This window comes from Roseovarius sp. 217, from assembly GCF_000152845.1.
Classification (GTDB): Bacteria; Pseudomonadota; Alphaproteobacteria; order Rhodobacterales; family Rhodobacteraceae; genus Roseovarius.
This window is the reverse complement of record NZ_CH902584.1, coordinates 2,852,416-2,953,339: the sequence shown is the minus strand read 5'-3', so window position 1 is coordinate 2,953,339 and position 100,924 is coordinate 2,852,416. Positions and strand designations below refer to the sequence as shown.

Here is a 100,924-nt window from a genome sequence, read left to right as displayed (position 1 = left end):
GATCCGTTCTACGCGGAAAAGACTCTTTGCATTCATTGTTCAGTGGTTGAGCCAGATACCGGCGAATCCTATGACCGCGACCCGCGCGGCACGGCGGAAAAGGCCGAGGCCTATCTCAAATCCTCCGGCATCGGCGATGTGGCCTATTTCGGTCCCGAAGCAGAGTTTTTCATCTTTGATGATGTCCGTTTCTCGAACACCATCAACAAGGTCTCCTATCAGGTCGACGCCGTTGACGCGTCCTGGAACAGCGACACCGAATACGAGATGGGCAATACCGGCCATCGTCCCGGCCTCAAGGGTGGTTATTTCCCGGTGAACCCGGTTGACGACGCCCAAGACCTGCGCGCCGAGATGCTTTCGACCATGAAGCGCATTGGCATGAAGGTGGACAAGCATCACCACGAAGTTGCAAGCTGCCAGCACGAATTGGGCCTGATTTTCGGCACGCTGACCAAGCAGGCCGACGAAATCCAAAAGTACAAATACATCATTCACAACGTCGCACATGCCTATGGCAAGTCGGCTACCTTCATGCCAAAGCCGATCTATGGCGACAACGGGTCGGGCATGCATGTGAATATGTCGATCTGGAAAGACGGCAAGCCGCTCTTTGCCGGTGACAAATATGCCGACCTCAGCCAAGAGGCGCTTTATTTCATCGGTGGCATTCTCAAACATGCCAAGACGCTGAACGCCTTCACCAACCCCGGCACCAACAGCTACAAGCGGTTGATCCCCGGCTTCGAGGCTCCCGTTCTGCGCGCCTATTCGGCCCGCAACCGCTCGGGCTGCGTGCGTATTCCGTGGACAGAGAGCCCCAAGGCCAAGCGCGTCGAGGCCCGTTTCCCCGACCCGAGCGCCAACCCCTATCTGGCGTTCTCGGCTCTGCTGATGGCCGGTCTGGATGGTATCAAGTCCAAGATCGACCCGGGCGAGGCCATGGACAAGAACCTCTATGACCTGCCCGCCGAAGAGCTCAAGGACATCCCGACCGTCTGCGGTAGCCTGCGCGAAGCGCTGGATTGTCTCGCGGCGGACCACGATTTCCTTCTGGCTGGCGACGTGTTCACCAAGGATCAGATCGAGGCATACATTGCCCTCAAATTTGACGAGGTCCACAAATACGAGCACACGCCTCACCCGGTCGAATTCGGCATGTATTACAGCTGCTGAGCCATCAGGCCTTTGCAAAAGATCAGGGGCACCCCAATCGGGGTGCCCTTCTTCACACCCAGATCACCGTTGCGTGATTGGCATCAATGCTAAGATTTTTGAGCAATTGCCCTAATCTATCCTCATTTGAAACAAACTAGCTCCTCCTTCGATTGTCATAACGGGATCAATCACAACGTTGACAATGGAAAATCCCATGGCCAATTCCACTCACAGGGTTACGGCAGGGCTAGTATTTCTCGGTACGAGAACCTTCGACATCGTCCGGATCGGAAACCGGATCAGTATGACTTTGGACTGGTTGGACGAGCAGACAACAGGGCTGCGCGTGCTGTCTGACAGCACGGCACATCTGCACTCCGATAACTTCATCCTCAGAATTGAAATCAAGCCAGACCACAAAGTTGTCAGGCTTGATCAACGGGTTGAGCATTTTCTGGCACTCAGCCTGTCCCAGATTGATCCCGAAGCCCCGCCAAATGCAGAGCTGGCACTATCGGTCATGGCGCATGTGCTGCGGTCCCTGCATTTCACACTCGCCCCGGATTATGTGCAATGGGTTCATCCCCTGGCACTGCTGAGCCACGCTGAGTTCCTCGAAGCGGTCACCTTGCAGGAAGAAGAAGAGGCTGCGCCACAGGCCGAGATCATTCCGTATCCAAAGGCGCAAGCCGCCCGCTCCCGACTCCCAGATATCGAGTCCACCCAACATGCGCTGCACGCTCGGTTTGTATCTGAGCAGCACAACGATCCGGATGCCCACGTAACGGGGGCGCTCCGGTCCGTATTCCGCGAGACGTTGGAGCATAACGAAGCCGACAATCCTACGGCAGACGGGGTCCGCGAAAGCACGGCACCTTTGCGTTTGGCAGTCTGGATGATGACGATCACTCTGGCCCTTTTTGCGTTGCCCGTGGCGGCGGCCCTCGCTGTCGTTAACCTGCTACGCGGCGAGAACCTGCGCTTGGCCTCGCAGGCAGCGGCCCTGAGCGGATTTTTTCTTACGTTGCAGGCGCATGGAGCAACGGCACAGGCGCTCCAAGCGGTGCAGGATCTGCTGGGATGACGCATCAGCGTAAATTCCCACCAGCGCCGCTCTTGTGGTGCGCGTGGGGGGCGTTACACTCTACCCGAAAGCTGTTTTACGGGAGATTTGTAATGTTCAACACTGATAACCGCCGACTGCGGCCTATGGCACTTGGTCTTTGGCTGAGCCTTGCCGCGACCGGTGCAGCGGCGGCGCCTTGCGGCAACAGCGCTGACGGGTTTTCCGCATGGAAGGCTGCCTTTGCCAGAGAAGCCGCCGCCGAAGGCGTGGGGCAACGCGGTCTCGACGCATTGGCAAGCTCACAATATGCCAGCAGTACCATCGCGGCCGATCGCAACCAGAAGAGTTTCAAGTACAGTCTTGAGAAGTTCCTGCAGGTGCGTGGCGGTCCGACCATTGTGGCACAGGGCCGCAAACGACGCGTGAATGACGCCGCCTTTTACGACGCGCTGGAACGGCAATATGGCGTGCCAGCCGGTGTTCTGATTGCCATTCATGGGATGGAAACCGGTTTTGGCGGCTTTATGGGCGATAGTGCCGTGGTCGCGGCGATCGTGACGCTGACCTATGATTGCCGACGTTCGGACTTTTTTCGACCGCATGCCCTTGGCGCGCTACAGCTCGTTGATCAGGGCGCGATCACGGCTCAGACCAAAGGGGCGAAACACGGCGAACTCGGTCACACACAGTTTTTGCCGGGCAATGCGCTGCGCTACGGTGTCGATGCCAACGGCGATGGCCGGGTTGATTTCTACAACCTCACCGACGCGCTGGCCTCCACGGCCAATTTCCTGCGCCAAAAGGGCTGGCAACCCGGTCAGGGATATCAGGAAGGCCAACCCAATTTCGCAGTCATCCAACAATGGAACGCTGCAAGTGTCTACCAACAGGCGATTGCCCTCATGGCAGCGCAAATTGATGGCGGGTGACGCGCTGTCGCGCTCTCCCCTCTCTCACTGTAAACGTGCCAAGTATGTCCGGTTTCATCTGAACCCTCTCAAGAACGGGGCATGAAATGAGCAGACAGAGTTTCGGCCAGATTGCCGCATTGGAATTCTTCGACCCGCCGGAAATGGCCTTTCCGGACATTGTCGAGGAATTTGACATCGCATCCCAACGCCTTGCGCCGCAGCTGCGCCGCTTGACGTGGGATGGCGAAGACATCGCGCTGATCGACCGGAACGCCGTGCGCATAGCGCTCGGCTGGCTACCTGCCGCGACCGAGGACCGGCCAAGCTATCTGGTGCTGGCAGTCGGTCCGCGCAACACCAAGCGCGACGGTCATCTTGACCCCGAAGCCTATGAGATGCTGACGCGACGGCTGGTCGAGCGGGTGCGCAGCTATCTGCCGTTTGACGCGGTTCTGCATGGGGCGGCCAACCGCCCCGTTGGAAGCACCCTTCTTGACATGACCTTCGAGCTGCTGGCGGGCTGCGCGGGCGATGCCGCCCGCACACGCCGTCCAGCCCATGGTGTGGGGAAATCTCCGGTCAGGCGCAAACGCGAAGACCCTGAGACAGAACTCAGGCCGAAGCCAGACCGCACTCCTCCCGAGGCCGAAGAGGCTCAGTTGGCCCTTCCCGGTGTCTCGGTTCCCATGCGGCTGACGATTATAACCTTTGGCCTCACTCTCTTCCTGCATGTGCCCCCCCTCGGCGCGGCACTGCTGACGTATACCACCCTACGCGAGGCGCAGCCGCTCTTCAGCTAGACACCCAACGGCAGCCCCCGCGCGCCGTACCTGCGCCGTCACACCTCGACCGTGCGGCGGGACAGAATATAGGTGTGAATCGAAAACACGCAGGCCCGCGTTGCAGGAAGCCGCAACACGCATTGCCGCTCACTGCGCAAATAGGGGTAATCGGCACTGGCACTGGGCTGCACACGCGCCCGTGGCTGATGCAACGTCGCATCGGCATAGCGCAGCGCGTTAAACCGCCAGAGCGGTCGCCCGGCTTGCACCCCGTCAAAGAGCCGTTGAACCCGACGCGCGAGCCCCTCATCATAGGCCTTGACCGGCACATGAATTGCCGTCAACGGACGGCCAATCTTATCCGCCAAATGCCAACTCGCCGGAAAGCACAGCACCGCCGCCGTGAGCACATGCTCATCGCCACGCCGCTCCATGATGCACAGATCCTCTTGCACCAGATGCCCCAGCGTGCCCATCGGGTCGCGGCGATCAATCGGCACCACCACGCCATCCGGGCGGCGCACATGCTGTGCAGAAATCTCGTAGCCTTGAGCATTTTGACCAAGCCAGTCCAACACAAACTGCAATAGCTCCGACGCGGCAGGATCAGCCCCTTCAGTGACCGCGAGCACCTCTGCGCGCGCGGCGGCGAGCAAACGCGCCCGTTCTGCCATTTGGCCCGAGAAGGCCTCATCAACCAAAAGCCAATCGGCCATGTCGAGCGGAGAAATCCCCGGCAAGGCATGTGGCCCTTCCGGATCATAGGGCAGTCGGGTCTGGAGAATCTCTGTCATGGCAGGACTTTAGCCAAGCACCCCATGGGCTGCATCCGCTAAATCATCCGACCGGCGATAGCGCGTCACCATCCGGTAATCCTTGCGCGGCCCACGCACGTGCCACGTGACCCTGAACGCGGGCCATTCGGTAAAATCATAATGTCCCTCATACTGATCCGGGTCGCACCAATGCCGGGTGTCTCCCCCCGATGCGGGCACGCTATGAAAAAACCGGCCATCCGCGAACCAAACCGAGAGGTCGTGGGTCCAGACATAGCGGCGCTCGCCTTCGAAACGCAGACCACTGGCAAGCAGCATCTGCCCGGACTCGTGATAGGCCAGAGCCCCTGCTGCATCAGGCCGCCAGACCGCGCGCCCCGTGAACTGCGCTGTCGTGCCATCCGCATGCCGGATATCCCGCTCGATCAGCCAGACACCTTCAAAATCGTTCAGGATGACAGATTTTCTCATATGTCACCCCTGCGACAGCGCAGCACGATTCGCAAGCCAGACCGTAAAGGCCGCATTGACGGGGACAAGTCTGGCCCCAGGCGCAAACTCACCCAACCAACCACAGGACAAGACATCTGTGGCTGAGGGCCACACGTGCGGATTTCTGACGTGAACACGTCCAATACCCTTAGGCCCATGTCAATCCACAACCCAAACCGGAACAAAAGTCTGTTCGCGCCGGGCCGACCTATTCCTCTGAATAGGCTATCCCCCCGGATAATAGTCCATTTTTCACGTTTTGACTAAATCTGACGGGTCAAAAGGCTGACGCGTGTCCCGCGCAGATTGTGCGAGGCAACCGGGAAACTGCCTCACGTCCGCAGACATCTGACAGTTGGAGGAAGTCACCATGAGTTTTCATCTCAAGGCGAAATCATTATCCGACGAGACCTATTCTGAGGCGCATTTTGGCGCGAATGTTCTGGGTCTTCGGGATCGCATTGGCGAGGACGGCACCTTTGATGATGTTGTCGACCGCCTCTCGGTGGATCACCTCCGTTATCCCGGTGGCAGTCTGACCGAAGACCTCTTTAGCCTCTCCGACCCCGACAGCCAGGTCGCGACCAGCCACACGACCGGCGAAAAGGTCGAGATCATGCCCATCAGCGAGATCTTTGGCTTTGCCGAGACTCAGGGGCTTGGAATGACACTGGTTCTTCCCACGCGTATGTTTATCGGCAACGAGGTCGACGCTCACGGCAACCGTCTGCCGGACATTGACGAGGAAACGCTCCGCGGATTTCTGCGCGATCTGTTCGACGGAAAATTCGGTTCGCCGGATTTGCAGGCCATTGAACTCGGGAGCGACTACTGGGGCAGCGGTGAGATGAACTCGTTCGAATACGGACGTCTGGCCGCAGACATGGCCGTCATCGTCAACGAAGAGATGACAGCCCACCCGAATGCAGAGCTGTTCACCGAAACAGATGTGCTCGTCCAGATGGGTTTGAACTATGGCTCCGCCAGCCTCTCCGACAGCTTTGATGGCTCGGGCCAAGAGCAACTGGCTGCCTTGAACGAGACCTACGGGCTGACCCTTGCGCCAGATGTCTATCTCTATTCCTCTGGCAATGTCGCTTGGGCCAAGGTGGCCAACGCCATTATCGTCAACGAATTCGACACAGCCGCAGAGCAAGACGCCATCGACGCCGTCGTAGGACATATTTATTCCAAAGGGGCCGACGCCCCAAACAGTCGCTATTTCGAACTGTCGCAGATATCCGACACCTGGGGCGAAGAATTCCCGGAACTCGACATCTATATTTCCGAATGGAACCTGAAGCGCAGCGTGTCCGAAGAGAACGAGACCGAATTTGGCCTCAAGCAGGCGCATGAAATGCTCAATCTGATGGAGGCATTTGCCTGGGGCAGTGTTGACGCCGCCGATGTCTGGCCGCTCCAGATGGACAGCCGCACCGGCCTCGCAAATACCGATGGCGATATCCGCGTGCCCGGCGAAATGTTCCGCCTGATGGAACAGACATTGCCCGGCATGCGCCCCTTGACGCTTACCGACAGCCAAGGGCGCGAGACCGAGATAGAGGACGAAACCGCCGATGCCCATGTATTCTATGCCCCGGATCGGCTGGTGACATTTCTGGCCTCCACAAGCGACACAGCAAGCCAAGAGACCGTGGATTTTTCAGATCTGGTCACGACTATGGGTGAAGTTACGATAACCCGCCTCGGGGTGGCCGAGGGCGAGTCTCCCACACACTCGGCGGCCACTCCCACGGTGACCCAAGAAAACCCGGCAGACCTGATCGAGGACGGAATTCTCATCGCCGATCTCGCACCCCACGAGATACTGATGATCGAAATGTCCAATCCGACCTATTCCTCCCCCGTGGAGGCGCTGGCCGCAACCCTGCCGGTCATTCCAGAGATCACGCAAGGGGCTGATCCGGACCCGGATGAACCTTTGGGGGACACCGCGCGCCCTCCCGCTGGAACGGATGAAGATCCCGATCCCGACCTGCCCCCGACCCTGCCGGCCCCACCCGAGGACGAGCCGCTGGACGCTGACCCAGAGCCCGCTCCCGAGGAACACGGAGGCGGTCTTGAGTTTGGGTTCGGCGCACTCGCTCTGGCCTTGCTTCCGCTTTTGCTCCTTGTCGCTTGACGCTCGGGACAAGTCACGGTCGCATGCAAACGCCATCGGCGTTGCGCCCGCCCAAAGGATTTGCGTCAGACATAGCCCGACTCTCCGCCCGCAGAGTGGTCCTGCACCCGAGTCGCCCAGACTGACCGCCCTCAAACCGGATGCGTCAACATGGGCCCGACCTCTGATCGAGCCCCGTGCTACTTTGCCGCGTTGAGACCTCTGCGAGAACCTTTGCCGAATTTACCATTATCCAATTTGCATCATCTCAAATAGCCCATTGTTTTTCATCCATATTTGCCAGGATCGAGTCTTACTGCCTCACAGTCCAAGGATGAAACCGGGTCAGAAACTGCAACTTCCAGACCAAGATTTGAGACATGGTTAACACCCTATACGGAAGCATTGGCTATCCGGCTGAATAGTATCATAAATCTCTGTTTTCCTTAGAAATTCCTTGGCAAGTAGGGGTCTACGCCACCAAGGTTCGAACCACCCGTCAAAGGTGAACGGCGCCCCCCTATTGCGGTCTTTAGGATGCCGGGGTTGCGATGCCATTTACACTTTCAGCAGGGTCCTTATCCGACACGGCCTTTTCGCAGGCGCATTTCGGTGCGAACATTCTGGGCATCAAGGACCGGGTCGGCTCAGAGGGCACATTTGACGATGTGGTCCGCACGCTTGGCGTCGAACATCTGCGTTATCCGGGTGGCAGCCTCACGGAATATTACTTCGACATCAACAATCCCGACAGAGACTTTGCCATCGACAACCTGACCGGCGAAGAGAAGCCGTTTCTGGCGATAAGTGATGCCCTTGGCTTTGCCGAGGATGAAGGGATTTCGGTGACCATCGTTCTGCCAACCCGTAGCTTGTTGAGCGACGAGGTGGATGCCCAAGGCAATCGCCTGCCCAAAATCGACGAGCAGGCATTGCGCGGGTTTCTGCGGGACGTATTCGACGGACGTTATGGCTCGCCTGACATTCAAGCCATCGAGCTCGGCAACGAATACTGGGGCAGCGGCGGCATGAATACCTTTGAGTACGGGCGTCTTGCCGCCGATATGGCCGTCATCGTCAAGGACGAGATGACCAGCCATCCCGAAGCGGAACGATTCTCCGAAACCGACGTTCTCGTTCAGATGGGCATGAACTACGGAGCTGACAGTCTCTCACGGACTTTTTCTGGCACACCCGAAGAGCAATTGGCGTCGCTGAACGAAATCCACGGCCTGAACCTTTCCGCCGAAGAGTATATCTATTCGTCCGGCAACGTCGCTTGGACCAAAGTTGCCAATGCGATCATCATGAGCGAATTCGACACGACCACCGAGCACGAGGCAATCGACGGTGTGGTCGGGCATATTTACTCCAAAGGGATCGACACGCCGGGCAGCCGCTATTTCGAACTTTCGCAAATTCAGGACACTTGGCTCGAAGAAATGCCGGACCTTGATATCTACGCGACGGAATGGAACCTGAAACGAAGTGTCTCCGAGGATGAAGAGTCGGATTTCGGGCTGAAACAAGCGCATGAGATGCTGAACGTCCTCGAAGCGTTCTCTTGGGGGGGCGTGGACGCCGCCCATGTCTGGCCACTGCAGATGAACAGTCGCACCGGCTTGGCCGATGGTGAGGGCGAAGGCGATATCCGCGTTCCCGGCGAAATGTTCCGCATGATGCAAGAGACACTGCCCGGCACCCGCCCGCTTGCGCTGGCCGAGAGCGTGGGCCGCGAGACAGAGGTCTCCGGCGAAACCGCTGATGTGCACGTTTTCTTTTCGCCGGACCGGATGGTGACTTTCATTGCCTCCACCAGTGATAACTCGAGCCAAGAAGTCGTGGATTTCATGAATATCCTTCGGGATCTGGGAGATGTTTCCATCACACGCCTGGGCGTGGCCGACGGCGAGAACCCCAGCCTGTCAACCGCAGAGCCGGTCGTGACCGAAGAGAACCCGAACGACTTGATCGAGGATGGTATCCTCATCGCCGACCTCGCGCCCTATGAAATTCTGATGATCGAGATGCACAATCCGACCTTTACTGCAGAATTCGCCAACCTGACCCAAGACGCCACAGAAATCCCCGATTTCATGGACGCGGAGACGCCTGAAAATACCCTCAACCCCTCGGATGTCGTGCAGGCCAATGGCACGTCGCCGGATGCCGATGACAGCTTGATCCCCACTTTGCCCGCAACCGAAGACCAGAGCGAAGGACCAGAACAAGCAGCCATTTCCGACGATGACAGCGGCGGCGGCGGTGACTTCGGCTTTGGCGCATTGGCGCTTGCCTTTTTGCCTATCCTGTTGCTCGCGGCCTGATCCAGTCACGACAGAGCGGCGCGGGTTGCCGCCCTCCTCTGCACGCATTACAAGCGCGACGAACCCTCATTTCCGACAGATCAAGGATCGCCGCATGATTCCCCGCTATTCCCGCCCCGACATGGTCGCCATCTGGGAACCCGCCACCAAATTCCGCATCTGGTTCGAAATTGAGGCGCATGCCTGCGACGCCATGGCCGATCTGGGTGTGATCCCGCGCGCGAATGCGCAGGCGGTCTGGAAAGCCAGGGAGGTGGAGTTCAACGTCGCCCGCATCGACGAGATCGAGGCCGAGACCAAGCATGACGTCATCGCCTTTCTCACCCATTTGGCCGAGCATGTAGGCTCTGACGAGGCCCGCTTCGTGCATCAGGGCATGACATCTTCGGATGTGCTCGACACCTGTTTCAATGTCCAGCTCACCCGCGCTGCCGATCTCCTGATCGCGGATATGGAGGGGCTGTTGACCGCGCTCAAGCGCCGCGCCTATGAGCATAAGGACACGCTGCGCATCGGGCGCAGCCATGGCATCCACGCAGAGCCCACCACCATGGGCCTGACCTTTGCCCGCTTCTATGCCGAGATGCAGCGCAACCTGCGCCGCCTGCACACCGCCCGAGAAGAGATCGCGACAGGTGCGATTTCCGGTGCCGTCGGCACATTTGCCAATGTCGATCCACGCGTCGAGGAGCATGTCTGCGCCCAGCTTGGCCTGACACCCGAGCCGATCAGCACCCAAGTGATCCCGCGCGACCGCCACGCGGCGTTCTTTGCAGCACTTGGCGTCGTCGCCAGCAGCATCGAAAATGTCGCCATCGAAATCCGCCACATGCAACGCACCGAAGTGCTGGAAGCCGCCGAGTTTTTCTCGATGGGGCAAAAAGGCTCGTCCGCCATGCCGCACAAGAAAAACCCGGTGCTGACCGAGAACCTCACCGGCCTTGCCCGTCTTGTGCGCATGACGGTTGTGCCCGCCATGGAAAACGTGGCCCTCTGGCACGAGCGCGACATCTCGCACAGCTCTGTCGAGCGCATGATCGGTCCGGATGCCACCATCACCCTTGATTTCGCCCTCGCGCGGCTGACCAATGTGATCGACAAACTCTTGGTCTACCCTGAGAACATGATGGCCAATATGAACAAGTTTCCCGGCCTCGTGATGTCGCAGCGCGTCCTCCTCGCCCTGACCCAAGCCGGCGTGAGCCGCGAGGATGCCTATCGCCTCGTGCAACGCAACGCGCTCAAGGTCTGGGAAACCGGCTGCGATTTCAAAACCGAGTTGCTGAATGATGCAGAGGTCACAGCCGCCCTCAGCCCGGCGGAAATTGATGAAAAATTCGACTTGGGCTATCACACCAAGCATGTGAATACGATTTTTGCCCGGGTTTTCGGGGAATCATGATAGCCTTATCGCCTGTCCAACAGGGAGACATATGATGAAGTTGAAATTCGGATTGGCCGCCCTTGCGCTTGTCGTCACACCCAGCCTCGCCTTGGCCACCGGGGGCTGTGACTACGACAAACAGAAACAGGCGATTTCCTGCGTTGCAGGCACCGCATGGGACGCGGCGACCAATAGCTGCGTGCCGCAAACTTCTAGCTGATGGTAACGGGGCGGGATCACTGCCCGCCCCTGCTTCACCGTGCTCTAAATACTCAACTGGGCCGCGCGCGCCTCAGAGATCGCGGGTTGCGAATGTGCCAATCCCGAAACTTGCCGACATCTGCGCCACGTCGATCTGCTTGCCCGCATCCGGCCCGTCGGCCTCGCGCGCCGCTGCCGGATAGATCCAGTCGGGACGATCAAGAATGACCTCGCGCAAGACCTGCGCCCCCCGCGTCACCCGCAAGAGATAGCGCTCGCTCTCCTCGCCAAGCGGCACATCAGGCGTATCCCAACGATCTCCGCCGATCCGCGTCCGCCTGATCCAGGTCACGGCCAAATCCCCCCCCGCCTCGACAACCCGCAGATGCACCGGCGCATAGGGGCGCAGACCCACCCCGTCAAAGGCAATCACAGCATGTGCAAAACTCGGATCATCCACCGGCCGTCCCCCCGGCCCGATCCGGTAATGCAGCGCCTGTCCGCGCTGCGCCTCGGTCAACTCGATCTGCTGCGGCACACCGTTGAGCCGAACAAAAAAAGACCCCGCAGGCCAGACGCCATCGCCCGCCCTTTCCGTGCCCAACTGCCCCCGCAGCCGGTGGCGCAGAATATAGGTCTCGGGCGCCACCAATTCGGCATCGCGGAACTGCAAAACTTCCCATCCCCCCGGCGTGCCATCGCCAATGGCGCAGAGATTGCCGCCATTCAGCAGCGCCGCATCGCCCACGCTCTCCAGCGTCCCAAACCGCATCCGCACGAATAGCCCATCGCCCCGGTCGATCCGCCCCATGGGCGCGGGCAAGAGCGGTATTTGCGTCACCCCCACCGTGCTGCGCGCGGCAATCAATGCGTTGAGCCGGTAATTGGCATCCTCAGCGGAGGAATAGACCGCCGCCGTTCCGGGCCATGGATTGCCCAGCATTGCGATATGCGGCGCATGCGGCACCTCCTCGCCGGTCAAGAGCGGCAGATCGAGGAAAAGCGGCGTCACCGGCCCCGGTGCCACAAACGGGCGCAGCCGCGCCGGATTGTCCTCGATCAGAATGGGCCGATAGCTCTCGGGGTCGATCCGCACCGCATCGACGCGCTGCGCATTGCCCATCTGCTCTACCCGGTCGATGCGAAACCGCGCACCGCCCGCGCCCTTGGGCAGCATAATCACATCGCCCGCCCCGGCGGCCAATTGCGAAGGCGGCAGGGTCAGGCGCAGCGTATCAATCGACACCCGCGCCTCTGAGAGCCACCGCTCCACCACCTGCCGTCCCTCGGCCCGCGTCAACGCCAGCGGCATTTCCGAGGCCGCCACCGCATGTGTGGCCTCATCAGGCAGGATTGCCTCTTCGGATATCGCCTCATAATCGGCATCCGCCTCCAGAAACCGCAGCCGCACCCGGCCCGCCAGTTCCAGATCATTGCCGCGCAATTCCTCTATGATGCCGCCCAATTCCGGATCACGCACCACCAGATCAAGATCAATCCTATGGTCCACCCGTCCGTTACGAGCCCGAAATTGCAGCACTCCATCCCGCTCGATCGCATCGAGACCATAGGCCAGCATCAAAGGCTGCAACGTGGCGCGCGCCTCGCTGACCTGATCCACCAGATAGCCCCGCAAGAACCCCTCGGCGCGGCTTGTCTCAAGGTCACGCACACCGGCGCGCGTCGCCACTTCGCGAATCACATCCGCCAGCCGCCGCCCGCTCACACGGCCATTGATCCAATGCCCCCGCGCATAATTCGCACCATCCGACCAGAGGTCGAGATTGCCGGGAAAATAGGGATAAGGCCGCGCATCCCAAGCCCAGACATAGGCGTGATCCATATCAAGCATCCGTCCGTCGAACTCCTCCGAGAGAGGATTGTGGACAGGATCGCTCCAATAGCCCGCCATGGCCCGCAGATATTGCAACTGGATCAGCTCATCGCGCTGCCCCGTGGACTGGCGCGGCAGGCTTGACTCCGATGATTTAGGATCAAGGAACTTGTTGGGCTGATTGGTGCCCTTGTCCACCGCCGCACAGCCATATTCGGTGAACCGGATCGGCTTTGATTGCGGCACCCATGCGGTTGGCTCCGGCGCGCGCAGGCCTCCCACCCGCTCGAAATGCCGGTTTTCCCACCAGCCCCGCAGATCCTTGAACCGCCAGATCCACGGCTCACCGAACGCGTCATCGGTGATCGGCACCCGGCGTTGCGCCGCGCGCGCCTCTGACGTGGGGTAAAACCAGTCATAGCCCTCACCCCCCTCGATGTTGGCCTGCAGATAGTCCAGATCATAGATCGACGGCCAGTCGCGCGCGTCAAGGTGCTCATCCCCCTCGCGCCAATCGCTGAGCGGCATGTAGTTGTCGATACCGACAAAGTCGATATTGGCATCCGCCCACAGAGGATCGAGGTGAAAGAACCGGTCGCCGTCGCCCGGCTGATAGCCAAAATATTCCGACCAATCCGCAGCATAGCTGATCTTGACCTCCGGCCCCAGCAAGGCCCGCACCTCAGCCGCCAAGGCAATCAACTGCGCCACCGCCGGAAAGCTGTTCCCCTCACCCCGGATCTGCGTGAGGCTACGCATTTCCGACCCGATACAGAAACTTTCGACCCCGCCCACAGCGGCACAGAGCGCCGCTTGATGCAGGATAAAGCGGCGATAGGACCACTCATCCGGCCCGTGATAGGCCACCGGGCTGCGCTTCACCGCGCCGCCAAAACTCAGGATATCCAGCGCACCGGTGCCGGGGTCTTCCTCCACCTGCGCCGCAATCGGCGTCACGGTGAAATCCGCCGCCCGCGCCGTGCCGAAAAATGCCACCACCTCCGCTTCGGCCTCTGGCATGCCATCGGGGCTGCCTGCCTGCCCCGGCGCCTTGGAGGTCGTGATACGCCCACGCCACGGCAAAACCGCCTGATCCTCGGCCTCGCTCCATGGATCGGGCAGGCCGTTGCCCGGCATCTGCTCCATCAGGATGAAGGGGTAATAGAGCACCTCTTGCCCCGCTTGTTGCAGCGCCAAAATGGCTTCGATCACCGCCTGATCGGTGGGCGTGCCGCCATAGACCTCGCGGCCCTGCGCATCCTTTGGCACCTCGCCCGCGTGCGCACGGCTCAGGCTCGCGACCTGCCACGGCATGTTCGACGCCTCGAATTGCTTTTGCTCCACCCGTGGCCTGATCTGGCAAACCCCACAGCGCAGATCGTCCCCGAACCAGCTCACGATCAACGAGGTGGCCCGACAGCCCGGCAGTTCCTCAACCAACGCCTCCAAGGACGTGGTCATATCGGCGCGCCCGGAGGGGCTGTTGATATTGGCAATCCCGTTTGCGCCCAGGCCAAAATTCATCGTGACCGGCGTCGTGGCCAGCGCATATTCGCCCGTGCCGGGCAGCATCGCCACACCCCGCACCGCCCGCACCGGATCAAGATCAGCGCCCGGGCTGCCCACCTGCGACGGACGACACACCTCGAAACTGAACTGCGGCACGCGATTGCCGAATTGGCTTATGTCCAGATCCTCGATCACCACATAGGCGGTGCCGCGATAGGCAGGCACGGTGCCTGCCCCCTCCACCGCCTCGATCCGGGGATCGGGCAATTGACCGCGCGTGCCCTTGTAGACCTGCATGTTGAGGCTTGCGGGGGCGACCTCAGTCCCATCCGCCCAGACGCGCGCCACGCGGGTGATCTCGCCCTCGCAGAGCGCCAGCGCAAGGCTCACCGAATAGCTGATCGCCCGCGTGTCAGGCGTGGCGGCGCGCGGCGTGCCCTTACCGCCTCCGTTACCCTGCGTCACGGTCACAGTCTCGCGAAACTCGGTGGCCCAGATCACCTGCCCGCCCACGCGCATACGCCCGTAAACCTGCGGAATTGCATCGCCCTCGCCCGCGCCCGTCAGGCGCAGACGGTTCACGCGCCCCGTCTCGACCACCTCCGATCCCTGTCCCAGCAACCGCTGATCAATCGAGCGGCCAATGACCGCCCCGGCAAAGCGCCCGATCGCCACCGACGAGAGGCCAAGCGCTGTGCCCCCCACCGCCCCGCCAATCGCGGCCCCTGCGGCGGATAACAGAATGGTTGCCATGGCTCAGCCCTCCTCGGGAAATGCAAATCGCGCCACGATGCGCCGCCGCCAGGGCGCGCTGAGCGCGGTTTCGACCACGCCATGCCCCGAATAGGCGTGAATGAAACTTGCGCGCGCGCCAATTTGCGCGACCACGCCCAGATGCTTGGCAACCGACCCTTCGCGCATGCGAAAGAGGATCACATCACCCGCCGCCTCTTGGGCCAAATCCTTAGCCAGCAAGTGCCGCGCCGCGGCCTGCCACAGCGCCTCTTGCCGCGCCGGTTCAGACCAATCCATCGAATAGGCGGGCGGGCGTTCCGGCTCAGCACCCTTGATCTCGCGCCACAGCCCCCGCACCAAGCCCAGGCAATCACAGCCCGCGCCACGACACGCCGCCTGATGCCGGTAGGGCGTGCCGATCCAGCCGCGCGCGGCCGCAACAATCCGCGCCCCCTGCTCGCTCATCTGCGGCTCCCGCCATCCAGACGCGGGGATTTGGTGGGATCCGTGATCGTCCAGTCATCGCCGGGAATATCCGGAAACCCCCGATAATTCAGCAGGTTGTCAAACTTGAACTGACAGGTCGTCATGCGCTTGTCGCACCCCGCCTCGATCCGCAGCGCATCCCCCGGCGTGACCGCAGCCCCCAAGGGATGCCACAGCTCGATCACCCGCCGCGCGCCGTCGCTGCGGTCGCGCTTGATCAATCCGATCAGCCCCGCCGCCGCCCCGCTCCGAACCCGGATCACCCCATGCCGAAACCAGTCCTCGGCAAACCCGCCCATCTCGGCAAAGCGAAACACGCGGTTTTCCTCCACCGTCTCGGCGGGACGCTCCGAAACATACCCCGGCGTATCCAGATCAAAGCTGCAATCGCGATCCCCCAGAATGGCGCTGCACGCCTTTTGATAGACCCGCCCCAACGGTACGTTGAGCGCATCGGTCAGCCCGCGCAACTCGGCCTCAAACGCCCCGCCGGCGCGACGCAACTCGCCCATCGTGCCGCGAAAGATCAGGCGGCGCGCTGCCACATCCTGCCAATTCACCAGCCAAGCCCGCAACTCCGCCCCGTCATAGCGCCCGGCCTCGATATCCGCCTCGCGAATGGCCGCATCGTTCAGCGCACCCAAGGCTTCGGTATTGTCCACCGACAGCCCCGTTGTCTGCTGCACCGCCAGCGCACTCAGCCCGGTATCCGGGCGAAACGCCACGCCCTCAAAGGTCAATAGCCGGTCGTGATCGGTAAACCCCATCACCACCCCGTCGCGCCGCGTCAGCGCCCAACACCGGCAGGTCGTGGTGACACCGGTTTTGAGATGCTCCAAAAGCCCGCTCATACCCGGATCTCCACGACTGGCACATTCGGCACCTCGCCTGCTTGAAAACTGGCAAGGCTGGTTTGAATGCGATCCGTATCAAACCGCACCGGCACGTCAAATTCATAGCCCGCCGTGACCGGCACGCCGCGATTGGGCGGCTCAGAAAACGTGACGATGCCAGTGAAACTATCGACCTCGTAATGCACGCCCTCTTGCATCTCGACATTATCAAGACCCATGCGCACCGTGCCCTTGACCGGCTTCACGATGGGCCGCAGCGCGACCTCATCGCCAGACCGGTAGGATTTCAGCAGTTGAAAGGCAACCGTCGCGTCATCCCCCACACCGATCTCCTGATCCCGGTAATCTGGCGCGGCCTTGGCCCGACCCGATTTGAAATCGGTCCAGTCCTTCCAGCGAAACCCGAATAGTTGCCCACGCCGTGCCTCGAAAAACGCGATCAGCGCCTCGATATCGTCGAGCGACCGAAGCGCCACGCCCGCGTCATACCGCCTGCGCGCCTGCGCCCAAGGCGTGTTGCGCTCTTCAAACCCATTGGCGAGCGTGACGATATCCGTCAACCGCTCCGGCCCGCCAAGCGAGCCGAAACTCAGGCTCGCCGGAAATCTGACCTCGTGAAATCCCATGTCCTGCTCCTTATCAACGATTGCGCCCGCCGCGCCCGATCACGCGACCCAGCTGCGCCGCGATCTGCCCCTGAGAGCGGCGGAACCCCTCGGCATCGGGCGTCTGGATATTCATCACCACGCTGACGCCCCCACCGCCCTGCGCGCGGACGCCCAAGCGCCCATCGGGGCCACGGCTGAGCGGCATGATCGCCTCCGGCCCCGCCTCGCCCATCAACCCGGTGCCGCCCCGCATCGGAAACGTGACCGGACCAGTCACGACGCCACCACTGGCAAAGGGCTGCACCCGGCCCTGCGAAAACGACGCGCCTTTGGCAAAGGGGAAAAGCCCGCCCACCAGGCTGCCAATCCCCTGCGAAATCAGCCCACCCAATTGATCTGTCACCGGACGTGTCGCATCGTTGAAGGCGGTATTGACCATGCTCAAGGCCAACCGCCGCAAACTGTCCGACAGGCTATCGCCATCAACCACCGCGCCGCGAATGGCCCCGCGCAATCCCCGGCTCAGCCCGCGTTCCAGCGATTGCACATCCTGTCCCGCGCTGGCAAAGCCGCCCTTTACCCGCGCCAGTTCCGCGCCAAAGGCCGCCGCCATCCCCGTCGCCTGCCCCATCGCATCATCGAGTGCTGCAATCTGCGCCTCAAACTCATCGACCCGCTCCAGCTCATCCATCTCTCATCTCTCCTTCTGTGTCGGGAAAGGCGCGCAACAGCGCCTCAAGCCCGCCGCGCGCCAACGGCTGAACGCCCTGCCGCTCGCCCAGCATCAGGCGCAATTCCATCGGGGTCAGCGCCCAAAACTCCGCCGGTTTGAGTCCAAGTCCCTGAAGCCCCGCGCGCATCAACGCGGGCCAATCAAACCGCTCGCTCACCCGCCCACCTCAGGCAAGGCAAAGGCCCGCGCCAAGAGCGCCGCCGCGGCGCGCGCCGCTGCCAGCGGCCCGCCCTCGATCTCGGCGCTCAGCAAATCCGCCGCCGTTCCGCGCCAGCCCCCGCCGCGCAGCCCCGCCACGATCAACGCCAGCACATCGCGGGTGGAAAACGCGCCGCCCTCGAACCGCATCACCAGATCAACCAGCGAGCCGCTCTTCAACCCCGCCTCCAACTCGGCCAAAGCCCCCAGCGTCAGCCGCATCACCTGCCGCTCACCACCGATCACCAGCGCGACCTCGCCTGCCCAGGGGTTGGCCATCACGATTACAGCACCGTAAAGGTCAACTGCCCCGCCGAGGCGAGTGCCAGATCATAGGTCGCCTCGCCATCATGGGTGCCGCCATATTCGATCGCCGTCACTTGGAACGGCCCCTCGATGGTGCCAAAATCCGGGATCACCACCTGAAAATCCGGCATTTCCCCGTCAAAGAAGATCTGCCGCGCCCGCGCATCGCTTGTCGCGTCGCGAAAAATGCCCGACCCGCTGATACTGGCGGATTTGACACCCGCCCCAGCCAGCAACTCGCGCCAGCCCCCGGCGGACTCGAGGCTGGTCACGTCCACGCTCTCGGCGTTGAAACTGACCCGCGTGGCCCGCAGCCCCGCCACCGTCTGAAAATTGCCGCTGCCATTGAGGTCGATCTTGACCAGCAGGTCCTTGCCATTCTGTACCGCCATTGTCGTCACTCCAGAGATTAAAGGTTACGCGCCATCATCCACGCGCGCCTGAAAGATCAGATCGATCCGCCGCGCCTGACCGCCCGTTTCGCGCCGGGCGCGCGCACGCAGGAAATTGAGACTGGTCACACGACCGCGTGTCAGCGACAATTCAGCATTCACCAGCGCATCACTGACCGCACCCGCCACCGCCTTGGCCTGTTGAAATCCGGCGCTTTCGCACACCACCGAAACGGTGAACCGATGCCAAGCCCCGCCCGCAGAGCCATCGCCACGCGCACGCACCTCCTCGGGGCCGAGCGTGACATAGAGCGGCGGCACCCGTCCGGGCGGCACCGCGTCATGGATCGCACCGCCCACCAACGCGCTCAGCGCCGCATCCTGCACCAGCCGCTGATAGACCGCCGCCTGTAATCCCGCCGCCATCGCATAGCTCATGGCACCACCTCCTCTTGCGCCCAGAGGCTCAGGTATCGGCCCGCGCCATCGGCCTCCGTCACCGACAGGATCGCGAAAATCCGCGCCCCATCGCGCAGCCGTTGCCCGGCCTCTGGCCGCGATGCCGCCCCCTGTGGCGCGGCCCGCACCGTGATCCGGTAGCCCGCCCGCGCCACAGCCACGCCTTCGGCCTCGGCCTCGCGCCCCGTGCGCGCGCTGACCTCAGCCCAGAGCGTGCCGCGCGCCTCCCAGACCTCTGTGACCCCACCCGCGCCATCAGGCAGACGCACCGCCCCTTCCAGAACGAGGGGTCGGTTCAGCCTCGGGCGCGCCATCACCGCGCGCCCCCGCCCAGCAACCGCACCGTGCGATAGCGCTCGATCAGGCTCGCCACGCCAAAGGGCATGCACCCGCTGCTCAGACCCGTTTCATGCCGATATTCATAGTAATGCGCCGCCAGCATCAGCACCGCTTGCACCAGATCGGCAGGCAAATCGCTCCAAGCCGCGCCATAACCGGCGCGAAACCGGATATCCGCCACACCGCCGCGTTCAATCGTGGGCAAAACTGCCCCAACAGGCCGCAGAACGGGCCGGTGCGCATCCTGCTCCAAACGGTAAAGCGCCGGATCAATCACCTCGACCTCATCGGCCCGGTTGCGCAGGCTCAGGCTCAGCACCGCACGCACCGGCGCCACCGGAAGCGCTTGTCCCGCCGCATCGCGCCACACGCGCAGCGCCCATGAAAACTCTCGCTCCAGCAACACCTTGCCGGTGCGCCCCTCAATCGCGGCCAGCGCCGCACGCAGAAAACTCTCCAGAACCGGGTCCTGGATATCGTCATCCGCAAACCCCGTGCCCAGCCGCAGATGCGCCTTGAATTCCGCCAGCGGCAGCGCGGCCGGGGGCGCCGCGGTTTCTTCGATTAACATCATGGACCTACTCCATATATCCCGGACCCCTCCGGTGGTTCAGGCGCGCGCCATCCGGCGTTGCACGGACGGAGGGGAAAGCTGGACAACGCCACACCCGAACGGCACGCGCCTCGGGACGGGGGCCACCACACCCCCGCCCCTCTTCGCAGCCCCTTACGAGACGGCGAATTTCAAGAGCTTGATGGCCTTGAAGTCAGACACATCGCCGCCCACCCGCTTGGTCGCGTAAAAGAGGACATGCGGCTTGGCGCTGTAGGGATCGCGCAACACCCGCAAATCCGGGCGCTCGGCCACCGTGTACCCGGCATGGAAATCACCAAAGGCGATGGCATTGGCCCCGGTGGCAATATCGGGCATATCCTCGGCAATCAGCACCGGATAGCCCATCAGCCGCGCAGGCTCTCCCGCCGCCAGACCATCCGACCACAGGAACCGCCCATCGGCATCCTTCATCTTGCGAATGGTGCCTGCGGTCTTGGAATTCATCACGAAGGTGCCATTGGCGCGGTATTGCGCCCCCAGGGCATAAACCAGATCGACAATCGGATCGGGCCCGGCAATCGCCCCGGCAACGCCCGTGGGCACATAGCCCAGATTGCCCCAGACCCAGACGTCATTGTCTACACTCGGATGCGTCAGAAACCCGCGCGGTTTGTCCACGCCGTCGCCCGCCACGAATGCCGCCGCTTCGGCGCGCGCAAACTTGTCAGCGATACGCCCCGCCAGCCAGCCTTCGACGTCAAAGGCGCTGTCATCCAGCAGCCGCTGGCTGGCTTTCGGCAACGCGCTCAACTCATGCAGCGCGATGCTGATCCGGTCGATCACCGGCGTATCGCTCTCGGGCACCGTGCCGCTTTCCGTAGCCCAGCCATGGCCCACATCGGTGTGATCCACCAGCACGTCAAAACTGGTGGCCTCGACCGCCACCACATTGGCCACCGCCCGGATCGACGCGGTCGTGCTCAGCACCGAGCGGATCGTGTCGGCAGTCTGCGGATCGACCAGATAGCCGCCCTCGCCCGCAATCGCGGTATTGAGCGCCTTGCCTTCCAGTTCCAGGCCGCGCAGCCCGTCATCGTCACCGCCACGCAAGTAGGCGTCAAACGCCTTGCGATGCGGTGCCGACCCATCCGAGGAGGCCGCCAGATGAGGACGCGCAAGCGCGATGGATTTGCGTTCAAACATGGTCATTTTCTCTTCTTGCTGTTGCAGTCGGTTGTGAATTTCGGCCCGAAAGCCGCTGAATTCGCTCAGAAAACCCGCCACTGCGGATTTCACCTCGGCCACCGGAGACAGATCTTCCCCGGCCCGAGCCTTTGCTTGGGTTGTCATCATTCCATCCTTCAGATTGGGTCGTCGCTCGGGCGCTACACCTGCGCCATCTCCCGGCGGGCCGCGTCAAACGCCGCCGCCATCTCGCGCAGGGTTTGGGCCTCCGGGGCATCGCCCTTGGCCATCACCCGCGCACTGGGCAGCATCGGAAATGTCACCAGCGACACCTCCCACAGCTCCAGTTCCCGCAAGAGCCGCTGGCCCTTGTCATTCTTCGCCGCGCGCAACGTCCGATAGCCGATACTCAGCCCGTCAATCGCCCCGGCGGCAATCAACGCCGCCGCCTCGCGCGCCTTTTCCACACTCTCTAGCAGCCGCCCCTTGACCCAGAGACCGCGCGCATCCTCGCGCACCTCGTCCCAGATCCCGATCGGTTGCGCCGGATCATGCTGCCACAGCATCTTGACCCGCCGCCCCTCCTTGGCCAGCCGCCCGAGAGAGGCGGCATAGGCGCCCCGCTCGACAATATCGCCGCCCTGATCGGGCGCGCCAAACAGGCTGGCATAGCCCTCGATCTGCCCCGCCTCGCTCACGCTCAGCACCGCGCCATCCAGCCGCGCGAACTTGCGCTCCAGCCCTGTATCCATGTCCATCCGCCTCATCCTTTCGCTCTGCCTCACCCCGGCAATGCCGCCAACAGCGGCTGAAACGCCTGCGCCAGAATCGCCGCCACCACGCCGTAAACCGCCAGCCACAACCGTCGCTCCAAGCGCTCCATCGCCGCCTCCATGCGTTCCTGTCGTTCGGTCATTGCGCGGGTCTGCAACTCGGTGACCCGCTCATGCGCCTCCAATCGCAGCCCCGGCGCGCAATCGAACGCCTCGAACCCATAGCGCGGCGGCACCGCACCCCGCTCAGCCATCGACCTCCTCCGCTGCCACCGCAGGCAGGCCCAGCAGGCTCCGCTTTTCCGCGTCACTCAGGAAATCCGCCGCACTCACCCGCGCCCATTGCGCATCGCGCTCCGCCGCCAGCGCCGGCACCTGATCCAGATCGGGCGCAAGATCCAGCGCCTCGCCGCTCATCCGCCCCAGCCAAGCCGACACCGTCGCCGCCACCCGCATAGCCAGCGGCAAAACCGTCAGGCGATAAAACGCCCGATTGGCCTCCTGATAATTGGCGAAGGTCGCATCTCCGGGGATGCCCAGCAGCATCGGCGGCACCCCAAAGGCCAGCGCAATCTCGCGCGCCGCACTCTCTTTGGTCTTCTGGAATTCCATATCCGACGGGCTGAACCCCATCGGCTTCCAATCAAGCCCGCCTTCCAGCAGCATCGGACGCCCGGCATTGCGCGCGCCCTGATGATGCGCCTCCATCTCACTGACCAGCCGGTCATATTGATCGCCCGACATCGCCCCCTGCCCATCGGCCCCCTTATAGACAATCGCCCCCGAGGGCCGCGCGGCATTGTCCAAGAGCGCCTTCGACCAGCGCGAGGCGGAATTATGCACATCCACCGCCTGCGCCGCCGCCTGAAGCGGGCTCAGCCCATAATGATCATCCTGCGGATGAAAGCTCTTGATGTGACAGATGCAGGGCACGCCCTCGCGCACATCGAACCGGTGCTTGCGCCCCGCCACGGCATATTCATAGGCCACCGGCCAGCCATCCGACCCCGGCACCACGCTCATCCGATCCGAGCGCAGCACATGCAATTCCACCGGCACGCCGCCCGCACCCACCGCCTCGACATAGGCATTGCCGGTCAGCAAGAGCTGACCGTAAAGCGCCTCGAAAAGCTCCGCCCGCCCCTGCGCGGGATTGGGACATTTGATCAGGCTCAGCACCGGATGCACCGCAAATCGCTGCTCGCAATCCTGCAAGACGAGCGGCAGCGCCGCCGCCGCCTCGGCGATCATCTTGACACAGCGAAACCCCACCGGATTGCCAGCAAAGCCGGTGCGCGTCAGGCTGACAGTATCGCGCGGGCTCCAGGCCACGCGCCCCGCCCCATGCCACGCCATCACGCGGCCCGTGGCACTTGCCTTCTGCTCGGGCACCGCGTCCGGCGCAGTGCCACCTTGCCGAAAGAAATCCAGTATCATCGCGCTGCTCTCCTTGATCCCGCTCATGCCGGGCCTCTTGCCCGCTTGAGAGGCATCAGACCGTCAAAGGTTTAAGGAAAGTAAATCAGACCGTGCGCGGGCTCTCAGACCCCCAACGCCTCACGCAATTCCGCCAGACGCGACCGGCTGACAGGCGTGGTGACATCCTGCCCGCCAAGCCGGAAATGACACAAGCCATTGTCCTTGCGCCGCTCGAAATGCGCCACATGCGCCGGGTTCACCAGATAGCTGCGATGCACCTTGAGAAACGGACCGGGGCTCAACCGCCGCTCGGCCTCGGTGATCGACCAGGTGCAGAAATGCTTGTTGGTCCCGGCATAGAGCAGCGTGTAATGCCCCTCGGCCCGCAAAAACGCCACATCGCGCGCGTCGATGAAATGCGTCTGCCCGTTCTGCTCATAGGGAATGCGCCGGAGCACCGGAACCGCCTCAGACGGCTTGGCCACCACACGCTCTGCCTTGCCCCCATGCGCCAGAAAGGTGACCCCCGTCAGCAGAAACGCGCCACAGAGCACAAACGAGCTGATCAACACCCCCAACGCCAGTACCTCATTGCCCATCACCGGCCCGATCTCCTGCACCGTCGGCACCGCCACAAACCGCGTCCCGAATATCGCCGCGAAATGCACTAGAAACACCGCCGTACCAAAGGCCAGCGTGCCCAGCAGGATATTGCGCGGCCGCCGCTGGCCATAGGCCACCCAGATCGCCGCCACGCTCAACCCGCAGGCCGCCAGCACTGCAAACACCACCCCCGGCAGCGTATAGACCGCCCGGCAGAATTGCAGCCCCGACATGCCCAGATAATGCATCGCGACGATGCCAAGCCCAATGACACAGCCCGCCGCCGTCAGGCTCGCCCGCGTGCGCCGATAGAAATGCAGCAGTAGCAGCGCCGCGCCCACCATCAGGATCGCAATAAGAGCCGACCCAAGCGTGATCATTGCGTCGTAATAAATCGGAATCGGCAGTTGCAGCCCCAGCATCGCCACGAAATGCATCGACCAGATGCCGCCACCCAGCGCAATCGCCGCCAGGGTCACAGAAAGTTTACGCAAGGCCACCGGCTGCACGGCAATGCCACGGGTTAGCGAAAACCCGGTAAAGGCCGCCACGAGCGAAACACTCAGCGACGCCACCACCAGCCAGAGGTTATGCGAATACTCCAGAAATTCCATGTCGATCCAACGGCTTGAGCAAACCGCAAGAGAGCGGCCTCCCCGCCGCGCTCTTCCTCCCCTAGGTCCGGATCGTATGTCGCCAGAGGCTGCCTTACAAGGCTCTTGACCTCAGAGCGCCAGCGCCGTTTTGCGCCCGTCGTGAAACGCCTGCGCCGCCAGTCGCGGGGCATGCGCATCGCCAATCAGACGCGCAACAACGCCCTGCGCTGCCAACTCATCGCGCAAACTCACATCCGCCCGATTGGTCGTCGCCAACACCAGACTATCCGCGGCCACATGCGACCGCGCGCCGGTCAGCAGGTCCACCACCTCAGCCCCGCCGTTCTGCCAGCCGGTAATGGCGCTTTCGGTAACAAACCGCACACCCAGCGCCGCCAGCCGTCGCCGCAATGGCACATCGGCGGCAGAGCGTTCCAACTCGCGCCCCACCATGGCGTGTGGCGTGACGATCACCACCTGATGCCCCGCTTCCGCCAGATGCCAGGCCGTGCCTCCGCCCCGCCAATTGCCGCCCTCATCCAGCACGATCACCCGAGGCCCCAGCCGCGCCGCGCGCGCCATCACATCCTCGACCGGCCAGACATTGCCATCGAGCCCCGGCAGCCCCGACAGATGCGGGATCGCCTTTTGAAACCCGGTCCCCGCAGGCAGCGACCCGGTGGCGAGGATCACATGATCCGCCCCTATCGCGGCAATCTCGCCCGCGTCCAGATAGCTGTTGAACCGCACCTCAACCCCCAGCCGCGCCAATTGCCGCGCATACCAACCCAACAGGTCCAAAATCTGCGCCCGCCTCGGCTGCAATCCCGCCAGCCGGAATTGCCCGCCCATCTCGGGCCCCGCCTCGTGCAACTGCACTCGGTGCCCGCGCTCGGCCGCCACCCGCGCCGCCTCCAGCCCAGCAGGCCCAGCGCCCACAACCAGCACACCTTGCACCCGCTCCGCCGGGCTGAACCGATCCCCGCCCCAGTCGTGCTCCCAGCCCACCGACGGGTTGATCAGGCAGGAAATCCAGTAATCCCGACTCCGCCGCCCCCAGCATTGTTGATTGCACGAAATGCAGCCGCGCACGTCCTCAGGCCTGCCCGCCTTGGCCTTGGCCACCAGATGCGGATCGGCAATCTGCCCCCGCACGATCGAGACCATATCCGCCTCGCCTGCGCCCAGCACCGTATTGGCATTCTCGGGCGTGCGAATATGGCTCTCGGCTGTCACCAGCGCATGGCGCACCACGCGCTTGAGGCGCGCCGCCAGATCAACCCCCAGCTTTTCAGGATACAAAAACGTCGGCATCAGCGGATGATAATCCAGATAGCTGCCCGACCCGCAGGTGACATAATCCATCAGGCGCTCGGCATCATGCAATGCCACAATCTCGGCCATCGCCTCATGCCCCAGCGTGGCCTCAACGGTCGACCCGTCACTCACCGACAGCCCGACAATGAACCCCGGCCCACAGGCCGCGCGCACCCGCCGCAGAATCTCGCGCGAAACCCGCGTGCGGTTCTCAAGGCTCCCGCCCCATTCGTCCTCCCGAGTGTTCGACATCGGCGTCCAGAACTGATCCAGCAGACAGTGATAGGCTGCCCAGACCTCGACCCCGTCAAATCCCGCCTTTTGACACCGCACCGCAGCGGCGACAAAGCTCTCGATGACCTCCTCGATCTCCGCCACGCTCATCTCGTGGCTGCCATCACTGTCATGCCAGCTTGGCCCGCCCGAGGGCGACCATGCCGCGTGCCAGCTATTGTCCTGATCGCCATGCGCGCCGACATGGTAAAGCTGTTGCACCACCACCGCCCCATGCCGCTTGACGGCCTGCGTCAGCTTGGCAAAGGCCGGGATCACCGCATCACTGGAATGCCGGAAATTGCCCCGCGTCAGCACCGCCGTGCGATGCACCGGCATCGGCTCGACCACGATCATCGCCGCCCCGCCTATGGCCCGCTCTTCGTAATAGGCGATATGACGTGCCCCCGGCAGACCGTCCTCGGCCATGTTGGTCGTATGCGCGCCAAACACCACACGGTTGCGCAGGCTATGCCCCGCCATCACGACAGGGCGAAACACATGCGAGAACGCCCTCATCCCTTCCCCGCCAAACGGTCCAGACCCTCGCACAGGGCCTCGCGCATCCCCGCCACCTCCATATGCTGCCTGAGCCGCTGATTATAACCGCCCTCGGTGTTGAGCGCGTCCAGCATCGGCTGACACTCGCCGCTCATCAGGCTGCTTCCCACCAGATGCCGCAGAAACGCTTCGCCCCCGCCCAGCCACTCCGCCGCGACGCCGACCATCTGCACCGTCGGCGATAACACCGCCTGCGCACAGAGATAGGCCTCCAGTTCCGCCGCATCGCGCAAGCGGTAAACCGTGTTGGCAGGCGCAAACAGCGCCTCGATCACCCCGACATCGCCCAGCGCCAGAATAGGCGAGCCGCCCTCGGCAATCCCCGGATAGGGCAGCATCACCGCCTCCGCGCGCGCCGGGGCCACCAGCGCCGCGACGTCCTCCAACGGCATCCCCGCCATGAAGGACACGATCCGCTGCCCCTCTCGAAATTGCAGCCCGCCCAACACCTCCGCCGCCTGCTCTGCCATCAGCCCGAGAAACACGACCTCGCTCGCCTCCACCACACCCTGATTGTCCGCCACTGCCACGTTGTCGAACGCACCAGCCAAGCGCCCCGCCCGTGCCGCATTCCGCTCTGACACCGTGATCTCATGCCCGGCGGGCGCCAGCCCCCGCACCACCGCCTCGGCAATGCTGCCGGTGCCCAGAAATCCGACACGCATCTCAGATATCCTTCATCAGCCGCAGCGCATCATAAATCGCCGCATGGGTATTGCGCGCAGACACCGCATCACCAATCCGGAAAAGCTGAAACGCCCCGTCGGGATTGCTCTCAACCGTCTGCGGATGCCCGGCAATCAGCGCGTCATGGTCCACCTCGCCGAGATTGCGTGAGAGCGGTTTCAAATCGAAGTAAAGATCATCAAGCGGCAGCGTGCCATAGTTCACCACCACCTGATCATAGGTCTTCTCGCTCGTGAACCCGCTGTAATCCGTGCCGATCCTGGCCTTCAGACGATTGCCATCCCGCGTCACATCCAAGAGCCGCCGCGTCACGGTGAAGGTCACATCCTTATCCTGCAACGCTCGCATATAAGGCACCAGATTCATCGCCATGATATCGGGGGCAAACACCCGGTCCGGCGTCATCACCTCGACACTCGCCCCGGCCTTCGCCGCAACCTCCGCCGCCATCAACCCCGGATGATCGCCGCTTTCATCATAGATCAAGACATTCTGCCCCGGCTTCACATCGCCCGAAATAATATCCCAAGCGGTAACAACCAGCTCCTGCTCCTTGCCGCTCTCAAAGAGCTCGCGATTTGGCAGGCCACCCGTGGCCACGATCACCACATCGGGATTGAGCGCGGTCACATCCCCCACTTCGGCAAAGGTGTTGAAATGAAACACCACGTCGCGCGCGGCACATTGCGCCATGCGCCAGTCGATGATGCTGATCATCTCGCGCCGCCGTGGATTGAGCGCGGTCAGACGGATCTGCCCACCCGGATCGGGCTGCGCCTCGAACACGGTCACATCATGGCCGCGCTCTGCCGCCACCCGCGCGGCCTCCAGCCCCGCAGGCCCCGCGCCGACAATGACCACCTTCTTGCGCGTCGCAGCCTTTGCAATGTCATGCGGCATGGTCAATTCGCGGCCCGTCGCGGCGTTGTGGATACAGAGCGCCTCACCGGCGGCATAGATCCGGTCCAGACAGAACGTCGCCCCCACACAAGGCCGAATATCCGCCTCGCGCCCCTCGATGATCTTGCGCACAATATGCGGGTCCGCCATATGCGCCCGCGTCATGCCGACCATGTCCAAGAGCCCCGCCTGTATCGCATGCCGCGCCGTCGCCACATCGGGGATCTTGGCGGCATGGAACGTGGGCATCCCCGTCGCCGCCTTGACCGCCCCTGCAAAATCCAGATGCGGCGCGGATCGCATCCCCTGCACCGGGATCACATCGGTCATCGCCGGATCGGTATGGATACGCCCCCGGATCACGTTGAGGAAATCGACCATGCCGGTCGCCGCCAGCCGCTTGGAAATCTCGATGCCTTCCTCGGGTGTGATTCCCCCCGCCTCGGCCTCATCCGCCGTGTAACGCAGACCGACGATGAACTCGGTCCCCACCCGCTTGCGAATAGCCGCCAGCACATCCATCAGCAACTTCATCCGGCTCTCGAGGGTCTGCCCGCCATACGGCCCGTCAAGATCATTGGTCAGCGGCGACCAGAACTGATCAAGGAGGTGGCCGTAAACCTGCAGCTCAATGCCATCCATGCCGCCTTCTTTCATCCGCTCGGTGGCATCGGCGAAATCAGAGATGATGCGCGCAATATCCCAATCCTCCGCCAGCTTGGGAAAGGCCCGGTGCGCTGGCTCGCGATGCTTGGTCGAGGACACAGATGGCAGCCAATCGCCCTTGGCCCAGCCCGTGCGCCGCCCCAGATGCGTGAGCTGAATCATCACCGCACAGCCATGCTCGTGACAGGCATCGGTCAACTGCCGGATATAGGGCACCACCTCGTCTTTGTAGGCCAGCACGTTGTTAAAGACCGGCGGGCTATCCTTGGACACCGCCGCCGACCCTGCGGTCATCGCCAGCGCCACGCCCGCGCGGGCGCGCTCGGCGTGATAGGCGGCATAGCGCGCCTTGGGCATGCCATCCTCAGGATAGGCCGGCTCGTGGCTCGTGGTCATGATCCGGTTTTTCAGGGTCAGATGTTTCAGTTGATAGGGTTGCAGCAGCGGGTCACGCGACATGGGCGTTGCCTTTCTTCACTCTCGTTTCAATACCAGGCGTCGGCCATCTCTGACTTGCGCCGCGCGATGAAATCGCACAGCGCCCCGTCGACCCCGGCCTCCATGTGCGGCGCCTCATATTTCGCCAAGACCTCTTTCCACGCACCATTGGCACGGGTCATCGCATCGACACCGCCTGCCTCCGACCATGTCTCATAGGTGGTGTTGTCGTCCAGCCCGCTGTCCCAATAGGCGGTCTCGTAATGCCGCAGCGTATGGGCACAGCCAAACATATGCTCCCCCGGCCCCTTCTCGGCCAGCGCCTCAAACGCCAGCGTGTCCTCATTGACCTCCAACCCCTTGAGCCAGACATGCAGCGCGCCGCACATATCCATATCCAGCATCAGCTTTTCATAGGACATCGACAGCAACCCATCGAGGAACCCGGCGGAATGCAGGATGAAATTCGCCCCGCCATTCACCGCCGACATCATCGACATCATGGCCTGCGTCATCGCCTGCCCATCCGGCAGCTTGGAGGTGCTGAAATTGCCCGCACAGCGCAGCGGCATATTGAGCCGCCGCGCAATCTGCCCCATCACCAGCGATCCCAGCGCAGGCTCGGGCGTCCCGAACGTGGGCGATCCGGTGCGCAGCGACATCGACGACAGGAAACTGCCCAGAATGGCCGGTGCTCCCGGCCGCACCAGTTGCGTCAGCGCACAGCCCACCATGCTCTCGGCCAGACATTGCGCAATCGCCCCCGGCATGGTCAGCGGCGACACCGCCCCGCCCAACAGAAACGGCAAATGGATCGACCCCTGACCGGCAGCTGCATAGGCGCGAATGCCCCGCGTGCTCACCCCGTCCCAGACCAAGGGCGAGGTCGAGTTGAAATTGCCCATGATCACGCAATGGCTGTCGACATACTCCGCGCCGAACAGAATCCGGCACATCTCGATACTGTCCTCCGCCCGCTCCGGCGCGGTGATCGACCCCAGAAAGGCCCGGTCCGAATAGCGCATATGCGCGTAGACCATATCCAGATGCCGCTTGTTCACCGGAATATCCGTCGGCTCACAGATCGTGCCGCCCGAATGATGCAGCCAGGGCGAGGACTGCGCCAGCTTGATCAGGTTCTGGAAATCCTCGATCGTGCCATAGCGCCGCCCCTTGTCCAGATCCATCACGAAGGGCGAGCCATAGGCCGGCGCAAAGACCATCGAGCGGCCACCGATCCGCACCGATTTCGCCGGATTGCGCGCATGCTGCGTAAACTCAGCGGGCGCTGTCGCCAACAGCCCCCGGATCAGCCCCGGCTCGAACGTGACATTCCACGCCTCCGGCCCCACCTCCCGCGCCTTGCCACCCGCCTGCTGAAAGAGCCGCACCGTCTCGGGGTCTTCGCGAAACTCGATGCCGATTTCGGCCAATATCCGATCCGCCGTCGCAATAATCGCATCAAGCGATGCCTCCGACGCGATGTCATGCGTGGGAATACCGCGCGTGATATAGGGCACATGTAGCGGGTTCACCCCAGCCCCCGCGCCGGTGCCGCGCCGAACCTGCATGGCGGCCCGCCCGCCGCGCGCCCGGCGCGCAACCGGAACAGGCATATCAAGAGATATTTCAGAAGGTATCGCGTGCGGCATCGGCCTGATCCTGGCTGGCCGGGAACGACCCGGCGGTGGCGTGAAGACTTAATCGACACCACTGTCGAGAAAACAAACTAACCTGTCAAGTTATTTGCCAGCCGCGCCAAAACCGTCTAGGCTCAGGCCATGACCAGCCCCCAAACCACCCGCCGCGCCAAACCCGCCCCCGATCCCGCCGCCCGCGGCTCCGAGGATCTGTGGCTCAATGCCGCCTATGAGGTGCTCGTCACCGCCGGGGTGGAGGCGGTCAAGGTGATGCCACTGGCCCAGATGCTCGGCCTGTCGCGCACCAGTTTCTACTGGCATTTCAAAGACCGCGAGGCGCTGCTTGCCGCCCTTCTCGACCGCTGGGAGGCGCAGAATACCGGCAATCTCGTGGCCCGCACCGAGGCCTATGCCGAAACCATCAACGAGGCGCTCTACAACCTCTTCGACTGCTGGCTCACCCGCGATCTGTTCGATTCCCGCCTCGATTTCGCGATCCGCAACTGGGCGCTCGGCGATCCCACGATCAAGGCCAAGCTGCAACGCACCGACGAGACCCGCATCACTGCCATCCGCGCCATGTTCGAGCGATTCGGTTACGCCAGCGATCACGCCGACACCCGCGCCCATACCGTCTATTACACCCAGATCGGCTATATCTCGATGATGGTGGCCGAACCCCGCGACATCCGCATCGCGCGCATGCCCGCCTATGTCGAGAATTTCTCGGGCCATCCCCCGACCCCCGCCGAAACCGACCGCTTCATGGCGCGCCACACCGGCACCTGACCCGATATGCTGCCATCTGGACCTTTTGCCAAAGCTGTGGAAAGGATTGAGCACCGCCCTCTGGGGGACCAAGGGCAAACCGGGACGGGACAAACCGCCCGACATCAGGGAGAGATGACATATGACATTCAAGACACTGGCCATCGCCGGCGCGCTCAGCCTCGCCGCTGTCACCGCGCAGGCTGACATCAAGGTCGGCATGATCACCACCCTTTCCGGCGGTGGCGCGGGCCTCGGCATCGACGTGCGCGACGGCTTCATGCTGGCGCTGGAACAATCCGGGCGCAGCGACATCGAGGTGATCATCGAGGACGATCAGCAAAAACCCGACATCGCCGTGCAACTCTCGGACAAGATGATCCAGTCCGACAAGGTCGACGTGATGACCGGCATCATCTGGTCCAACCTTGCCATGGCGGTGGTGCCCGGCGCGGTCGCCCAAGGCAAATTCTACCTCTCGCCCAATGCTGGCCCCTCGGCGCTGGCGGGTCAGGGCTGCCTGCCCAACTATTTCAACGTCGCCTGGCAGAACGACAACCTGCACGAGGCCGCAGGTGCCTATGCCAATGACGCAGGTTATAAAAACAGCTTCATCCTCGCGCCCAACTACCCCGCAGGTCAGGACGCGCTGACCGGCTACAAACGCATGTATCAAGGCGACCTCGCAGGCGAGATCTACACCCAACTGGGCCAGACCGATTACGCCGCCGAAATCGCCCAGATCCGCGCCTCCGGGGCTGACTCTGTGTTTTTCTTCCTGCCCGGCGGCATGGGGATTTCCTTCCTCAAGCAATATGCCGACAGCGGCGTCGGCTTGCCCGTGGTTGGCCCCGCCTTCAGCTTTGACCAAGGCATCCTTCAGGCGGTGGGCGACGCGGCCCTTGGCGTGGTCAACACCTCGCAATGGTCCAAGGATATCGACAACGAAACCAACGTCGCCTTCGTCGCCAGCTTTCAGGAAAAATATGGCCGCCTGCCCTCGCTCTACGCGAGCCAGGGCTTTGACACCGCCAACCTCCTGATCTCGGCGCTGGATCAGGCGCAGCCCTCCGACGCTGATGCCTTCCGCGCTGCACTCAAGGCCGCCGATTTCGCCAGCACGCGCGGCGATTTTGCCTTTGGCAACAACCATCACCCGATTCAGGACATCTATGTCCGCGAGGTGATCAAGGAAGGTGACATCTACACCAACAAGATCATCGGTGTGGCGCTGGAAGATCACGCCGACGCCTACGCGGTTGACTGCAAGATGTAACACCCCGCGCCGGGCCGTTCCCACGGCCCGGCCACACCCCCATGTCGCTCCGACCTACACGCATGGTCGTTTGCCGCCTTTCCTCCGGATAAAACTCGCGGCATACAAAGACATGACCGACTCGCCCCCCCCCTTCTCCACGCCCCTGCCGGGCAATGACTGGCCCCGGCTTGAACCCGGCTGGGTCTGGCTCTGTGGGGCTGGCCCCGGCGATCCCGGCCTTTTGACCCTGCACGCCCTCAATGCCCTTGGGCAGGCCGATGTGGTGATTTACGACGCGCTGGTGCAGGACTGCATCCTCGACTGGGCCCCGCAGGCACGCCACATCTACGCGGGCAAACGCGGCGGCAAACCCTCGGCCAAACAACGCGACATTTCCCTGCAACTGGTCGACCTCGCCCGCGAAAGCCTGCGCGTTCTGCGCCTCAAGGGGGGCGATCCCTTTGTGTTTGGCCGCGGCGGCGAAGAGGCACAAACGCTGGTGCAGCACGGCATACCCATCCGCATCATCCCCGGCATCAGCGCGGGCATCGGCGGGCTGGCCTATGCGGGCATCCCCGTCACCCATCGCGACGTCAATCAATCCGTGACCTTTGTGACAGGCCATGACCAATCCGGCCTCACCCCCTCCTCGCTCAATTGGCAGGCGATTGCACAGGGCAGCCAGGTGATCGTGATCTATATGGGCATGAAACACGCGAGCCAGATCAGCGCGGCGCTTCTCGACGCGGGTCGCCCTCTGGATGAGCCGTGCGCCGTGGTCTGTTCCGCCACCACCCCCGATCAACGCGTGCTGGAAACCACCCTTGGACGGCTTGCCGCCGATATCGAGGCGAGCGGCTTTGAGCCGCCCGCGATCCTCTGTATCGGCCGCTCGGTGCTGATGCGCCAAGTGCTCGACTGGCAGGGCATGCTGGCCGGTGCCGCCCCCCGCAACCTCGACCCGCTCGGGCGCGGATTGCCCGCCGAGACCGCATGCGAGGGCTGATCCTCGCCGCGCCCGCCTCAGGGGCTGGCAAGACCACGCTCACCCTCGCCCTGCTGCGCCTCTTGTCCCGCCAGGGACTGACCGTGCGCGGCGCCAAATCCGGCCCCGATTACATCGACCCCCGCTTTCACGAGGCCGCCTGCGGCGCACCTTGCCCCAATCTCGACGCTTGGGCCATGACGCCCGAGCGCCTGCGCAGCCTTGCGGCGGGCGACGGCCTTTTGATCATCGAGGGTGCCATGGGCCTTTTCGATGGCGCGCCCCCCGACGGGCGCGGTGCTGTGGCCGATCTGGCGCGGCATCTCGCCCTGCCGGTGGTGCTGGTGGTGGACGCAGGCCGCATGGCAGGCTCCATCGCCCCCTTGGTTGCAGGTTTCGCAGGCTTTGATCCAAATGTGCGCGTCGCGGGCGTGATGCTCAACAATGTGGGCTCAGACCGTCACGAAGCAATGCTGCGCCGCGCCCTTGCCCCCCTCGGCCTGCCCGTTTTGGCCGCCCTCCGCCGCAATCCGGCGCTGGCGCAACCCTCGCGCCATCTGGGACTGGTGCAAGCCATCGAGCGCCCCGATCTCGATCACTTCCTCGACACCGCCGCCGACGCCCTCGCCATGACGCTTGACCGCGAAACGCTGCGCGCGCTCGCAGCCCCCTTGCCCGAGGCCAAAGCCGCCCCGCGCCTCACCCCCCCGGCACAGGTCATCGCCGTGGCCCAAGACCGCGCCTTCGGCTTTGCCTACCCACATATGCTGGCCGATTGGCGCGCGGCGGGTGCAGAAATGCGACCCTTCTCGCCACTCGCCGATGATCCGGTGCCAGAGGCCGATTTCGTCTTTCTCCCCGGCGGCTACCCGGAACTGCACGCAGGCCAGATCGCCGCCAACACCACCTTCATGCAAAGCCTGAGAAATGCGGCGCAAACTACGGATATATATGGGGAATGCGGCGGCTACATGGTACTGGGCGAGGGGCTGACAGGCGCGGATGGCACCCGGCATGTGATGGCCGGGTTGCTCCCGCTCGAGACCAGCTTTGCCACCCGCCAGCTCCATCTCGGCTACCGCCACCTTGAGGCACAGAGAGGGCCATTCCCCGGCACATGGGCCGCCCACGAATTCCACTACGCCACCACCCTGCGCGCCGATGGCCCGCCGCTCTTTGCCGCGACAGACGCCGAAGGCACAGCCCTCCCCCCCATGGGCCTCCATTTGGGCCGGGTGAGCGGCTCCTTCGCACATCTCATCGACCGCGCCTGAATTGCGCTTGCAGCGCGCAGGCGACGGGTCTAGCACTTGCGCCATGACTGACACAGCCCTCCATCCTGACGATAGCCGCGCCAAACGCAACGTGGCCGTTCTCGTCGCAGCCCAAGCCATCTTGGGCGCGCAAATGCCGATGATCTTCGTCGTCGGCGGGTTGGCCGGGCAATCGCTTGCCTCCAACATCTGTTTCGCCACCCTGCCCATATCGCTCATCGTGCTGGGCTCGATGCTCTCGGCGACACCGATTTCGCACCTGATGCAGCGCTACGGGCGGCGTGTGGGCTTCATGATCGGCGCGGGTGCAGGCGCGATTGGCGGCGCCATCGGCGCCTACGGGCTCTATACCGCCTCCTTCCCGATTTTCCTCCTGGGCAGCCTCATCACCGGCACTTATATGTCGGCCCAGGGCTTCTACCGCTTTGCCGCCGCCGACACCGCCAGCGACGCGTTCCGCGCCAAGGCCATCTCCTACGTCATGGCGGGCGGCCTCCTTAGCGCCGTGATCGGCCCGCAACTGGTCAAGGCCACCTCGCAGGCCATGGTGATCCCGTTCTTAGGCACCTATCTAGCGGTCATCGCCCTCAATATCGCGGGTGCCTTCCTCTTTCTCATGCTCGACATCCCGAAACCGCCGGTGCCCGCCGTGGACGCCCCCCATGGCCGCACCCGGATTGAACTCCTCAAAACCCCGCGCATCGCCGTGGCGGTGATCTGCGCCACGGTCTCTTATGCTCTGATGAATCTGGTGATGACCTCGACACCGCTCGCGGTCGTGGGCTGCGGCTTTGACGCGGGCGATGCGGCGGATGTGGTCACGGCGCATGTGTTGGCCATGTATATTCCGTCATTTTTCACCGGCCACCTGATCGCCCGCTTCGGCGTAGAGAAAATTGTCGCGATCGGCCTCGTCATCCTCGCAGGCGCGGGGGCGGTGGCCCTGAACGGCGTGCATCTGGAAAACTTCTTCGTCGCCCTCATTCTCTTGGGCATCGGCTGGAACTTCGGCTTCATCGGTGCGACCACCCTGCTCGCAGGCTCGCATGCCCCGCATGAACGTGGCCGCATGCAGGGGCTCAACGATCTCATCGTCTTCGGCGGTGTGACCTTTGCCTCGCTGTCCTCGGGGGGCCTGATGAACTGCTCCGGCGGCACACCAGAGGCGGGCTGGACATCCGTCAACCTCGCCATGGCCCCCTTCCTCATGCTGGCAGGCGGCGCACTGATCTGGCTCACACTGCGCCCCAAGGACGCCTGAGAGGATGCCTGAGCGCGGGCGGCACCGTCGGATTTGAGTATTTTTAGAACGCTGAAAGAAGGGCCGGGATGATCCTAGAAATCTGGCAGAGTTACCGCCGCCTCCCCCTCTGGGCGCAGCTCTGGGTGGCCGTCATTCTGGTGCCGGTCAATGCCGCATCGCTGCTCTATATCACGCAACCCGCAGGCGCATGGCTGGCGCTGATGGCAATCGGCGCGATGCTCTGCAATGGCGTGCTGATGCTGATCGAGCGCGGCTTTTCCAAGGTGATGGCCCTGCCGCATGTGCTGATCTGGACACCGATGCTCGGCCTGATCCTGTGGCTCTTGAGCCAAGACATCGCCGACAGTTATCGGACCTATCTCGTGATCCTGCTCGCGGTCGATGTGGTCTCGCTGATCCTCGATCTCAGCGACACGCGCAAATGGCTGTCAGGCGACCGCACGATCGCCTGACGCAGCGCTCTCTCAGCCCAGCTTGCGCAGACGCGCAAAGAGGCTCGACGTATCCCAACGCCCGCCGCCCATCTTCTGGACATCTTTGTAGAACTGATCCACCAGCGCCGTCACCGGCAGACTCGCCCCGGTCTCGTCAGCGGTGCTGAGGCAAATGCCCAGATCCTTGCGCATCCAGTCGACGGCAAAGCCATGCTCCCATTTGTCGTCAATCATGGTCTCATAGCGGTTGGCCATCTGCCAACTGCCCGCCGCCCCCTGAGAGATCACCTCGACAACCGCGCGCCCGTCCAATCCCGCCTTCTCGGCGAAATGCAGCGCCTCGGCCAGCCCCTGCACCAGACCGGCAATCGCGATCTGATTGCACATCTTGGTCATCTGCCCCGCGCCGCTCTCGCCAATCCGGCGGCAGAGCTTGGCATAGACCTGCATGATCGGCTCTGCGGCGGCATAGGCATCCGCGTCCCCACCACACATGATCGAGAGCTGGCCTTTTTCGGCCCCCGCCTGACCACCCGACACCGGCGCATCGACGAAATTCAGCCCCGCCGCCTTGGCCTCGGCATAAAGCTCGGTCGTCACCTTCGACGACACCGTGGTGTGATCCACGAACACCGCACCCGATGCCATCCCGGCAAAGGCCCCGTCCGGCCCCTGACAGACCGAGCGCAGATCGTCGTCATTGCCAACGCAGGCCATCACGAATTCGGCCCCTTCTGCGGCCTCGCGCGGCGTGACCGCGTGTCGCCCGCCATGCTCCGCCGCCCATTTCTCGCCCTTGGCCGCGGTGCGGTTATAGACACAGACCTCATGCCCGGCCGCCGCCAGATGCCCCGCCATCGGATAGCCCATAACGCCGAGCCCCAAAAACGCCAGTTTTGCCATAGTCCTGTCCTCTCCTACAATCTTGTGCCATTGTCTTGCCGAGGTTTTCTGACTATCCCCGGCTGGTGATGCAAGCGGAAAATAGGGCGGTGCCGGGGCATGTCAGGGGTGGTGAAATGGTTGTTGCGGCTTGCGGGCGGGGCAATCCTGCTGGCGGTTCTGGCTGTCGTTGGCGCGTATTTCCTGCTCTCCCGCTCGCTGCCCGACTATGACACGACGCTCACCGTGAGCGGCCTCGCCGCCCCGGTCGAGATCGTGCGCGACAATGCCAATGTGCCGCATATTCTGGGCCAGACCGACGCCGACAGCTTCTTTGGGCTGGGCTATGTCCATGCGCAGGACCGCCTCTGGCAGATGATGACGATGCGCCGCACCGTGCAGGGGCGGCTCTCCGAAATATTCGGCCCCCGTACCGTCAAGATCGACAGCACCCTGCGCCGCTTTGACCTCTATACGCTGGCGCGCCAGTCGGTCGCCGCACAGGATGCCGAAACATTGGCCGCGCTCAAGGCGTATTCCGATGGCGTCAACGCCCGCATCTCAGAGATCAACCGCGAGGCGCTGGGGCGCGGTGCCCCCGAACAATTCCTCTTCAACGCGCCCATAGCCCCGTGGCAACCCGCCGATTCCATTGCGCTGATCAAACTGATGGCGGTGCAGCTTTCCTCGCATCTCGAAAACGAGGTGCTCTTTGCCCGCACCTCACTGGCCCTCGAAGACCCTGACCGCCTCGCGGACATCATGCCTCTTGCCCCCGGCAGCGGTATCGCCGCCCTGCCCGATTATGCAGCACTCTTTCCCGGTGCCAACTGGTCCCGCATGGCCCAAACCTCGCCCGAAACAGAGGATCCGCTGTCCCCCTTCAAACGTCGCGCCTTTGCCGGCGCATCGAATGCCTTTGCCGCCGCACGCTCACGCTCGGCCTCGGGCGGCACGCTTCTGGCCAATGATCCGCACTTGGGCTTTTCCGCCCCGAATATCTGGTATCTCGCCCGGCTGAATCTGACATCGGGCGGCGTGATCGGCGGCACCATTCCCGGCATCCCGGCGATCCTGACCGGGCGCAGCGCGCGTCTTGGTTGGGCCATCACCTCGTCCTATCTCGACGATCAGGATCTCTATATCGAGGAAGTGAACCCCGATAACGCCAATGAATACCGCACGCCGGAGGGCTGGAAACCGTTTCGCACCACCCGGTCTATCATCGAAATCAAGGATGCCGATCCCGTTACCCTCACCCTGCGCTGGACAGATAACGGCCCCGTTCTGCCGGGCAGCCATTACGATCTGGCCGAAGTGACCCCCTCGGGCCATGTCGCCTCGCTCAACTGGACCGCCCTCAGCCCCAATGACACAACCATGTCCTCGGCCATTGGGCTCATGCGCGCGCAATCAGTGCAGGACGCGATTGACCTCAGCCGCCTCTACATCGCGCCCTCGCAGAACCTCACGTTGGTGGACCAGTCCACAATCGCCATGCGCACCGTCGGGGCCATGCCCCGCCGCGACGCCCGCCACGAGAGCGAAGGGCGCATGCCCGCACGCGGCTGGCTGACGGAAAACCGCTGGCAGGGCACGCTCCCCTTTGCCGCCAACCCCGAGTTCGTGGCCCCCTCCGGCGGCATCCTCGGCAATACCAACAACAAGGTTGTGGACCGCCCCTTTCCCATGCATGTCAGCCACCTCTGGGGCGACACCCAGCGTGTCCACCGCTGGCGCAGGCTCATGCAGGGCCGCGAGGTGCACACCCGCGACAGCTTTATCGAGGCGCAGCTTGACACCGTCAGCTTTACCGCCCGCTCCCTCTTGCCGCTGATCGGGGCCGATCTCTGGTTCACCGGCGAATCCGCTCCCGAAGGCACGCCCGAACGCCTGCGCCAACGCGCGCTCGCCATGCTCGCCGACTGGAACGGCGAAATGAACGAACACCTGCCAGAGCCACTGCTCTATGCCGCATGGATGCGCGCCCTGATGGACCGCCTCATTCGCGATGATCTCGGGCCGCTCTCGCGCGAATTCGACCACCCCGATCCGATCTTCATCGAACGGGTGTTCCGCAATGTCGATGGCGCCGCCGCCTGGTGCGACGTCAAGCAGTCGGCGGCGGTCGAGACCTGCACCGACACCGCCCGCATGGCGCTCGACGATGCGCTGATCTGGATTTCCGAACGCTATGGCAAGTCCCTCGAGAGCCTGCGCTGGGGTGACGCGCATCAGGCCACTCATGACCATCCGGTGCTGGGCGATGTGCCGCTTCTGCGCCATTTCGTCAACATCCGCCAATCCACCTCAGGCGGCGACAACACGCTCTTGCGCGGACGCACGCGCGGCGGCGACGGCCCGGACCCGTTCCAGAATGTGCATGGCGCTGGCTACCGTGGCGTCTATGACTTTGCCGATCCCGACAGCAGCGTCTTCATCATCGCCACCGGCCAATCAGGGCATTTTCTCAGCCGCTATTACGACAACCTGTCGCAACTTTGGCGGCGTGGCGAATACATCCCGATGTCACTCGATCCCGATCTCGCACGCGCGGCGGCGGTGGGGATCACCATCCTGCGCCCCGACGGCCAGTAACAGCGCCGTCACCACTCCGGCGCAGGTGCTCGTGCCTGCGGCGACAGGCCTCTCACCTTTTTTCATCCCATTTGGAACCGCGCCGCACCTCCTGCGTTGACCCTTCAAGCGCGCAATTGGCGCGTTGACGCAAACCGCAGGATGGACCCTGCAGAAACGGAGGACGATATGACGTTCCGCAAATTGGCTCTCGCGACTGCCCTCACAAGTGTTTCGGCCCTGGCGGCCTATGCCGCAGACGAAGGCGGCACCGAACGGCAGTCTCAGGACAACAGCGGCACAGACGCCGTCTATGAAGAAACCCAAGGCACTGCCGCAGACGCGCAGTCGGGCGGTTGGTCCGAGGCCACCGTTGCAGAGGATGGCGAAATCCACGCACCCACCGATCTTGATCTGACGGCCAAAGGCCAGCGCGAGACCGGCAACACCCTTGTCGAGAATATTCTCACAGAGGCCGAGACTGGGGCCACGCTGACCTCCGTGGATGACAAGGTCATTGGCGAAGTCGTCTCGCACGAGGGCGACGAAACCGCAGAGCATCTGATCTATGTCGATGTGAGCACGGATGCCGACCTCCCGGCCGAGCGTATCGGCTTTGAGGCAGGCTCGCTCAGCGTCGGCGAGAACGGCGGCTTGGAATATGCCATGACCCTCGAGCAACTGCGCACCGCCGTGGCGGAAAAAGTCGCAACGATGACGCAATAACCGCTCACCTTTCCACGGCGCGCTCCTCCCTCCCGGCGCGCCAACGGCCCGGCCCTCAAAGGCCGGGCCGTTTTGCTGTCATGCCGCAAAATCTCCCACCCCCGATCACGCGCCCCTTCCCCCCGCCGCAGTCCTGCTTTAAAGACCGCCGCATGCACATCCCCGAAGGAGCCCGCCCGATGCAGGAACCGTCCATCACCCCCGATCTCATCGCGTCCCACGGCCTCAAGCCCGAGGAATACGACCGCATCCTCGAGATCATCGGACGCGAACCGAGTTTCACCGAACTGGGCATCTTCTCGGCCATGTGGAACGAGCATTGTTCCTACAAATCCTCCAAGAAATGGCTGCGCACCCTGCCCACCACCGGCCCGCAGGTGATCTGCGGTCCCGGCGAAAACGCCGGCGTCGTCGATATCGGCGACGGTCAGGCGGTTGTGTTCAAGATGGAAAGCCACAACCACCCCTCCTATATCGAACCCTATCAAGGGGCCGCGACCGGCGTGGGCGGCATCCTGCGCGATGTCTTCACCATGGGCGCGCGCCCCATCGCCTCGATGAACTCGCTCAGCTTTGGTGAACCGGCACACCCCAAGACCCGCCAACTTGTGCATGGCGTGGTTGCAGGCGTGGGCGGCTATGGCAACTGCTTTGGCGTGCCCTGCGCGGGCGGCGAGGTGCGGTTTGACCCGGCCTATAACGGCAACTGCCTTGTGAACGCCTTTGCCGCAGGCTTGGCCGACGCGGACAAGATTTTCTACTCCGCCGCCTCTGGTGTGGGCATGCCCGTGGTCTATCTCGGGGCCAAGACGGGCCGCGACGGCGTCGGCGGCGCGACCATGGCCTCTGCTGAGTTTGACGACAGCATCGAGGAAAAGCGCCCCACCGTGCAGGTGGGCGACCCTTTCACCGAGAAACGCCTGATGGAGGCCTGTCTCGAACTGATGGCCACCGGTGCTGTGATTTCCATTCAGGACATGGGCGCGGCGGGCCTCACCTGCTCTGCCGTGGAGATGGGCGACAAGGGCGGACTTGGCGTCAAACTGCAACTCGACGCCGTGCCCCAACGCGAGGCGAACATGACCGCCTATGAGATGATGCTCTCGGAATCGCAGGAACGCATGCTCATGGTCCTGCGCCCCGAGCTTGAGGCCGAGGCCCGCGCCGTGTTCGAGAAATGGGATCTCGATTTCGCCATCGTCGGCGAAACCATCGCCGAAGACCGCTTTCTCATCCTGCATGGCAATGACATCAAGGCCGACTTGCCCTTGGCCACCCTCTCAGGCTCCGCTCCCGAATATGACCGCCCTTGGGTGGAAACCACCCCCGCCACGCCGCTCGACCCCGCCACCGTGCCCGGCGTCGATCCCATCGACGGCCTCAAGGCGCTCATTGGCTCGATCAACTACTGCGCCCGGCAATGGGTCTATGAGCAATATGACACGATGGTCATGGCCGATACCGCCCGCACCCCCGGTCAGGGCGCGGGCCTCATCCGTGTGCATGGCACCGACAAATTGCTCGCTTTCACCTCCGACGTGACCCCGCGCTACGTCAAGGCCAACCCCTTTGAGGGCGGCAAACAGGCGGTGGCCGAGGCCTATCGCAACCTGTCTGCCTTGGGCGCAGTCCCGCTTGCCACCACCGACAACCTCAATTTCGGCAACCCCGAAAAGCCCGAGATCATGGGCCAATTCGTCGGTGCCATCAAGGGCATCGGCGAGGCCGTGGCGGCTCTCGACATGCCGATCGTCTCGGGCAATGTCTCGCTCTACAACGAGACCGACGGCACCGGCATTCTGCCCACGCCGACCATTGGCGCAGTGGGCATCATCCGTGACCCCGCAACCGCCATCACCGGACAGGCGCGCGACGGGCATGTGGCGCTGCTCTTGGGCGAAACCCACGGTCACCTGGGCCAATCGGCCCTTCTGGCAGAGGTGTTCAACCGAGTCGAAGGCGACGCGCCGCCCGTGGACCTCGCCGCCGAGAAACGCCACGGCGATTTTATCCGCGCCAATCATGCGCTGATCAAGGCCTGCACCGACCTCAGCGATGGCGGCCTGGCCTTGGCCGCCTTTGAAATGGCCGAGGCAGCAGGCGTTGGCATCCATCTCGATGCGGACGACACCGCCACGCTCTTTGCCGAAGATCAGGCCCGCTACCTCATCGCCTGCAACTTCGATCAGGCCGAGGCGCTGATGACCGCCGCAGGCCACGCCGGCGTTGCCCTCACCTCCGTGGGCCGCTTCACCGGCGACAGCGTGCGTCTGGGCAAATCCGAGGCCCCGCTTGCCGAACTGTCGAACATCTTCCGCAGCACCTTCGGCGCGACGTTCGACTAAGGGGAACGGGCGCAGCGAAATGGCAACTTTGACCTAGAGCTGACATTCACCCCTAGCGCCTACGCGCGGAATCAAGGCGCGGTACGCGCCGCCGCGCAGCGCCCGCCCGCCCGCCCCCTCGGGCGGGCGCTTTTGCAACGGCTCAACTTATTTAGAACGCGAAAGTATTTGGCGAAGATAAAGTGCCAGCCGACCAAGTGGCCGCGCCCACCCGGCGGACGGGCACCGCGCGCCTCCTCACTTGGGGCGAGCGTCACCAACACCGCCCCACACCCCATCACGTTTTCCGGAGCCCCATGGCGCGGGCCCTGCCCCCGTGGCAGGCTGACACCAGCCATGAAAGGATCGCCCATGCTCCGCCGCCTGCTCGCCCTCAGCCTTGTGCTGCTCGCCACGCCCCTCACAGCACAGGACACCCCGCCCGCGCCAGAGCCGCCAATGACGCTGGAGCGGCTCGATACCATCATCCGCGCCCTTGATCCCGAGGCAGAGAGCAACGGCAGCGTCTGGCAGTTGACCGTGAACGACGTGCAGGTGCTCATCGTCACCGACGAATCCGCAGACCGCATGCGCGCCATGACCCCTGTGGCCAAGGCCACAGACCTCACACCCGAAGACCTCAATCGCATCCTGCAAGCCAATTTCGACACCGCCCTCGATGCCCGCTACGCCATCGCCAAGGATCTTCTATGGGCCGCCTTCATCCACCCGCTGAAACCGCTGGAGAAGGACGAGTTCATCTCGGGCTTGGGTCAGGTCGTCAACCTCGCCCAGAGCTATGGCACGCTCTATTCCGGCGGCGCGCTGCACTATGGCGGTGGCGACAGCGGCGCGCTGCAACGCGCGCTGATTGATGAGTTGCTCAAAAAAGGCGAAGGAATCTGACCTCAGTCAGTCGGCTCTGCTCCCCGAGGAATTTTGAGCCCGATGAACAGCCAAGCCATCCCGCCCGCCTGCGCTCCCTTGCACTCATGCCGATGGGGCTCTACATCTTGGGCAAGACGTGACAAGGAGACGCCCCAATGGCCATGCTCGCCTCTGACCTCGAAGCCCTGATCCGCCAAGCCCTGCCCAATGCCAAGATCACCGTCGATGGCGAAGACGGCGTGCATTTCGCCGCCGAAGTCATCGACGAGAGTTTCCGCGGCATGAACCGGGTTCAACAGCAACGCGCCGTCTATGCCGCAATCAAAGGCAAGATGGACGGCCCCAACGGTGCCGTGCATGCCCTGGCGCTGACAACCAAGGCCCCCGACTGAGTGAATGGAACCCAGACTGATCGTCGCCCTGCTGCTTCTGCCCTTTGCCGTGATCTTTGCCTATACGATGTGGCATGAGATCCGGCGCTACCGCCGCGATGGGCGGGCCGATTACGGCCTCAGCTATTGCGAAGAAACCGACAGCACCCATGTAACTCTTTTGGGCGACGACGAAACCGGGTATGACCCCGAAGAGACAGACCCCTCGGCCAAAGCCGATAGACAGACCGATAGGACAAGCCATGACTGACGCCAAGACCCGCATCGAAGAGACCGTGAAATCCGCCGATGTCGTGCTCTACATGAAGGGCACCAAAGACATGCCGCAATGCGGCTTCTCCTCCCGCGTGGCGGGCGTGCTGAATTACATGGGCGTCGACTTCAAGGACGTGAACGTCCTTGCCGACGAAGACGTCCGTCAGGGCATCAAGGACTATTCCGACTGGCCCACCATCCCTCAACTCTACGTTAAGGGTGAGTTCGTAGGCGGCTGCGACATCATCACCGAGATGACGCTTTCGGGCGAACTTGATGAGCTCTTCGAGAAATCCGGCGTGTCCTACGACAAGGACGCCGCCGAGAAAATCCGCGAAGCGAACGCCTGAACCAAGGGGTCGGTCAAACCGTACGGTTTGACCGCACAGTCGTACGGCTCAGCCTCTCCGGGTCCAACCCCAGAGGCACAGCATTTCCATGATCACATGCGCCCCAGCGATGGCCGTGGCGCCTGTGGTATCATAGGGCGGCGACACCTCGACCATATCTCCCCCCACCAGATTGATCCCCGCCAGATCCCGCAGAATGATCGCCGCCTGCGCCGAGCTCAGCCCCCCCCAAACCGGCGTTCCGGTGCCGGGCGCAAAGGCCGGGTCCAGCGCGTCGATATCAAACGTCATATACACCTGAGCATCGCCCACGATCTCTTTGATCTTGCGAGCTATTTCCACCGGCCCCTCCAGATGCACCTGCCGCGCATCCAGTGTGGAAAACCCCATCGTGTCCGGATTTGTCGTGCGAATACCCACCTGAACAGAGCGCGTCACATCGACGAATCCCTGCTTCACGGCCTTGTACATCATCGTGCCATGGTCGATCCGCGTCAGGTCATCATCCGCCCAAGTGTCTGAATGCGCATCGAAATGGATCACTGCCAGTGGTCCGTATTTCTCGGCATGCGCCTGCAACAGCGGCAGGGTGATATAGTGATCTCCACCAATTGCAAAACAGGCAGCACCCGCGTCCAGAATGCCCTTGGCATGCGTATAGAGTGCATTAGGAAAGGCCGCTACATGTGCGTAATCAAACGCTAAATCTCCATAATCGGCGATACTCAAATGCGACAGCGGATCATAGCCATCCCAGCCATAGGGCGGATCATAAACCTGTAATGCGCTGGCCTCGCGCACCGCGCGCGGCCCCATGCGGGTGCCTGTCCGGTTGGTCACGGATTGATCAAACGGCACCCCGGTGATCGCCACATCGACATCCGTCAGATCCTTGGTATACCGACGGCGCGCAAAGGACAGCGCCCCACCAAAGGCATTCTCAAAGCTCAATCCACGTGATGTTTCACGCGTAAACGCCTGATCTATCTGTGTTTTCGCATCTTCCAGTGCCATGGCTTGTCTCCTTCAGCCAAGAGGCTGCGCGCGCTCGACCAGCCGCGCAAAGAACGAGGCACCCACCGGGGCCACCGCATCGTTGAAATTGAACCCGGGATGGTGCAGCCCCGGCCCGACGCCTTGCCCAAGAAACAGATAAGACCCCGGAAGCTCTTGCAGCATATAGGAAAAATCCTCGGCCCCCATTTCACGCGGGCGATCCGCGATGACCAATCCTTCGCCCACAACCTCCCGCGCGACCTCTGCGGCAAAGGCGGTTTTCTCTGCGTCATTGTAGGTGGCGGGGTATCCCAGATCAATCCGCACCTCCGCCCGCACGCCATAGCCAACGGCCACGCCCTCTGTAACCTCTCGCAACCGGCGATGCACCATCTCCTGCACCTCGGGCGTGAATGTCCGGATGGTGGCGTTGATATAGGCGGTCTCGGGGATGACGTTATCGACCGTGCCGGTATGGATCTGCGTCACCGAAATAACCAGATCATCCAAGGGGTTACGGTTGCGGCTGACAATCGTTTGGATGCCCTGCACAATGGCCACAGCCGCCACCACCGGATCGCGTGTCTCATGCGGCATGGCGCCATGCCCGCCCCGCCCAATCACGTCGATATGCAGCGTATCCACCGCCGCCATGATCGGCCCCGGCGTGGTCTCGAACGTGCCCGCAGGCACCCCCGGCAGGGTATGGAGCGCATAGACCTGCTCCACCCCATAGCGGCTCAGCGCGCCCTCTTCGACCATGATGCGTCCCCCGCCCGGACCCTCTTCGGCAGGTTGAAAGATCAGCACCACTTTACCGGCAAAATTCCGTGTCTCTGCAAGGTACTTAGCCGCGCCAAGCAGCATCGTCGTATGCCCGTCGTGGCCGCAGGCATGCATCTTGCCGGGGGTCTGGCTGGCATAATCGAGCCCGGTGACTTCGGTCATCGGCAGCGCGTCCATATCGGCGCGCAGCCCGATGCACGGCCCCTCGCCTTGGCCCTCGATCACCGCGACAACCCCACTGGTCGCCACACCGGTCTCGATCTGCGTGATGCCGAAGTCCCGCAATCGCTCGACCACAAAGGCCGCCGTTTTGTGGCAATCGAACCCCAATTCGGGATTGGCATGCAGATGCCTGCGCCAGGCCGTCATTTCCTCTGAGAATCCGGCAATTCGGTTGATCACGGCCATCTCTGGACATCCCTTCATTCTCGCGTCAGGGTCCACTCAACCCCAAAGACGAGGCCGCTGCAATGCCTGACGATACGCTCATCCACGATCCCCGCGGCGGATTGCCCCGCCTCATCGCCATCATGGCCCGCCTGCGTGATCCTGACACCGGATGCCCGTGGGATGTCGAGCAGGATTTCGCCAGCATCGCCCCCTATACCATTGAGGAGGCTTACGAAGTTGCGGATGCCATCGAACAGGAAAATTGGCAGGATCTACGTGGTGAATTGGGGGATCTTCTCTTGCAGGTGGTGTTTCATGCCCAAATTGCGCAGGATCGTGGCCTGTTTGACGTGATGGACGTGGCCAATGCCATTTCCGACAAGATGGTCGCACGTCACCCACATGTCTTTGGCGTTGAGAGTCGCGACAAAACCGCCGAACAACAGACCCGCGACTGGGAGGTGGTCAAGGCCGCCGAACGCGCCGCCGAGGCCAAGACCGGCACACTGGACGGTGTGGCCCTTGGCCTGCCTGCGCTCCTGCGCGCCGTCAAACTCCAGAAACGCGCCGCGCGTGTGGGCTTTGATTGGCCGGACTCTTCCCATGTTCTCAATAAGATACGAGAAGAAGTTGATGAATTGCATGAAGCTGCAACCGAGTTGACCCAGGATGCAGTTGAAGAGGAGTTTGGCGACCTTCTCTTTGTCATGGCCAATCTCGCGCGGCATATGAAGCTCTGTCCCGAAACCGCCCTGCGTCGCGCCAACGCCAAATTCACCCGCCGATTCGAGCGGATCGAAGCGCTTTTGGCCGAACGCGGCAAAACCCCACCCGAGTCGGATCTGGCTGAGATGGATACACTCTGGGATCAGGCCAAAGCGGAGGAGCGCGCCTGACAACCGCTTGTAACGACGCCAGAAACCCGCCACTCTCAGCCTAAGAATGAAAGGATCAAGTCAATGACGATCATGGATGAAGCCCGCAATGTTCTGGGCGAGGCGCTGGAGCCGTGCTCCTCCGCGCCGCTGACCGGCTACTTCCGTGACGGCCACTGCAACACCTGCGCCGAGGATCACGGCAGCCACACGGTCTGCGCCCTGATGACCGCCGAATTTCTGGCCTTTTCCAAATATGTCGGCAATGATCTCAGCACCCCCCGCCCTGAATTCCAGTTTCCCGGTCTGAAACCGGGCGATCAATGGTGCCTCTGCGCCGCGCGCTTTCTTCAGGCCCATGACGAGGGTTGCGCACCGATGGTGCGGCTCGACGCCACCCATGTGCGCGCCCTCGAGATCGTGCCACTGGAGGCGCTGCAACAAAACGCCGCCCCCGAGAGCTGACAGGATGGCCACTGTAACCCTGATCAGCGATGTCGAAGCCAGCCCCGAAGTGCGCGCCGTCTTTGACGACATCCGCGCCACGCGGGGCAGCGATGTCATCAATAATTTCTGGCGGGCCCTCGCGCATGACCCGGCCCTCCTGCTCGCAACATGGGAACGGCTCAAATCCGTGATGGGCCCCGGCACCCTTGATCCGCTGACCAAGGAATTGATTTATATCGCCGTTTCGGTCGCCAATGGCTGCGAATACTGCGCTCATTCCCACACCGCAGCAGCGCGCGCCAAGGGGATGACACCCGCACAGCACGGTGAACTCTTGTCGGTGATCGGCATGGCCAGTCAGACCAATGCCCTCGCCACGGCCCTTCAGGTGCCGGTGGATGATGCTTTCAAGATCTGATAAAGGCGGGACTTGCCCGCCCTGTCAGGCTCAACTGGTCTTGATATCGAACCCCAGATGCTTGGCGACGGTAAAGATGTCCTTGTCGCCACGACCACACATGTTCATGACCAGCAGGTGATCGTGTGGCAGCGTCGGCGCAATCTTCATCACATGGGCAAGGGCGTGGCTGGGTTCCAGCGCCGGGATGATCCCCTCCTGCGCACAGCAGAGCTGGAATGCCTCCAGCGCCTCGACATCGGTGATCGAGACATACTTGGCCCGACCCGTCTCATGCAGCCAGCTATGCTCAGGCCCAATCCCCGGATAATCGAGCCCGGCCGAGATCGAATGCCCCTCAAGGATCTGCCCATCAGCATCCTGCAAGAGATACGTGCGATTGCCATGTAGCACACCGGGCCGCCCGCCAGTCAGGCTCGCGCAATGCTCCATCCGGTCGTCCACGCCATGGCCCCCGGCCTCGACCCCGATAATATTCACGGTCGGATCATCAAGGAACGGGTAAAACAGCCCCATCGCGTTCGATCCACCGCCAATCGCGGCAACCAGCGTGTCGGGCAAACGCCCTTCAGCGGCCTGCATCTGTTCTTTGGTTTCCTTGCCGATGATCGACTGGAAATCGCGCACCATCGCCGGATAGGGATGCGGCCCCGCCACCGTGCCGATGCAATAGAACGTGTCGCGCACATTCGTGACCCAATCGCGCAGCGCGTCATTCATCGCGTCCTTGAGCGTGCCCCGGCCACTGGTCACCGGCACCACCTCTGCCCCCAAGAGCCGCATGCGAAACACATTGGGTGATTGCCGCTCGACATCATGCGCGCCCATATAGACGACGCATTGCAGCCCGAACTTGGCGCAGACCGTGGCCGTCGCCACCCCATGCTGCCCCGCGCCGGTTTCCGCGATGATCCGCTTCTTGCCCATGCGGCGCGCAAGGATGATCTGGCCCAGCACATTGTTGATCTTGTGTGCGCCCGTGTGGTTCAATTCATCCCGTTTGAGATAGATCTTGGCCCCGCCCAGATGCTGCGTCAGCCGGTCGGCATAATAGAGCGGCGAAGGGCGGCCCACGTAATGCGTCCACAGATCATGCATCTCATCCCAGAAGCTCTGATCGGTCTTGGCGTGCTCATACTGCTGTTCCAGTTCCAGAATGAGCGGCATCAGGGTTTCCGATACGAACCGCCCGCCGAAATCGCCGAACCGGCCTTTTTCATCAGGACCGGTCATAAAGCTGTTGAAGAGATCATTCATTGTCTCTGGCCTTTGTCATTCGGGAAAGTCTGAGGTTGAATATGGGACGCGCGGGGGATTTTCCAGCGAAAAGCGGGGCGTTCAGAGCCGACGGATCACATAGAGCCGCGACCAGAGGTCCGGTTCGGCCAACAGAAAGGGCAAAAACGGCTCAGAGCGCTGCGCGATATGGATCTGGCCACTGTCCACCAGCGATTCCAGCACCGATTGAAACCCCTGCGCCTTCCACGTCGCCTCGAGCAGATTGAACACGCCGATACCGCCGGGGCGCGTCACGCGGCTCAGATGAATGAGGCTCTCAGCCGGGGCATGACCGGGGCCAAAGGCACCCACGCAGACAAAGCCAGCAAAGCTGTCATCGGCAAAGGGCAGACCGCTGCCCATCTCCGCCTCGACCAGATCGGCATATTGCCCCGTTGCCTGCGCCGCCGCCAGCATGCCGGGCGAGAGGTCACAGCCGGTGATCGGGCCATACCCCAGAATCCGCAGGCTCTCGCCCACCAGCCCGGTGCCACAGGCGGCATCCAGCACCGGCCCGTCGCTCCGGTCCATAAAGCGTGCAAACATAGCGGCCCCAAGGGCAGGAAGCCGAAACCCACGTGCCAGATTATCTGCGTCATAGCTCTGCGCCCAATCGTTATAGATCGCGCGGGATTGCTCAGGCGTCTTGGCACCGTAAACGTCGCTCAGATCGTCCATCACGTCAGCCTCCTCTTGCGGGGCCAGCATGACCTAGCCTTGGGCGTTGTCAATAAAGGCGCGGATCAGACCCGCATCCTTGATCCCCGGCGCAACCTCGACCCCGGTCGAGACATCGAGTTGCCGCGCGCCCGTGCGCGCCACCGCCTCGGCCACGTTCTCGGGGGTCAGCCCCCCCGCCAAGAGCCAAGGCAAGGACCAGTCACGCCCCGCGATCAACCCCCAGTCAAAGGCCAGCGCATTGCCGCCCGGTCGTGTCGCCCCCGGTGGTGGCTTGGCGTCGATCAAAAGCTGAGCGGCCACGCCGCTATAAACGTCGATCTGCGCGAGATCGGTCGCTTCGGCGATCCCGATGGCCTTGATCACCGGCAGGCCATACCGCGCCTTGACCTCGGCCACACGCGCCGGGCTCTCGTTTCCATGCAATTGCAGGAAATCGAGAGGGACGAGCTCCGTCAAAGCGTCCAGCGCCGCGTTATCTGCATCCACTGTCAGCGCCACCTTGGCAACGCCCAAAGGCACGTCAAGCGCGAGACTACGCGCCTGCGCACAGGTCACATGACGCGGCGATTTCTCAAAGAAAACGAACCCGACATAGGCGGCACCGGCAGCCACTGCCGCAGACACGTCGGTGGCGGCGGTCAGGCCGCAAATCTTGACACGAATATCTCTGGTCATGCGCGCGGTTTAGCTTGCTTGATCCAAGAGCGCCAGAACTTCATCCTTGCCCTGATGCCGCTCACCCTTGAGACGCTTGACCTCGGCTCTCAGGCTTGCCAACTCGCGCGCCTGCCGCGCCGCTGCCGCCCGTTCCCCAGCCTCGCGAATCCATTCCCAGATGAACCCGACGATCAACCCCATGAGAATGCCACCGAATATCACGATAAAGAGCGGCACATCATAGGTTGGGTTGAGCGCGGCAAAGCCTGCCAACTCGTCAGGCAGCACCCGCAGGGTCACGACCCCGCGATTGGCCAATGCAATCAGCACAAGCGCTAGGGCAAAGATGGCAATCGAGGCATAGCGGATATAGCGCATGAGTTACTTTCCGTTGAGCCGGTCACGCAAGAGCTTGCCCGTCTTGAAGAAGGGCACGTATTTCTCCTCAACATGCACGCTTTCGCCGGTGCGTGGATTGCGACCCGTGCGCGCATCCCGCTTTTTCACCGAGAACGCACCAAACCCGCGCAACTCGACCCGATTGCCTTCGGCAAGCGCGTCGGTGATCGCGTTGAAGATGGTATTGACGATACGCTCGACGTCGCGCTGATAGAGATGCGGATTTTCGTCAGCGATTTTCTGGATCAGTTCCGATCGGATCATCGGTGGTCTCTCCCCCGGCCTTATTGTTTGTAACTTTGTGGCAGTTGCAGGGGACTATAGCCAGAATGCCGCGAAACCCAAACAGAAAGCCGGGTCAAGAGGCGGAAATCTATGCGATTTTTTGCCAGTCGCACGGATTTTCACGTGGTCTTCGCGGCTCAATGGGGCCGGTTTGCTGGATGCGTTGAATTGCTGCGGCGCGGCATCTCTCTCGAGACCGATTGATTCGGATCGGCGACCCGCCGCAGTCCCCTGACAGTCTTGGTGGACATTTGGACGCATCCGCCGCATGGTTCGCGCGGCGCGACGGAGACAGGCATGACGGCACGGCAGATCATCATCGACACCGATCCCGGACAGGATGACGCGGTGGCGATCCTCTTGGCGCTGGCCTGTCCCGAGACGCTTCATGTGCTGGGCCTCACCTGCGTGGCAGGCAATGTGCCACTTGCGCAGACGACCCGCAATGCACGCATGATCTGCGAATTGGCCGGATGTCCCGATCTGCCTGTCTTTGCGGGATGCGACCGCCCACTTGGCCGCGATCTGGTAACGGCAGAGCATGTGCACGGCCGCTCAGGCCTCGATGGCCCGGACCTTCCTGACCCTCAGATCCCCGTGCAGGACCAGAACGCGGTTGATTTCATCATCGATACGCTGCGCGAGAGGCCACCGGGTACAGTGACGCTGGTGCCCATCGGACCGCTCACCAATATTGCCACGGCCTTTGCCAAGGCGCCCGACATCGTCGCGCGGGTGCAAGAGATCGTGCTGATGGGAGGCGCCCATACGGCGCATGGCAATGTGACCCCGGCGGCAGAGTTCAACATTCATGTCGATCCCGAGGCGGCTGCCCGTGTCCTGGCCTCAGGCGTGCCCCTGACCATGCTGCCCCTCGATGTCACGCACAAGGCGCTGGTGACACCCGCCCGCAACGCAGCGTTTCGCGGCATTGGATCACGGGTTGGTCGCGCTGTTGCTGCCTTGACCGGCTTTTTCGAGCGATATCATCCGGAACGCCATGGCGCAGACGGTGCTCCGCTGCATGATCCGTGCACAATCTGCTGGCTCCTGCGGCCTGACCTTTTCAAGGCGCGCAAGGTGAATGTCGAAATCGAAACACAATCGGAATTGACGATGGGTATGACGGTGGTGGATTGGTGGGGCGTGACCGGAAGACCCGCCAATGCAACCTTCGTCCACGATATCAACGCACAGGCCTTCTTTGACCTGCTCACCGAAAGGCTGGCCCGGCTATGACCGCCCTCACCCTCGCACGGCCCGACGATCTGGACCGACTTTTGCCGCTGGTGGCCGCCTTTCATGACGAGGCGGGCATCTCACAGGCTGACGCGACGCGACGCGCAGCACTTTTGCCAATGCTCGAAGGCAGCCCGCATGGCGTGGTCTATCTCATTGGCCCCGGACGCGCCCCCATCGGCTATATCGTCTTGAGTTTTGGCTGGTCGGTGGAATTTGGCGGACTTGATGGCTACGTTGATGAATTCTACATCCGTCCGGGCGTGCGCGGGCGCGGCATCGGCACCGAGGTCATGATCAGCCTTCCCAAGGCCCTTGCCGGTGCTGGATTGAAGGCATTGCATCTTGAGGTGCGGCGTGACAACGAGAAGGCGTTAAAGCTTTATCAGAAACTCAGGTTTCTGCCGCGTGACGCGTACAGCCTTCTGACGCGGGAAATGTAGACTTTTCCCCCGCTTGACCCTAGGTAACCTGCATGACACTCGAGATTCCGTTCCAAAACAGCTATGCGCAATTGCCAGCGCGGTTCTACACCCGGCAATCGGCCCTAGCCGTGCGCGCCCCACGCCTGATCCAGTTCAACCGGGAACTGGCGTCGGAGCTTGGTATTCCAGATACCCCCGATGCCGATCTCGCACGGACGTTCTCGGGCAATGACGTGCCCCAAGGGGCCGCACCTCTGGCGCAGGTCTATGCGGGGCATCAATTCGGCGGCTTTTCTCCACAGTTGGGCGATGGACGTGCCCTGCTATTGGGCGAGGTGATTGACCGGACCGGACAACGCCGGGACATTCAACTCAAAGGCTCGGGTCCCACCCCCTATAGCAGAATGGGTGACGGGCGCGCCTGGCTCGGTCCGGTCCTGCGCGAATATCTGGTGTCCGAAGCGATGCACGCCCTTGGATTGCCCACGACGCGCGCGCTCGCTGCCGTCGAGACTGGCGAACCAGTCTACCGCGAGGCCGGTGGATTGCCCGGCGCGGTGCTGACACGGGTTGCGGCCAGCCACCTGCGCGTCGGCACCTTCCAATATTTCGCGGCACGACGCGACGTCGAGGGGCTGAAAGCGCTCTATGACTATACCGTCGCGCGGCATTATCCCTTGATCGAGGGCCCTGCGCATCTCTTGGCCGAAGTGATCCGAAGGCAAGCGCGACTGGTGGCGGGCTGGTTGTCCGTCGGTTTCATCCATGGGGTGATGAACACTGACAATACCGCGATTTCGGGCGAAACCATCGACTATGGCCCCTGCGCCTTTATGGATACCTACCATCCGCAGACCGTGTTCAGCTCGATTGATACGCGTGGCCGCTATGCCTATGACAATCAGGCGCATGTAATCGTCTGGAACATGGCGCAATTGGCCACGGCACTGGTGCCCCTGATGCCGGATCAGGCTGAAGCGATCGAAGATTTCACCGCGCTGGTCCATGCCATGCCCGACCAGATCGAAGTCGAATGGCGCCGTGCCTTTGGCCGCAAGATCGGGATTGCCGAGGCCACCGCCCAAGACGCCCCCCTAATTGCCGACCTGCTCGCGCGCATGGCCGAGGGACGGGCAGATTTCACCAATACCTTCCGCGGCCTCATCGACGGCACCGCGCGCGATCAGTTTCTCGACCGCGCCGCCTTTGACACATGGGAGCCGCTCTGGCGCGCCCGCATCGCGCAAGAGGATAACCCCGAGGCCGTGATGCGCGCCGCCAATCCTGCCTTCATCCCGCGCAATCACCGGGTCGAGCACATGATCGAATCCGCCGTCGCAGGCGATTATGCGCCATTTCAGCGACTGCTCCGCGTTTTGGCCCATCCCTATGTGGATCAACCCGAGGCCGACAATCTCAAACGTCCGCCCACCCCGGCAGAGGTTGTCGAGAACACCTTTTGCGGCACATGAGAAAACGCCGGGGCATGCCCCGGCGTTCTTATCTTATTCAGGCCGCGTTAGACCGCTGACCGCTGCCACCGCCACCCGGCTTTCGCCGACGACCGGCACCGGCACCGGGTTTGCCTTGCGGCTTGCCATGTTGTGCACCGCCGCCAAACCCGCCGCCGCCACTGCGACGACGCGGACCGCCGCGCGCCGAGGTGGGCTTGGGCGATTTCGGATCTGGCAACACTTCCCACGGACGGCCAGAGGCAACCGGAATGGTCGTGCCGAGAACCTTCTGGATATCTTTCAACTCGCCCATCTCATCAGGAGCACAGAACGCAATCGCTGCCCCGTCTTTGCCCGCGCGCGCTGTGCGGCCAATCCGGTGAACATAGTTATCAGGCACATTGGGCAACTCATAGTTATAGACGTGTTTCACATCCGGAATATCCAGACCACGCGCTGCCACATCTGTAGCGACCAGAATTTTGACCTGACCATCGCGAAACGCCTTGAGGGCGCGCTCGCGCTGACCTTGGCTCTTGTTGCCATGAATCGTGGCGACAGCGAACCCGGCCTGCTCCAGTCGCTTGGCCAACTTGTCCGACCCGTGCTTGGTGCGGCCAAAGACCAGCGCCAATTCGCTCTTGTGCTTGCCCAATAGCTCGATCAGCAGATCGGGTTTGGACGCTTTGGCGATGAAATGCACCTCTTGCGTGACCTTGTCCGCAGCCTTGCCCGGAGGGCTGACTTGAACCCGCTTGGGATTCCGCAGATAGCTGCCCGCAAGCTCTTCCATCTGCTTGGGCATAGTGGCGGAAAACATCATGGTCTGGCGCTCAGCGGCCAACAGACCCGCAATGCGGCGCAGCGCATGGATAAAGCCCAGATCGAGCATCTGATCGCCCTCGTCCAGCACCAGAAACCGCGCGGCATCCAGCCGCACGGCGCGGCGGTCAATGAGGTCAAGCAAGCGGCCAGGTGTCGCTACAAGAATGTCGATACCCTGCTCCAACCGCTTGATCTGCGGATTGATCGAGGCACCGCCCACCACAAGACCGATCTTGATCGGGCTGTCCTTGACCAGCGGCAAAAGCGAGTCGCGGATCTGGCCTGCAAGTTCGCGGGTCGGGGCAAGGATCAGGCTGCGGATGGTTTTGGGCGCTGGTTTGCCCGGCTCTTCCATCAGGCGGGTGATCAGCGGCAGGCCAAAGGCCATCGTCTTACCGGTCCCGGTCTGTGCGAGGCCGAGCACGTCAAACCCGTTGAGCGCATGCGGGATCGCATGGGTCTGAATCGGGGTTGGCTCGGTGATGCCTTCGTTTGCAAGCTTGCGCACGAGGGCCGCAGGCAGGCCCATTTCGTCAAAGAGATTCAAGTCGTATCCTTTCGGGGCGCGAGGACATCCCGCAGCCCATCGCAGACGGTGAATATCACCGCCCGGTCGTCGTGGTTGCACCAACCAGCAGCCAAAGAGCCGAATGCCCCCTGCACTCTGACAGGTGTTTGGCCCCACGCGTGATTTTGGGATCATCCGCGACATTTCATAAGATACGCCCATCTCGGGCAGTGCTGCTCACGCGGCAGGAAACGTCGGTTGAGGCGCATATGGAGCGCGCAGAGGCAGAAGTCAAGCGCAGCGTATCGTTTTACCCCGTCATCCTCGGGCTTGACCCGAGGACCTCATGCCCCAGAGATCCTCGGGTCAAGTCCGAGGATGACATTTCCACTTCACCTTACCATCCACACCCCCTTGGGCCAGAATGCATGAAAGGCGAAGGCAAACATCACATCATGCGGCACATCGCGCCCCTGCGCATCGCGCACCCGCACCGTGCCCACGTCGCGCCCCTTGGCAATGGTGCCGTGATCCAGCGCCGAGGCCTGTCCCGCCTCCCATGCGATGCTCACCTCCGCCTCTGTCACGCCACCTTCGGCCCGAACCCGCGTCAACGGCCAGGCGCGGTCGCCCACCCGCACAACCCGTTCCAGCGGCGCAATGCCATGCGGCGGGTCTTCACCCGTATAGAGAAACGGCCGCGCAGAGGTGTCATAGCCCCGGTAGGGATTACGCCCATAGGACCGATTATACGCAGGCTCCTCCATCACTAAACCGTCCGGGCTACGCGCCCGGAACTGATCCCAGCTTTCCATCCAGCTTGGCATCTGTTTCAGCTTGGTGCCGGTCAGATCGCCGACAATCGCCGCGCCGATCGCCTGCTGCCACCAGCTTTCGGTCTCGTGGTCATACATCACCATATCCGAATGCCGCAGCTTGCCCGACACCCCGAATGTCAGCACCCCCGACGCCGTGCGCCGGTCAAATGTCATGGCCGAATTGCACAAGGGGCAGAATGTGACAGCCACCGGCACGCCCCCCACCGTGTCATTCACGATCTCATGCCAGGTGAGGTAACGGATCGGATAGGCGCGCGCCTGCGTGCCGGGGATTTCCAGCGTGATCACCGGCTCTGTCCCGGCAATGCGCCGCTCCGAACTTGCCTTGCGATACGTCGGCCCGGTGATGGCCGGGATCCCATCCTTGGGCGGCCCACCCGATAGGATCTCGGACCAGTCGCGCACCGTGGTCATATCGAAATTCGTCTCAGGCCATTCCGCGCGCCACGACCGGGGATCGGCATGAGCCAGCGAGGCGATCAGCATCAGGGATGTCAGCAGGGCAAGGAAACGGGGCATGGCGGCTCCTGTCGTGGCCTCGGCCACACCCCAAGATGCGAGCCGCAGGGGATTCGGACCACCCCACCCCACGCGATTGTGACCCCGCGTCAGCCGCGCCGCGCCTCGCTCAGCGCGCGATCCCAGAGCCGGTCCCGCATCAACCGGCGAAAGGCCCGCTTTACCTCGCCGCCCGCATCGCGCGTATAACACCGCCCATGCGTCAGGATGAGCCGCTCCGGCCCCCAATCCAGCACCTGTTCCACCAGATCGCCCACCGCCTTGCGCCCGCCCAAACGCTGCGCCAACCCGATAGGTGGCTTGCCGTCGCTGTCGTCTATTCCGGCCACCCAGATCAGCGGCCGCACCCAGACCGGCAGGGGCGCGGTCTCCACCGCAACAATCAACCGTGACAGGATCGCCGAGCGGCTGGCCTGATGCAGAAAGACCGCCTCGGTCTGCGCTCCCTCCAGGACAAGCGGCTTGATCTGTCGACACCAAGAGGCGGTTTTTACCTCTGTCCCGCGCCAGACCCGCGCACCCGGATAGGCCGCCTGCCAGTCAGGCAGATGCTGCAGGACCGGCGCATGCGGCACGACAATATGAGCCACCTGCCCCCGCGCTGCCAGCCAGTCCCGCACACTCGCGGGCAGCGCCCCCGGCGCATGCACCCAGAGATCGCCCGCAGGCAGGTCAATCACAACCGTGCGCAGCGGCATCGCAACGCCGCCACGCCAAGGTACTGCTCCGCCCGTCAGCCCCCAAACACCTTCGGCCAATGGCGCAGGGGTGATGACGGGACTGTCAGACCCAACAGCCATGCCTACTCGGTCACCGTGACCCGTGCCATCACGTCCGGCTGACCGACAACAGCACCATTCGGCCCATTGCCACGCTTGATCGCATCCACGATCTCCATGCCTTCGGTGACCTGACCAACCACGGTATATTGCCCGTTCAGGAACTCGCCCGCGTCGAACATGATAAAGAACTGGCTGTTGCCGCTGTCAGGGTCTTGGCTGCGCGCCATGCCGACCACACCGCGCAAGAACCGCTCGTTCGAGAATTCAGCCTTGAGATCGGGCCGGTCACTGCCGCCCATGCCGGCACGGCTCATGTCGCCGCCCTCCAGCTTGCCGAACTGAACGTCACCGGTCTGCGCCATGAACCCATCAATCACCCGGTGAAACACGACCCCATCATAGGCGCCCGCCGTGGCCAACTCGGTGATTTGCTCGACATGCCCCGGCGCAATATCCTCAAAGAGGTCGATCTTGACGGTGCCATTGGCCTCGCCCGCAATCTCGACTTCCAGCCCGGTCGCCAGCGCAGGACCTGCCAGAAGGCTCAAAACACACGCAAGTTTATACATCAGAGGCCACCTTGACGCTGATCATACAATCGGGATTTGCAGGCGGCTCGCCACGGGTGATGGCATCGACATGCTCCATGCCCGCGATCACACGCCCATAGACCGTGTATTGACCGTTCAGGAAATGGTTGTCGCTGAAATTGATGAAGAACTGGCTATTGGCCGAATTCGGGCTCTGGCTACGCGCCGCCCCCAGCGTGCCGCGATCATGCGGGATCTTGGAAAACTCGGCCTTGAGATCGGGCAGGTCGCTGCCGCCGGTCCCGGCTCTGCGCGGCTGATAGTCGTTTTCCATGTTACCGTGCTGCACATCGCCGGTCTGCGCCATGAACCCGTCGATCACCCGGTGAAAGACAACATTGTCATACTGCCCGGCGCGGGCCAGTTCCTTCATCCGCTCGCAATGGTCCGGTGCGATGGCGGGCAAGAGTTCTATGGTGACGGTGCCACCCTTCAGCTCCATCAGGATGGTGTTTTCGGGATCCTTGATCTCGGCCATGAGGCTCTCCTTGATAAAATATGCCCCGATACCTAGGCGGTTCCCGCGCGATTGCCAAGCGCAGAGGTTGACGCTGGCAAAGACCCGCGCCAATAGAAGCGCGACAAAGTTTCGGGAGGCGTATCGCATGAGCTGGAAAACCCTTGACGACATGGATCTGAACGGCAAGCGCGTTCTGGTGCGGGTCGATATCAACGTGCCGGTCGAGAATGGCCTTGTGACAGACGCCACCCGGATCGACCGCATCGCCCCCACCATCACCGATATTCTCGCCAAGGGCGGGCGGCCCATCCTTCTCGCGCATTTCGGACGGCCCAAGGGCAAGGTCGTGCTCGACATGTCGCTGCGCGTCACCGTTCCGGCTCTTGAGGCCGCCTTGGGCCGCAAGGTGCGGCTGATCGAAACGCTGGAAGGCGCCGAGAACCTCACCGACGAGGCGCTGGCCTCGGATGTGCTGCTCTTGGAAAACATCCGCTTTCACCCCGGTGAAGAGGCCAATGATCCCGCCTTCGCGGCGCGTCTGGCGCAACTGGGCGATGTCTACTGCAACGATGCCTTTTCCGCCGCCCACCGCGCCCACGCCTCGACCGAAGGGCTGGCCCGCCACCTGCCCTCCTGCGCAGGCCGCCTGATGCAGGCCGAATTGCAGGCGCTCGAGGCGGCGCTTGGCACGCCCAAACGCCCCGTCGTGGCCGTCGTCGGTGGGGCCAAGGTCTCGACGAAACTCGACCTTTTGGGCAATCTGGTCGCAAAAGTGGACAGCCTCATCATCGGCGGCGGCATGGCCAATACATTCCTCGCGGCCATGGGGCTCGATGTGGGCAAATCGCTCTGCGAGCATGACATGGCCACCACCGCCCGCGAGATCATGCTCAAGGCGGGCGCTGCGGGCTGCAAGATCCTGCTTCCCGCCGATGTCGTGGTCGCGCGCGACTTCGCTGCCGGTGCCCCGCATGAGGTGGTGGGCGCGCACGCCTGCCCGCCCGACGCCATGATCCTTGATGCCGGCCCTCAGGCCGTGGCGCGCATCATCGCCACGCTCGATGCGGCCAAAACGCTGATCTGGAACGGCCCGCTTGGCGCATTTGAAATAGCACCGTTTGACTCCGCCACCAACGCCGCCGCCTCGCACGCCGCGAGCCTTAGCCGGGCGGGCAAACTCATCTCCGTTGCAGGCGGTGGCGATACCGTGGCCGCGCTCAACAAATCCGGTGCCGCCGAGGATTTCACCTATATCTCGACCGCAGGCGGCGCTTTCCTCGAATGGATGGAAGGCAAGGATCTGCCCGGCGTTGCAGCGCTCAAGGCCTGAGCCTTCTTCTGTTAGCGCCACCACGATTGCAAGGCCCGCGCCCCTCGCCTATGAGGACGCGAAACCGTGTAGTCCTTCAAGGGTGTCCCAAATGAGCAAGACCGAACAGGCCAACAAACTCCGCGCAGGCCAGGGCTTTATCGCCGCCCTCGATCAGTCCGGCGGCTCCACCCCCAAGGCGCTGCGCCTCTACGGGATTGAAGAGAGCGCCTATAGCTCCGAGGCGGAAATGTTCGATCTGGTCCATGCCATGCGCGCGCGCATTGCCCAAGCCCCGGAATTTACCGGAGATAAGGTGCTGGGGGCCATCCTCTTTGAGATGACCATGGACCGCGACATCGGGGGCAAACCCTCCCCCACCTTTCTCTGGCAAGAGCGCGGCGTGGTGCCCTTTCTAAAGGTCGACAAAGGGCTCGCCAATGACACCGATGGCGTCAAGCTGATGAAACCCATGCCCGATCTCGATCCGCTGCTGGAACGCGCGGTCAAGGCGGGCATCTTCGGCACCAAGATGCGCTCGGTGATCGACGCCGCCAATCAAACCGGGATTGAAGCGGTCGTCGCCCAGCAATTCGAGGTTGGACAACAAATTCTCGGTCACGGTCTCGTGCCGATCATCGAACCCGAGGTGACAATCTCCATCGCTGACAAGGCCGAGGCCGAAACCCTCCTGCGCGCCGCCATCATCGCCCAGCTTGACCTGCTCCCCAAGGATCAGGAAGTGATGCTCAAACTCACCCTGCCCGAAACGCCGAACCTCTACGAAAGCCTCGTCAATCACCCCCGTGTCCTGCGCGTCGTGGCGCTCTCGGGTGGCTATAGCCGGGATGAGGCCAACGCGCGTCTGGCCCGGAATGGTGGCGTGATCGCGAGCTTCAGCCGCGCCCTGACCGAAGGTCTCTCAGCCCAGCAATCGGACGCCGAATTCAACGCCACCATCGCGCAATCCATCGACGACATCTACCGCGCGTCCATCGCAGGCTGACCAAGGCCCGCTTCATCTGGCCGAAAATACCTCGGGGGGGCGTCCGGGACTTAGATCGGGACCGGGGGCAGCGCCCCCACCCCGCTCTCAGCTCTTGGCGCGCTTGGCCTCTGCCACAACCTTTTCTGCCAGATCGCGAGCGATGCCAAATGCACCCTTGATCCGGTCGGTCTCGCCCTTCCAGTCGCGCCGCACGACAATCCTGTTGTCGCGCACCTTGGCCAATCCACGCTCATCGGCGATGAACTCGACCAGCCCGCGCGGCGAGGCGAATTTATCGTTGTGAAACTGGATCGTCGCCCCTTTCGGCCCGCCATCGAGCTTGGCAATGCCGGCGCGTTTGCACATCGCCTTGATCCGCACCACCAACATCAACATGTTGACCTCGCGCGGCAATTTGCCAAAGCGGTCGATCAACTCGGCGGCAAAGCCTTCCAACTCCACCTTGGTCTCCAACCCGCTCAGGCGACGATAGAGTCCGAGACGCACATCGAGATCGGGCACATAGGTCTCGGGGATCAGGACCGGCACGCCCAGATTGATTTGCGGCGCCCATTGCTCATCCGCCTCCGACAGCCCCTCCATCTGACCCGAGCGTATCTTGGCAATCGCCTCTTCCAGCATGGATTGGTAGAGCTCATAGCCGACATCGCGCATCTGCCCGGACTGTTCCTCGCCCAGCAAATTCCCCGCACCGCGAATATCCAGATCCTGCGAGGCCAGCGTAAAGCCTGCCCCCAATGTGTCGAGACTGCCCAGCACCCGCAGCCGCTTTTCCGCGCCCGGCGTCAGCGGCGCACGCGGCTTGGTCGTCAGATAGGCATAGGCGCGCGTCTTGGAGCGGCCCACCCGCCCCCGGATCTGATAGAGCTGGCTCAGCCCGAACATATCCGCGCGGTGGATGATCATCGTGTTGGCGGTGGGAATATCGAGCCCCGATTCGACAATCGTTGTCGCCAGCAGCACATCGTATTTGCCATCGTAAAACGCGTTCATCCGGTCGTCGAGTTCCCCCGCCGCCATCTGACCATGGGCGATGACATATGTGACCTCTGGCACCTGCGTTTTCAGGAAATCCTCGATCTCGGGCAGATCGCTGATACGCGGCACCACATAAAACGATTGCCCGCCGCGATAATGCTCGCGCAAAAGCGCCTCGCGCACGGTCACGCTATCGAACTCGCTCACATAGGTGCGGATTGCCAGACGGTCCACCGGCGGCGTGCCGATGATCGACAGATCCCGCACCCCTGACAGTGACAGTTGCAGCGTGCGCGGGATCGGCGTCGCGGTCAAGGTCAACACATGCACGTCCGAACGCAACTGTTTGAGCCGCTCTTTATGCGCCACGCCAAAGCGCTGCTCCTCGTCGATGATGAGCAGCCCGAGGTTCTTGAACTTGATCCCCTTGGCCAAGAGGGCATGCGTGCCCACGACAATGTCCGCCTCACCGCGCGACATGGCATCGCGGGTCTTGGCGGCATCCCCTGCCGAGACAAACCGCGACAGGGGGCGAACATTGACCGGAAACCCCCGAAAGCGCGACGCAAACTCTTGATAATGTTGCCGGGCAAGCAACGTGGTGGGGGCGATCACGGCCACCTGTAGACCCGTCATCGCAGCGGCAAACGCCGCGCGCATCGCCACCTCGGTCTTGCCAAATCCGACATCGCCACAGATCAACCGATCCATCGGAGAGCCAGAGCCGAGATCACTCAACACATCCTCAATGGCGTGCAACTGATCGTCGGTTTCCTGATAGGGAAAGCGCGCGGCAAAGGCCTCCCAGGCGTGGTGTTCCGGCTCGATCACCGGCGCGCGCCGCAACGCACGCTCGGCGGCCACCCGGATCAGGCGGTCCGCCATCTCGCGGATACGTTCCTTGAGCCGCGCCTTCTTGGCCTGCCACGCCCCGCCGCCCAGACGGTCCAGAAACCCCTCTTCATGCCCATATTTTGAAAGCAGTTCGATATTCTCGACCGGCAGGTACAGCTTGGAGCTTTCGGCATATTCCAGCACAAGGCATTCATGCGCCGCCCCGGCGGCCGTCACCACCTCTAGCCCCAGATAGCGGCCAATGCCGTGGTCCACGTGCACCACCAGATCGCCGATGCTCAGGCTCTGCGCTTCGGTCAGGAAATTCTCGGCCCGCCGCCGGCGCGGCGCACGGATCAACCGCTCACCCAGCACATCCTGTTCGGCGATCACCGTCAGGTCCGGCGCCTCAAATCCGTTCTCCAGCGGCCAGACCGCCAGATGAAGCCCATGCCTGCCGACACCTTTGGCCGTGCTGACACTCACCGCGCCAATCAACCCTTCGTCCTCAAGCAGACCCTCAAGTCTTTCGCGCGCGCCTGCGGAATACGAGGCCACCAGCACCGGACCTCGTTCAAGTTTTGCGTGAATATGATCCTTCAGGGCACTGAAAAGGTTTATATTTTCCTGCTGTCGTTCAGGTGCAAAGTTGCGTCCGATCCGCCCGCCTGCGTCGATCACGCCCAAGCCTGTCGCCTGCGGCAAGGCTGCAAACTGCAAGACACGCCGGTCAGCCACCGCCGCGCTCCAGGCTGCATCGTCAAAATAGAGCAAACCCGGCTGCACCGGCTTGTAGACGGTATCGCCCCGCGATTTCTGGCTCAGCGCCAGATGCCGCGTCTCGTATTGATCCGCGATACTGTCCCAACGCGCCAGACGCTGCGGTGTGACCTGCTCATCCAGCGTGATCGTGGCCGCTGGCAGATACTCAAACAACCCCTCCAGCCGCTCATGAAAGAACGGCAACCAATGCTCGACACCCGCGTGTTTGCGCCCCGCACTCACCGCCTCGTAAAGCGGATCATCGGTGCCCGCCGCGCCAAACTCGATCCGGTAATTCTGACGAAAGCGGCGGATCGCCTCCTCGTCCAGAATGACCTCCGACACGGGCGCCAACTCCACCCGGCTCAACTTTTCAGTCGTGCGCTGTGTGGCCGGATCAAACCGGCGAATCCCATCCAGCACATCGCCGAACAGATCAAGGCGCACCGGCCCGCCCTCGCCCGGAGGGTAGATGTCGATGATCCCGCCGCGCAGCGCGTAATCGCCAGGTTCCGTCACCGTGGGTGCCTGCGTAAACCCCATCCGCACCAGAAAATCGCGCAAGGCCTTGTCGTCGATCCGCTCACCCACCGCCGCGACAAAAGCCGCATCGCGCAGCACGTCTCGGGCAGGCACCCGCTGCGACGCGGCATTGAGCGTGGTCAACAGCACAAATTGCGACGGCCCTCCATGCACCAACCCCGCCAGCGTCGCCATCCGCGTGGCCGAGATATCGGCATTGGGCGATACCCGGTCATAGGGCAGGCAATCCCAGCCCGGAAAGGTCATCACCGGCATATCAGGCGCAAAGAATCGCAAGGCCGCCTGCATCGCCGCCATCCGCTTGTCATCGCGCGCGATATGCAGGACCGGCGCACCGGTCTTGGCCACTTCAGCCAGGATCAGCCGCGCGTCAAAGCCTTCGGGCGCGCCGCCCACGGTGATATGCTGCGCTTTGGTCATGGTGTTCCTGTTCCTTGCGCTCGGTCAGCAGACTGTGCATGCGCCCGAACGGCGAGCGGCTTCATCCCAGAATATTGGCATTCATGTTCTGATACATGCCCCACATCGCAGTCACGAAGATCGAGAACATGCCAATCAACTGGATGAAAAAGCGATGCGTCTGCAACCGTTTGATCAAGGCCTCGCCATTCAGGTCCCGGGCAGTGATGCGTTGTGCCACCCACACAGACAGAATACCGACAATCAAGAGCGGAAAGCCCAGCAAGAATAGGGCTTGGGCGAATTCGTTGTGATACACAAACCCCAAAAGCATCAGCATCGTCATCAGGAACGCGGTGATGCCCACCATCAATAAACCCGATTCCCGCGCGACATAGAGGATGCGGTTGATATTGATCCGTACCATATCTTCGAAATCCGTTATCGCCTGCGCACTCCGGCCCTTGCGGGCCCGAATGGCCATGTCCCATGGCACGCCTAATACCCAATGGCTGGCCGAGGACCACGTCACAGCCAAGGCGATCCAATACCAAAGGTTGCTAAAGGACCGCATGTCAATCAATTCGAAAACAGTGTCGTACCAGTCCAAGGCCGGTCCCCTCTCGCCGTATCATCGCTTCTCTTAGCGCCGGTGCGCGGCAATTCCTACCCTTGAGATGCGTGAATTTCCATGCCACTCAGTGAGGGTTGACCCAGCCAGAAAGACCGCCTATGCGCCCGACCCAAGCTGCCTTTCCCGCCACCCGCCTGCGCCGCACCCGCGCAACCCCCAGCATCCGCGCCTTGGTGGCGGAAAACACGCTCTCGGTCGGCGATCTCATCTGGCCAGTATTCGTGCGCGATGGCGACGGCATCGAGGAACCGGTTCCCTCCATGCCCGGCGTGATGCGCCGCTCCATCGACCGCGTGGTCGAGGCCGCCCAAGAGGCCGCTGACCTCGGTATACCGGCCATTTGCCTGTTTCCCTATACATCTGCCGAAAACCGAACCGCCGATTGCGCAGAGGCCTGGAATCCCGAAAACCTGAGCAATCGTGCCACGCGCGCGATCAAGGCGGCGGTGCCAGACCTCTCGGTGATGACCGATGTGGCCCTCGATCCCTATTCGGACACCGGCCACGACGGCTTTGTCGTGGATGGCGAGATCGTCAATGACGCCACGGTCGACGCTCTGGTCAAACAGGCGCTGTCTCAGGCCGAGGCGGGCGTCGATATCATCGGCCCGTCGGATATGATGGACGGGCGCGTCGGGGCCATTCGCGCAGCGCTTGAAGCGCATGGTCACCATAATGTGATGATCATGTCCTACGCCGCCAAATACGCGAGCGCCTTCTACGGCCCGTTCCGCGATGCCGTGGGGGCCGCAAATGCCCTCAAGGGCGACAAGAAAACCTATCAGATGAACCCGGCCAACACCGATGAGGCGCTGCGCCTCATCGAGCGTGACCTGCGTGAGGGCGCGGATATGGTGATGGTCAAGCCGGGCATGCCCTATCTCGACATCTGTCGACGGGCCAAAGAAACCTTTGGCGCGCCCACTTTTGCCTATCAGGTATCGGGCGAATACGCGATGATCATGGCTGCCGCTCAGAACGGCTGGATCGACCGCGAACGTGCCATGCTCGAGAGCCTGATGTGCTTCAAACGCGCAGGGTGCGACGGGGTCTTGACCTATTTTGCACCGGCGGTGGCCCGTATCTTGTCAAATGGCTGACCTGAGCGCGCAGTATCCCGCGCATGAACGCAATCTATGGTGACATAAGACCACCTTACCCCTATAATCGGTGCCAGACCGGTATGTTACAAAAGACCGGCACCCTGAGGCAACAAACAGGCAAACCCATGAGCATTCTCTCAAGACGGACTTTTACCTTGGGCCTGATGGCCGGCACGCCGCTGCTTGCGGCCTGTGGCAACGGCGTTGGCAGCACCGGCGCCTCGACGATTGACGCGCGGGTGGATTCCACCCTCACCCATATGTATGCGCAATACCCCGGCACCCGCGCGCTTGCTGACAAATCCAATGGCATGCTGATCATGCCCTTGATGACAGAGGCCGGTCTGATCGTCGGCGGCGGCTTTGGCCGTGGCGCGCTCCGGATCAACAACATCACGGTCGATTACTACTCGGCGACCAAAGGCAGCATCGGTCTTCAGATCGGGGCACAGCAATTCGCGCATGTGTTGTTCTTCATGACCGAAGGCGCATTGGAACAGTTCCGCCGCTCGTCGGGTTGGGCTGCGGGCGCGGACGTGGAATATGTCTTCAACGACAGGGGCGAAAACATGCGCGCCGAAACCACAACCTCGACCAGCCCGGTTGTAGCCGTGGTCTTTGGACAGGCCGGCGCTCTGGCCGGTGCATCGCTCGAAGGCATGAAATACACCCGCATCATCCCCTAACCGGATCGCATACTGACGCCGCAAAGCCACAAGGCTGGTGCGGCGTCAGAGCGGCCAGACGATCAGCAAGAGCGGCAAGCTGATCGCCACGACCAGAATTTCCAACGGCAATCCCAATTTCCAGTAATCGCCAAAGCGAAATCCGCCGGGGCCAAGGATCAGCGTGTTGTTCTGATGCCCGATGGGCGTCAGAAACGCACAAGACGCCCCAATGGCCACCGCCATCAGGAAACTGTCCGGGCTGACGCCAAGCGACGCGGAAATCCCAAGTGCGATCGGACACATCACCGCGGCGGTCGCGGCATTGTTCATCACATCAGACAGGAACATCGTGGTGATCAGGATCACCGCCAGGGCCGCTATGGCCTGCCCCTGCGCGACGTGGGTCACCAAAAACTCCGCCAGCAAATTCGCGGCTCCCGTGCTCTGCATCGCGCCCGCCACGGGGATGAGCGCGGCCAGCAACACGATCACGGGCCAGTCAATCGCCGTATAGACCTGACGGGGCGGCACTGTGCGAAACAACATCGAGGCCTGAACGCCCAGCGCGAAACTCGCCGCCGCAGGCAGAACGCCAAAGGTCACCAGCACAACCGCCACCCCCATGATACCCGCCGCCGTGATCGCCATCCGGCGGCTTGGCAGGCGCAACTCCCGCTCGCCCAGCGGTACACATCCCGTGTCATGGATGAATTCCGACAAGGATTCGGCCGGTCCCTGCATCAACAGAAGATCCCCCGATTTCAGCTTGATCGAGCGCAGGCGCGCGCGCGGTGCCTGCCCCCCGCGCGCCACCGCCAAAAGATTGAGCCCATACCGCGTGCGCAGATGCAGATCGCTGGCAGACATCCCGACAATCGACGCTGACGGCAGCACCGCCAATTCGCGCAACACCGTGTCGCGCTCATCCGTTGAACCGGGGTCTTCGGTCGCCTCCGCGTCGGTTTCGGTCTCTGCCTCCTCCGTCTTTGGCGCCTTGGCCTTCTTGATGTCCGCCTCCAAGGTCAGATCGAACACCGAAAGCGTTTCCGCCAAGGCCTCGACATCGGCCTCCAGCACGAGAACATCATCTTCCCTGATAATCCGCCCACCATGCGGGGCAAGCAAGCGTACATCGTTGCGCACCAATGCCACGATCTGCGCGTCCGAACTTTCGACGTCGCGCTCAAAGGCCCGCAGCGTCAGACCGATTGCCTTGCTCTTCTCACCCACCCGCACCTCGGTCGTATAGGCACCTGCGTCGAATTCCGACGCCCGCGCAGAGGTGCGCCGGGGCACCAACCGCCAGCCAATAGCGGCAATCGCCGCGATCCCGAGCACAGCCACAGTCACACCAACCGGCGCAAAATCGAACATCCCAAAGGGCCCACGCCCGGCCGCATCACGAAACCCGGAAACGATGAGGTTGGGTGGCGTGCCGACCAGCGTCATCATGCCCCCCAAAATCGTGCCAAAGGCCAAGGGCATCAACACCAATCCCGGCGGCAACTCCAACCGCTTGGCCAGTTGCATCGCCACCGGCATCAGGAGCGCCATCGCGCCCACATTGTTCATAAACCCCGAGAGCGCCGCTCCGAGACCCAGCAATGCAATCATACTGACAAATCGTCCGGCCTGACGCGGCAGCACCGCGCGGGTCAAGGCATCTACCGCGCCGGTGTTCTGCAACCCTTGGCTCAACACCAGCACACAGGCAACGGTGATCACCGCCGGATGCCCAAACCCGACGAACGCGTCGGCGGCTGGCACCAGCCCTGTGACCACACAGGTCATCAAGGACGACAGCGCCACCACATCATGCCGCAGCCGCCCCCAGAGAAACAGTCCCATAGTCAGCGCGAGCACGCCGAGGATCATCATTTGCGGGGCAGTCATCAGGCTATCCTCTGCATCAGAAACGACGGCCCTCGACAAAATCACGGGCAGGCGCGCGCTTCAAGCGCTACCCACCTTCAATGCAGCGTGAATTCGCCCACGACATTGCGCCACTCACCGGGGGCAATCAGCTTGCGATGCGTGAAACGCACCGAATGCAGCGGCCCCTCGATCTCTCGCTGCCAGAATTCGATGAACTCGAACAGTCGCGGATGGTCCGGTGCCAGATCATAGTCCTGCCAGACATAGCTGTTCAGCACATTCCGGTAATCGGGCATCCGGTAAAAGAACTCCGCCGTGGTTAGCCCATATCCTTTCAGCATCAATTCGGTTTCGGAAGTTGGCATTTTCTGCTCCTGTCACTACCTCATAGGACCATGATGCCTGAATGAAATTACTTTTCAATTAAAACAGTATGTTAGCACTCTACCTGCCCGGCTGACACATGCTGTGGCCCTGCGCCATTGCACCCCATATCCTGCCTCTGATATAGTCCGCTCAACAAGATATAGCGCCAGATCACAGGCCAGATCACAGGACGGTACAAAACGTGAGCGATACGCCTCAACCCCCTGAAAACATGGATGAAACCCCACCAGAACGGCCCAGCTACAGCGGCCCATCGGTGTCCATCACCCATGAGATGAAAACATCCTACCTCGATTACGCCATGAGCGTGATCGTCAGCCGCGCGATTCCTGACCTGCGCGACGGCCTGAAACCGGTGCATCGGCGCATTCTCTATGCCATGCATGAGGGCGGCAATACCCACGACAAACCCTATCGCAAATCCGCCCGCGCAGTGGGTGACGTGATGGGCAAATATCACCCGCATGGCGATTCAGCGATCTATGACGCGCTTGTGCGCATGGCGCAGGATTTCTCGATGTCCCTGCCCCTCCTTGATGGTCAGGGCAATTTCGGCTCTATGGACGGCGATAACGCGGCCGCCATGCGCTATACCGAAGTGCGGATGGACAAACCGGCGGCCTATCTGCTGGCCGATATCGAAAAAGACACCGTCAACTTTCAGGACAATTACGACGGCAAAGATCGCGAGCCCACCGTCCTGCCCGCGCGCTTTCCCAATATGCTGGTCAATGGTGCGGGCGGTATCGCCGTGGGCATGGCCACCAATATCCCGCCGCACAATCTGGGCGAGGTCGTGGATGCCACGCTGGCACTGATCGAAAACCCCGATCTCGAGAGCGAAGATCTGATCCAGTATATTCCCGGCCCCGATTTCCCCACCGGCGGCCTGATGCTGGGCCGCTCCGGCGCGCGCAAGGCCTATCTCGAGGGACGCGGCTCTGTCATCATTCGCGCCAAGACCCGCGTCGAGGAGATCCGCAAAGACCGCTACGCCATCATCATCGACGAGATCCCCTATCAGGTGAACAAGGCCACGATGATCGAACGCATCGCCGAAGCCGCCCGCGAAAAGCGGATCGAAGGCATCTCGCATGTGCAGGACGAGTCTGACCGCAACGGCGTGCGCGTGGTGATCGAACTCAAGCGTGACGCAACCGCCGAGGTGGTGCTGAACCAGTTGTTCCGCTTCACCCCGATGCAGACCTATTTCGGCTGCAACATGCTGGCCCTCAACGGCGGCAAACCCGAGCAACTGACGCTGCACCGCTTCCTGTCCCTCTTCATCGTGTTCCGCGAAGAAGTGGTCGCACGCCGCACCGCCTTTGAGTTGCGCCGCGCTCGCGAACGCGCGCATGTGCTCTGCGGTCTGGCGGTAGCTGTGTCCAACGTCGACGAGGTCGTGGCCACGATCCGCGCCTCCGCCGACGCCGCCGAGGCCCGGCTCAAGCTGATGGAACGCCGCTGGCCTGCAAGAGAAATCCTGCCCTATATCGCGCTCATCGACGATCCCAGCCACCCGGCCAATGAGGACGGCACCTATAATCTGTCCGAGGTTCAGGCCCGCGCCATTCTCGACCTGCGCCTGCAACGCCTGACGCAACTTGGCGTCAAGGAAGTCACCGACGAGCTGCAAGACCTCGCCGGCAAGATCAAGGAATACCTCGCCATCCTCGCCAGCCGCGAACGGATCATGCAGATCATCTCGGACGAACTGCGCGAGGTGCGCGACCTCTTTGCCGTGCCGCGCCGCACCCAGATTGTCGACTGGTCCGGTGACATGGAAGACGAAGACCTCATCGAGCGCGAGGATATGGTCGTGACCGTCACCAGCGGCGGCTATATCAAACGCACGGCCCTTGCCGATTTCCGCGCTCAAAAACGCGGCGGCAAAGGACTGTCGGGCATGGCCACCAAGGATGAAGACGTGGTCACCACCCTCTTTGTCGCCAATACCCACACGCAGCTTCTGTTCTTCACCACCGGCGGTATGGTTTACAAGCTCAAGACATGGCGTTTGCCACTCGGGGGCCGGACCTCCAAGGGCAAGGCCATCGTCAATATCCTGCCGATTCCCACAGGCGTTTCCATCGCCGCAATCATGCCGGTGGACCGCCCCGAGGAAGATTGGGAAGATTTGCAGATCGTCTTTGCCACCTCGGCAGGCGATGTGCGCCGCAATGCGCTCTCGGATTTCACCAATGTCATGCGCAATGGCAAGATCGCGATGGACCTGCCCGAGGGCGTGGAACTGGTCAACGCGCGCATCTGCGGCCCCGAGGATGACGTCATGCTCGTGACCGATTCCGGCCGCGCCATCCGCTTCCCAACGACCGAGGTGCGGGTCTTCAAGGGCCGCAAATCCACCGGCGTGCGCGGCATCCGCCTGCTGGGCAATGACCGCGTCGTGTCGATGTCGGTGATCAGCCATTTCGACGCCTCCGCTGACGAGCGCGCTGCCTATCTCAAGATGCGCCGCCAACTGGCAGGCGCGGATGAGGACGCAGCCGCCGATGACGAAGGCAACGCCGATGCCGCCATCAGCCCCGAGCGCTTCGAGGAAATGCAATTGGCTGAAAACCTGATCCTGACCATCACCGCCAAAGGCACGGGCAAGCTCAGCTCCAGCCATGACTACCCGGTGCGCGGGCGCGGTGGCATGGGCGTGCAGGCGATGGACAAGGGCATGCGCGGTGGCACGGTCGTCGCCTCCTTCCCCGTGACGCTCGAGGATCAGATCATGCTCGCGACCTCCAAGGGTCAGTCGATCCGCGTGCCTGTCATGGGCATTTCCTTCCGCTCGCGCAGCGCGGGCGGGGTCAAAGTGTTCAACACCGGCACCGGAGAAGAGGTCGTTTCGGTCGCTTGGATCGCCGAACAGGCCGATGAGGACGAAACTGCCGAGGGTTGACTTTAACCCTCGGCGCGACCTTTAATCGTGCATCATCATGATTTGGCCCAATTCTTGCAACATTTGCCATGAATAGAAGGCCGCCCATGTGCGGCTTGTTTGTGCGAGTAAAGACCAGTTCCTCTTCCCTGACCGAGCGGATGCTGCATATGACCAGAAACTTTCGCTACCGAATTGGTCCAACCGGACTGAACTTGATGCGCATCGTGATGGGGTCCTACTTCATGGCCCTCGCGCTCGGGTTCGTGACAGGCTTTGACGTCGGGGCGCTCTTCTCCTTTGTCCTGCCTCAAAGCGTCGCGCGTTTCGTCGGTTCGATTGCCCTGCTCTGCCTCAGCATCAGCTTTATGGCAGGATTTCAACTGCGCCGTATCGCCCGCACCCTTGTCGCCCTGATCCTGTTCTCGAGCCTGACTGAGAACTTTTGGCTGTTGACGCCTGAGAACCTCTCGGGTTTTTGGCGGGACTTGGCGCTCGCGGCGGGGGTATTCCTCAGCTACGCCTCGCTGGGACGCCGGGAATTGCGCCGGGCCTCGATCTTCGTCCAGCGTGCGCGCGTGCGCCGCGTATTTGTACGAAAGGCGATCGAACCCCACCGCATAAGCCCGCTCCTGACACGCAAGAGACCGATCCAAAAGGAAATCCGGAACGCACTCGCCGTCACCTCAGGTCCGAACCGCTCCAAAACAGCCGAGGACGAACCAGAAGTCGAGAATATCTTCGCCAATCTGTGACGGCCGCTCGGGGCTTAACTCGGTCTCAACCTATCCCGTGCAAACTCGGCAGGGTGCCACAGGATGCCGGGATGCCTGCCGATGAACCTCTATTGCTGCATGATTGACCTCAAACAGGATGCCAAGGCGTTGGGCTTTGCCGCCGCGCTTGAGGCTTGGATGACCCATCTTCACACCCACGGAACCATTGGACGTTGGCGCCTCTGCCGTCGCAAGCTGAACCTTGCGGCCGATGCCTATGGTGATTTCCTGCTCGAGATAGAGGTTGCCGATCTCGCCCAACTGGACCGCGCCTTTCGGCTCACTGGCGCACAGGACGAGACAACGACAGTGCTGCATGAGCGTGTCCATGCCCAGATTGCTCAGGCCCGCTTTGCCCTCTACCGCCCGTTTCCGGACGCAGAGCGCGCTGAACGCATGTCACTTGTCTAAAGCGGCAGGCTCGTCACCCGACGGGATCGCACCTGCCGAGTGGCCTCGTCGGGCTTAAGATACCTCAGGGGCATGGGGGCAGCGCCCCCATCATCCCACAGGCCATTCTGGCGTGACAGTGCGGCTAGTTCGCCAGATTGTTCGCGGTCGCGCCGAAACCAACGATCGTTCCAAACAGACCAAGTATGGTCTGCACCCGCGTGACCGGCGATTCGGTTGCAAGCAGCGTGTCACCGGGATTGATCTGGAATTGCCGCGCGGCAAACAGACCATCAGCATTGGTCAGATCCAGCGAAAAAATGACCTGAGGCATGTCCGGACCTGGCTTGTCGGGGTTGAGATGCCGCCGGTCATATTCCCGCAGCACCAGCAATCCTTTGGGATCGGCACGCGCCGCACTCAACCCGCCCATGGACGATACGGCCTCCATCGCGGTTATGGTTTCCTCCTCGAAGGGAATCACCTTCTGGCTGCCCGCAGCACCCAACACGTTAAAGCTGCGGTCATCTTCGGTCACGACGATCTGATCGCCCCCGCGCACCAGCGCGTTGCGACCGGGATCGGCAAACAGCGTCTCCGCACGGGTTTCATAGACCTCAGAGCCACGTTGCAACACGACCAGAGGATTCTTCATCGCCGGAGACACGCCGCCAGCCTGCGCCAGCACGCTCATGACCCGCGTATTGCGCGACTCCAGCGGATAGTTTCCGGGGGCGGCAACACCGCCCACCACGTCGACCGCATTGTTGCGCCCCGGCGTGACGCTCAACTGCACCTGCGCCGAGGGCGCAATCTCGAGCATGCGCGTTTGCAACGTCTCACGCGCTTCGGATTCGGTCATTCCGCGCACATTAATCTCACCGAGATAGGGCATGAACACCGATCCAGACGGCGACACCGTCATTGGAGGAACGGCCGTCGATCGCGACTCCTGACTGGCCAACAGGGAATTTTCCTGATTGTCCCAGATCACGATTTGAAGCGTATCCCCGGTTTGAATGATCGAGGAATCAGGGCCACGGCTTGCCGATAACCAACGGTAATGCCCCTTCCATCCGGACGCAGGCCACAACGCGAGGGCAGGCGTGGACCGGCGCGTGACCTCCACCACCTGAAACGTGGGGGATTTTGTGTCACGTTCGGCGAGAACCTCACTTTGCAGGGCGGCACCCCGAGGCAAACTGCACGACGCCAGAGCGGCAAACATGAGAACCCCAAGGAAAATCCTGATTGTGCGCGTCACTCTCCGACTCCCCCGTCTGTTTGGCATTGCATCGGTTCCTACCCCGCACACGGCGTGCTAGACAATCGGAATCTGACCTTTAGCAACAGGCAGCGCTGCATCTTGGCCGAAACGCACTTAGGACCATCTCTGCTCGTGACCGGCGCATCAGGCCGAATTGCCGGATTCTTGCGGGCCGCGTGGCGCGATCTTGACGCCCCACGGATTGTCTGGCTGTCGCGCCGCAAGCCCGCTGATATTCTTTGGTCCCCCGGGGCTCGTCTCTCAACTTTGCCCGATTGCGATACCGTCATTGCGCTTTGGGGCCGGGTGTCCGGCGCGCCAGAGGATCTTTCAGCCAACATCGACCTCGTCCGCCACAGCGCCGATCTGGCCGCAGCCTGCGGCGCGCGGCGCGTGCTGCACTTCTCCTCCGCCGCAGTCTACGGTCCTGGCCACGCGCTGCACGAAACCGATAGACCGGCGCCCGCCAATGCCTATGGCCATTCCAAACTGGCGATGGAAGACGCGGTGCGTGCCTTGCCCACCGGCCCCACGCGGCACTGCTGCCTGCGGCTTGCGAATGTTGTGGGGGCCGACAGCCTTGCCCCCGCCCTGCGGCTGCATGACAGCCCGGTCCGGCTTGACCGCTTTGCCGATGGCACCGGCCCCTGCCGCAGCTATATCGCTCCGGGCGATCTGGCCAAGGTCTTGAGGGCGCTCGCAAGCGTGCCGCCAGATCAGCTTCCTGATACGCTCAATGTCACATCGCCCACGCCCGTAACCATGCAGGCTCTGGCCGAGGCAGCCGGACGTCCCGTGATCTGGCAAGACGCCCCGGAAACCGCCGTGCAGACCGTAAGCCTCGACGGCACCCGACTTGCCGGTTTGATCCCGTTTCTATATCTCAGAGATACAGCCCAACAGATGATCGACGACTGGCACACTCTGGAGACCGCACCATGACCCCAGCCAAGAGGGCCTTCGACATTGGATTTGCGCTTTTGCTGATCCTGCTGCTGGCTCCGGTTATCCTCGTCGTTGCCCTCCTCATCGCCCTGATCGACGGCCGCCCCGTGTTGTACTTGTCCGAGCGGATGCGGACACCGGATACACCGTTTTGCCTTTGGAAATTCCGCACCATGCGGGTGGTCGAGAACGACGCGGGCGTCTCGTCCGGCTACAAGCAGCATCGTGTCACCGCCCTGGGCAGACGCCTTCGCGCCTACCGCCTCGATGAATTGCCACAGCTTCTCAATGTGCTGCGCGGGGACATGAGCTTTGTCGGACCGCGCCCCCCCCTGCGCTGCTATGTCGAGGCCTGCCCCGACCTCTACGCCAAGGTGCTCGAGAAACGCCCCGGTGTGACCGGACTCGCGACGCTGGTCTACCACCGAACCGAAGAAAAGCTGCTCTCCGCCTGCACCAGCCACGAGACCGGAGAAACCACCTATGTGACCCGTTGCATTCCCCGCAAGGCAAGGCTGGATCTGATTTGGTCGCGCCACCAGAGCCTGTGCTACGACCTGCGTTTAATCTGCCAGACCGTGATTCGTGTCTTTTACCGTCGCAGGGCACGCCGCCTCGAACGCGGTTGATTTCAAAGGATTCGTCACGCCTCTTGCACATATGTTACGCGAATCGGCTAAAACTTGCTCAGTTTCGGGGTCCACACCTGTAACAAGCCAGTGATTGGGATTTGTATTACTGCGCCAAGCGCCTAAAACGAAAAAGCCGAATAGTGGGGGTAAGCGCAGTGCTCTATCGAACTGTCACGACGCTGAAACAAGGTCAGAAGCAGACGTTCTTTCTGACGCTCGATATGCTGATCGTGGCTATCTCGTACCTCGCCGCGCGTGTTCTCCTCCTCGGACCGTCCTCTCTCGCGGCAGCGGGAGATGCAGTTCTGAGCGAACTTCTGGTGATGATGTGCACCGCCGCCGCGGTGGCAACCTATTTCGGGCTGCACAAGGTCAAGCTGAAATCCTACGAAATGCAAGGCATGCTCAACTCGGGTTGGGTGGCACTTGCCATGACGGCAAGCGGCGTCGCCGGTTCGCTTCTTCCGGGCAGCGCGGCGGCCCCGGCCACGGTCTATGTCGTCAGCGGCATGATGTTTCTCATCCTGTCCGTCACCGCGCGCCTCGTGCTGCGCATGGTCCTGCTGCGCATCTACCGCAATGGCAATCGCCGTCTGCGGGTGCTGATCTATGGGGCCGGTCAAACCGGACAACAACTCGCCAGCGCATTGGCAACGGATGACGAAGTCTTGCCAATGGCCTTCGTTGACGACGAACCGCGCCTGCAATCCCTGACCATTGCGGGACTCAAGGTGTTCAAATCGTCCGATCTGCCGGATCTCATCAAACGCTACGACATTCAGCGCGTCATCCTCGCCATGCCAAGCGCCCCCCCGGCCAAGCGCGCCGTGCTCTCGCGCCGCATCGCAGACCATGGCTGCGAGGTCCACGCTCTGCCCTCCTTTGCGGATCTGATCTCCAACGACGTCCGCACCCTCTACAAGAGCCGCCCGGTTGACATCAACGATCTCCTCGGCCGCGACGGGCTGGACGACAAACTTCCCGGCTCACGTGACAGCTACAAGGGGCGCTGCGTGCTCGTCACCGGTGCCGGTGGCTCGATCGGCTCGGAACTCTGCCGCCAAGTGATCGCCTACGAGCCCGGCCATCTGATCCTCTTTGATCACAGCGAACACGCCCTCTTCGAGATCGACCGCGAATTGCGCAGCCTCGCACCTCTGATGCGGATCACCCCCATACTTGGCTCGGTTTGCGAGAAATCGGTGGTCAATGTCCTGATGCGCGCGCGCAAGGTCGAGATTGTGCTGCACGCCGCCGCCTACAAACACGTGCCCATGGTCGAAGCGAACGCGATTGAAGGCATGCGCAACAATGTGATCGGCACACGGATCGTGGCCCATGCCGCACGCGACGCCGGGGTCGAACTTTTTATCCTCGTCTCGACAGACAAGGCCGTGCGCCCCGTCAGCGTGATGGGCGCCTCCAAGCGCTTTGCCGAAATGATCGTGCAGGATCTGGCAACCCGGAGCAAAACCACCCGCTTCTCCATGGTGCGTTTTGGCAATGTGTTGGGCTCTTCCGGCTCTGTCATCCCGCTCTTTGCGGAACAAATTGCGCGCGGCGGGCCTGTGACGCTGACCCACGCCGACGTCACCCGCTATTTCATGACCATCCCCGAAGCGGCGCGCTTGGTTCTATTGGCAGGCTCTTTTGCCCGCGGCGGCGATGTCTTTGTGCTCGACATGGGCAAACCCATCGCGGTGCGCGACGTGGCGCGCAAGATGATCGAAGGCTCGGGTCTCACGGTACGTGACACGCTAAATCCACACGGCGACATCGAGATCCGCATCACCGGCCTGCGCCCCGGTGAAAAGCTCTATGAGGAACTGCTGATCGGCTCCGACATGCTGACCACGCCACACCCCAAGATCCTGCGCGCCCAAGAAGGCCATCTGTCGGAAATCGAACTCGCCAAGGCGCTCAAATCCCTGTCCGAGGCAATCGAGACCCGCGACGTGGCGCTCCTGCGCAGCGTGCTCGCGCAGTGGATCGAACAGATCGAAGACCACCCCGAAGCCAGCGTCAATCAGTAGACGTCACCCGGCGAGCGCACCAAACTTACCCTCCAGATAGGCCAAGAGCGGCTCTGCCCGCGGTGCGGCCCCACAGGCGCGCGCAATGACCTCCGCCGGCTCGTATAGCCCGCCATGCTGCTGCACAGTGTCGCGCAGCCACGCAGTTGCCTCTTGCAGATCACCTTGCGCCAATTGCGCATCGAGCCCCGGCACGGCGTCCCGCAACGCGGCATGCAGGCACCCGGCATAGACATTGCCCAGACTATAGGTCGGGAAATACCCGAACAGACCCACCGACCAATGCACATCCTGCAACACGCCGTTGGACGCGCGATCCACCGGCGTGCCGAAATCAGCGGCAAAGCGATCATTCCACGCCGCCTCAAGATCGGTCACGGCCAAATCCCCGGTCATCAACGCCCGCTCCAGATCGTAACGCAGCATCACATGCAGATTGTATTGCACCTCATCTGCCTCGGTCCGGATATAGCCACGATGCACCCGGTTCACAGCGCGGTAAAAGCCATCCTCATCGGCAATTCCGAACGCGCCAAAGGCATCGCGCATCTGCCCATAGAGCCAACCACAGAAGGCCCGGCTCCGCCCCAACTGGTTCTCATAAATCCGGCTCTGGCTCTCATGCACCCCCATCGACACCCCCTGCCCCAAGAGCGTCAGGCGATAGGCGGGATCAATGCCCTGCTCGTAACAGGCATGTCCGACCTCGTGGATGGTGGAATAGAAACAGTTGAACGGGTCCACCTCGCTCACCCGCGTGGTGATCCGCACATCGTCGCCGCTGCCGGAACTGAACGGATGCACCGCCAGATCCAGCCGCCCCCGGCTCAGGTCATAGCCGAACACCTGCGCCAGCTTCTGCGACAGCGCCAGTTGCGCGGCACGGTCAAATCTGCCCTCGAGCTTGGGCCACGCCACCTCCAGCGCTGCCGCGCGCAGCGCCACCAGACGCGGTCGCATCTCAGCAAACATCGCATCGAGCTTTGCGGCCCCCATCCCCGGCTCGTAATCCTCAAGCAGCGCATCATAGAGCGCGCCACCCGCTGACAGGGCCGCCGCTTCCTCGCGCTTGAGCCGGACCACCTCGGACAGAACCGGCGCAAAGGCGGCAAAGTCATCCGCCGCCCGCGCCTCGGCCCATTGCCCCTGCGCCCGGCTCGTCAGCCGCGCCAGCGCCACGGCCAGATCGCCCGGCACCTTGACCGCCCGCTCATAATCCCGCCGGATATGGCGCAACTGCGCCCGCGCCACGGCCCCGGTCGCTTTCTCCTCGGCCTCTGCCAGCACATCGCCCCGCGCCGGGTCCACCCGTCGCGCATGAAGCACCGCCTGCATCGCACCCGATTCCTCGGCCCGCTGATCGGCGGCGCCGCGCGGCATCATGGTTTCCTGATCCCAGCCCAGCCGTCCGGCCACCTGCGCCAAGGCCTGCGTCTCGCGCTCGCGCGCCATCAGATCATCATAGGCGCTCATGCTCAGCGTCCCCGAATGGATGTGGCGCGCGGATACTGGCTCAGGAACCGCGCCCGCAGGATCAGCACCCAGAGCACCACCGCCACGAATTGATGCGCAATCGCCAAATGCCAGGGCGCGATATAAAGCACCGTCATAATACCCAGAACGATCTGCAACAGCAGCACCGCAAAGGCTGCGGTAAAGGCACCCCGCGTCTGTACATGCGCGCTCTTTCGCCCGCGCAGCCAGACCACCACGGCAAAAATCAGCAAGAGATAGCCGCTCATCCGGTGAATGAATTGCACCGTGCCGGGGTTCTCAAAGAGGTTCCGCCACAGGGGCTGCAAGTCCATCATATCGGGCGGCAGAAATCCCCCCGCCATCAGCGGCCAATCGGTATAGCTGCGCCCGGCATCTATCCCCGCCACCAGCGCCCCCAGCAGGATCTGCAGGAAGGCAAAATGCATGAGACCCGTCGAGAGGCTGTAGAGCTTCGCCTCCCGCCCCCGCCGCGCCTGCATCAACTCCCGCTCCTCGCGCCCCAGCAGGAACACGAACCAGGCAATCACCCCCAGAATGACAAAGGCCAGCCCCAGATGCGTCGCCAGCCGGTAAGAGGCCACCGCCACCCTCTCACCGCTCAGACCAGAGGACACCATCCACCAGCCAATCGCGCCCTGCGCGCCGCCCAGTGCGCCCAGTACCAACAAACGCCCGGTCCATCCTTTGGGAATTTGCCGCGCCAGCAGGAACCCGAAAAAGCCCAAGGCCCAGACAAGCCCGATCACCCGGCCCAATTGCCGGTGCCCCCATTCCCACCAATAGATGAACTGGAATTCCGCTAGGGTCATGCCCTTGTTGATCAGCTCATATTGCGGAATGGCCCGGTATTTGTCGAACTCTTCCATCCAATGCGCCTCAGACATCGGCGGCAGCGCCCCCGTCACGGGCTTCCATTCCGTGATGCTGAGACCACTGTCAGTGAGCCGCGTCAGCCCGCCCACCGCGATCATCACCACCACCAGCGCAAAGAGCACCATCAGCCAGACCCGGATCGCACCCCGCGCGCCCCGGCGGCCCGTGTCGATCATGCCGCCTTGCGGCACGGGCTTCACGGCCCCTGTCTGTCCCACCTCTTCGAAAATGCTGCGTTTTCCGCTCATGCTCACGCCTCTTCCTGTTCGCACCTGGCAACACTAGGGCGCGTCCCCGCCTGCTTCAACTGCGCGCCTTCCAGCGGACCATCTGCCGCATCACCCCATGCAAGGTCTGCACATCGGCCCGCGTCATCGGCATCCGGCTCCACATATTGCGCAGGTTGGTTTTCATGCTCCCGGCCTTGTGCTCGGGAAAGAAAAACCCGGCCTCCTCCAGCCGTTCCTCATAATGCGCCGCCAATGCCTCGACCTCGACCTGCGCGGCCCAGTCGGTCTTGGCCAGATCGACCCGCTCAGGCACCACCTGCCCCGCCGCACGCTGCCATTCATAGGCGGTGAGCAACACGCATTGCCCAAGGTTGAGACTGGCAAATTCCGGATTCACCGGCACGTTGATGATCGCATTGGCGCGGGCGATGTCGTCATTCTCCAACCCTGCGCGTTCCGGGCCAAAGAGCACCGCCACCTTTTCACCCGCCGCAATCTTCTCCGCCGCCAGCCCCATGGCCCGCTCGGGGCTCAACACTGGTTTGGTCAGCCCGCGCGCCCGTGCCGTCGTCGCCAGCACAAAGGAACAATCCGCCACCGCATCCGCAGTGCTCTCGACCAAGAGCGCCTCGTCAAGCAATCGTCCGGCCCCGCTCGCCATCGCCACAGCCCGCTCATTGGGCCAGCCATCGCGCGGCGCCACGATCCGCATCCGGTCGAGGCCGAAATTCCACATCGCCCGCGCCGCCGCTCCGATGTTTTCACCCATCTGCGGGCGCACGAGCACAAAGGCAGGCTGCGGGCGGGCGGTCGGCATCGGCACTCTCGATCTGGTGTCACAGAATGGGGCCCGCCACCGGCAAGCCCCCTCTTTCATCGGTCTTCAAATACTCAGATCCAACCGGGCGGCAAATACCGCGCCATCGGATCAGACCGCAGGATTACTCCGCAGCCTTGGTCGAATGGTCTCCACCGCCATCTCCGGAGGATCCGTTCCCCTCAGACTTGGGCACACGCTTGGCGCGCGGCTTGCGCGGACGTTTCGGCGCGGCTTTCTCAGCACCCGCGTCAGACCCTTGCTCAGCGGGTTGCTCCGCGACAGCTTCCGGCGCAGGCGCAGGTGCAGGTGCATGGCGGCGCGACGGCTCGGATCTGCGCACCGGCTCGGCCTGCGGTTTGCTCTCGGGCGTTTCGACCAGACCGCTATCGCGATCCTCAAAGCCACCGATCACGTCAGGCTGTGACAGGGCGGCAGACTCATAGGGCTGAGGCCGGTCGCCTTCATCAGCGTCACGCCCCGCCGGACGATCGCCACGCTCACGGTCGCGGTCGGTTTGACGATCCCGGTTGTAGCGTTCCTGCTCTTCACGCCGCGCATCCTGTTCCTTTTGGGCTTCCCCCAAAAGACGCAGATAGTGCTCGGCATGCTGCTGGAAATTCTCGGTCGCCACCCGGTCGCCCGACAGTTGCGCATCGCGCGCAAGCTGGTTGTATTTCTCGATGATCTGCTGCGGCGTGCCGCGAACCTTGCCCTCGGGACCGGAGCTGTCAAACACACGGTTGACGACATTCCCGACGGTGCGGTTGCGGTTCGGCTTGTTCCGCTGACGTGACTTCGATGATCTCATATGGTGCTGTCCAGCCCTATGCTCAAATTGTCGCTTGACCCGACTGGCGCCCCTTGCGCCGAATGAAACCGGATCGGACATGTTCTGGCTTGGTGTCAAGCGGGACCGCCCGAATGGGCATCCTCCGTCTTGACTGCTCCCCAATAAGCACGCGCCGCCCGGTCACACAAGAGCAAAGCGGATTATTTCCGCGATTCTTGCCAATTATGGCTCATTTCTGCGTGAAGTCTCGGACCAGTCTCCACACACCACCCGGTCGCGCCCCTCCAGATCGGGCAGCACCGCCACCGCCTCGAATCCCGCCGCGCGCAAGAGATCGGCCACCGCCGCCCCCTGCGTCCAGCCGATCTCAACCATCAGCCGCCCACCGGGGTTCAGATGCGCCCCCGCCGCGCCCGCAATCACGCGATACGCCGTCAGCCCGTCGCCCTCATCGGTCAGGGCCATGCGCGGATCGTGGTCGCGCACTTCGGGCATGAGCCCGACCATCTCATCACGCCCGATATAGGGCGGGTTCGACACAATGAGATCGAACGCGCCCGTGATCTGTGCGAACCAGTCAGAGTGGCAGAGCGATAGCCGATCCCGCACGCCATGCCGCGCAGCATTGCGCGCCGCCACATCAAGCGCCTCCGCCGAAAGGTCCAGGGCCACACCCCTCACCCCCGGCCATTCCGCCAGCAACGTCACCGCCAAAATGCCGCTTCCTGTGCCAAGATCGAGCAAAGTCAAAGGCTTGGGCCCGGCCAACGCCTCGGCGATCAGACATTCCGTCTCGGGGCGCGGATCGAGCACATCGGCTGTCACCTCAAACTCCCGCCCCCAGAACACCCGCCGCCCAAGGATCTTGGCCACCGGCGCCCGCGCCATCCGCCGCGCGATCATCGCCTCGAAACGCGCCTCGGCCCCCGGCTCCACCTCATCGCCCAGATGCAGCGTCAGCCGGTCGCGCGCAATCTCCACGGCCCCCGCCAAGAGCGCCCGCGCATCCCCGGCAGCGCCCTCAATCCCCGCCGCCTCCAGCCGCCGCACAGCCCGCAGCAACGCCTCGCGCAGGGTCACGACATTTCGGCCAGCAAAGTGGCCTGCGCATCCGCCGTCAGCGCGTCGATCACCTCATCCAGATCGCCGCCCATCACCTGCTCCAACTTGTAGAGCGTGAGGTTGATCCGATGATCGGTCATCCGACCTTGAGGGAAATTATAGGTGCGAATGCGTTCAGAGCGATCCCCCGATCCCACCTGCGCCGCGCGATTGGCCGAGCGTTCGCTGTCCACACGGCTACGCTCCATGTCAAAAAGTCGTGATTTCAGCACCTGCATGGCGATCTCGCGGTTGCGATGCTGCGATTTCTCGGAACTCGTCACCACAATCCCGCTCGGGATATGCGTGATCCGCACCGCCGAATCGGTGGTATTCACATGCTGCCCGCCCGCCCCCGAGGACCGCATCGTGTCGATGCGCAAATCATTGGGATTGATCTGGACATCCACATCCTCCGCCTCGGGCAGCACCGCCACCGTTGCCGCAGAGGTATGGATACGCCCGCCGCTCTCGGTCTCGGGCACGCGCTGCACCCGGTGAACGCCCGATTCGAACTTGAGCCGGGCGAAAACGCCCTCACCCTTGATATGCACCACCAGCTCGCGAATGCCGCCCAACTCGCTCTGCTGCTCCTCGATCACATCGAACACCCAGCCGCGCGCCTCGGCATAGCGCTGATACATCCGCATGAGGTCCGCGGCAAAGAGCGCCGCCTCCTCGCCCCCGGTTCCGGGCCGGATTTCAAGGATCGCAGGCCGCGCATTCGCCTCATCGCGTGGCAAGAGCGCCAGTTGCAGCGCCGCTTCCATCCCCGGCAGCCGCGCCTCCAGCACCTCCAACTCGTCACGCGCCAAATCGCGCATCTCGGGATCACCCAGCATCGCCCGCGCGCCCTCGATATCGGCCAGGATCTGACGATAGGCGCGGATCTCCTCGACCAGCGGCCGCAATTCGGAATATTCGCGGCCAAGGCGGGCAATATCGCCGCCGCCCTGCATCATCTGCGCCTCGATGAACTCAAAGCGCTCCGCGATTTGTTGCAATCTGTCCAAGGGTACCATGGGAATGATCCTCTGTCCCATCCTTGTGACTTGGTCAAGGGGCGTCACCTGTGCTAGAATCACCGCATGAAAGCGGTGTTGCCCCTCTTGCTGATCTGCGCCTCCCCAGCGCTCGCCGATGTCACCATCGGACGCAAGACGATTGAATGCTACTGCACCGACCGGAACGGGGCACGCATCGAGATGGGCGAGACGATCTGCCTTCAGGTCGATGGCAACATGTTCATGGCGCAATGCCAGATGTCGCTGAACGTGCCGATGTGGCGCAAGATTTCGGACGGATGCCTATCCTCCAGCCTGCCCCAATCGCTGCAACCAGCCGTCGATGCGGGCGGCGTTCACCCCCAGATCTGACTTGCCAAAGCGCAGCCGCCCGCAAATCTCCAGCCGCGCGCCATCCTGCCGCACCGTGGTATAATCCGGAAAGCCGAAAACGCGCGAGCGGGTGACATAGGTGATCATCCCCTGCGCCACGTCCCCGGCCAAAACCTCTGTGCGCGGCGTGGCGCGAATGATCGCATCGAGCGCGGCCAGATCCCCCGGCACTACCCGCATCGCGCCACCGTCCATATCGCGATTGGTGACGCTGTCCAGCATCTGATGCCAGCGCGCCGGGTCTGACGGGGCCAGACGAACAAAGGCCAGCACCGCCACAATCCCCACCAGAACCAGTCCCAGGATCAGCTTCATAGCACGCCCCTATAGTCTGTGCGACAGGTGCCTTAGCCCGCCCGCGCACCGTCCACGGTTTCCGCCAAGGCTTCGGCCCGCGCGGCAATCTCGGCCAGCGTCTCGACCACCGCATCAGGCACCACCGGCACTTCGATCCGTTGCGCCTCTGGGCCGGGCGCATTGCGCAATTGATCCAGCTCCGCTTCTTTCTCCGCCAGCCGATCCTCGGCCTCGCGCAGCTTGTCCTGCAACCCGGCGGTTTTGTCCGCCAGCATCAAACCCGCCATGAGCAACATGCGCGGCTCGGGGATACGCCCGATCTGCGCCGCCAACACGGCGGCCTCCTCATCCAGCATCTTGGCAGCGGCATGCAGGTAATGCTCCTCACCCGTCTGACAGGCCACTTCGAAATTGCGCCCCCCGATCTCGATCTGAACCTCAGGCATCCGATGTCTCCGTTTTGTCGTTCTGGTCTGTTTCTGCGTCAGCCTCGGCAATCACCTGCCCCAAGGCCCCCAGCACCGCCTCTACCTCGCCACGGTCTGCGGTGCGGGCGGCACGCAGCCCCTCCAACTCCGCCATCATGGATTTGTTGATCAGATGCGGCTCGGCCACGCCTGCCACATTTGCGTCGCGCAGCGCCTGATTGTTGTCACGCAACTGCTGATTGGCCTTGCGCAGTGATTGCAGGTCCGCATCCAGCTTGCGCAGGCTTTCGACCTGCGCGCCCTCCGCCGCATCCAGCTTGCTGTGCAACGCCTTGATCCGCTCCTGCAACTGCGCATTGGCCAGCCGCTCGTCCTCGATCTGTTCATGCAGCTTGCCAAGGTATTCAAGATCACCCGCCGCTGTGGGGCGGTCCTCCAGCCCCTGCGCGATGCGGTCCAATGCCGCCGTGATCCGTGCCTGCAACTCGTCTATCTGACTCATCCTCGGAGGTCCTCACTTGTATTGCCCCTATGTCCCACGAATCGCACACTGGGCGGGTTTTGATCAAGTCTAATGAAACCATCCCTGAAATGCGCCCCCAATCCCGCTCAAAGCCCCTGATCCACCGCCTCGCGCTTGAACTTCTGCACCGGGCTGGTATGCAACGCGCAGTCATTGCCCCATTCAAAGGATGTCACCCCCGTGGATATCGCTGCCCTCCGCTCTGCCAACCCCGATCATTGGAAAAAGGCCACCGCCATCCGCGCGCTGACCCTCGACGCCGTCGCCGCCGCCAATTCCGGCCACTCCGGCATGCCGATGGGCATGGCCGATGTCGCGACCGTGCTGTTTGAAAAGCACCTGAAGTTCGATCCCAGCAATCCCAACTGGCCCGACCGCGACCGCTTTATCCTCTCGGCGGGACATGGCTCGATGCTGCTCTATTCCCTGCTGCATCTGACCGGCTATGCCGACATGACGCTCGATCAAATCCGCAATTTCCGCCAGTGGGGCGCGAAAACCGCAGGTCACCCGGAATACGGCCACGCCACCGGGATCGAGACCACCACCGGCCCTCTGGGTCAGGGCATCACCAATGCTGTGGGCTTTGCCATGGCCGAGGAAATGCTGCGCGCCCGGTTCGGCACCAAGCTGATGGATCACTACACCTATGTGATCGCCGGCGACGGCTGCCTGATGGAAGGCATCAGCCATGAGGCCATCGGCCTTGCTGGCCGCCACCAACTGTCGCGCCTCGTCGTGCTCTGGGACAATAACAACATCACCATCGACGGCACCGTTGACCTTGCAGACCGCACCGATCAGGTGGCGCGCTTCCGCGCCTCCGGCTGGCATGTTCTGGAAATCGACGGGCATGACCCGGTGGCGATTGATGCGGCGCTGACCGAGGCCAAGACCACCGATCAACCCACGATGATCGCCTGCAAGACCCATATCGCCCTTGGTCACGCCGCACAGGACACCTCCAAGGGCCACGGCGCGTTGACCAACCCAGAGCAACTGACCGCCGCCAAAGACGCTTATGGCTGGGCAAACGGCCCCTTCGAAATCCCCGCCGATGTCAAATCCGCATGGGAGGAAATCGGCAAGCGCGGGGCCAGCACCTATGCCGCATGGGCCAAGCGGCTCTCCGCGACATCACCGGCCCGTCAGGCCGAGATTGCCCGCATCTTCAACCGCGACATGCCGACCAAACTTTCGGCCCGCATCCGCGCCCTGAAAAAGCAGATCAGCGCCGAGGCCCCCAAAGTGGCCACGCGCCAATCCTCCGAAATGGTGCTGGAGGTGGTCAACCCGATCCTGCAAGAAACCGTGGGCGGCTCTGCCGATCTCTCGGGCTCCAACAACACCCGCTCGGGCGATATGACCGTGTTTGACGTGGACAACCGCGCAGGCCGCTATATCCACTGGGGCATCCGCGAACATGGCATGGCCGCCGCGATGAACGGCATGGTGCTCCACGGCGGCATCCGCCCCTATGGCGGCACCTTCATGTGCTTTACCGATTACGCCCGCCCGGCCATGCGTCTGGCGGCCCTGATGAAAATCCCGACCGTGTTCGTGATGACCCATGACAGCATCGGTCTGGGCGAGGATGGCCCGACCCACCAGCCGGTCGAGCATCTGGCAATCAGCCGTGCCACGCCCAACACCTGGGTCTTCCGCCCCTGTGATACGGTCGAGACCGCCGAGGCCTGGGAACTGGCGCTCACCTCGAAGGAAACCCCCTCGGTCCTCTCGCTCACCCGGCAATCCCTGCCCACCCTGCGCCGCGAGCATAAGGCCAAGAACCTCACCGCCCAAGGCGCCTATGTGCTGGCCGACTCAGAAGGCAAGCGTCAGGCGATCCTGATGGCCACCGGCTCTGAGGTCGAGATTGCCATGAAGGCGCGCGATCTCTTGCAGGCCGAGGGCATCGGCACGCGCGTCGTCTCCATGCCCTGCTGGGAGCTGTTCGAGGAACAGGAGGACAGCTACCGCAAACGCGTCCTGCCCGCCGGCCCGGTGCGCGTCGCGGTCGAGGCGGCGATCCGCTTTGGCTGGGACCGCTGGCTCTACGGCGAACGCGGCCGCCGCGAAAAGGGCGGCTTTGTCGGCATGCATGATTTCGGGGCCTCCGCCCCTGCCCCCACGCTCTACAAGGAATTCGGCATCACGCCCGAGGCGGTGGCAGACAAGGTCAAATCCCTGCTCTGAAGAGACTAAGCCTAATGAAAACGCCCGGGCGCACTGCGTCCGGGATTTTATTCATGGCAACGAGTTGCAGTGCGGATCGCTGAGCCCCGCGCGGAATCAAGGTGCCGCAGGCACCGCCGCGCAGCGCCCGTCCGCCCCCTCGGGCGGGCGCTTTTGCACCGGCTCACCTCATTGAAAACGCGGAAGGCTTGGCTGGCATAAATTGCCCACTACAACTGTAGTAGCGCCCACCCGGCGGACGGGCACCGCGCGGCTCCTCCCCATCAGCCCCAACTTGCGCGCCCCCATACCCGCGCCCTACACTCCCCCATCATGCCCAGCCTCTGCCGCGATTGCCTCACCCGATTCGACACTGCCCGGCGCTGCCCCGCCTGCGGCAGTCCGCGTATCGTGGCCCACCCAGAACTTTTCGACCTCTCCATCGCCCATATGGATTGCGACGCCTTCTACGCCTCTGTCGAAAAACGCGACAACCCAGAGCTTGCCGACAAGCCACTGATCATCGGCGGCGGGCGGCGCGGCGTGGTGTCCACCGCCTGCTATATCGCCCGCATCAAGGGTGTGCGCTCCGCCATGCCGATGTTTCAGGCGCTCAAGCTCTGCCCCGAGGCGGTGGTGATCAAACCCCGCATGCAGGTCTATGCCGAGGCGTCGCGCGCCATCCGCGCCATGATGCTCGATCTCACCCCCGCCGTGGAACCGCTCTCGCTCGATGAGGCGTTTCTCGATCTGACCGGCACCGCGCGCCTGCATGGCGCGCCCCCGGCTGTGATGCTGGCCCGCCTCATCAAACGCATGCGCGACGAGTTGGGGCTCACCGGCTCCATCGGCCTCAGCCATAACAAGTTTCTCGCCAAGATCGCCTCGGACCTCGACAAACCCCATGGCTTTGCGGTGATCGGCGCAGGCGAGACTGCCGATTTCCTGCGCGACCGCCCCGTTAGCCTGATCTGGGGCGTGGGCCAGTCCACCCTCACGGCACTGAATGACGCAGGCATCCGCAGCTTTGCCGATCTGCTGCGCTGGGACCGTCGTGACCTGAACGCGCGCTTCGGCTCCATGGGCGACCGGCTCTGGCATCTGGCGCGCGGACAGGACCGCCGCCGCGTCTCGGCCAATGCGCCGGTCAAATCCATCTCGAACGAGACCACATTTTTTGAGGACACCCGCGACATTGACCTGCTCGACGGCCATATCTGGCGCCTCGCGGAAAAGGTGGCCGACCGCGCCAAGGCCCGCAGCCTCGCAGGCCGCGTCGTCACGCTCAAACTCAAGCGCGCCGATCACCGGCTGCTGACCCGTCGCCACGCCCTGCGCGACGCCACGCAACTTGCCGACACACTCTACCGCACCGCCCGCGCGCTCCTGGATCAGGTGCCACCGGGGACCGCCTACCGGTTGATCGGCGTGGGCCTCTCGGACCTCGGGCCAGAGACCGGCGCAGATCGGTCCGGCGACTTGCTGGACCCGCAAGCCGTTCAGCGCGCAGGCGCAGAACGCGCCCGAGACGCCATTCGTGCCAAATTCGGCCCCGATGCGATCGTCAAAGGGCGGGCCTTGCGGTAGGAAGGGCGTGAGAGGCTCGATTATGTTTTGAACTATGCCCCAATCACCAAAGCGCGGAGTCAAGGTGCCGCAGGCACCGCCGCGCTGCGCCCGACCGCCCCGTCGCACCGTAGGTGCGCCACTTTTATTCCGCACGCCTCCGGCGTGACGGGCGGGCGCATTTGCAACGGCTCAACGTACTAAAAACGCGGAAGACTTGGCAGGCATAAATTGCCAATAAATACTGTTGCTGCGCCCACCCGGCGGTCGGGCACCGCGCGGCTCAGCTATACAACCTGCCCCCTACTCCGCCGCCAAAGGAAGCGCCTCGGCGCGCCCGATCTCGGCGATGTCGCGAATCACGCCCGAGAGCAGGCTGCGGAACGCCTCGAAATTTCCATTCGGGCGGATCAACCGCTCGTTCATATAGAGCGCGCGATCAATCTCCACCTGCACCGCATGACATCCGCGCGCAGGCCGACCATAGGCTTGCGTCATATAGGCCCCGGCAAAGGGTGTGTTGCGCGTGACCACCAGCCCGGCATCGGCAAATGCCGACTCGATCCGGTCCATCACCGCCCCATCCGCCGCCGCTCCGAACCGATCCCCCAGAACGATCTCGGGCCGCCGCACACCGCGCCGCGCCACCGCATCCATCGCCTCATGCGGCATCGAATGACAATCAATCAGAATGGCCTGCCCAAACATCAGATACGCCTGATCCAACTGCCCCTGAAGCGCGGCGTGATACGGCTTCCAATAGCTCTCGATCCGATGCTCGGCCTCGGCCATGCTCAGCTTGCCGGAATAGATCGCCTGCCCATTCGCCACCACGCGCGGGATGACCCCAAGGCCCGAGGCCACGCGCGGATTGTGCCCCTGCCGCGACACACCGTCGATCAGCGCCGGGTCCAACTCATCGCAGCTTCGGTTGAGATCGACATAGGCCCGCGGCGCGCCCGCTTTGAGCAGCGGCGCGCCATAGAGCGGTGCCGCCTCGAACAGTTGATCGACAAAAGCATCCTCCGAGGACCGCACCGAATGCTCGTTGAGCGTGGTCCGCCGCAAAAACGTCCACGGGTAATCCCGCCCGCTGTGCGGCGAGGCGAACACCACAGCCGTGGTCCGCCGTTCGGGATGCGTGAGGTGATAGGCGACCTTGGGCATGCGCGTTCCTTTCTCTCACGATAATAGACTGAAATTGAGCTTCTAAAAGCCCTTGATCCCCTCTCCGACTCCTTTTATAGACCAGCGAACCGGCGCGGATTTCCGCGCCCCTCTTTTTGGGGCAGGCGATCGGCTGGCATTCATGGGCGATTAGCTCAGTGGTAGAGCACTTCGTTGACATCGAAGGGGTCACAAGTTCGAACCTTGTATCGCCCACCATGAATTCACTGTCCCGCACTTGCCGGGACGCCCGCAACCCCAGGCGCTGGCCCGCGCCGCGACAACCGAGGAGACGACCATGAAGGTTCGTAATTCGCTCCGCTCGCTCAAGAACCGGCATCGGGATTGCCGTGTCGTGCGCCGCAAAGGCCGCGTCTACGTCATCAACAAGACCCAGCCGCGCTTCAAAGCCCGTCAGGGCTGAGCCGCGATCAGCCTTGGCTGAGAGATCAAAACCCCGCCCAACCGGCGGGGTTTTTCTTTGGGGGATGGTCATCTGAACCAAGAATAAAACCCGCCCCCGCGCGGAATCAAGCCCGAAGGGCGCCGCGCGATCGCTGGGCCGTCCCGCGGCCTAGCGATTTTGAGAGGAAGCCGACCTCTGAAAGGTCATACGGACTTTGCTGGCATAAAGTGGCAGCCATGGCCGTTGTATCGCTAGTCCCCGGCCCAGCGACCGCGCGGCTCATTCTGCCACTCCCTCGCCACAAGAAAAGGCCAGTTCTAGGACTGCTCTAGATCAATCCCTGAGCAACTCGTTGATCCCGGTTTTGGAGCGCGTCTGCGCGTCCACCCGCTTGACGATCACCGCACAGTATAGGTTGATCCCGTTCTTCGACGGCATGCTTCCTGCCACCACCACCGAATAGGGCGGCACTTCGCCATACATCACGGCCCCGGTCTCGCGATCCACGATCTTGGTGGATTTCCCGATGAAAACCCCCATCCCCAGAACCGATCCTTCGCGCACGATACAGCCCTCAACCACCTCAGAGCGCGCGCCGATGAAACAATTGTCCTCGATGATCGTCGGCCCCGCCTGCATCGGCTCCAGCACGCCGCCAATGCCGACACCGCCCGAGAGATGCACATTCTTACCGATCTGCGCACAAGAGCCCACCGTGGCCCAGGTATCGACCATGGTGCCGCTGTCCACATAGGCGCCCAGATTGACAAAGGACGGCATCAAAACCACGCCCGGCGCGATATAGGCCGATTTGCGCACGACACAGTTCGGCACGGCCCGAAACCCGGCGTCGCGCCACTCGGCATCGCCCCAGCCCTTGAACTTGCTGTCCACCTTGTCCCACCAGCCAGCGCCCTGCGGCCCGCCGGCATGGATTTCCATATCCTTGATCCGGAACCCCAAGAGCACTGCCTTCTTGGCCCATTGGTTCACATGCCACTGACCATCCGCCTGCCGTTCGGCCACCCGTAACGCACCGCTATCGAGCGCATTGAGCGTCTCCTCAATCGCCTCGCGGGTCTCGCCTCCGGTGGCGGGCGTGATCGTATCGCGCGCCTCCCAGGCGGCCTCGATTGCGGTTTCCAGGGCAGCATTCGACATGGGCATCTCCTCGGGTTTCCATCGCGTGTCCCCCGCCTATAGGGCCAAGCGCGGGCAGGATCAATCCGACCCCACGTCGAAACCCTCAGCCGCCCCGGATCAATTCATCCTCATCATCGGACGCCGACAGACCCAACGCCTCCAGACCGTTTTCCAGATGATCCGACAGATGCGGCGTGCCCAGGAGGTAATCCGCACAGGGCGTCGTTGCCTCTTCCTCTGCCGTCCGTTTCGCCTCTTCCAGTTCCTCAACCTCGAAACTGCCCCGGCCGATCCACATCACGGCGACCAGACTGGCCTGTTCATCCTCACTCAACCGCTCGATGAAGGCGCGCAATTCGCCCTCCGCCCGACCAAGCTCGCGCGCCATAATAACCACCTGCGCGATTTTATGTACCGTGATGTCCAGCATCGGACCGCCCTCCTGTTACGCGTATCTTAGCACAGGAATGACGGGCGCGCAGCCACCCGTCCTTGATCTCACGCAAACAGCCGGTAATAGGCCCAATCCGGTAAAAACCGTGACAAACGAAAGACATAGCTGAAAAGTCGCGGGAAATGCCGCTGAAAGGCCGCCGCGTCGCACATCAATTCGAACATCTCTTGCGCCGCGGCCTCGGGCGTCATGATAAAGGGCATGCGAAACTGGTTCTTGTCCGTCAGCCGTGTCTTGATGAAACCGGGATTGGCCAGTTGCACCCGCACGCCGCTGCGCCACAGATCGGCCCGCATCGATTCGGCCAAGGACATGGTCGCCGCCTTGGACGCCGCATAGCCAATCGCCCCCGGCAATCCACGAAAGCCAGAGAGCGATCCGGTCAACACCACATGTCCCGCGTCCCGCGCCACCATATCGGGCAAGACCGCGCCAATGACCCGCACCGCGCCGGTGAAATTCACATCCGCCATGGCGACCGCGTCCTCGGACTTCCACTCGGTCGCGGGCATCGGCCAATAGACACCCGCCAGCCACACCAACCCGTCAATTTGTCCCACCGCGCGCGCCGCTTCGGCCACGCTGGCATCGTCGCGCACATCGACCGGCACCGCACTGGCCCGCCCCGGCAGGCCCGCCACAACCTCATCAAGCCGCTCGGCATTCCGCGCCGACACGATCACCTCGGCCCCCGCCGCGCTGATCTTCTGCGCCAGCGCGGCCCCCAGACCCTCGCTGGCCCCCACCAGCCAATAGCGTTTGCCGCGCCAGTCCATCATGCCTCCACCCGGCGCATCACCGCCACCAGTTCCGCCACCTTGATCCCGAACTTGCGGAACTGACTGCGATTGACCACCACACCATTGGGGGCCAAGTACATCCAGTCGGTCACGCTCAGCACATGACCGCCCGCCTCCTTGGGCAGGCGGATGCGGTAACAGAGCCGCGCCGCCGCCCCCAGTTGCCGCCCGGCACCGGTGCCGACCAAATCGTCGGCCTCTGCCAGGATGCTTCCGTCATTACCAAGCTCCAGACGCCACTCACGGTCCTGAGAATTACCGCTGTCATAATCGAAATGCTCGCGCATCACACCGCGATTGCCCTGCCAGCTTGCCTCGAAATCCCCCGTGAACCGCGACGCGACCCGCCCGAGCGGACCATAGATCACGCCCTCGCATTTGATCGCACCGCGCAGATGCTCGCGCAGATCAAACTGCGGCCCCTGCCCCGCGTAATCCTCCGGAACCTGCGCGCCGAACCCCGCGAGCCGCTCCTTGAGCAGCACCAGCGCCAGCATCACCGCCGCCCCCAGCCCTATCCATCCCAAAACCTCCATCGGATCAGCTCCCTTCCTCAATCGGTGTTCGGGCCAAGAGCGCAATGGCCAAAAGTTTCAACACACAGGGCACCGCTCCATAGAGCAGGCTAAGCAGCATCAGCGCCTCACCCGGATTGGCCTGCCCCGCCTCGAACCCGCCCGCTTCCAGCAGCGGCAAGAGCGCCACAGCCGCCAGCGCCAGCGTGAATTTCGACACAAACGACCAGAGACCAAACCCCTCCGCCGCCCCCGGCGAAACCTGCGCCATTCGCCGCGCAAAAAGAGCGGGTAAAAGCGTCATATCCGCCCCCATCGCCGCCCCGGAGGCCACGCAGATCACGCCAAAGGCCCAGAGATCACCCGCCCCGAGCGTTACCGCCCCGGCAAAGGCGGCAATCGACAGGACCATGCCTCCCAAGAGCATCCGCTTGGCCCCAAACCGCTCAGCCAAGGCGCCCCAGACCGGGGCCGCCGCCGCCGCCGCCAGGAAAAACAGCAAGAGAAACGGCCCTTCCCACCCCGGCGCTTGCAACCGGCTCTCGACAAAGAACAAGAACAGCGTCGAACTCACCGCCACGGGGGCTGCATTGACCATCGCCACCATCAGCAACCGCCGCGCCACGGCATCGCGCAGCACCGGGCCAAAGCCTGTACCCGGCACGCCTCCGCAATCCTGCCATTGTCCAACCATGGCCAACCCCGCCAGTCCCGACAAAATCGCAAAGCCAAGGGCAAAACCGCCAAAGCCACCCAAAACCACCGGCGCCACCGCCGCCGCACAAATCCCCAAGAGCGCGCCGGTTTCCCGCCACCGCGCCAGCCGCAAATGCCCCTGTCCCGGCAGCCGCGCCGCCGTGGCCACGCCCTGCGCGTAAAAACAGATGGTGAGATAGCTGAAGGCCGAAAACACCAGCACCAGCATCGCCGCAAACCACCAGAGCGGGGCAACAGGCGGCACCACCGCGAACAGCCCCAGCATCGCCGCCGCCATCACCGCAACCGCGACCCAGACGCTCATCGCACGATGCGCGCGCAACCGCTCCGACAACCGCCCGAGTGCCGGGTCTTGCACCACATCAATCAGCCGCAGCGCAAAGAGCACCGCCCCCAGCGCGCCCAGTGACACGCCATATTCGTCCACATAGAACTTCGGCGCGTGAATATAGAGCGGCAACCCCGCCGCCGCGAGCATTGCCCCAAAGAGCGCATAGCCCGGCAGACGCGGCGCAGCCTGCGCCACGGTCCCGGCCAAAACCGCACTCACCGGCTCACCTCATCGGCGGGCGGCACCGGGCGGCTCTGAAACGACGCACCCTTCCACCACAGCTTGAACGCCTGCCAATGGATCAGGCCCAGCACCCGCCGCGACCCAAATGGCCGCCGCAGCATGGCGCGCAGAAGCCCCCAATTGGTCAACCTCCGACGCTGACCCACCAGCGTGGCGATCACCCCGCCATGGGCGCCGGTAAAATCAATCCAGATGCCGATGCGATCCTCGCGCAGATCAAACCGGAATTCATACCCGCCCTCGATCCGCAGGAACGGCGAGACATGAAAGACCTTTTTTGCCTGCAACCGGTCCTGCGCCGTGATCGGCCCCATGTCATCGCGGTGACACAGATAGGAATGGCGATCCCCATAGGTATTGCTGACCTCGGCGATGATCACCGGCACCTGACCGGCGGCATCGCGACAAATCCAGAAACTCACCGGGTTGAACACATGTCCCAGAATACGCGGCTGTCCCAGCAGCTCGATCCGCGCAGGCGGTGGGATCTGCCGCTCGGCCAACACCTCCCGCACCCACGCCGCGCCACGCCCCTGCCCCGGAACCCCACCGTGATCTGCATCCCAGACCGAGGCCACCCCCCGCCGATTGCGCCCGAACAGACGCGGTGCCGCAGCCTCGGTCTCGGCATCCAGCAGCACATAGTCGATCCCATAGCGAAAGGCATTCTCGATCCCGCCCTTGCGCCCATGCCAGGTATGACCCGCGATATGGTCGATCCGCCTCATTCCGCCGCCACAGCCGAGGCGGCGCGCGCATAAATCGCTTCGGCCACCTCAAGGCCACTTGCCAACCCGTCCTCGTGAAACCCATTCCGCATCCATGCCCCGCAAAACCATGTGTTGCGCCGCCCGTTCATCGCCCGCACGCGGGCTTGTGCCGCCACCGCCCCCAGATCATAGACCGGATGGCGCAGCGTCACCTGATCATAGATCAACTCGTCCCGAATGGGCCGCGTGGTGTTGAGCGTGACGAAATGCGGATCGTCCTCGGGGATCGGTTGCAGGCTGTTCATCCAATAGGTCAAATCAATCTGCCCCGCCCGCTTGACCCTTGCCTCGGTGTAATTCCACGACGACCAGACCGCCCGACGCCGCGGCATCACACTGGTGTCCGCATGCAGGATGATGTCGTTGGGCTGATAGGCAATCGCCCCCACGCTGCCGCGCTCGCTCTCATCCGCATCAGCGAGCAATCGCAGCGCGTCGTCGCTATGCGCCGCAATTACCACCTCGTCAAACTGCTCCCAGTCGCCGCCCTCGGCCCGCACCTCCACACCCTCTGCGAGGCGCCGGATACCTGCGATTGGCGCACCCAACCGGATTTCGGCCCCCTTCGAGCGCAAGGACCGCTCCAGCAGGCTGACATAGGCGACCGACCCGCCCACAACCGTATACCACTGATGCTGCTCGCTATAGCCCAGCAATCCATGCTGCTTGAAAAACGTCACCAGCGCCTGCGCCGGAAACTCCAGCACCCGCTCCACCGGCATCGACCAGATCGCCCCCGAAAACGGCGTGAGGTAATAGTCGCGGAAAGAGCAGCCCAACTGCATCTTGGTGATAAGCCCCGCCATGGTCAGCCCCGGCTCCTTGCAAGCCTCCAACGCCCCCTCATTGAACCGGAAAATATCGCGCAACATCATCCAATGCGCCGGGTTCATCACATTGCGTCGCTGGGCAAAGAACGCCCCCGCCCCTTGCAAACCATATTCCAAGGCCCCGCCGCGGAACGACGCCCCAAAACTCATGGTACTTGGCGCAACCGGCACATCCAGCCGCTCAAAGAGCGCGTTGAGGTTGGGATAGGTCGCATAGTTGAACACGATAAAGCCGGTATCGACCGGCTGATCCCCGCGCTTGCCCGCCATGATGGTGCGCGCATGCCCACCCAATCGCGGCTCGGCCTCGAAGACCACCACATGATGCCCATCCGCAAGACGGTCTGCGGCCCCCATGCCCGTGATACCTGCGCCGATCACGGCAATTTTCTTGCGCACCGCGGCGCCTGTCTCAAATGGCATGAAGCGTTCAACCTGCTAATTCGTGCTCGTGCTTGCAATACGCACCGACACCGCGAACGGATTACAATCAGTCTGGAAACAAATCGCGGTTTATTTATGACGAGATGTGATCCAACCCCGCGTTTTCATCGTAAATCTGTCATGTTAAACGAAGCCATCCTCCTGCGTGACCCTGACCCCTCGCCGGTGCTTGTCACCCGTGTTAAGAGGTCCGCGACAACAATGAAACGGGCAGGACCGGCCAAGGTGACAACGATACGTGAGCGGGAAAACACGGATTGGGTGGCTTGCATCGCGGCCATCCGCGAGACGCAGGACGAGGCCGCCTTTGCCCGGCTCTTTGGGCATTTCGCCCCAAGGGTCAAGGCGTTCCTGATGCGCTCGGGCGCCGATGCCACGCTGGCCGAAGAATGCACCCAAGAGGTGATGGCTACGCTCTGGCAAAAGGCACATCTCTTTGATCCATCCCGCGCCTCTGCGGCGACATGGATCTTTACCATCGCGCGCAACCGCAAAATCGACGCGCTGCGCAAACAAAAACGCCCCGAACCCGAGGATCTGCCTTGGGGACAGGACCCGGAACCAGATCAGGCCGATACGCTCGCCCTGCAACAAGAAAGCGACCAATTGAGCGAGGCGATTGCAGCGCTTCCCCAGAAACAACGCGAGTTGATCGAAAAGGCTTATTTCAGCGATCTCAGCCATTCCGAGATTGCAGCACAAACCGGCCTGCCTCTCGGCACGATCAAATCCCGCATCAGACTGGCGCTCGACCGCTTGCGCCACACAATGAAGTAAAGTGTATACCATGACCAGAAAACAGATCACCCACCACCTCAGCGACGCCCTTTTGATGGCCTATTCTGCCGGCAGCCTGCCAGAGGCGTTCAACCTGACGGTCGCCACGCATATCTCCATGTGTGACGAGTGCCGCGCACGGCTCGGCAGTTTTGACAGTCTCGGTGGCGCGCTGATCGAGACCTCCGAAACGGCGGCCTTGGCTCAGGACAGTCTCGCCGCAACCATGGCGCGGATACGCAGGGCCCCGCCGCAGACGGTGACATCGCCCGTGCGCCCCGCGCCCGGCCTCTTTCCGGCACCGCTGCGCGACTACATCGGCGGCGATCTCGACGCCGTGCGCTGGCGGCCCGTCGGCATGGGTGTGAAACAGGCGATCCTGCCCACCTCTCGCGCTGCCACGGCACGTCTGCTCTTTATTCCCGCTGGCGCGGCTGTGCCTGACCACGGCCATCGCGGCACCGAACTCACGCTGGTGCTGCAAGGGGCGTTTTCCGACTCGGTGGATTATTTCGGCCCCGGCGACATCGAGATTGCCAATGAGGATCTCGATCACACGCCCGTCGCGGATATCGGTGCCGATTGTATCTGTCTTGCCGCAACCGACGCGCCCTTGCGCTTTCGTGCGCTCATTCCCCGCCTCGCACAACCGTTCCTGCGGATTTGAGCCAGAGGCTCAG

Annotated in this window: 99 protein-coding genes, 1 tRNA gene and 1 pseudogene; 44 read left to right on the top strand and 57 right to left on the bottom strand. The window is 62.7% G+C overall.

Annotation, left to right across the window (positions count from 1 at the left end; all coding sequences use genetic code 11):
* The 4 genes from glnA to ROS217_RS14025 form a co-directional block, all read left to right on the top strand.
* Nucleotides 1-1,176 (top strand): type I glutamate--ammonia ligase (glnA, locus tag ROS217_RS14040; protein WP_009818436.1); only part of this gene is annotated, 1,176 nt, incomplete at its 5' end.
* A gap of 196 nt (nt 1,177-1,372) precedes the next feature.
* Nucleotides 1,373-2,242 (top strand): hypothetical protein, encoded by an 870-nt coding sequence (locus ROS217_RS14035; RefSeq protein WP_254656426.1) that lies wholly within the window; start codon nt 1,373-1,375, stop codon nt 2,240-2,242.
* Nucleotides 2,243-2,367: 125 nt separating this feature from the next.
* A complete protein-coding gene (locus tag ROS217_RS14030) occupies nt 2,368-3,153 on the top strand; it encodes a lytic murein transglycosylase (RefSeq protein WP_009818434.1) in 786 nt (261 codons plus the stop codon).
* Between the two features lie 86 nt (nt 3,154-3,239).
* Entirely contained in the window at nt 3,240-3,935 is a 696-nt protein-coding gene (locus ROS217_RS14025; protein ID WP_009818433.1) for a hypothetical protein, read from the top strand.
* A 38-nt stretch (nt 3,936-3,973) separates the two neighbouring features.
* Here the strand turns inward: ROS217_RS14025 and ROS217_RS14020 are convergent, their stop codons facing one another.
* Both ROS217_RS14020 and ROS217_RS14015 read right to left on the bottom strand, forming a co-directional pair.
* Complete coding sequence (locus ROS217_RS14020; RefSeq protein ID WP_009818432.1) at nt 3,974-4,711, bottom strand: heme-dependent oxidative N-demethylase family protein; 738 nt, start codon at nt 4,709-4,711, stop codon at nt 3,974-3,976.
* A gap of 9 nt (nt 4,712-4,720) precedes the next feature.
* On the bottom strand, nt 4,721-5,164 hold the full coding sequence (locus tag ROS217_RS14015) for a DUF6314 family protein (RefSeq protein WP_009818431.1): 444 nt from the start codon (nt 5,162-5,164) through the stop codon (nt 4,721-4,723).
* Between the two features lie 391 nt (nt 5,165-5,555).
* Here ROS217_RS14015 and ROS217_RS14010 point away from each other — a divergent pair, with 391 nt between their 5' ends.
* The 4 genes from ROS217_RS14010 (at nt 5,556) to ROS217_RS24120 (ending at nt 11,238) form a co-directional block, all read left to right on the top strand.
* Complete coding sequence (locus tag ROS217_RS14010) at nt 5,556-7,328, top strand: hypothetical protein (RefSeq protein ID WP_009818430.1); 1,773 nt, start codon at nt 5,556-5,558, stop codon at nt 7,326-7,328.
* A gap of 530 nt (nt 7,329-7,858) precedes the next feature.
* Complete coding sequence (locus ROS217_RS14005; RefSeq protein WP_009818429.1) at nt 7,859-9,634, top strand: hypothetical protein; 1,776 nt, start codon at nt 7,859-7,861, stop codon at nt 9,632-9,634.
* Between the two features lie 94 nt (nt 9,635-9,728).
* Entirely contained in the window at nt 9,729-11,036 is a 1,308-nt protein-coding gene (gene purB / locus ROS217_RS14000; protein ID WP_009818428.1) for an adenylosuccinate lyase, read from the top strand.
* Nucleotides 11,037-11,070: 34 nt separating this feature from the next.
* On the top strand, nt 11,071-11,238 hold the full coding sequence (locus tag ROS217_RS24120; protein ID WP_157046604.1) for an adenylosuccinate lyase: 168 nt from the start codon (nt 11,071-11,073) through the stop codon (nt 11,236-11,238).
* A gap of 72 nt (nt 11,239-11,310) precedes the next feature.
* On the opposite strand, the gene ROS217_RS13995 is transcribed toward ROS217_RS24120, so the two are convergent.
* The 20 genes from ROS217_RS13995 to ROS217_RS13900 all read right to left on the bottom strand — a co-directional run bounded on the left by ROS217_RS13995 (nt 11,311) and on the right by ROS217_RS13900 (nt 31,262).
* Complete coding sequence (locus tag ROS217_RS13995; protein ID WP_009818426.1) at nt 11,311-15,315, bottom strand: baseplate multidomain protein megatron; 4,005 nt, start codon at nt 15,313-15,315, stop codon at nt 11,311-11,313.
* 3 nt (nt 15,316-15,318) lie between these two features.
* Nucleotides 15,319-15,762 (bottom strand): NlpC/P60 family protein, encoded by a 444-nt coding sequence (locus tag ROS217_RS13990; protein ID WP_009818425.1) that lies wholly within the window; start codon nt 15,760-15,762, stop codon nt 15,319-15,321.
* The gene (locus ROS217_RS13985) at nt 15,759-16,634 is read right to left on the bottom strand and encodes a DUF2163 domain-containing protein (RefSeq protein ID WP_009818424.1); all 876 of its coding nucleotides are present in this window, start codon (nt 16,632-16,634) and stop codon (nt 15,759-15,761) included. Before ROS217_RS13985 ends, ROS217_RS13990 begins: the two co-directional genes overlap by 4 nt.
* Nucleotides 16,631-17,263: a DUF2460 domain-containing protein gene (locus ROS217_RS13980; protein ID WP_009818423.1), complete on the bottom strand. Its 633-nt coding sequence runs from the start codon at nt 17,261-17,263 to the stop codon at nt 16,631-16,633. The genes ROS217_RS13985 and ROS217_RS13980 overlap by 4 nt, the downstream gene beginning before the upstream one ends.
* 13 nt (nt 17,264-17,276) lie before the next feature.
* Complete coding sequence (locus ROS217_RS13975; RefSeq protein WP_009818422.1) at nt 17,277-17,936, bottom strand: phage tail tape measure protein; 660 nt, start codon at nt 17,934-17,936, stop codon at nt 17,277-17,279.
* Nucleotides 17,929-18,135 (bottom strand): rcc01693 family protein, encoded by a 207-nt coding sequence (locus tag ROS217_RS13970; RefSeq protein WP_009818421.1) that lies wholly within the window; start codon nt 18,133-18,135, stop codon nt 17,929-17,931. Before ROS217_RS13970 ends, ROS217_RS13975 begins: the two co-directional genes overlap by 8 nt.
* Complete coding sequence (locus ROS217_RS13965) at nt 18,132-18,455, bottom strand: gene transfer agent family protein (RefSeq protein WP_009818420.1); 324 nt, start codon at nt 18,453-18,455, stop codon at nt 18,132-18,134. Before ROS217_RS13965 ends, ROS217_RS13970 begins: the two co-directional genes overlap by 4 nt.
* Before the next feature lie 5 nt (nt 18,456-18,460).
* On the bottom strand, nt 18,461-18,874 hold the full coding sequence (locus ROS217_RS13960; RefSeq protein WP_009818419.1) for a phage major tail protein, TP901-1 family: 414 nt from the start codon (nt 18,872-18,874) through the stop codon (nt 18,461-18,463).
* 24 nt (nt 18,875-18,898) lie between these two features.
* Complete coding sequence (locus ROS217_RS13955; protein WP_009818418.1) at nt 18,899-19,312, bottom strand: DUF3168 domain-containing protein; 414 nt, start codon at nt 19,310-19,312, stop codon at nt 18,899-18,901.
* On the bottom strand, nt 19,309-19,647 hold the full coding sequence (locus ROS217_RS13950) for a head-tail adaptor protein (protein ID WP_009818417.1): 339 nt from the start codon (nt 19,645-19,647) through the stop codon (nt 19,309-19,311). The genes ROS217_RS13955 and ROS217_RS13950 overlap by 4 nt, the downstream gene beginning before the upstream one ends.
* On the bottom strand, nt 19,647-20,246 hold the full coding sequence (locus ROS217_RS13945; RefSeq protein ID WP_009818416.1) for a head-tail connector protein: 600 nt from the start codon (nt 20,244-20,246) through the stop codon (nt 19,647-19,649). The genes ROS217_RS13950 and ROS217_RS13945 overlap by 1 nt, the downstream gene beginning before the upstream one ends.
* Before the next feature lie 153 nt (nt 20,247-20,399).
* Nucleotides 20,400-21,581 carry a phage major capsid protein gene (locus ROS217_RS13940; protein WP_009818415.1) on the bottom strand — a complete coding sequence of 394 codons (1,182 nt, stop codon included), beginning with the start codon at nt 21,579-21,581 and terminating at the stop codon, nt 20,400-20,402.
* 32 nt (nt 21,582-21,613) lie between these two features.
* Nucleotides 21,614-22,171 carry an HK97 family phage prohead protease gene (locus ROS217_RS13935; protein ID WP_009818414.1) on the bottom strand — a complete coding sequence of 186 codons (558 nt, stop codon included), beginning with the start codon at nt 22,169-22,171 and terminating at the stop codon, nt 21,614-21,616.
* 23 nt (nt 22,172-22,194) lie between these two features.
* Nucleotides 22,195-22,440 carry a GTA head formation protein, RCAP_rcc01685 family gene (locus ROS217_RS13930; protein WP_009818413.1) on the bottom strand — a complete coding sequence of 82 codons (246 nt, stop codon included), beginning with the start codon at nt 22,438-22,440 and terminating at the stop codon, nt 22,195-22,197.
* The gene (locus ROS217_RS13925; RefSeq protein WP_040651500.1) at nt 22,433-23,623 is read right to left on the bottom strand and encodes a phage portal protein; all 1,191 of its coding nucleotides are present in this window, start codon (nt 23,621-23,623) and stop codon (nt 22,433-22,435) included. The genes ROS217_RS13930 and ROS217_RS13925 overlap by 8 nt, the downstream gene beginning before the upstream one ends.
* A gap of 104 nt (nt 23,624-23,727) precedes the next feature.
* On the bottom strand, nt 23,728-24,822 hold the full coding sequence (locus tag ROS217_RS13920) for an MHYT domain-containing protein (RefSeq protein WP_009818411.1): 1,095 nt from the start codon (nt 24,820-24,822) through the stop codon (nt 23,728-23,730).
* 111 nt (nt 24,823-24,933) lie between these two features.
* Complete coding sequence (locus ROS217_RS13915) at nt 24,934-26,913, bottom strand: oxidoreductase (protein ID WP_009818410.1); 1,980 nt, start codon at nt 26,911-26,913, stop codon at nt 24,934-24,936.
* Nucleotides 26,910-27,620, bottom strand: a complete 711-nt coding sequence (locus tag ROS217_RS13910) for an NAD(P)-binding domain-containing protein (RefSeq protein ID WP_009818409.1) — start codon at nt 27,618-27,620, stop codon at nt 26,910-26,912. Before ROS217_RS13910 ends, ROS217_RS13915 begins: the two co-directional genes overlap by 4 nt.
* A gap of 1 nt (nt 27,621) precedes the next feature.
* Complete coding sequence (locus ROS217_RS13905; RefSeq protein WP_009818408.1) at nt 27,622-29,667, bottom strand: NADH:flavin oxidoreductase; 2,046 nt, start codon at nt 29,665-29,667, stop codon at nt 27,622-27,624.
* 26 nt (nt 29,668-29,693) lie between these two features.
* Nucleotides 29,694-31,262: a trimethylamine methyltransferase family protein gene (locus ROS217_RS13900; RefSeq protein ID WP_009818407.1), complete on the bottom strand. Its 1,569-nt coding sequence runs from the start codon at nt 31,260-31,262 to the stop codon at nt 29,694-29,696.
* A 165-nt stretch (nt 31,263-31,427) separates the two neighbouring features.
* Between ROS217_RS13900 and ROS217_RS13895 the strand changes: the two genes are divergently transcribed.
* The 6 genes from ROS217_RS13895 to ROS217_RS13870 all read left to right on the top strand — a co-directional run bounded on the left by ROS217_RS13895 (nt 31,428) and on the right by ROS217_RS13870 (nt 37,287).
* Entirely contained in the window at nt 31,428-32,075 is a 648-nt protein-coding gene (locus ROS217_RS13895) for a TetR/AcrR family transcriptional regulator (protein ID WP_009818406.1), read from the top strand.
* Between the two features lie 121 nt (nt 32,076-32,196).
* Nucleotides 32,197-33,330: an ABC transporter substrate-binding protein gene (locus ROS217_RS13890; RefSeq protein ID WP_009818405.1), complete on the top strand. Its 1,134-nt coding sequence runs from the start codon at nt 32,197-32,199 to the stop codon at nt 33,328-33,330.
* A 112-nt stretch (nt 33,331-33,442) separates the two neighbouring features.
* Entirely contained in the window at nt 33,443-34,318 is an 876-nt protein-coding gene (cobA, locus tag ROS217_RS13885; protein ID WP_009818404.1) for a uroporphyrinogen-III C-methyltransferase, read from the top strand.
* Nucleotides 34,306-35,571 (top strand): cobyrinate a,c-diamide synthase, encoded by a 1,266-nt coding sequence (locus ROS217_RS13880; RefSeq protein WP_009818403.1) that lies wholly within the window; start codon nt 34,306-34,308, stop codon nt 35,569-35,571. The genes cobA and ROS217_RS13880 overlap by 13 nt, the downstream gene beginning before the upstream one ends.
* 43 nt (nt 35,572-35,614) lie before the next feature.
* Entirely contained in the window at nt 35,615-36,832 is a 1,218-nt protein-coding gene (locus tag ROS217_RS13875) for an MFS transporter (RefSeq protein WP_009818402.1), read from the top strand.
* Between the two features lie 68 nt (nt 36,833-36,900).
* The gene (locus tag ROS217_RS13870; RefSeq protein WP_009818401.1) at nt 36,901-37,287 is read left to right on the top strand and encodes a hypothetical protein; all 387 of its coding nucleotides are present in this window, start codon (nt 36,901-36,903) and stop codon (nt 37,285-37,287) included.
* A 12-nt stretch (nt 37,288-37,299) separates the two neighbouring features.
* Here the strand turns inward: ROS217_RS13870 and ROS217_RS13865 are convergent.
* A pseudogene (locus ROS217_RS13865) lies at nt 37,300-38,211 on the bottom strand (NAD(P)-dependent oxidoreductase); the annotation flags it as partial.
* 60 nt (nt 38,212-38,271) lie between these two features.
* Between ROS217_RS13865 and ROS217_RS13860 the strand changes: the two are divergent.
* The 7 genes from ROS217_RS13860 to grxD all read left to right on the top strand — a co-directional run bounded on the left by ROS217_RS13860 (nt 38,272) and on the right by grxD (nt 45,663).
* Nucleotides 38,272-40,749, top strand: a complete 2,478-nt coding sequence (locus tag ROS217_RS13860) for a penicillin acylase family protein (protein ID WP_009818399.1) — start codon at nt 38,272-38,274, stop codon at nt 40,747-40,749.
* 168 nt (nt 40,750-40,917) lie between these two features.
* A complete protein-coding gene (locus ROS217_RS13855) occupies nt 40,918-41,454 on the top strand; it encodes a phosphoribosylglycinamide synthetase (RefSeq protein WP_254656425.1) in 537 nt (178 codons plus the stop codon).
* Nucleotides 41,455-41,633: 179 nt separating this feature from the next.
* Nucleotides 41,634-43,799 (top strand): phosphoribosylformylglycinamidine synthase subunit PurL, encoded by a 2,166-nt coding sequence (gene purL, locus ROS217_RS13850; RefSeq protein WP_009818397.1) that lies wholly within the window; start codon nt 41,634-41,636, stop codon nt 43,797-43,799.
* 351 nt (nt 43,800-44,150) lie between these two features.
* A complete protein-coding gene (locus tag ROS217_RS13845) occupies nt 44,151-44,684 on the top strand; it encodes a hypothetical protein (protein ID WP_040650593.1) in 534 nt (177 codons plus the stop codon).
* 137 nt (nt 44,685-44,821) lie between these two features.
* Nucleotides 44,822-45,058, top strand: a complete 237-nt coding sequence (locus ROS217_RS13840; RefSeq protein WP_009818395.1) for a BolA/IbaG family iron-sulfur metabolism protein — start codon at nt 44,822-44,824, stop codon at nt 45,056-45,058.
* Between the two features lie 4 nt (nt 45,059-45,062).
* A complete protein-coding gene (locus tag ROS217_RS13835) occupies nt 45,063-45,308 on the top strand; it encodes a hypothetical protein (RefSeq protein WP_009818394.1) in 246 nt (81 codons plus the stop codon).
* The gene (gene grxD / locus ROS217_RS13830; RefSeq protein ID WP_009818393.1) at nt 45,301-45,663 is read left to right on the top strand and encodes a Grx4 family monothiol glutaredoxin; all 363 of its coding nucleotides are present in this window, start codon (nt 45,301-45,303) and stop codon (nt 45,661-45,663) included. The genes ROS217_RS13835 and grxD overlap by 8 nt, the downstream gene beginning before the upstream one ends.
* A 48-nt stretch (nt 45,664-45,711) precedes the next feature.
* On the opposite strand, the gene speB is transcribed toward grxD, so the two are convergent.
* On the bottom strand, nt 45,712-46,677 hold the full coding sequence (gene speB / locus ROS217_RS13825) for an agmatinase (RefSeq protein WP_009818392.1): 966 nt from the start codon (nt 46,675-46,677) through the stop codon (nt 45,712-45,714).
* A 12-nt stretch (nt 46,678-46,689) separates the two neighbouring features.
* A complete protein-coding gene (locus ROS217_RS13820) occupies nt 46,690-47,853 on the bottom strand; it encodes a M20 aminoacylase family protein (RefSeq protein WP_040650592.1) in 1,164 nt (387 codons plus the stop codon).
* A gap of 62 nt (nt 47,854-47,915) precedes the next feature.
* Here ROS217_RS13820 and mazG point away from each other — a divergent pair, with 62 nt between their 5' ends.
* From mazG to ROS217_RS13805, 3 genes are all read left to right on the top strand, one after another.
* The gene (gene mazG / locus ROS217_RS13815; protein WP_009818390.1) at nt 47,916-48,731 is read left to right on the top strand and encodes a nucleoside triphosphate pyrophosphohydrolase; all 816 of its coding nucleotides are present in this window, start codon (nt 47,916-47,918) and stop codon (nt 48,729-48,731) included.
* 63 nt (nt 48,732-48,794) lie between these two features.
* Nucleotides 48,795-49,175 carry a DUF2237 family protein gene (locus tag ROS217_RS13810; protein WP_009818389.1) on the top strand — a complete coding sequence of 127 codons (381 nt, stop codon included), beginning with the start codon at nt 48,795-48,797 and terminating at the stop codon, nt 49,173-49,175.
* Nucleotides 49,176-49,179: 4 nt separating this feature from the next.
* On the top strand, nt 49,180-49,575 hold the full coding sequence (locus ROS217_RS13805; protein ID WP_009818388.1) for a carboxymuconolactone decarboxylase family protein: 396 nt from the start codon (nt 49,180-49,182) through the stop codon (nt 49,573-49,575).
* A 30-nt stretch (nt 49,576-49,605) separates the two neighbouring features.
* Here ROS217_RS13805 and trpB read toward each other — a convergent pair whose 3' ends face one another.
* From trpB to ihfB, 5 genes are all read right to left on the bottom strand, one after another.
* Complete coding sequence (gene trpB / locus ROS217_RS13800; protein WP_009818387.1) at nt 49,606-50,832, bottom strand: tryptophan synthase subunit beta; 1,227 nt, start codon at nt 50,830-50,832, stop codon at nt 49,606-49,608.
* An 81-nt stretch (nt 50,833-50,913) separates the two neighbouring features.
* Nucleotides 50,914-51,561 (bottom strand): class I SAM-dependent DNA methyltransferase, encoded by a 648-nt coding sequence (locus ROS217_RS13795; RefSeq protein ID WP_009818386.1) that lies wholly within the window; start codon nt 51,559-51,561, stop codon nt 50,914-50,916.
* A 3-nt stretch (nt 51,562-51,564) separates the two neighbouring features.
* A complete protein-coding gene (locus ROS217_RS13790; RefSeq protein WP_009818385.1) occupies nt 51,565-52,209 on the bottom strand; it encodes a phosphoribosylanthranilate isomerase in 645 nt (214 codons plus the stop codon).
* 9 nt (nt 52,210-52,218) lie between these two features.
* Nucleotides 52,219-52,569 (bottom strand): lipopolysaccharide assembly protein LapA domain-containing protein, encoded by a 351-nt coding sequence (locus ROS217_RS13785; RefSeq protein WP_009818384.1) that lies wholly within the window; start codon nt 52,567-52,569, stop codon nt 52,219-52,221.
* A 3-nt stretch (nt 52,570-52,572) separates the two neighbouring features.
* Complete coding sequence (gene ihfB / locus ROS217_RS13780; RefSeq protein WP_009818383.1) at nt 52,573-52,854, bottom strand: integration host factor subunit beta; 282 nt, start codon at nt 52,852-52,854, stop codon at nt 52,573-52,575.
* A gap of 318 nt (nt 52,855-53,172) precedes the next feature.
* Here ihfB and ROS217_RS13775 point away from each other — a divergent pair, with 318 nt between their 5' ends.
* The 3 genes from ROS217_RS13775 to ROS217_RS13765 are packed head-to-tail and all read left to right on the top strand — an operon-like array spanning nt 53,173 to nt 56,011.
* Complete coding sequence (locus ROS217_RS13775) at nt 53,173-54,114, top strand: nucleoside hydrolase (protein ID WP_009818381.1); 942 nt, start codon at nt 53,173-53,175, stop codon at nt 54,112-54,114.
* Nucleotides 54,111-54,557: a GNAT family N-acetyltransferase gene (locus ROS217_RS13770; RefSeq protein WP_009818380.1), complete on the top strand. Its 447-nt coding sequence runs from the start codon at nt 54,111-54,113 to the stop codon at nt 54,555-54,557. Before ROS217_RS13775 ends, ROS217_RS13770 begins: the two co-directional genes overlap by 4 nt.
* Nucleotides 54,558-54,589: 32 nt before the next feature.
* Nucleotides 54,590-56,011, top strand: coding sequence for a protein adenylyltransferase SelO (locus tag ROS217_RS13765; protein WP_009818379.1), 1,422 nt, complete (start codon nt 54,590-54,592; stop codon nt 56,009-56,011).
* Nucleotides 56,012-56,048: 37 nt separating this feature from the next.
* On the opposite strand, the gene ROS217_RS13760 is transcribed toward ROS217_RS13765, so the two are convergent.
* The 5 genes from ROS217_RS13760 to ROS217_RS13740 form a co-directional block, all read right to left on the bottom strand.
* Nucleotides 56,049-57,365, bottom strand: coding sequence for a DEAD/DEAH box helicase (locus ROS217_RS13760; protein ID WP_009818378.1), 1,317 nt, complete (start codon nt 57,363-57,365; stop codon nt 56,049-56,051).
* Between the two features lie 353 nt (nt 57,366-57,718).
* Complete coding sequence (locus tag ROS217_RS13755) at nt 57,719-58,684, bottom strand: DUF3179 domain-containing protein (RefSeq protein WP_009818377.1); 966 nt, start codon at nt 58,682-58,684, stop codon at nt 57,719-57,721.
* A gap of 89 nt (nt 58,685-58,773) precedes the next feature.
* Entirely contained in the window at nt 58,774-59,484 is a 711-nt protein-coding gene (locus ROS217_RS13750) for a DUF4336 domain-containing protein (protein WP_040650591.1), read from the bottom strand.
* A 2-nt stretch (nt 59,485-59,486) separates the two neighbouring features.
* Complete coding sequence (locus ROS217_RS13745; RefSeq protein ID WP_009818375.1) at nt 59,487-60,035, bottom strand: peptidylprolyl isomerase; 549 nt, start codon at nt 60,033-60,035, stop codon at nt 59,487-59,489.
* Nucleotides 60,028-60,534 (bottom strand): peptidylprolyl isomerase, encoded by a 507-nt coding sequence (locus ROS217_RS13740; protein ID WP_040651496.1) that lies wholly within the window; start codon nt 60,532-60,534, stop codon nt 60,028-60,030. Before ROS217_RS13740 ends, ROS217_RS13745 begins: the two co-directional genes overlap by 8 nt.
* Before the next feature lie 127 nt (nt 60,535-60,661).
* On the opposite strand from ROS217_RS13740, the gene ROS217_RS13735 reads away from it, so the two are divergent.
* Both ROS217_RS13735 and ROS217_RS13730 read left to right on the top strand, forming a co-directional pair.
* Complete coding sequence (locus ROS217_RS13735) at nt 60,662-61,846, top strand: phosphoglycerate kinase (RefSeq protein WP_009818373.1); 1,185 nt, start codon at nt 60,662-60,664, stop codon at nt 61,844-61,846.
* 91 nt (nt 61,847-61,937) lie between these two features.
* On the top strand, nt 61,938-62,831 hold the full coding sequence (locus ROS217_RS13730; protein ID WP_009818372.1) for a fructose bisphosphate aldolase: 894 nt from the start codon (nt 61,938-61,940) through the stop codon (nt 62,829-62,831).
* Nucleotides 62,832-62,918: 87 nt separating this feature from the next.
* Here ROS217_RS13730 and mfd read toward each other — a convergent pair whose 3' ends face one another.
* On the bottom strand, nt 62,919-66,371 hold the full coding sequence (gene mfd, locus ROS217_RS13725) for a transcription-repair coupling factor (RefSeq protein ID WP_009818371.1): 3,453 nt from the start codon (nt 66,369-66,371) through the stop codon (nt 62,919-62,921).
* Nucleotides 66,372-66,432: 61 nt separating this feature from the next.
* On the bottom strand, nt 66,433-66,960 hold the full coding sequence (locus ROS217_RS13720; RefSeq protein WP_040650590.1) for a hypothetical protein: 528 nt from the start codon (nt 66,958-66,960) through the stop codon (nt 66,433-66,435).
* A gap of 122 nt (nt 66,961-67,082) precedes the next feature.
* On the opposite strand from ROS217_RS13720, the gene hemB reads away from it, so the two are divergent.
* Nucleotides 67,083-68,084, top strand: a complete 1,002-nt coding sequence (hemB, locus tag ROS217_RS13715) for a porphobilinogen synthase (RefSeq protein WP_009818369.1) — start codon at nt 67,083-67,085, stop codon at nt 68,082-68,084.
* A gap of 128 nt (nt 68,085-68,212) precedes the next feature.
* On the top strand, nt 68,213-68,773 hold the full coding sequence (locus tag ROS217_RS13710; protein ID WP_040651493.1) for a YSC84-related protein: 561 nt from the start codon (nt 68,213-68,215) through the stop codon (nt 68,771-68,773).
* Between the two features lie 45 nt (nt 68,774-68,818).
* On the opposite strand, the gene ROS217_RS13705 is transcribed toward ROS217_RS13710, so the two are convergent.
* Nucleotides 68,819-70,648, bottom strand: a complete 1,830-nt coding sequence (locus ROS217_RS13705) for an SLC13 family permease (RefSeq protein WP_009818367.1) — start codon at nt 70,646-70,648, stop codon at nt 68,819-68,821.
* Between the two features lie 77 nt (nt 70,649-70,725).
* Nucleotides 70,726-70,995, bottom strand: coding sequence for an usg protein (locus ROS217_RS13700; RefSeq protein ID WP_009818366.1), 270 nt, complete (start codon nt 70,993-70,995; stop codon nt 70,726-70,728).
* A 233-nt stretch (nt 70,996-71,228) separates the two neighbouring features.
* Between ROS217_RS13700 and gyrA the strand changes: the two genes are divergently transcribed.
* The 3 genes from gyrA to ROS217_RS13685 all read left to right on the top strand — a co-directional run bounded on the left by gyrA (nt 71,229) and on the right by ROS217_RS13685 (nt 75,094).
* Nucleotides 71,229-73,928, top strand: a complete 2,700-nt coding sequence (gene gyrA / locus ROS217_RS13695; protein WP_009818365.1) for a DNA gyrase subunit A — start codon at nt 71,229-71,231, stop codon at nt 73,926-73,928.
* A 149-nt stretch (nt 73,929-74,077) separates the two neighbouring features.
* Entirely contained in the window at nt 74,078-74,662 is a 585-nt protein-coding gene (locus ROS217_RS13690) for a hypothetical protein (RefSeq protein ID WP_157046603.1), read from the top strand.
* A gap of 81 nt (nt 74,663-74,743) precedes the next feature.
* Nucleotides 74,744-75,094, top strand: coding sequence for a DUF6614 family protein (locus tag ROS217_RS13685; RefSeq protein WP_009818363.1), 351 nt, complete (start codon nt 74,744-74,746; stop codon nt 75,092-75,094).
* Between the two features lie 124 nt (nt 75,095-75,218).
* On the opposite strand, the gene ROS217_RS13680 is transcribed toward ROS217_RS13685, so the two are convergent.
* Nucleotides 75,219-76,337: a polysaccharide biosynthesis/export family protein gene (locus tag ROS217_RS13680; protein ID WP_254656424.1), complete on the bottom strand. Its 1,119-nt coding sequence runs from the start codon at nt 76,335-76,337 to the stop codon at nt 75,219-75,221.
* Nucleotides 76,338-76,472: 135 nt separating this feature from the next.
* Between ROS217_RS13680 and ROS217_RS13675 the strand changes: the two genes are divergently transcribed.
* The 3 genes from ROS217_RS13675 to ROS217_RS13665 all read left to right on the top strand — a co-directional run bounded on the left by ROS217_RS13675 (nt 76,473) and on the right by ROS217_RS13665 (nt 79,950).
* Nucleotides 76,473-77,282, top strand: coding sequence for an NAD-dependent epimerase/dehydratase family protein (locus ROS217_RS13675; RefSeq protein WP_254656423.1), 810 nt, complete (start codon nt 76,473-76,475; stop codon nt 77,280-77,282).
* Nucleotides 77,279-77,914 carry a sugar transferase gene (locus ROS217_RS13670; RefSeq protein ID WP_009818360.1) on the top strand — a complete coding sequence of 212 codons (636 nt, stop codon included), beginning with the start codon at nt 77,279-77,281 and terminating at the stop codon, nt 77,912-77,914. Before ROS217_RS13675 ends, ROS217_RS13670 begins: the two co-directional genes overlap by 4 nt.
* 158 nt (nt 77,915-78,072) lie before the next feature.
* Complete coding sequence (locus tag ROS217_RS13665; protein WP_040650588.1) at nt 78,073-79,950, top strand: polysaccharide biosynthesis protein; 1,878 nt, start codon at nt 78,073-78,075, stop codon at nt 79,948-79,950.
* Between the two features lie 3 nt (nt 79,951-79,953).
* Here the strand turns inward: ROS217_RS13665 and ROS217_RS13660 are convergent, their stop codons facing one another.
* From ROS217_RS13660 to prfA, 6 genes are all read right to left on the bottom strand, one after another.
* Nucleotides 79,954-81,423: a carboxypeptidase M32 gene (locus tag ROS217_RS13660; protein WP_009818358.1), complete on the bottom strand. Its 1,470-nt coding sequence runs from the start codon at nt 81,421-81,423 to the stop codon at nt 79,954-79,956.
* Nucleotides 81,424-81,425: 2 nt separating this feature from the next.
* Nucleotides 81,426-82,568, bottom strand: a complete 1,143-nt coding sequence (ctaA, locus tag ROS217_RS13655; protein ID WP_009818357.1) for a heme A synthase — start codon at nt 82,566-82,568, stop codon at nt 81,426-81,428.
* Between the two features lie 55 nt (nt 82,569-82,623).
* The gene (locus tag ROS217_RS13650; RefSeq protein ID WP_009818356.1) at nt 82,624-83,367 is read right to left on the bottom strand and encodes an RNA methyltransferase; all 744 of its coding nucleotides are present in this window, start codon (nt 83,365-83,367) and stop codon (nt 82,624-82,626) included.
* A gap of 124 nt (nt 83,368-83,491) precedes the next feature.
* Entirely contained in the window at nt 83,492-84,178 is a 687-nt protein-coding gene (locus ROS217_RS13645) for a DUF4167 domain-containing protein (protein WP_009818355.1), read from the bottom strand.
* A gap of 204 nt (nt 84,179-84,382) precedes the next feature.
* Nucleotides 84,383-85,240, bottom strand: coding sequence for a peptide chain release factor N(5)-glutamine methyltransferase (gene prmC, locus ROS217_RS13640; protein ID WP_009818354.1), 858 nt, complete (start codon nt 85,238-85,240; stop codon nt 84,383-84,385).
* Nucleotides 85,237-86,283 carry a peptide chain release factor 1 gene (gene prfA / locus ROS217_RS13635; protein WP_040651491.1) on the bottom strand — a complete coding sequence of 349 codons (1,047 nt, stop codon included), beginning with the start codon at nt 86,281-86,283 and terminating at the stop codon, nt 85,237-85,239. The genes prmC and prfA overlap by 4 nt, the downstream gene beginning before the upstream one ends.
* 66 nt (nt 86,284-86,349) lie before the next feature.
* Here prfA and ROS217_RS23575 point away from each other — a divergent pair, with 66 nt between their 5' ends.
* Entirely contained in the window at nt 86,350-86,637 is a 288-nt protein-coding gene (locus ROS217_RS23575; protein ID WP_083781546.1) for a hypothetical protein, read from the top strand.
* Here ROS217_RS23575 and ROS217_RS13630 read toward each other — a convergent pair.
* Genes ROS217_RS13630 through ROS217_RS13620 form a run of 3 tightly spaced genes read right to left on the bottom strand, consistent with a single transcriptional unit; the run spans nt 86,569 to nt 87,885 of the window.
* On the bottom strand, nt 86,569-86,973 hold the full coding sequence (locus ROS217_RS13630; protein WP_009818351.1) for a DUF1499 domain-containing protein: 405 nt from the start codon (nt 86,971-86,973) through the stop codon (nt 86,569-86,571). The genes ROS217_RS23575 and ROS217_RS13630 overlap by 69 nt on opposite strands.
* A gap of 32 nt (nt 86,974-87,005) precedes the next feature.
* A complete protein-coding gene (locus tag ROS217_RS13625; RefSeq protein WP_009818350.1) occupies nt 87,006-87,401 on the bottom strand; it encodes a cell division protein ZapA in 396 nt (131 codons plus the stop codon).
* Nucleotides 87,394-87,885: a hypothetical protein gene (locus tag ROS217_RS13620; protein ID WP_009818349.1), complete on the bottom strand. Its 492-nt coding sequence runs from the start codon at nt 87,883-87,885 to the stop codon at nt 87,394-87,396. Before ROS217_RS13620 ends, ROS217_RS13625 begins: the two co-directional genes overlap by 8 nt.
* A gap of 201 nt (nt 87,886-88,086) precedes the next feature.
* On the opposite strand from ROS217_RS13620, the gene tkt reads away from it, so the two are divergent.
* Nucleotides 88,087-90,102: a transketolase gene (gene tkt, locus ROS217_RS13615; protein WP_009818347.1), complete on the top strand. Its 2,016-nt coding sequence runs from the start codon at nt 88,087-88,089 to the stop codon at nt 90,100-90,102.
* Nucleotides 90,103-90,414: 312 nt separating this feature from the next.
* Nucleotides 90,415-91,668, top strand: a complete 1,254-nt coding sequence (locus tag ROS217_RS13605; protein WP_083781545.1) for a DNA polymerase IV — start codon at nt 90,415-90,417, stop codon at nt 91,666-91,668.
* 282 nt (nt 91,669-91,950) lie between these two features.
* Here ROS217_RS13605 and ROS217_RS13600 read toward each other — a convergent pair whose 3' ends face one another.
* Entirely contained in the window at nt 91,951-92,814 is an 864-nt protein-coding gene (locus ROS217_RS13600; protein ID WP_009818344.1) for an N-formylglutamate amidohydrolase, read from the bottom strand.
* 144 nt (nt 92,815-92,958) lie between these two features.
* On the opposite strand from ROS217_RS13600, the gene ROS217_RS13595 reads away from it, so the two are divergent.
* Together ROS217_RS13595 and ykgO are read left to right on the top strand one after the other, a co-directional pair.
* Nucleotides 92,959-93,033 (top strand) — tRNA-Val (locus ROS217_RS13595).
* Between the two features lie 79 nt (nt 93,034-93,112).
* The gene (gene ykgO / locus ROS217_RS13590; protein ID WP_008282420.1) at nt 93,113-93,238 is read left to right on the top strand and encodes a type B 50S ribosomal protein L36; all 126 of its coding nucleotides are present in this window, start codon (nt 93,113-93,115) and stop codon (nt 93,236-93,238) included.
* 315 nt (nt 93,239-93,553) lie between these two features.
* Here ykgO and dapD read toward each other — a convergent pair whose 3' ends face one another.
* The 7 genes from dapD to ROS217_RS13555 form a co-directional block, all read right to left on the bottom strand.
* Nucleotides 93,554-94,381, bottom strand: coding sequence for a 2,3,4,5-tetrahydropyridine-2,6-dicarboxylate N-succinyltransferase (gene dapD, locus ROS217_RS13585; protein ID WP_009818343.1), 828 nt, complete (start codon nt 94,379-94,381; stop codon nt 93,554-93,556).
* A gap of 85 nt (nt 94,382-94,466) precedes the next feature.
* Entirely contained in the window at nt 94,467-94,793 is a 327-nt protein-coding gene (locus tag ROS217_RS13580; RefSeq protein ID WP_009818342.1) for a DUF3775 domain-containing protein, read from the bottom strand.
* 68 nt (nt 94,794-94,861) lie between these two features.
* Complete coding sequence (locus tag ROS217_RS13575; protein ID WP_009818341.1) at nt 94,862-95,596, bottom strand: SDR family NAD(P)-dependent oxidoreductase; 735 nt, start codon at nt 95,594-95,596, stop codon at nt 94,862-94,864.
* Complete coding sequence (locus ROS217_RS13570; RefSeq protein ID WP_009818340.1) at nt 95,593-96,153, bottom strand: DUF3833 family protein; 561 nt, start codon at nt 96,151-96,153, stop codon at nt 95,593-95,595. Before ROS217_RS13570 ends, ROS217_RS13575 begins: the two co-directional genes overlap by 4 nt.
* 4 nt (nt 96,154-96,157) lie before the next feature.
* Nucleotides 96,158-97,399, bottom strand: a complete 1,242-nt coding sequence (locus tag ROS217_RS13565) for an MFS transporter (RefSeq protein WP_009818339.1) — start codon at nt 97,397-97,399, stop codon at nt 96,158-96,160.
* Nucleotides 97,396-98,151 (bottom strand): DUF1365 domain-containing protein, encoded by a 756-nt coding sequence (locus ROS217_RS13560; protein ID WP_009818338.1) that lies wholly within the window; start codon nt 98,149-98,151, stop codon nt 97,396-97,398. Before ROS217_RS13560 ends, ROS217_RS13565 begins: the two co-directional genes overlap by 4 nt.
* Nucleotides 98,148-99,446, bottom strand: coding sequence for an NAD(P)/FAD-dependent oxidoreductase (locus ROS217_RS13555; RefSeq protein ID WP_009818337.1), 1,299 nt, complete (start codon nt 99,444-99,446; stop codon nt 98,148-98,150). The genes ROS217_RS13560 and ROS217_RS13555 overlap by 4 nt, the downstream gene beginning before the upstream one ends.
* Before the next feature lie 222 nt (nt 99,447-99,668).
* Here ROS217_RS13555 and ROS217_RS13550 point away from each other — a divergent pair, with 222 nt between their 5' ends.
* Nucleotides 99,669-100,244: a sigma-70 family RNA polymerase sigma factor gene (locus ROS217_RS13550; RefSeq protein ID WP_009818336.1), complete on the top strand. Its 576-nt coding sequence runs from the start codon at nt 99,669-99,671 to the stop codon at nt 100,242-100,244.
* A gap of 10 nt (nt 100,245-100,254) precedes the next feature.
* Nucleotides 100,255-100,911: a ChrR family anti-sigma-E factor gene (locus ROS217_RS13545; RefSeq protein ID WP_009818335.1), complete on the top strand. Its 657-nt coding sequence runs from the start codon at nt 100,255-100,257 to the stop codon at nt 100,909-100,911.
* Nucleotides 100,912-100,924: the final 13 nt, after the last annotated feature.

Coding starts and splice junctions, on each gene's coding strand:
- ROS217_RS14035 (WP_254656426.1), top strand. CDS start 1,373: ATGGCCAATTCCACTCACAGGGTTACGGCAGGGCTAGTATTTCTCGGT.
- ROS217_RS14030 (WP_009818434.1), top strand. CDS start 2,368: ATGGCACTTGGTCTTTGGCTGAGCCTTGCCGCGACCGGTGCAGCGGCG.
- ROS217_RS14025 (WP_009818433.1), top strand. CDS start 3,240: ATGAGCAGACAGAGTTTCGGCCAGATTGCCGCATTGGAATTCTTCGAC.
- ROS217_RS14020 (WP_009818432.1), bottom strand. CDS start 4,711: ATGACAGAGATTCTCCAGACCCGACTGCCCTATGATCCGGAAGGGCCA.
- ROS217_RS14015 (WP_009818431.1), bottom strand. CDS start 5,164: ATGAGAAAATCTGTCATCCTGAACGATTTTGAAGGTGTCTGGCTGATC.
- ROS217_RS14010 (WP_009818430.1), top strand. CDS start 5,556: ATGAGTTTTCATCTCAAGGCGAAATCATTATCCGACGAGACCTATTCT.
- ROS217_RS14005 (WP_009818429.1), top strand. CDS start 7,859: ATGCCATTTACACTTTCAGCAGGGTCCTTATCCGACACGGCCTTTTCG.
- purB (WP_009818428.1), top strand. CDS start 9,729: ATGATTCCCCGCTATTCCCGCCCCGACATGGTCGCCATCTGGGAACCC.
- ROS217_RS24120 (WP_157046604.1), top strand. CDS start 11,071: ATGAAGTTGAAATTCGGATTGGCCGCCCTTGCGCTTGTCGTCACACCC.
- ROS217_RS13995 (WP_009818426.1), bottom strand. CDS start 15,315: ATGGCAACCATTCTGTTATCCGCCGCAGGGGCCGCGATTGGCGGGGCG.
- ROS217_RS13990 (WP_009818425.1), bottom strand. CDS start 15,762: ATGAGCGAGCAGGGGGCGCGGATTGTTGCGGCCGCGCGCGGCTGGATC.
- ROS217_RS13985 (WP_009818424.1), bottom strand. CDS start 16,634: ATGAGCGGGCTTTTGGAGCATCTCAAAACCGGTGTCACCACGACCTGC.
- ROS217_RS13980 (WP_009818423.1), bottom strand. CDS start 17,263: ATGGGATTTCACGAGGTCAGATTTCCGGCGAGCCTGAGTTTCGGCTCG.
- ROS217_RS13975 (WP_009818422.1), bottom strand. CDS start 17,936: ATGGATGAGCTGGAGCGGGTCGATGAGTTTGAGGCGCAGATTGCAGCA.
- ROS217_RS13965 (WP_009818420.1), bottom strand. CDS start 18,455: ATGGCCAACCCCTGGGCAGGCGAGGTCGCGCTGGTGATCGGTGGTGAG.
- ROS217_RS13960 (WP_009818419.1), bottom strand. CDS start 18,874: ATGGCGGTACAGAATGGCAAGGACCTGCTGGTCAAGATCGACCTCAAT.
- ROS217_RS13955 (WP_009818418.1), bottom strand. CDS start 19,312: ATGAGCTATGCGATGGCGGCGGGATTACAGGCGGCGGTCTATCAGCGG.
- ROS217_RS13950 (WP_009818417.1), bottom strand. CDS start 19,647: ATGGCGCGCCCGAGGCTGAACCGACCCCTCGTTCTGGAAGGGGCGGTG.
- ROS217_RS13945 (WP_009818416.1), bottom strand. CDS start 20,246: ATGATGTTAATCGAAGAAACCGCGGCGCCCCCGGCCGCGCTGCCGCTG.
- ROS217_RS13940 (WP_009818415.1), bottom strand. CDS start 21,581: ATGATGACAACCCAAGCAAAGGCTCGGGCCGGGGAAGATCTGTCTCCG.
- ROS217_RS13935 (WP_009818414.1), bottom strand. CDS start 22,171: ATGGACATGGATACAGGGCTGGAGCGCAAGTTCGCGCGGCTGGATGGC.
- ROS217_RS13930 (WP_009818413.1), bottom strand. CDS start 22,440: ATGGCTGAGCGGGGTGCGGTGCCGCCGCGCTATGGGTTCGAGGCGTTC.
- ROS217_RS13925 (WP_040651500.1), bottom strand. CDS start 23,623: ATGATACTGGATTTCTTTCGGCAAGGTGGCACTGCGCCGGACGCGGTG.
- ROS217_RS13920 (WP_009818411.1), bottom strand. CDS start 24,822: ATGGAATTTCTGGAGTATTCGCATAACCTCTGGCTGGTGGTGGCGTCG.
- ROS217_RS13915 (WP_009818410.1), bottom strand. CDS start 26,913: ATGAGGGCGTTCTCGCATGTGTTTCGCCCTGTCGTGATGGCGGGGCAT.
- ROS217_RS13910 (WP_009818409.1), bottom strand. CDS start 27,620: ATGCGTGTCGGATTTCTGGGCACCGGCAGCATTGCCGAGGCGGTGGTG.
- ROS217_RS13905 (WP_009818408.1), bottom strand. CDS start 29,667: ATGTCGCGTGACCCGCTGCTGCAACCCTATCAACTGAAACATCTGACC.
- ROS217_RS13900 (WP_009818407.1), bottom strand. CDS start 31,262: ATGCCTGTTCCGGTTGCGCGCCGGGCGCGCGGCGGGCGGGCCGCCATG.
- ROS217_RS13895 (WP_009818406.1), top strand. CDS start 31,428: ATGACCAGCCCCCAAACCACCCGCCGCGCCAAACCCGCCCCCGATCCC.
- ROS217_RS13890 (WP_009818405.1), top strand. CDS start 32,197: ATGACATTCAAGACACTGGCCATCGCCGGCGCGCTCAGCCTCGCCGCT.
- cobA (WP_009818404.1), top strand. CDS start 33,443: ATGACCGACTCGCCCCCCCCCTTCTCCACGCCCCTGCCGGGCAATGAC.
- ROS217_RS13880 (WP_009818403.1), top strand. CDS start 34,306: ATGCGAGGGCTGATCCTCGCCGCGCCCGCCTCAGGGGCTGGCAAGACC.
- ROS217_RS13875 (WP_009818402.1), top strand. CDS start 35,615: ATGACTGACACAGCCCTCCATCCTGACGATAGCCGCGCCAAACGCAAC.
- ROS217_RS13870 (WP_009818401.1), top strand. CDS start 36,901: ATGATCCTAGAAATCTGGCAGAGTTACCGCCGCCTCCCCCTCTGGGCG.
- ROS217_RS13860 (WP_009818399.1), top strand. CDS start 38,272: ATGTCAGGGGTGGTGAAATGGTTGTTGCGGCTTGCGGGCGGGGCAATC.
- ROS217_RS13855 (WP_254656425.1), top strand. CDS start 40,918: ATGACGTTCCGCAAATTGGCTCTCGCGACTGCCCTCACAAGTGTTTCG.
- purL (WP_009818397.1), top strand. CDS start 41,634: ATGCAGGAACCGTCCATCACCCCCGATCTCATCGCGTCCCACGGCCTC.
- ROS217_RS13845 (WP_040650593.1), top strand. CDS start 44,151: ATGCTCCGCCGCCTGCTCGCCCTCAGCCTTGTGCTGCTCGCCACGCCC.
- ROS217_RS13840 (WP_009818395.1), top strand. CDS start 44,822: ATGGCCATGCTCGCCTCTGACCTCGAAGCCCTGATCCGCCAAGCCCTG.
- ROS217_RS13835 (WP_009818394.1), top strand. CDS start 45,063: ATGGAACCCAGACTGATCGTCGCCCTGCTGCTTCTGCCCTTTGCCGTG.
- grxD (WP_009818393.1), top strand. CDS start 45,301: ATGACTGACGCCAAGACCCGCATCGAAGAGACCGTGAAATCCGCCGAT.
- speB (WP_009818392.1), bottom strand. CDS start 46,677: ATGGCACTGGAAGATGCGAAAACACAGATAGATCAGGCGTTTACGCGT.
- ROS217_RS13820 (WP_040650592.1), bottom strand. CDS start 47,853: ATGGCCGTGATCAACCGAATTGCCGGATTCTCAGAGGAAATGACGGCC.
- mazG (WP_009818390.1), top strand. CDS start 47,916: ATGCCTGACGATACGCTCATCCACGATCCCCGCGGCGGATTGCCCCGC.
- ROS217_RS13810 (WP_009818389.1), top strand. CDS start 48,795: ATGACGATCATGGATGAAGCCCGCAATGTTCTGGGCGAGGCGCTGGAG.
- ROS217_RS13805 (WP_009818388.1), top strand. CDS start 49,180: ATGGCCACTGTAACCCTGATCAGCGATGTCGAAGCCAGCCCCGAAGTG.
- trpB (WP_009818387.1), bottom strand. CDS start 50,832: ATGAATGATCTCTTCAACAGCTTTATGACCGGTCCTGATGAAAAAGGC.
- ROS217_RS13795 (WP_009818386.1), bottom strand. CDS start 51,561: ATGCTGGCCCCGCAAGAGGAGGCTGACGTGATGGACGATCTGAGCGAC.
- ROS217_RS13790 (WP_009818385.1), bottom strand. CDS start 52,209: ATGACCAGAGATATTCGTGTCAAGATTTGCGGCCTGACCGCCGCCACC.
- ROS217_RS13785 (WP_009818384.1), bottom strand. CDS start 52,569: ATGCGCTATATCCGCTATGCCTCGATTGCCATCTTTGCCCTAGCGCTT.
- ihfB (WP_009818383.1), bottom strand. CDS start 52,854: ATGATCCGATCGGAACTGATCCAGAAAATCGCTGACGAAAATCCGCAT.
- ROS217_RS13775 (WP_009818381.1), top strand. CDS start 53,173: ATGACGGCACGGCAGATCATCATCGACACCGATCCCGGACAGGATGAC.
- ROS217_RS13770 (WP_009818380.1), top strand. CDS start 54,111: ATGACCGCCCTCACCCTCGCACGGCCCGACGATCTGGACCGACTTTTG.
- ROS217_RS13765 (WP_009818379.1), top strand. CDS start 54,590: ATGACACTCGAGATTCCGTTCCAAAACAGCTATGCGCAATTGCCAGCG.
- ROS217_RS13755 (WP_009818377.1), bottom strand. CDS start 58,684: ATGCCCCGTTTCCTTGCCCTGCTGACATCCCTGATGCTGATCGCCTCG.
- ROS217_RS13750 (WP_040650591.1), bottom strand. CDS start 59,484: ATGGCTGTTGGGTCTGACAGTCCCGTCATCACCCCTGCGCCATTGGCC.
- ROS217_RS13745 (WP_009818375.1), bottom strand. CDS start 60,035: ATGTATAAACTTGCGTGTGTTTTGAGCCTTCTGGCAGGTCCTGCGCTG.
- ROS217_RS13740 (WP_040651496.1), bottom strand. CDS start 60,534: ATGGCCGAGATCAAGGATCCCGAAAACACCATCCTGATGGAGCTGAAG.
- ROS217_RS13735 (WP_009818373.1), top strand. CDS start 60,662: ATGAGCTGGAAAACCCTTGACGACATGGATCTGAACGGCAAGCGCGTT.
- ROS217_RS13730 (WP_009818372.1), top strand. CDS start 61,938: ATGAGCAAGACCGAACAGGCCAACAAACTCCGCGCAGGCCAGGGCTTT.
- mfd (WP_009818371.1), bottom strand. CDS start 66,371: ATGACCAAAGCGCAGCATATCACCGTGGGCGGCGCGCCCGAAGGCTTT.
- hemB (WP_009818369.1), top strand. CDS start 67,083: ATGCGCCCGACCCAAGCTGCCTTTCCCGCCACCCGCCTGCGCCGCACC.
- ROS217_RS13710 (WP_040651493.1), top strand. CDS start 68,213: ATGAGCATTCTCTCAAGACGGACTTTTACCTTGGGCCTGATGGCCGGC.
- ROS217_RS13705 (WP_009818367.1), bottom strand. CDS start 70,648: ATGACTGCCCCGCAAATGATGATCCTCGGCGTGCTCGCGCTGACTATG.
- ROS217_RS13700 (WP_009818366.1), bottom strand. CDS start 70,995: ATGCCAACTTCCGAAACCGAATTGATGCTGAAAGGATATGGGCTAACC.
- gyrA (WP_009818365.1), top strand. CDS start 71,229: ATGGATGAAACCCCACCAGAACGGCCCAGCTACAGCGGCCCATCGGTG.
- ROS217_RS13690 (WP_157046603.1), top strand. CDS start 74,078: ATGACCAGAAACTTTCGCTACCGAATTGGTCCAACCGGACTGAACTTG.
- ROS217_RS13685 (WP_009818363.1), top strand. CDS start 74,744: ATGAACCTCTATTGCTGCATGATTGACCTCAAACAGGATGCCAAGGCG.
- ROS217_RS13670 (WP_009818360.1), top strand. CDS start 77,279: ATGACCCCAGCCAAGAGGGCCTTCGACATTGGATTTGCGCTTTTGCTG.
- ROS217_RS13660 (WP_009818358.1), bottom strand. CDS start 81,423: ATGAGCGCCTATGATGATCTGATGGCGCGCGAGCGCGAGACGCAGGCC.
- ctaA (WP_009818357.1), bottom strand. CDS start 82,568: ATGAGCGGAAAACGCAGCATTTTCGAAGAGGTGGGACAGACAGGGGCC.
- ROS217_RS13650 (WP_009818356.1), bottom strand. CDS start 83,367: ATGCCGACCGCCCGCCCGCAGCCTGCCTTTGTGCTCGTGCGCCCGCAG.
- ROS217_RS13645 (WP_009818355.1), bottom strand. CDS start 84,178: ATGAGATCATCGAAGTCACGTCAGCGGAACAAGCCGAACCGCAACCGC.
- prfA (WP_040651491.1), bottom strand. CDS start 86,283: ATGGTACCCTTGGACAGATTGCAACAAATCGCGGAGCGCTTTGAGTTC.
- ROS217_RS23575 (WP_083781546.1), top strand. CDS start 86,350: ATGAAAGCGGTGTTGCCCCTCTTGCTGATCTGCGCCTCCCCAGCGCTC.
- ROS217_RS13630 (WP_009818351.1), bottom strand. CDS start 86,973: ATGAAGCTGATCCTGGGACTGGTTCTGGTGGGGATTGTGGCGGTGCTG.
- ROS217_RS13625 (WP_009818350.1), bottom strand. CDS start 87,401: ATGCCTGAGGTTCAGATCGAGATCGGGGGGCGCAATTTCGAAGTGGCC.
- ROS217_RS13620 (WP_009818349.1), bottom strand. CDS start 87,885: ATGAGTCAGATAGACGAGTTGCAGGCACGGATCACGGCGGCATTGGAC.
- ROS217_RS13605 (WP_083781545.1), top strand. CDS start 90,415: ATGCCCAGCCTCTGCCGCGATTGCCTCACCCGATTCGACACTGCCCGG.
- ROS217_RS13600 (WP_009818344.1), bottom strand. CDS start 92,814: ATGCCCAAGGTCGCCTATCACCTCACGCATCCCGAACGGCGGACCACG.
- ykgO (WP_008282420.1), top strand. CDS start 93,113: ATGAAGGTTCGTAATTCGCTCCGCTCGCTCAAGAACCGGCATCGGGAT.
- dapD (WP_009818343.1), bottom strand. CDS start 94,381: ATGTCGAATGCTGCCCTGGAAACCGCAATCGAGGCCGCCTGGGAGGCG.
- ROS217_RS13580 (WP_009818342.1), bottom strand. CDS start 94,793: ATGCTGGACATCACGGTACATAAAATCGCGCAGGTGGTTATTATGGCG.
- ROS217_RS13575 (WP_009818341.1), bottom strand. CDS start 95,596: ATGATGGACTGGCGCGGCAAACGCTATTGGCTGGTGGGGGCCAGCGAG.
- ROS217_RS13570 (WP_009818340.1), bottom strand. CDS start 96,153: ATGGAGGTTTTGGGATGGATAGGGCTGGGGGCGGCGGTGATGCTGGCG.
- ROS217_RS13560 (WP_009818338.1), bottom strand. CDS start 98,151: ATGAGGCGGATCGACCATATCGCGGGTCATACCTGGCATGGGCGCAAG.
- ROS217_RS13555 (WP_009818337.1), bottom strand. CDS start 99,446: ATGCCATTTGAGACAGGCGCCGCGGTGCGCAAGAAAATTGCCGTGATC.
- ROS217_RS13550 (WP_009818336.1), top strand. CDS start 99,669: ATGAAACGGGCAGGACCGGCCAAGGTGACAACGATACGTGAGCGGGAA.
- ROS217_RS13545 (WP_009818335.1), top strand. CDS start 100,255: ATGACCAGAAAACAGATCACCCACCACCTCAGCGACGCCCTTTTGATG.